Raw genomic sequence first — 115,343 nt, 5'->3', positions numbered from 1 at the left:
GAATTCCTGTACGCTAAGGAACCGACTTTTTTAGGTTGATTCTTCAAGTAAAGCGCCAGTTGAAGAAGTTTTTTTATTGACGTGGTGCAAACAGCATTACTGATACCCCAACCAAGCAAATACCAGCACCAACCCAATCATATAAATCAGGTGTTTTTTTATCAATGCCCCATCCCCACAATACAGAAAGAACAATAAATACTCCTCCATAGGCAGCATAAACTCTACCGAACGATGGGAATGATTGAAATGTAGCAATGACTCCGTATAAAACTATGGCTATTCCCCCAAAGATCCCCAAATAAAGTGGCTTCCCTTCTCTGAGACATAACCAAATTAGATAACCACCACCAATTTCAGCTAATCCTGCAACAATGAATACTACAATTGTATAAATCATAAAGCACTCCTTGAACATTTAATCAATATAGCAATTATAACGTATCCTTTTTGAACTATGATAATTATTTCAAGCATAGAGTGATTAACAACAGTTTGGAGGGATAGTATTGAACGAGGATTTTATATATGCAAATCAAATACTTAATAGTCGAGGTACCGTCGGAAAAATACGGACGTTAAGGATTTTGAAAGATAAAAAAGCTTAATTCCTCCGTATTTTTAGTGAGAAATTAAGCTTTTGATTTTCAACAATCGCCCTTTTCTGAATAAGCGTGTACAAGAGATAATGGAAAAATCATGCTGGAAAAACATATGATAAAAATTACAACATGTGTGCAATGTCTGAAGCTACTGTTGGATAGGCAAATATCATTTGTTTCAATTCTTTGGTTGAAATCCCAAAACGAATGGCTGTTGCAAAATGATTAATCAGTTCATCGGCTTCATTACTAATCAAATGAGCACCAACAATTTGATCATGATCTTCGTCAATCAGCACTTTAAACGCAGCAAAGTCCTCATTTGTCCGTTTATACGTAAACCAGTCGGAGATGTTTTTCTGCTTTACTTTAATATTCCGGCCAGAGTTTTTGGCTTCCTCCTCGCTCATACCTACCGATGCCATTTTAGGTACGGTAAATACAGCAGATGGAATCACGGGATATTCAATTTTTTTGCTGTTCCCTTTCAATAAATTAGATGCTACGACATGAGAATCTGCACTGGCTACAGGTGTGAGGGGCAAGCCATCCGTTGCTGCAGCATCTCCAGCTGCATAGACATTCGGGTTACTTACACTTTGCAAATACTCATTAACATGGACACCATGTTTTTTCCTTTCTATATTCCCTTTTTCAAGATTCATATCTAAGGCAGGGACCCGTCCAGCACCATGAATAACAATGTCTGCTTCAAACCGCGTTATATCCTCTTTTTTTCGAGCGTACACATGAAACTTTCCTTGTTCTTTTTCAATGGATTCAACGGAATGTTGAAGATGTACCTGTATGCCAATCTCTTTCGACTTTTCTAAAAGGATATCTACAAGATCTATATCAAAATTCTCCAAAGGTCTTTGACCTCGATGGATAATATGAACTTCTGATCCAGCACGTGCCGCGATATGAGCAAATTCAAACGAAATATACCCACCACCAACAAAGACGATTCTTTGTGGTAATTCATCCAACTCCAAAAACTCATCACTATAAGTAAGATGTTCTTCTCCTTCTATGGGTAAAGGGGTAGGTTTCGCACCACTAGCGATCAAGAAATGACTCCCCTCGAGCACTTCTTTATTCACTTCAAGTTTGTCCTCACTCACGAAAGATGCATTGCCATGATACGTATCGATTCCCTGTTTATTCAATGCTTCCTCTTTTTTTTCCGGGACATCATCTGTAAAGGTTCTTTTAAAATTCATAAGATCTTTCCAGTTGATGGAGACTTCAGACGGTACTCCATTCTTAACCATCCGTTTGTTCCAATCAATAAGCTCGGCAGCACCATGTAGAACCTTTTTTGGGTCACATCCACGTAGTGCACACGTGCCTCCAAACGGCCTGTCATCTACCATAGCTACATTCCAGCCGGCTTTATTACATTTTGCTGCTGTGATTGAACCCGCAGAACCTGTACCAATCACAATAAGATCGTATTTCTTTATCATCATTAACCTCCTCGCAGAATTGACTCTATAATACGTTTGCCTTATTTCTATCTAATGAAACCGCGTACCTTGTCCAAGGTTGAAAGAATCCACCGTCTTAACCAAACGGTGGATTCATTGTGTTGTTATCCCGCACAACAAGATAATTTTGAAACATCTTTATCAAACGTCAGGGCAGCTAATTTCAATCCCTCTGCCATGGTTAAATATGGTGCAAGGCTGTCTTTTAAATCCTCGACTGTTAATCCAAACTTAACGGCTAATGTCGCCGCATATATCACATCTCCTGCATTTTCAGATACGATATGAACCCCTAGTAATTTTGAAGTTTTTGCATCGGCAACAAGCTTAAAAACGCCTGTTGTTTCACGATTTACTATTGCTCTTGGAACTGCATCTAAAGGCAATACAGATTTTTTTACTTCATAGCCTTTTTCTTTTGCTTGTTCTTCTGTTAAACCAACCGTTGCAATCGAAGGATTTGTAAAAATTACGCCAGGAACAACGGATAAATCTAATTTTTTATTTAATCCGCCAATCGCATTATCGGCAACAATTCCACCTTCATATGCTGCTACATAAACGAATTGAGGTCCTAATGTTACATCGCCTGCAGCATAAATCTTTTCATTACTTGTCCTAGCGTAGTCATTTATCAGGATTTCTTTTCGTTTTCCAACTTCAACCCCTGCGGCATTTAATTTCAAAGCATCTGTATTTGGTTTTCTTCCTGTTGCAACAAGTAACTGCTCTGATTCCACCACTTTTTTCTTACCATCTACTGTTACATGAACCTTTTTGATTTGCCCCTCTTGTTCTACACGCTCAAAAGTTGCCCCTTTTACAAGGTTAATACCTTGTTCAATTAACGCTTTTTCTACGGCTTCTGAAATTTCTTGATCATATTCTTTTAAAAGTCGCTCACTTCTTTGCATAAGCGTGACTTCTGAACCTAAATTATGAAACAATTGCCCAAGTTCCATTCCGATATATCCTGAACCAATAACCGTTAATCGTTTTGGTACCGTTTTTAATTCAAGTAATGTTGTACTTGTTAGATAATCCACTTTTTCAAGTCCTGAAATCGGCGGTAAGGAAGGAGAAACGCCCGTTGCAATTAAGAAACGCTTTGCAGAAAGTTTCTTCCCGTTAACTTCAACTGTATTTTCATCAACAAATATTGCTTCACCTTCAATTAACTCAAAGCCATATTCATCAATTAAATTGACATATTTTTGATTCCGAAGTTCGCTTACTAACTCATCTTTATGCTTTACTAAAGGAGCTAATTCCACTTTTCCAGCAGATGTTTGTAAACCTATAAATGGGTTGACTTTTGCCAAATGATTGATTTCCCCAGCTCTAAGAAGTGTTTTTGATGGCACACAACCAATATTTACACATGTTCCCCCAACGGTTCCACGCTCAATCATAGCTACTTTTGCCCCATATTCAACCGATTTAATCGCAGCCGAAAAAGCAGCCCCGCCAGAACCAATGATAAGTAAGTCATAGTCTCCCTCATCACCTAAAACTATTTTTTCTTCAGATTGTACTTCTTCTATTTCTCCAGGCTGGTATTTTGCTTCATCAATTGCCTTTTTTGCACTTTCCACCCCAATATCATCGGGTAATTCAAATACTGCTTCACCACGACGAAAACTAGCTTCAATGTTCTTAGCTCCCACATTTTCAAGTGCTACGGCTACATGTTCTTCACAACCTGTACAAGTCATTCCTTGAATATTTATCTTAAATTTATTCATTACCTCAACCTCCTGTTTTATCTTAAATTTTCCTATTTCCTTATTTCATACCCTAAATCAGTAATTATTTCTTCAATTTCTTCTAAACTAGTTTTCGATTTATCAAATGTAAGTTGGGTTTCTCCTGATCCTTCAACTTCTATATCTTGAATACCCTCTAAATTAGAAACGGCGGAACTCACCGTAAAAGCGCAAGATACTCAAGTAAAACCATCTATTTTAAACGAAACAGATTCTAAGTTTTCTGATGGAACCTCACTTGTTTTTGAACCTTCTTCAACTGCTTTTTGACCACACCCAGAAAGGACAACAACCAATCCAAATATAATGAATAGATATATTAAATATTTCATCATGCCTTATATCCCCTGACTGAACAATGTATAGATAAGCATTACTCCAGAAACGATTGTACTAACCCATAACAACTTCTTCGTTTTCTTTGAACTATTTTTTTGTTTCCATACAAGTAAATGAGCAAAAGAAAGCATAACAACAGTGATAACAATAAACCAAATTCGATATGGCGCAAACGTAACGGCAAGTGTTCCAGCTAAACCACTTAGACCAAGTGGTATTAAGATCGCTAAGCCAATTCAACAAAGACTTGCTAAAAAAGCTGAAAACATCGAAGCAATTGCAACAACTCTTTCTTTCATTTTTTACATCTTCTTATTTTTATGTGATTTTTCATATTTAGAATAAGCATAAAAAGTTAAACCAAGAAAAACAGCTAAAACAGGAATCAGAACAAAATCTAAATAGCCTGTTATTGCACCTAATCCAAGCGTACCTAATAAAATAACTAAAATAGGTGTAGCACAACCTAACAAAACCAAAAATGTACCTATAAGCCCTGCAATAAAGGTCTTTTTATATTTCATTTCAAAATTCCTTTCATTCTTCCTCAATTAGGGTTTCAATTATCGGACAAGCATGTAAACTTTTTTCATCTGGACATCGTTGTTTTAAGTCGTCTAACATAGTTTCAATTCGTTTTAAATCCTCTATTTGTTTTTGAACTTCCTTTTGTTTTTTAGAAACAAATTCGAACATATCTTGACAACGAACTTCATCTTTATCTACAACACCAAATAATTTATAAATCTCGTTTAAAGAAAATCCAAGTTCCTGTATTCGTTTAATAAACCCAACACGCTTAACGTCATCATATGAATATATCCGATAACCAGCTTCCGTTCGGTGAGGTTCTTGTAGTAAATTTTTTCGCTCGTAATATCTAATCGTTTCTTTATTAACGCCACTCTTTTCAGCAAATTCACTAATCAGATACTTCATTCTTTTCACCTCTATTTATTATACACCATGTACCATAGTACATGGTCAAGAGATATTTATGATTTTAAAATACTCTACCCTAGTAGTTTTCTCTTAAAATCCCTTCCTGAATAATTCATAGCTCTAATTTAAAGCTGTTTTCTTGAATAAATTGCCTATTTTTATATTAGGCAGATACTTTCTTCTAAAATATTGTATTTTCGAACAGGATTCTTAGGGAAGAAGGACCTATTAAAAATCCTTTGTCTATTTAAGGGCAGACTGATCCCTTGAAATAATCAGTTAAAACTTTATGCGATAACTCCTCTAAATATATTGTCTGGATCGCCGTAGGCGTTCGAAAACCTTATAAAATTCGGTTTGATACACATGATAACTCGACAGTTTGAGATAGACTTGTCTGCCTGTTTTAACGAGTTTGCCGGCAACTTTGAGCAATGTCAATCGTATAGAATGAATCGTCATCCCCCGATTCACTTGTTCAAATCCAATGGTCTTTAAAAAATTGACGAGGTTGTAAGCCAGGACACTGATCATCATTCTAACGTGATTTTCCAGGAAGAGTGGGCTATCTGTTTTGTCAAAATAAAAGCCTGATTTCGCTTCTTTGATGAAATTCTCCATTGTACCCCGTTTGCCGTAAAGAGAGAATATGACTTCAGGTGAGACATTATCGGATAGATTAGTCACAATGAATGCGTGGTGAAAGAGCAATTCTCCTGCTCCACGAACGGAACGTATACAGACTCGACGGTGTTTCGACCATGATTGTGCTTGATAAGGCATTGAAAAATACTGAACTTCCCGATCTTCCCATTTTTGGTTATCCCCGTAAAGAACGGATTGCTCAGCTAATTGACTTAACCTCCGATTGTTCTTTAATCGGATCACATACTGACTTTCATTTTCTTCACAAGACTCATACACCTCTGGTGTTGCGAAGCCGCTGTCTCCACGAACCAATATGTCAGTATTCGGTATGGATTCATTGTAGTGGTGTAACAATGGGTTGATAAAGGCTTTCACCCCTTTAGATGTGTACTGATTACCTGAACGCAGTTCAGCTTTTAAGAAATCTCCAGTCAGTCCGTCAAAGGCAACTAATGGGTGGTAGCCGTAGGTTTGATAATGTGCATTATAATCTGTTTGTTCTTGATGGCCAAAGGTATCTGAATGAGTGGAATCGAGATCAATGATTAACTCGGTGTCATTGCGAATCAAACGCGCTTTATCAATGAGCGACTGATTTAATGCTTGGAGTTGATCCATGTTCTCCTCGGTGAAACGATCCAGAAACCGTGAAATTGACGATTGTGAGGCTAATTGTTTTCTGCCTAACACCATTTGAAAGACTGGATTCTGTCGTAACAGATTAGCTGACGAGTCTGCCGAATAACCAGCAATCAGTTGCATAATGAGCTGTTCTAATATCGCTAAATTATCATGCGTGTAGTAAGCACGGTTATCTTTAATGTCCAGAAGTGATTTTGCCAAATCAGAAAACTTGAAGGTATCCATTACTTCTTTAACTAAGACTAAACCCGAATCACTCGATAAACGACCACCTGTATGCGAAATGATGATGTTTGAATTGAATTTCACCTGGTTTTTGTGTAAGCTAATCATGAAGAGAACTCCTTTCTTATGGTTGGTTTAGACACCTTTACCATATCAGAACGGGGTTCTTTTTTCATCACTTAACAGGTGAAAAAGAAAAAGTAAATGAAGACTGCCGTTAGCCAGTTTCAGACGGTTTAAAGTCAAAGTATGAATTATTCAGGTATCTTGTAAATAATTTTTTTATCATAAACTACTTTGTGTTAGGGATACTTCTTCTTAAATTTTCGCTTGTATAAAATTTAAGGTTTAAAACTTAGTTACGTATATTCATCATGGCTACGATTTTTCTATAAACTTCTCCCACTCTGCAGTTTTTCCTTCAAAAGATTTCACGTTTTTTCCAGGAGTAGGACTAGTAGATGGCAACTTAACGAACTGAATATCCGGGAAAAAACGAAAACCTACTAGTTTCTTAAAAGTAGTATATGCCTTACTGCCATTAAAACCAACACCTTTTATTGAGGGATACTGTTCAAAAAAAGATATAAAGTCGTTAGGAACTTCCTCTGAAATAGCGGAGTCTAAGCTTCCTACTCTCTTACAGGAATGAATCACATCCCAGAGTCCTATATGATTATCTTGTAAGAGAGCAATCCGCTCAGTGTAGCTATTGGGTTCTTTGTCATTGAAAATTTTTACTATAATTTTCCAAAACTGATTGCGCGAGTTAGTGTAGTATTGTGCTTTTTGAAGTGATTCTACTCCTGGCATGGATCCTAAAATAAGCATTTTTGTTTGATCATCTACAATCGGAACTAAATTAGTAACTGTTTCTGACTTCATATAAGTTATCTTCGCTTTCCATTCGAAATAATTACGCAAATTGTAAAATTAAGTTAGACAATTAAAAGAGCCGTTCGTGGTACACTCAAACTGTATCTCCGACCAAAGAAAACAGAGGAGTGATCGCGAATGACCTACACCCGTCTTACCACGGACGAATTAGTTTTAATAGAATCTTATCACCGAAATAACATTTCTGTTCTCAAGATTTCTCAGTATCTGACGCGTTCGAGACAAACCATTCACACAGTCGTTTCCTTCTTTAAAGAAGGCCACACAGCCCTTGACTACCACAAGCAATACAAAGCAAAAAAAAACGTTGCGGCCGACGGAAAATCCATTTACCTGAAGACCAACTTAGCCCAAGGGGTTCTCCAACCAACACTACCATTGAATGTATGTTCCTTTTAGTGGTATGATTCCTGTGAAATACGACAGATTAATATAGGAGGCAAAATATGTTAAGTGAAAATTTTTTCAAAGTTATCCAGCACGAGGGTGTGGTTTCTGTTACATCATGGGGAAGCGGTGAGGCCCCACATGTTCGTTGTACATGGAATTCATTTTTACGTATAACTGATGATGAACGCATTTTAGTGCCAATAGCTGGATTTACAAGCGTTCAAGAGGATGTGGTTAAGAATGACAACGTTATCTTGACTCTAGGGAGTCGAGAAGTTGAAGGGTTCAATGGGTATCAAGGAACAGGATTCTTAATTGAAGGACGGGCACGCTTTCTGGATACTGGTGATGAGTTTGACCGAATGAAAGAGGACTATCCTTTTATGAATAAATTACTTGAAATCACCGTAGAATCTCAAAAGCAATTGCTTTAATCTCTTATTGAAAGTTAGACTATTATAAATGACTATATCGTAATGAAGAGGATTGTTTATGATATATAAATCACGAATCTAATCATAGAACCTCTCCTGAGTCGTAAAATCAGAAGGGGTTCTATGATTTTAGTTATTTTCTTTTTAGATTGATACGGTATGTCAGACATTCTTCTAATGACGTTATTTCCCTATAAAATATTTAGTCAAAATCTAATCATGAAATTAGAGATGTGTCTGATATGGAGACTGTAGAAAAACAAACAACAGAGGAAGAAAAGAAAGAAGAAGAAAATGGGAAACTACTGCGGATGGGGATGTTTTCTGCTTTGGCCATTGGGATTCATAACTTTCCAGAAGGTTTGGCCACTTTTCTCAGTGCATTAGAGGATCCAACACTGGGAATCAGCACCGCTGTTGCTATTGCTATTCACAATATTCCAGAAGGTATGTCGGTTTCCGTTCCCATTTATTATGCTACTGGAAGCAAACGCCAAGCGTTCAAATACAGTTTTCTTTCAGGGCTTTCTGAACCTTTAGGAGCAATAATTGGATTTACCATACTGCGTCCTTTCATCAGCGAAACACTCATCGGGCTTTTGTTTGCCGGAGTGGCAGGGATTATGGTATACATCTCACTCGATGAACTGCTTCCCACTGCAGAAAAGTACGCGGAGCATCATATCGCTATTTGGGGACTAATCGGCGGCATGGCTGTAATGGCGGGGAGCTTGCTGTTGCTGGCATAAGACAACCAATTTTATTGGCACAAGCCAATAGAAAAAGGGAGACACTCGAATGTTTTTCGAGTGTCTCCCTTTTAATCTTAATATATTAAAGTGCTCCGTAATTGAATAAACTTGATTTATTCACCAAATACACGAACTCGTTCGTTGTCATCAATGTATTCTTTATCGCTTGCTTCGCCTTCAATTGAACCAAATGGCATTTGAGCAATCATTTCGTATGAAGCTGGTAAGTCAAACATTTCTCTAACAGATTTGTCGAAACCTTGTTCAAAACCAACGTTCATATGTTGTAAGCTGCCGCCTAAACCTAATTCAGTTAATGCTAACCAAATTGCGTACTGAGTATTAGCGTTGTTGTGTTGTTTGTAAATTTCTGCACGTTCATTTTTGCCCAGTGCGCCTTCAACAGCATCACGGTCTTCGAAGAATAAAACCGTACCCACGCCGCCTTTAGCGCCTTCCATAACGCCTGAAAACATATCCCACATGGCACCTTCAAGAACGTTTTTTTGAACGTCTAAGATGTGGTCCCATAATTTAACATTGTCCTCACCAAATAATACAACTAAACGAGTCGTTTGGCTGTTACTTGCTGAAGGAACTTCTCTTGCCACTTCGCGAATACGGTCTGAAATTTCTTTGTTTGATAGTTCAGTGTTATTACCAATTGCGTAGCTCGTACGGCGTTTCTTAACTAAGTCTGTAAATTGTGTCATTAAAATTCTCCTCTTGTAAAAAAATAATAAGCTCTTACTTACCTATAGTAAGTATATCGGTAAAAAGAGTTTAAATCAATACATTTTACAACACACCAAGTGGCAGGACTAACGCAATTGCCCCAATAATAATCGCTGTCCAGTTGAGTCCTTTCTGTGGGGAAAATAGCCCGATGATTCCTAGAACGACTGCAGCTACTCCCATCCATACCGGTTGCCAAAAGAAAGCGATTATCCCTACAAGAATTCCAATCCATCCTAACCATTGCCCAGTTGTATTACTCATGATTTATCTTCTCCTTATACATATTTTTTAATTATTTATTTAATCGAGAAACATATTCTGTTAAACGCACCAAATTAGAAACAAAACCATATTCGTTATCGTACCAAGCAACTGTTTTAACCAATTGTCCCCCATTTGCATCTAATACTTCTGTTAACGTTGCATCAAAAACGGATCCATGTGTAACCCCCACGACATCGGAGGAAACAATTTCATCCTCAGTGTACCCATATGAATCATTCGCGGCTGCCTTCATCACTTCGTTAATCTGATCAACGGTTACCTCTCTATCCAACACCGAGAACAGTTCTACAAAGCCCGCAGTAATGACAGGAACCCGTGTGGTGGTACCCGTAATGATCCCTTTAACCTCTGGAATGACTTTTCCTAATGCGTTGGCAGCGCCAGTCGTAACAGGATTAACATTTTGAGCACCTGCGCGACTTTTACGTCCCCCGGGAGCATCTTGCATGTTTTGTGTCGCTGTATAGGCACGCGATCCTGACATCAGGCCTCGTTGAATCCCAAACTCGTCCACTAATATTTTTGTCATTAAGGCTAAACCATTTGTCGTACAGGAAGCGGCAGAAATAATTTTGTCACTTGGACTCAAAATTTCTTGGTTGACACCAAAGACAACGACTTTCGTTTCTTCATCTTTAGTTGGTGCTGAAATAATTACTTTTTTAGTCTTCATCCTCATCTTCATAGGCGTCGTCATCTTCCAATGCTTCTTTGCCTAAGAAGGCTTGCAACATCCAGATACTTTCATCTAAATGATCTTTGAAAGCAATCAATGTATCTTCCAACGCATCATCGCCTTCTTCTTGAGCCAAGCGAATGGCCCGGATTGTAAACTCACGGGTGCTTCTGAAATCTTCCACGACATTTTCAACCATTTCTTCTGCTTTCAAATACTTGTCAGCCGGGTCTTCCGAAAGCATGGTGTATTTTTTAAATTCGGCGGTTGTGGAAGCTGGTTTGTGTCCTGATGCCAACAACCGTTCAGTGATAGTGTCAAACCATTCTTCGTTTGCGTTGTACAGTTCTTCCAGTTTGTCATGCAGACTAAAGAAATGAGGACCTTTTACATACCAGTGATACTGGTGTAGTTTTACATGGAGTGTGTGGATATTTCCTAAAATATGATCCGCAATGGCTGCTGCGTTGATTTTTGTATGGTGTACGTGTTCTTTATGCTCTTGCTCTTCTTGCAGTCTTTCTTGTGGTGTTTTGTCTTGTGCCATACATCTATTCCTCCTAATATTTTTCCTAATATTTTTAATTATTTGTTACCAATTTTAATAAACAGACTGTTGGAAGTAGTTTTCATTTTCAAACGTGACTCATGCTGCATTTACTTTTGATTTGATAATTGGATAGCCTAAGTCTTCAATCGCTTTTTCGATCTCTTCAATTGCTATTTTATCTTCCTCAAAGTTGGTTTTTACCTTACTCGAGTTGAACAAGACTTTCACACTGTTTTTGTCGATTCCATCCAGTCCTTTTACGGCACTTTCAATTTTTTGTAAGCAGGAAGGACAAGATAGGGTTTCTAGTTTAATGGTTGCTTTAGACATAGTTTATTTCTCCTTTTTAAAATTAGTTTTATGTTGTTATTCCCTTTGTTTATCTTACATTTAAAGTATACGGTACATTTGAATCGTTGAACTTGATGACCATCAAGTTTAGAGAATCTATTTGCTTTTTTTATAAAAAACTAAATTAAATTTGGTATGCTTCCTCTGCTTCGGCTAAAAGTTTGTATACCGCAGCGTGCGGCATGCACGCATTTTTAGGAACGGTATAATTATGGGTTACTTCGCGTAATTGAGTAAACTCTGTTTCTAAGTTCGGTTTATTTGAGCCGGATTCTTCTGTCTTTGTCTTCATCGTTTCAAACAGAGTCTGAACTTTCAGTATTTCTGGATAATCTTTCCCGTGAGCAGGAGAGATCGCAGTCGTGAATAGACGAAGTGTTGAGAAATAATTGATTGCAAATTCATTGAATGATTGAACTTTTTCCTGCATGGTTCTCCTCCTTTTGAACTCATTCATTTGCTTTTACTTTTGATTCTTTCATTTCTTTGTTATTATCTTACAAGTTTAGTATAAGAGAGATTTCGGTTATTAAAATTGACGACAATCAATTTTGGGAATCTTTTTCACTTTTTGAAAAAAAACAAAAAGAAAAACCAGAAAGAATGGGGGTTCTTTCTGGTTCAAAAAAGGATGGAGAGAAACGTTTACTATCTGTAAGCGGTAATTTAAGCTCGATATGCTTAATCTGCTTCGGATAGCATATTGTAAACAGCCGCATATGTGCCACAAACATCTCTAGGAATGGTGTAATAATTGGTTAGTTCGCGTAGCTGGTTGAACTCCGTATCCAAGTCTGGTTATTTGAGCCAGCTTCTTATGTTTGGTTAAGCTGCTTTCACTTTTGATTTGATGACTGGATAACCCAAATCTTTAATCACTTTTTCAATGTCTTCAATTGCCAACGTCTTTTCGTCAAAATCAATTCTGATTTTGCTTACGTTGAACACCCCTCTTACGCTGTTCTGATCAATACCAATGAGTCCCTTAACAGCACTCTCAATTTTTTTCAAGCAGGATGGGCAGGACAAGGTTTCTAATGTAATTACTGCTTTAGACATACTCCATCTCTCCTTTAACGAATTGTTCTATAAGATTTTGTTCTCGGTATTTAAAGTACCAAGGGTATTCCCTTACTAATAATTATTAGAAATCAACTAATTCAACTTCTTTTGCAGTTCAATAAAAAGGCAATAAGATTTTGTTAGTTTTAGCTATGCTCGCCATGAGCACCTACTAAAACAGTCAATTTCTCAACTACGGTATTTAAACTCTCTGGATCTAAGTCGGACGCATCAAACGTTTTTCCATGCCCTGAAATCAACCTATTCAATTTTGGCTGCAAAGCTCCCACAGACTCATCTCCTTCAGGAATGGTACACTTGTGGGCTTTCAATAGCTTGTCTGCTTTTACATGGAGGGAATGAAGGGTCTGTTTATCCAAACGGCTGTCATCAAACTTAACTCCATGGTCTTCGAGTAAAAAATCTAGTTTTTCGTGTATTTCAGTATATTTGTCCATTTTACATTCTCCTTCGTCATTCATTCTTATTCAGCTGTTTCGATTTCTTCTACACCCGTTTTCACATTATATCTGTCACCTCTTAAGCGATACTTCAACAATCTCATACCGTTGAAGATGACCACCAAGATACTGGCTTCGTGAACCAACATTCCGATTGACATATTCATCCATTCACTGAACAAGAGGCTGGCCAACAAGATCAAAACAACCCCAACTGCAATGATAATATTTTGTTTCATATTGCTTGCAGTTGATTTCGTCAGCCCTAATGCATGTGGTAAGCGGCTGAAGTCGGAGTTCATCAACACAACGTCAGATGTTTCGATCGCCACATCTGTTCCGCTGCCCATTGCAATCCCGATATCTGCTAATGCCAAGGACGGGCTGTCATTGACGCCATCACCGACGAAAGCAACGATCTGCCCCTCTTTTTGCAATTTTTCAATGTGTGCGGACTTGTCTTCCGGCAACATGTGTCCATGTGCTTCCGTCAAACCGAGTTCTTTCGCAACCAAGTCAACGGTTCCTTGGTTGTCACCAGAAAGGACGACGAGGTTTTTCACACCCAACTCTTTCAAGTTTTGAAGATCCTGTTTCACACCTGGACGGACTTGGTCGCGGATACCCATCAGAACTTTTAATTCACCATCGACCGCCGTCAGAACCAGGGAGTTGCCGTTTTTCTCGAACCTTTGGACGTCTTTTTGTGCTTTTTTGTTTAAAGTGACTTGTTCTTTTTCCATTAAAGCGACGTTTCCGACTGCGACTCTATGACCATTTACTTGTGCGACAATTCCGCCACCTTTAACAACATCGGTCTCATCTACTGGTGTCGTGTCTACAGGACCAATATTTGCCAATACGGCTTTTGCCAAGGGGTGATCAGATTCCTGTTCCACACTGGCTAAATAGCTTAGAGCTTCTTCACTATTGTCTCCATACACTTCTTTTTCCGCCACTTCAGGGTTTCCGACTGTTAATGTCCCTGTTTTGTCGAATACGATGGTGTCGACGCTGCTGAAGTCGTTGATTACTTCGCTCCCTTTCAAGAGAACGCCGTTGCGTGCACCGTTTCCGATACCGGCAACGTTTGATACAGGAACTCCGATAACCAATGCACCTGGACAGCCTAGGACTAAGATCGTAATCGCCAATTCAACGTTTTGGGTCATTGCCCAGACAATGAATGCCAGAACCAAAACAGTTGGGGTATACCATTTAGAAAAGCGGTCAATAAAGCGCTCTGCTTCTGATTTAGCATCTTGCGCTTCTTCCACAAGTTCAACGATTTTACCGAATGTGGTGTCTTCTCCGACTTTGTCTGCCCGAATCTGAATGGTGCCATTTTCCAATATCGTACCGGCAAAGACTTCTCTGCCTTCTGTTTTTGTGACAGGAACGGATTCTCCTGTGATACTGGCTTCGTTGATATACCCTTCGCCTGTCAGAACGGTTCCATCTACTGGAACTTTCGCACCAGTTTTGACAAGCAGAACATCTCCTTCATCTACATCATCTACATCCACTTCTTCAAATTCTCCGTCTTCTGTTTGGACCAAGGCACTTTCTGGTGCCATGTCGGTTAATTCTTTGATTGCTGAACGTGTCTGGTTCAATGTACGCTGTTCCAAATAATGTCCGAACAAGAACAAGAACGTAACGATAGCCGATTCCTCATAGTTTTGAATCAAGAACGCTCCGATAACGGCAATCGTGACTAAGACATCAATACTGACAACTTTAACTTTCAACGCTTGATACGCTTGAATGGCGATTGGAGCGACCCCAAAGATCGAGGCGATAATCAACGACCACTCAGCAAGAAATGCATTTCCTAAAGCGAAGTGACTGAAAAATCCGACTGCAATTAGAATTCCACTGATCAATGTAATTTGATTTTTCTTACTTAATATATATCGTTGCATGTTTTTTTCCTCCAAGTATTTTTGTTATTTTTAATATAAGGTACAGTCAATGATTTAAACTTGATTATCATCAAGTTTGCTTTTTTATTTTTTACTTTGCTCAACTGGGTTCAATTGGGTCACATACTGAACAGGGTGGCCGACAACTGTATATAGTCGGGATTGTACTTTACACGTACTTCCCCAACCTTTGCTAATACTTGTGTAAAATAGATACCTATTTGTTCTTCAAGGGCATATTGGATTTTCCGAGTGCAAGATATGAAGTCAAATGGTTTGATGTTTAGCATCACATTTATAGCAAGATTCATTTCTTGTCGTTGTGTTCTATATGTATCATATAGTTAATTCTCGAAAGAGAAATTGATGGGAATCAAGTTTAATCATCTATCAATAATTTCCTAATCTTGGATTAACACCTGAGAGATAAAACTTTTGCGATCGCTTCATTGTTTATTCCTTGCCTGAGGAGACGAAATGAATTAAGAATTCCTTATTTTTTTAGTTACTTATTGGAAGCAGTAACTTTCGTTCATTAAAAAAAGCTGAGCAATTCGCTCAACTTTTCTACATAATCCTTTTTTGTTTTTTCCAGTGGAGTGTATCATAAACGGATGGTAAAGAGCCTTAGATAAAGAGAGTGCTTTTGAGACGAAAAAAGGACCACTTTTTTATGAAAAAAGCGGTCAGAAATTATACTGGCATAAACGAACGAACGTTTCTGAAAAACTAGTGATTAACATATTATTAATATCATTATTCATAAGTTACTTCCTTTCAAATAAAGAGATTGAAAGCTTCTGTATCAAAATCGGTCGTTTTCGATAAAAATATAAATCCTCTTATAACAATTAAAACAAGAGGATTTACTGTGTCAAAAAATATCTTTTTAGCTACGTATAATTAACACACATTTATGGTACATAGGTAAAAATGTTCATTATATGGTTAATACTATTGGTCGTTTTATAAAAATTATAATTATGTCACTCATAAGCTTATTATTAAACTGAACTATAAATACTAAAAACCTAGTCTGAAGTTCAATAAGGTCTCGCTGATCTCATCTTCATTGATCCCAATATAGCGCTTGGTGATTTTCTCACTGCTATGACCGAATATTTCCATGAGCGTTGCCACATCTTTTGTTTTCTTGTAATAGTGGTAGCCGAAGGTTTTACGCAGTGTGTGCGTTCCTATATCGTCTCTTCCTAGTAAAGCAGCGACTTTTTGAAACATCTGGTAGACCGTATTAACTTTTAGGTGCCCGCCTTTGCTGCTGGGGAAGAGATAATCATCCAGATCCAGAGTTTTAGTATAGTCCTGAATCAGATCCTGAAGACTACCCAAATACAATATACGTGTTTTCCCCGTCTTTTGTTCCACAATACGGGGGTTTTTTACGGTTAAAAGGTCTTGTTTTTTCAATTTAACGATATCGGACATGCGTAATCCGCTGTTAATGCCGATCAAAAACAGGAAAACATCCCGTTCGGCGTGCTGATTGCGTCGTAAACAGAATAAAAAGTCGGTGATTTCTTGCTGCGTTCGTAATGGTTGTACATTATAACTCATTGAAATGGTCTCTCCTCTCACAAAAATGATACATGATTTCATTCATTATACCACGAAATCGTGTATTGGACACCGGTATAAAAAAAGAACCCTATAGATATAGGATTCTGGATACACGATTTTATACAATTTCATGTATCAATGAAAATTAATTATTATTTTAAACTCGACTACTTTCTTTTAATAATGAGTGCTCCTATTCCTGAAATCCAGATATAAGAGAAGAAAAGAATCCATAAATAAAAGATTGAAATAGACTCTTTATCTAAAAGTGTAAAAACACCTAGGGATATAAATAAAATACCTAAAAAAATATGTGACGCATATGCAAAAAAACGAGAAATGTTTTTAATAACACGTTCGTCTGCTTCAGGGACATTATTTTTCTTTTTCTTTTGCTTTATTACTTCAATGACTGTCAAAAAGAGAGTTGCTACTATTCCACCAGTAAGAACTTCATATGGAAACTCGCCTTTAAAATAGTAAACAAGGAACGAACCCAAAATGGCACCTATAAGTGTACAGCTAATAATAAAGTATGGTCCCCATTTTGCTAATCGTTTATTGCTTGTTTTTTTATCTTTTGTATTCATTTATTGTCCTCCTCTAAAATAAATATATCGTCGATTGGTAAATCAAAATAGGCTATCAATTTTAACGCTAACTCTAGACTAGGATTATACTTATTTTTTTCAATTGCGTTTATTGTCTGACGCGTAACTTGCAGATCTTCAGCCATTTTTATTTGAGTTATTCCCTTTTCCTTTCGGATTTCTCGTATATAATTAATCACCTTCATTAATCAAACCTCCCAATTAGAGTAAAGATGTCTTTACATATATAATAACAAAACGCTAAATAAGTGTAAAGATATCTTTACACTTATTTAGCGTTTTGTTATGTTTTTGTAATATATATATTGAATATTGTTTTATATATGTTACTATATTTTATAAGATACAGCAAAGGAGGTCCATTATATCTGTGGATAATAGAGTGAAAATTGCACGTGTGCAGGTAAATTTAACACAACAACAATTGGCTGAAAAAGTAAATGTCACTCGTCAAACCATTAGTTTAATTGAAAAAGGTAAATACAATCCCTCTTTAAATTTATGTCTTAAAATATGTTATGCCGTCAATAAAACACTAGATGAACTATTCTGGAAAGAAAGGGACTAATATAAAATGAAAAAAATTACAGATGAGCGTTTAATATTAAAGAATTTAAAGAGTATCAGAGGTGCATATACTATTCAAACTTTAGGTATCTTAGGCATCTTAGGCTATGACTGGATTACTAGAGGATCAGAAGCAGTATTCGAAAGCCCCTTATGGTTTATTTTTATTGTTTCAACTACTGCCGGTTTATTCTTCTCTATGGATATTAGTGTATCTCATGAAACTCCTAAGAGAACTCCTAAAAAAAGCCTCGGTATCTCCACTATTATTATTGCACTTATCTCTATTGCAGTTGGAATTTTTGTGTCGTTTTCTAGTAAATCTGATTCAATAAACGGATTAATCGTAGGAGGAGTATTATTTATTGTTGTTCTTATACCATATATTTATCTTTATTACCTACGTACCAAACAGCAAGATTAAATTATAATAACAAAAAAAGAACCTTGGTTTAACAAGGTTCTACATACATGACTTTATCTAATTTCATGTATTACTCTTTTTTTAAGTATACTTTATCAGGGGTTTAAAAAAATTAAATTTACTATATAGTAAATTTAAGTATATTGGCGCTGAAAAAGATATAAACTAGGAGGATGTAAAATGGATTATAATGACTATTTAAATAGCATTTCAGAGCGATTTTCTAATATGGAAGAAATTAAAATTGGCGAATCTCTAGTAAGAGTATCCTACGAAGAAAAATTTAAAATTCAATGGGTAGCAACAAAACTAAAGATATTTTCATTTATTCATTATATTGATAAAGTTGATATAGGTACTATTGAAAATTATTCATCTGTTTGTACAAAATATGCTTCAAAAAAACACAAAGGTTTACCACGTGGTCTCCAAAATGGAGTAGTTTCTTTTAATGTATTGGTATCAGATTTTGTGACAGATGAAGCAATAGAATTTGTTACTTCTAGACCTAAAAAACATTTTTCTTTATTTGAAACTCCGATTATTTATGATATAAGTCGCAGTAAATTATATTATTACGAAGGTACTCCAATTTGGGGTTCGATGTATAATAATTATTTAAGGAGTTACATTGAAGATCACTTTAATCTGTAAATTATTGTGACACCCCCTACCAGCAATCTGAAAGCTTGATTGAAATGGGATATGCATACATGAATTTAAGCAATTTCAGGTTCTGTTGCAAAGTTTCAATACTGAGTACAAAAGTCCCATTCTGATACTTTGACTATGCTGGTATACCCATCAAAACTTTAATTTCAGTAGATACCGAAAAGCCGAAGAGCGTTCCATTTCTTCGGTTCTTTTTGTATATGCCTCTCAATGCTTCTATGCCCTTAATCGTAGTTGATGCAGTACGAAGACTTTGATAAAGTTTATTTCGACGTTTAACAGGTCTATGATCTTGCTCAATTAAGTTATTGAGATACTTGACTGTCCGGTGCTCAGTTTCGCTGTATAGCCCCTGCTTTTGTAACTTCCTAAAAGCACTAGCAATTGATGGTGCTTTATCTGTCACGATAACTTTCGGTTCCCCAAACTGCTTGTATAGTCGTTTAAAGAAAGCATAAGCAGACTGAGTATTTCTCTTTCGTCTTAGCCAAATATCCAGTGTCATGCCTTCTGAGTCGATTGCACGATAGAGATAATGCCACTTCCCTTTAATTTTAATATAAGTTTCGTCCATTTTCCACGAATAAAAGGACTGTCTATTTTTCTTTTTCCAGATTTGATAGATCAGCTTACCATATTCTTGAACCCAACGGTAAATTGTTGTGTGAGAAACGTTAATGCCACGATCATATAACATCTCTTGAACATCACGATAACTCAAATTATAGCGAAGATAATACCCAACAGAGATAATAATCACGTCTTTTTGGAATTGTTTGCCCTTAAAATGATTCATCTGTTGTCCTCGCATTCTTTTTTATTACATTTTACAATAAATCAGGTGTTATGGGGAACTTTGCAACAGAACCTAAAATCACATAGGTTATCATTTGAACTATTTCCTCCTAAGGACTACAATGAACCCGTAAGTTGAATAAGACATAGAATAAGCACGAAGGAGCGAAATCACATGAAGAAAAAAATGATCTTATTAAGTATCGGTTTAGGCATCGCTGCAGCTGGTGCAGGATATCTAGCGAAGAAGACAGGTTTCTTTGAAGATGATGCTTGGTTATACGATGAATATGATTCAACATTGAATTAACTGGAAGTTGAGCAAGATGTATAAATAGGAGGAAGCGCAATGCAAAAGAAAAAAGCAATCATGATCGGTGCAGGATTATCCAATATGGCAGCCGCAGTTTACCTGATTCAAGAAGGCAAATGGCAAGGCGACCAAATCACGTTTTACTCTCTCGACGATCATGGATCAAATGATGGGGCACCTACTGGGGATGTCACAGATGAATACTGGAACAAGAATCATCCTATGGAGAATCAAAAAGGGTATGTGGCGCGAGGCGGCCGAATGTTAAACTATCGAACCTACGTGGACTTGATGGATCTGTTGGATCGGATTCCTTCTGCGACGGAACCAAACATGACCGCTGCAGAAGATACCCGCGATTTTGATGCGAAACATCGGACATTTGATAAAGCCAGACTATTGGAAGGCGGCAAGGGGATCATTGATGGCGGTCATTTAGGTTTGAACAATAAAAGCCGTATGTTGCTGACACAAATGATCATGATGTCTGACAGTGATGAAGAAAAATTAGACAATGTCACCATTGCCGAATACTTCAAAGAAGATCCAGCCTTTTTTGAATCCAATTTTTGGTACATGTGGGAAACAACGTTTGCCTTTCGGACCCGGAGTTCCGCGCAAGAATTACGGCGCTATATGCACCAAATGATTTACGAATTTACACAAATCGAGCATTTAGTTGGGGTCAATCGGACACGCTACAATCAATATGAAAGCATTATGCTGCCTTTGATCAATTACTTGAAAGAACAAGGGTGCCACATCGTCCTCGATCGGTTAGTCACAGATTGGTCGTTCAAAGACACCACGATGCAAGATAAAATCACTGTGACTGGGTTGCATATGTTGAATGTGACGACCAATCAAGAAGAGTATGTTGCAGTTGATGATGATACAGCTGTTATCTTTACCAATGGGTCAATCACTGATTCAGCGACATTAGGTGATTTTGATACACCAGCTGCAGAAAATATGGATTACGGTGCAGCCTCTAGTCTTTGGAAGAAAGCGGCTGAGCAGTTTTATAATCTGGGTACCCCGGATAAATTTTTCGCGGATCGTGATGCGAGCGAGTGGGTCAGCTTTACTTTGACGACCAAAGACCATCTATTACTGAATGAAATCACACGTATCACTACACAAGAACCAGGAAATGCCTTGAATTCATTTATTTCCACAACGCCGATTTCGCCTTTACATCAAAAAGATGTCAATATGTCGATCGTGGTCCATCACCAACCACACTTCACCAGTCAAAAACCGAATGAAACCGTCATTTGGGGGTACTTCTTATATCCGCGTCGAGTAGGAGAATTTGTGACTAAACCCTATATCGAAATGACTGGGAAAGAAATGGTGCAAGAATTGATTGGCCAGTTGTCTAAAGTCGATCCCGGACCGGGCAATATTCGAGACAAAGAAGCATTGATCATGGATAGTGTCATCAACAATATTCCTGTGTATATGCCGTATGCCTCTGCATTGTTCAACAATCGTGCCAAAAGTGATCGGCCAAAAGTGATTCCAGCTCATTCCACCAATCTGGCTTTCACTGGAGAATTCGTCGAACAACCCTATCAAATGATTTTCACAGAACAAAGTGCTGTCCGTTCTGGGGAAATTGCGGCATTCCACTTTGCCGGCATACCAATGTCACGGTTGGTACCTACACCACGCTATGACAAAGATTTGAAAACGTTGGCTCGTGCGGCGAAGAAGATGTTTGCGTAAGACCTGCAGACTGAAAAATGAATACATGCGCCTACACAAAAAAGCTGCTTCCTTGATCCTGTAATCAAAGGTTGCGGCTTTTTTGGGTTCTATAATATATGACGTTGGTGAGAAATCACTGGCGTCTTTTTTTGTCTCAGAAAATAGAAAACAAGTGAGTTCTCCTGTAGAATAATAGTCGACAAAAACCAAATATCCATAGGAGGAACTCACTTGCCTACATCAAATGATATGCAAAATGTACTAGATATTCAAGACAAAAATATGATTTTCGAAGATAACTGCGTGTCTTACGGCATACATAAACAAAAGAAATGTAAATTTATAGACTGTACATTGACTTATATTCCTAAGGAATGTAAGAAATGCCAGGAACCAAACCAGGACTTCTCTATCTATAAAAATGGGACTCAGACCTCTAGAATCACTTTTCCAATGTCCGGCATTTACCCGACCTATCTCAGAGTGAAAAAGCAGCGGTTCAAGTGTACGTCTTGTGAAGCAACATTTACTGCGGAAACACCGATTGTAAAAGAGGTGTGTTTTATCTCTAATTTTATCAAAGCAGAAATACTGGCGAAGTCAGCTGATGCTCGTTCGATCAAGAGCTTGGCAGAAGAGACGAATGTCTCTTCCACAACGATTCAAAGAATCATCAATGAACAGGTGAAGTATTATCGACCTTACTATCATTCATTGCCGGAGAACTTGTCTTTTGATGAGTTTAAGTATGGAAATGGGCAAATGGCTTTTGAGTATATTGATGTCGTAACAGGAACGATACTAGATATTTTAGAAAGCAAAGATACTCGTACAATCAAAGATCACTTCTGTTCTCGATACAGCCAAAACCAGAGAAATCAGGTCAAAACGATTACGACAGACATGAATGCCAGTTACGTCAGCTTCATCCCTGAATTGTTTCCGAACGCTGATATCATTATTGATCGATTTCATATCGTTCAGCTCGTGAACCGAGCGATGAACAAAACACGCGTAAAAGTCATGAATCGACTTCGAACGTCCAATGGAGAAGACCAAAAGAAGTATAGACGACTAAAACGCTTCTGGAAGAAACTACTGAAGAAAGAGTCCGAGTTGTCTTATACTACGTATCAATACTTTCCCATGTTCGGACAGCGTCTGGAATCAGCAATCGTTTCTGAGATGTTGGCGTACGATCCAGAACTAAAAGCAACTTATACAATGTATCAAGCTATTCTTAAAGCCGTCGAACACAATGACTCAAAAGAGTTAAGAACTGTTTTAGATCAACCAGCTTCTCCTGAACTATCTGGATACATGAAAACTAGTTTAAAGACGTTGAGCGCTCATTTTCTTTATATCCAAAATACCTTCTATTATCCTTATAACAATGGAAAGATAGAGGGAATCAATAACAAAATCAAGGTATTAAACAGAGTAGCCTATGGCTATGGGAACTTTATTCACTATAAAAATCGCATTATCCTGCACTTCAATTTAAAACCAATCAGAAATAAAATCAAAATGATAGAAAAAGAAAGAGAACATACAGCAGCGTAAGCTCGTTGTACATCCTCTTCCAAAATCTATTATTGTTTGACTTTATTCTCTACCAACGTTGTTTCCTAGGTGCAGTCAAGTCATAACTCTTATTAATTTATATCTGTATCAAGTTGACACCTATTAAGTTACCTTTTTACATACTAAATAAACCTAGCGGTTATGCTTTTTTTTTACAAGCTAGGCATGTATACTATTAATATAAAGATTAGCTATGTGGGGACTTAGCATAATCATATAACTCATTTTTATTAACTAAATAATGAGTAACTTTTAACAGCTTGTTCATGCAAGCTATTACAGCAACTTTATCTCTTTTGGAGTAAGGTTGTTTTTTTAATTTATAATAGTAATCAACAATATGGTTGGGTGCAGTTTTTTGAGTTTTTAACATATTTCGAATAGTAAAAAATAATATCTTTCTAGCGCGGGCATTCCCACGTTTATTTATTCGGTCTTTCTTTCTCATCGTTCCAGATTGATGAGTGCGTATATCAATTCCAACATAAGCGTTCAACTGATTTGAAGTAGAAAATCGTCTGATATCCCCTAATTCAGAAATAATTAACGCGGCCGTTAGAGGGCCTATCCCAGGAATACTAACTAATACTGAAAATTCATTAAGCTTTTTTGACTGTTCAATCATTTTTTTAGATAATCGTTCTTTTGTATCAAATAACTGTTGTATCTGCTTAATTCTGTATTGAACTTTAGTTACTAAAAAATGATCTTTATCTACTGCTGGATAAGATACATCTGCTAAATGAATTAGTTGATCTGCTTTCAGTAGAGCTTCTTCTTTTGAGATATTTTTTTTAGTGCTTGCGAGAATTATATTTTTTATCCTTGTTTTACTTAACTCTTTAATATATGCAGGATGAGGAAAACGCTCAATAATATTTAATGCATATTTAGATAGGTTACTAGAATACAGCGTCTCTATCTCTGGAAAACACTGTTGGAGAACGGCGTGAAGTTGTACTCTTTGTTTTATTAGATTAGCGTGAACCTCATCATACAAAATAGATACTTCATGTATCTCTGAATAGATTGAGGTCTGATGATTCTTTTTTTCACGATCAAAACGATAATGTGACTGTGCTAATTTATGTGCATCTACTTTATCTGTTTTATTGCCACGCAAACCATCGGTTTGTTTTTTAGCTAATAATGGGTTTAGGATACAATACGAAATCCGCTCAGTCTTAAAAAAAGACTCAATCTGTTTAGAATAAACACCTGTAGCTTCAAAAACTACTTCAGTAGTTTCTTTACAAAGCTGGCTTTTAAGTTGGTTAAACCCTTCTTGATTGTGCTTAATTTCCCATTCTGCAACACACAATTCTTCTTCATAAATAACAACATAACTTTTTCCTTTACTTACATCTAAAGCCATGACTCTCATTTATTTTCGCTCCTTTCTATATTAAATTGAAGTACTCCACTATGCCTTAACGATTCCACTTTCCTATAGACGATCTCAAAGGACCAACATACTTCAAACTGATTCAATCAAGGATAGTGAAGGGGCCAGTTTGACATGCAGACTCATGGTCTTCTAACGTTGACGGCCTCATCTTCACCTCTACTATATAAAAAAATAGTAGTGCATATCCACCGTCGTGGATATTACACTACTAATCTTAGTATGTTTGACAGAGAACCTAGACAATAAAAAACTGGATCCTATATGTAGGTGCATTATTAATGCCTATACTTTAGGATCCAATTTAGTTTGTAGTTCTTTATTTATACTTTTGCTACACTACCTTGTTCAACATAAACCATCAAAATTGAGATATCAGATGGATTTACACCGCTGATTCGGCTTGCTTGAGCAATCGTTTCAGGTTGGATTTTAGTGAGTTTTTCAATAGCTTCTGTTGCAATTCCATTGATCGCTGAATAGTCAATACCTTCTGGAATGCGTTTGTTTTCCATACGTTTGACTTTGTCCGCTTTACGGAAAGCTTTTTCAATATAGCCTTCATACTTGATATAGATTTCAACTTGTTCCATCACTTCTTTTGACAAAGTCGTTTCTGTTGGCGCAAATTGAATGATATCAGCATATTTCACATAAGGACGGCGGATAAAGTCATAGACCAAGATACCGTCTTTCAATTGTGGTTCGCCTTTTTCTTCAAGGTATGCTGCCACATCATTTGGTTTCAAACGGATAGTTTGCAAACGAGCCAATTCTTTTTCAACTTGTTCTTTTTTATCCAGGAAGTTTTGGTATCTCTCTTCTGATAACAAACCAAGATCGTAACCGATTTTGCTCAATCTGAAGTCTGCATTGTCATGACGCAGCAACAAACGATATTCAGCCCGTGAAGTCAGTAAACGATACGGTTCATTCGTTCCTTTTGTTACTAAATCATCAATCATGACGCCGATATATCCTTCGTTTCGTTTCATAACGAATGGCTCTTCGCCTTGAACTAGACGAGCTGCATTAATTCCAGCCATCAATCCTTGTCCACCCGCTTCTTCGTAGCCGGATGTTCCATTCATTTGGCCAGCTGTGAATAATCCGCTGATCAGTTTAGTTTCTAGAGAAGGACGTAATTGATACGGTTTAACGACATCATACTCGATTGCATATCCTGTACGCATCATTTTCGCGTTTTCCAGACCTTCTACTGAATGTAATACCGCCAGCTGTACATCTTCTGGTAGAGAAGAAGATAACCCTTGTACGTAAACTTCGTCTGTTGTTTCACCTTCTGGTTCCAGGAATAACTGATGACGTGGTTTGTCAGAAAAACGAACGACTTTGTCTTCAATTGACGGGCAGTAACGAGCGCCTACCCCTTCAACGATTCCTGTAAACATTGGAGCACGATGCAGGTTTTCACGAATTATCTCATGAGAAGTTGGACTTGTATATGTTAACCAGCAAGACGTTTGATCTTGTAGATACTTTTCATCTGGTGTCTCAAAACTGAAGTGATGAGGTTCCGGATCTCCCGGTTGTTCTTCTGTAACAGCGTAATTGATTGAATTTTTATGGATACGCGGAGGTGTTCCTGTCTTGAAACGATCCAAATCGAATCCTAACTCTAATAGATTTTCAGATAATTTGATAGACGGTTGCGTATTATTCGGGCCTGAAGAATATTTCAATTCTCCAATTACAATTTCCCCACGAGAAGAGGTTCCAGCAGTTAAAATAACGGCTTTTGCCCGGTAGATAGCACCGGTATTCGTAATAACCCCTTGGATAACATTGTCTTCTACGATCAATTCATCTACGATGCCTTGTTTCATATCCAAGTTTTCTGTACTTTCAATCGTACGTTTCATTTCAATCGAATAAAGGTGTTTATCCGCTTGCGCACGCAAAGCGCGTACAGCCGGTCCTTTAGCCGTATTCAGCATACGCATTTGAATATAGGTCTTATCGATATTCCGACCCATTTCGCCGCCTAAGGCATCCATTTCACGTACAACAATACCTTTAGCAGGTCCACCAATTGATGGATTACACGGCATATGTGCGACCATATCGAGGTTGATGGTAACGAGCAGCGTTTCAGAACCCATTCTAGCTGCTGCTAGAGCTGCTTCTGATCCTGCATGACCAGCACCGACTACAATAACATCATATCTTCCAGCTTCATAAGTTTGCATCAAGTTATTCCTTTCTAATTTAAAATCCGTTTTTATTTTTCACGGTTATTTTCCTAAACAGAATTGACTGAATAGTTGCGTAATCAATTCATCTTGCACACTGTCTCCCGTAATTTCCCCCAGCAAATCCCAGGCTCTTGTCATATCGATCTGTACTAAATCAACCGGCATTCCCGTTTCAATTCCTTCGATTACATCATCAAATGCATCTACTGCTTCATTTAATAATGCAATGTGTCTAATGTTTGAGACATAAGTTGCATCCCGTTCACCTGTTTTACCAGAGAAGAACAGGTCTGCAATTTTAGCTTCCAAATCATTTAACCCGTCTTGGGTGACAATAGAAGTAGGAACAATACTTTCAGGGTTCACTAATTGTTTTAGTTCCTCTAAATCTAAATGATTTTCCAGATCCATTTTATTTAAAATAATGATTCTATGATGCTCATCTGTGGCCTGGATCAGCAGTTTATCTTCTGCTGTCAAGGCCTCATTCTGATTAAAGACCAGCAAAATAAGGTCTGCTTCTGCTAAAGCTTTGCGACTGCGTTCTACACCGATTCGTTCAACAATATCTTCTGTCTCACGAATACCCGCTGTGTCAATCAGTCTAAGCGGTACACCTTTAACACTGACGTACTCTTCTACAACATCTCGAGTCGTTCCGGCAATTTCAGTAACAATTGCTTTCTCTTCTTTAATTAACGTATTCAACAAGCTGGATTTTCCAACGTTTGGACGACCAATGATCGCTGTCGCTAACCCTTCACGCAGGATTTTCCCCTGGCTGGCTGTTTCCAGCAATTCTTTGACTTGTTCTTTTACCTGCTTTGCTTTTTCGACTAATAACTGAGAAGTCATTTCTTCTACATCATCGTATTCAGGATAATCGATGTTTACTTCAACCTGCGCTAATGTATTCAGGATTTCCTGACGTAAATTTCTGATTAAGCGAGACAAGTTCCCATCCAATTGGGTAACTGCCATATGCATGGCTTTATCAGTTTTCGCACGGATCACATCCATGACCGCTTCAGCCTGAGATAAATCGATACGGCCATTTAGAAAAGCTCGTTTTGTAAATTCCCCTGGTTCGGCCAGACGTGCACCATTATGCAGAACGGTCTGTAGGACTTGATTAACCGCCAGTACACCGCCGTGTGTATTAATTTCTACTACATCTTCACGTGTATAGGTCTTTGGTGCTCTCATGATAGAGACCATAACTTCATCAATCTGTTCTTCCGTTTTCGGATTGACGATATGACCGTAGTGAATGGTATGGGTTTTCTGGTCTTTTAAGGTTTTATTACCTAATTGGTAAACACGGTCCGCAATGTCTAAAGCTTCATCGCCGCTGATTCGAACAATCCCGATCCCGCCTTCACCTGGAGGAGTAGAAATCGCTGCTATCGTATCAAATTCAATTGCCATTTTTAAAAAAACCTCCTATTTTTCTTCACAAAAAAAGTGCCTGGTCCACCCCAATGAAACCTATCCAAATAGGTTGTTTGAGGTGGAAAAGCACTTTCACTACTTTACCATTATTTAAATATCTATTATTCTGTCTTAATCAACATAGTAAATGATATAAGGAATACTATTAAAAGTCAACTCATTCACTTATTTTTTAATAGTATTTTGTGAACAGTTTGCCTCTCTTTATTCACACTGTATAAAAATTTCAAAACACTTTATTCAATACCGTTCATCGTTATTTTTTCTGCTTTTTCTTGTTTGACTTTCAGACTAATGAAATTCAACAGCTTTGTATTGAGGGCTTTATCTGCATAGGTAGGCGCCTGTTTTAGTGAATCTCTAGCTTTACTAATCCATTCTTGTGCTTGATTCAGATCATACTCTACCCAGAGTGAAATAGCAGCCTGCATTCTATAAGTTTCCAGCTGCTTTATTTTTAAGTATTCTCTAAACAGCTTATCTTGTAAAATTTCATCTTGAATTGAAGTCTCATGTAACCCTAGAGTCAAATGACAAAATAAATATTCTTTCATAACTTCTATCTGATAAGGCTTAACTAAATCATTTCGCTGCTGCCACAGTGGTTCCAGGATTTCTAAGGCATGACCGAAATTCTCTCTTTCAAGTTCACGGTATACTTTTGCAAGAGTAACAAAAGCATTATATTGTTCTGTAATTGGTTCGTTTGGATTTTCAATAAGAGACTGGGTGTCTACCGCTTCGAATTCTTTCCCTATGGTAAAAGATCCAGCTAATTCTAATTGCTGGAAAAATTGCTGTCTTTTGACAGGATCTCTATTTAAATGTTTCACTGTATTTCCATCATTAAAGCTGAATGGATAAATATTAATAATCACTAGTGTTGCATTAAATAATTTAACTGTTTCAACACATAAAAAAGTCCTTTATAATGGGGTTGGATGACTTATCCAAGACCAAAACAAAGGACTTATAGCATGGATAAGTATAAAACAAAAATGACCATAAATAAATGGTTTTCGTACATTTCTTTAGAAAAATTAAGTGAAACGTCTCGACAGGTTATCGGTCAGTTTAATCGCTATTCAAAAAAGTTAACGTTTAAGAAAGTACTGAAACTCTTTCTCTATGCGATTAATGATGAAACCGATAGCCTACGGCATTTGGATCAACAGTTGGTCAACCCAAAATTAAAAAAAGTGATGGGTATTGAGTCTATTAGCTATTCTCAATTGTCACGTGCCCTGCGAAAGATGGAACCCTCCGTATTGATGGATATTTTCACGCAATTACTTTCACTGGTTCATGAAAAAACAGCGGTGCAATCAAAAGAAAGAGTGTTCTTAATTGATTCGTCCACTTTTTCACTGAATAGAACGCGGTATCCCTGGGGCACGTTTCGCCCGACTAAGTCGGGAATCAAACTGCACTTAAAAGTCTGTCATATGAAAGAAGGATGGGTGCACCCTGAACAATTCGAACTGTCCAATGCCTCTGAACACGACCATGATCACTTGAACGTCTTTATTAATGAGAAACGGGCGACCTATGTTTTTGATCGCGGGTATCTGGATTTCACTCAGTTTGATCAAATGAACTGGGAGGGCTACTTTTTCGTCTCCCGCATTAAAAAGAATACAGCCGTTCATGTTCAAGCGCACTTGGAAGTGTCTCATGAATCAGGGATTATCAGTGACCAATTGGTTCAGCTGGGCAAATCGACCTACCTGACGGGGTTGTTTCGTTTAATAACGATTGAACGTAAGCATCGATCGAATCTGCGTATCCTGACGAACCGAATGGATCTTTCAGCAGAGGACATCGGAAAAATGTATCAATCAAGATGGCAGATCGAGTTGTTTTTCAAGCATATCAAACAACATTTGACCATTAAAACGTACTATTCACAGTCTGAACAAGGTGTAGAGAATCAGGTGATTCTTGCGATGATAGTCTACTTATTGACGTTACTGATGAAACTTGAATTAAGGTTGAAATCAAGCCTCTTCACAATTTTGAGACAAATCAGAGCGTTACAGTATGAACCGTTTGAGTGTTTCAAAGCATCGTTCGCACCTGGTTAAGTGAAAGAAAGTGCAAATAGACTAAGCGACAACTGAATAACCCTAAAAATTTCTGGAAAAAGTCATCCCTTGCGCCAGCAATTGACTTTTTTGGAAATTTTAATGAAAACTACTTGTGATTAAAGTAACAATATATAAAAATCATTTATTCTAAGTTTTATGCAACACTAGTGATTAATAATACCAAATATCAAACTTGTTATACTAAATATATAAAGGTAAAGAGAGTCAAAAACAAATCCATTTAAAACGATTCCTATAAGACCTACTGCAAAATTTGCCAGTGCACCACCCCATAGATAAAGCTTATAAGGCATGGGTTCTACATTACTTGGTGGAATCATTAAACATTGCCCAGCAGTTCCTGCAATAGAAAAACGAGCAATCCTAAATTTACTTTGCTCTTTAACAAGGGCCCAGCTCATCACTCTAAAGTATAAAAATCTATATCCAGTAAGTTTGGCTGCTATCAAATGCCCTAATTCATGGATAATAATATGAACGATACTAAATAACCCTATTGCTATTAGAATAAATCCGAGTTGAAACCATAATTCCGTTAGGTCAGAGTTCACTTCAGAAGAATGATAGCCAGTCCAACCGCCTATTCCTGCACTGACTAAGATAATTAAGATAAAAAAGAATTTTTTCATATGTGCACCTTTCAAAGATATTGGATTACTATCTATTATAGACGAAAACCTATTTATAGACTATCAAAAAATTTACATGGAGCAGAATGTATGATCTATGGTAAAATCTGATAAAGAACGAAACAAAGGAATGGATAAAGTGAGCAAATTTCACGAAATATTTTTAGAAATTGAATCAGCTATTTTGAATCAGACATATAAATCCGGAGAACTACTCCCCAGTGAAAATGAATTGACAAAACAATACAATGTTTCACGCGAAACAATTAGAAAAGCTCTAACATTGTTATTAGAGAATGGTTACATTCAGAAAAAGCAAGGGAAGGGATCTATTGTACTAGATGTAAAACGTTTTAATTTTCCTATATCAGGATTAACTAGTTACAAGGAACTACAAGATTCTCAAAACATTGGTAGTCAAACGATTCTAATTGAAAATAAAATCACTTTGATTCCAAAACATATTGCTGAATTCTTAAAGGTTTCTGAAACTACTAAAGTACACACTGTTATTAGAGCAAGAAAACTTAATGACGAAGTCGTCATACTCGATAAAGACTACTTACTGACTTCGGTAATTGAAGAAATTCCTGATGAAGAAGCCGAAAATTCATTATATTATTATATTGAACATAAACTTGGTTTAAAGATTGGCTATGCAAGAAAAGAATTTACTGTAGAGCCTGTTACCGAAGAAGATCGCAGACTGATGTCTCTACATGGGGATCATCATATTGTCGTTACCCGTAGTGATGTGCATTTAGAAGATACTAGGCTATTCCAATACACTGAAAGCCGTCATCGCTTAGATAAATTCCGCTTTGTTGACTTTGCCAGACGACGTGGACCACAAACTTACTGAATTAGAAAAAGGGGAATTTATGTGGATTACACATAAATTCCCCTTTTTAATTTTTCTTACTTAATGAGTTGTTCCACCAATTATTTTCAAGTCTGGTTTTCCGTCAAATTCGACGATTGCTTCGACTGCTTTTGTAATTCCTTTTGATATATCTTCAAGATTCATCGCCGGTTTTCCAGGTTTATCTAACACTTGGGCTGGAATAAACGGAACATGCATGAACCCTGCTTTGATATTTGAATATTTCTTATCAATCATATATTGTACTTGATACATGATATGATTACATACAAAAGTCCCAGCTGAATTTGATACAGATGCAGGAACGCCTGCATTTTTCATTTCTGTTACCATTGCTTTTACAGGTAACTGAGTAAAATAAGCTGCCGCTCCATCTTCTTTGATTGCTACATCAATCGGTTGATTGGTTTCATTATCAGGAATTCTTGCGTCATCTACATTTATTGCAACACGTTCCGGTGTCAGTTCAAATCTTCCACCTGCTTGTCCAATATTCAATACATAATCAGGTTGAAATTCCTCAATTGCTTTTTCTGTAACCTCAGCACTTTTATAAAATACTGTGGGGATCATAACTTTTTTTATTTCGGCTCCATTAATGGTATCAGGAATCTTCTTAACTGCTTCCCATGCCGGATTTAAGCTTTCTCCACCAAACGGATCGAATCCAGTAACTAATATTTTCATTATAATCTCTACCTTTCTTGCTTTATTATATCAGAAATTAATTTACAAAAGTAAGCGATGCGTTCTAGAATGCCCAGAAGTACATTAAGATAATATGGAAAACGATCATAATCAATGCCATAGGAATTTGTTCTTTAATTACACCATTATCATCTTTCATTTCTAGTAAAGCTACTGGTAAAGCATTGAAATTTGCAGCCATTGGAGTCATTAAAGTTCCACAGAATCCAACGGTCATAGCTAAAGCACCCGCAACAGCTGGATCTCCACCTTGAGAGATAACAAACGGAATACCGATTCCAGCGGTGATAACGGTAAAAGCTGCAAATGCATTTCCCATGATCATTGTAAAGAGTACCATGCCAAATGAATAGGCAATAACCCCAATTAAAGGATTTCCTTGAGGAATGAAACTTGAAATAGCATCAGCAATAACATCCCCTACACCAGCCTCTGTAAAAATAACACCTAAGGCAGCCAATAATTGCGGTAAAAATCCTACTGCTCCAACTTGTTGAACCATTCTGTTACCATCTTCTAATGCTTCGTTAGGTGATGACTTCGTAATAATCATCGCTACAATCAGTGAAGTAACAGCTCCGATTCCAATCCCAGCTTGTCCACCAAGTGGGGTAAACTGTGCAACGCCAACTGCTACGACTGCAAGTGTAACGACTGGAACAAAGATAAGGTTACCTAGGCGTTTACTTGAAGCTTCAGCTTCCGCTTCTTTAACTTCTTTTACCTGATTCATTCTAACTTGTTTAGTTAAAGTCAATATACCTACAATCATCAAGATCGCACCATTGACGACTGAAGGGATAAAGTTTCCGATTGCAAACACAATTCCAAGTAATAACCAGAATATTGAAGTGCCTAGCCTAGTAGGATGTGTTTTATCCATCGCCACTTTAAATGCGACATAACCTAGTAGTAATCCAACCAGAATAAAAAAGAACTCTAATAAATTGTTTATAAATGTCTCCATTATTATTTACCTTCTTTCTTATCTTGGTTAACTTGGCCGTACTTACGTTGCATACTACGGTCAAATAAAATATTAGAAATGATAACAATAACGAGCGCCATCAAAGCAACTGGTACAGTTGCGACAACAATATCTACAGGTGAAATAGCGTATCCTAATGATTCTAGTGTACTTGTAATCAAGAGAACGCCTGACGCTGCTACAAACGTATTTTGCGCAAAAAAGTTTCCGAAGTTCTCAGTTGCTGCAGAACGCGCTTTAATTCTTTCTGAATCTTTCTCACTGATTTCTCCATATTTTGTCTTAGCAGCTGCTTGAGACATAGGTTCGATCAATGGACGGACAAATTGTGTATGCCCCTGCATGCGAATAGAAAAAGTGCCCGCTAATTCTCTAAACACCATATAGATCGAGAATAAGCGACCTGCAGTAATCCCACTGATTTTTTCCAATATATGAACAGCTTGCTGGCGCAACCCTGCTCTTTCAGCAATTCCAATCATTGGAAGTGTTAACAAGAATAACGTTACTAATCGATTGCTTACAAAAGCTTCTCCCATTAATGAAAGAAATTCAAAAAATGATATACCAGAAACTAGTGCTGTTACCAAAGCAGCGATTAAGACAACTGCAATCGTGTCAAACTTAAAAATAAATCCAACAACAATAATTAAAATACCTATTAAACGAATAATTTCCACTTTGTATCCTTCTCCCCAAAAAATATTATAAACCTCTCACGAAATTAAATGATAGCACCTTAATTGATGAGAGTCAAAGATCAAATAATCTAAAAATATACACAAGTTTTTCTAATCGTTAATATAATTTGCATAAATAAAAAGAGCCTTTTGACAGTAAGGGCTCTACTGTCCAAAAGACTCTTTCGTTTATCATTTAATTAATTTAATAAAAATGCAACAGTTTCGTATGGCTGCATCATAAATGGTTCTTCGAGAATACGTTCGTTTCTGTTTCCAACTAAATAACTTGCATCCATATCTAATAATTCTTTTGGGATTTTAACGATGGCTTCATCTGCATAAAAATGGTTCAAAACTAATAGTTTTTTATCTTCATATTTTCTTATATATCCAAACACACTCTGATGTCCAAGTTCAAACGGTTCATATGATCCTTCTTGGATAATCGGATATTCTTTACGTAATTGAATCAGTTTCTTGTAATAATCTCGAATTTGTTTACTGACTATTTCATTTTCAGTATTTAATTCTGTAAAGTTTTCAGATACTTTCAGCCAAGGTTCTCCACTAGAAAATCCTGCATTTTTCTCTTTATTCCATTGCATTGGTGTCCGAGAATTATCTCTAGATTTCTCTTGAATGATTTCCATAATCTCATTTTCTGCAAGGCCCTTTTCTTTCAGTTCTTTATAGGCATTATGTGTTTCAATATCTACGTAATCTTCAATCTGATTATAGTTTGGATTTGTCATTCCAATTTCTTCACCTTGATAGATATAAGGCGTTCCCCTAAGCAAATGAATGGTTTGTGCAAGCATGGTAGAAGTTTCAATCGGATAATTTTCAACATCTCCAAAGCGACTGTTAGCACGAGGCTGGTCATGGTTATTCCAAAAGACTGCATTCCATCCATCGCCTTCATCCATTCCTCTTTGCCATTCATCCAATAATCTTTTCAACTCTATAAAGTCAAATGGGGTCTTTGTCCATTTTTCACCGTCTTTATAATCAACTTTTAAGTGGTGGAAGCTGAAAATCATAGATAATTCATTACTTTCAGGAGTAGAATATCTGATTCCGTTTTTAACAGTAGTCGAACTCATTTCTCCTACTGTAATAACATCATCACATTTACCAAAAGTTTCCTGGCTTAATTCTTTAATATAATCGTGGACAATTGGTGTATCTGTATAATGAGACTTTCCAACACCATCCACTGCGTCCTCCAGCACTTCTGCCTTACCGATCACATTGATTACGTCAAACCTCAATCCTTTGACACCTTTTTCAAGCCAGAAATTGACTACTTCATATAGTTCTTTTCGCATATCTGGATTTCGCCAGTTAAGGTCAGCTTGAGTTTTATCGTATAAATGTAAATAGTATAAATCAGTATCAGCAAATTTTGACCATGCTGGTCCACCAAATTTAGATTTCCAGTTCGTTGGCAGGCTCCCATCTGGCTGTGCTTCTCTTAATATATAATAATCCTGATACTTTTTATCCCCTGATAAAGCTTTCTGGAACCACTCATGTTCAGTAGAGGTATGATTCAATACCATATCCAGCATTAAAGTAATCCCCCGTTTTTCGGCCTCTTGTACTAATGTATCAAAATCAGCCCATGAACCGAAAAGTGGATCAATAGATGTATAATCTGCTACATCATATCCATTGTCATTCTGAGGAGATTTGTAGAAGGGATTCAACCAGAGCATATCTACGCCTAAATCTTCTAGATAAGGGAGTTTTTCAATGATTCCTCTTAAGTCTCCTACCCCATTTCCATCTGTATCCTTGAACGATTTTGGATAAATCTGATAAATGACTTTATCATGAAAAGTTGTCATATTTTCTGTCCTTTCTAGATTATAAAAAAGGACTGAGGTACAAGTACCGCTTATCGGTCTATATTAAGATAGACGTTTGCCGGCCTTGTAGAACCAGTCCTTTCTCAAGTTCTTTTAACGCTTTGGTATCTTAATAGTAATCTTATCATCAATCAAAGATCACTACAAAAGCTTAAATTATCTCCTACTGTCCTAACTTAGGAATTGGTAAATGATTATTTTCCCATTTAGTTAAGATTCCTTTTTTCTCAAAGAAAATGGTCAATATAATTGGAACAAAGAAGGCTACAGCCATCGCAATAAAGAATCCAATCATTGAATCCGTTTGAATACTCAAGAATCCAGGTAAACCTCCGACTCCAATTGAGTTAGCTGTTACACCTAGAGCAACTGAGATCATGCCTGCAAATGCTGATCCGATCATTCCAGCCACAAAAGGATAAACAAATTTGATATTAATTCCGAATAAAGCCGGTTCTGTTACGCCCAGATACGCTGAAATAGCAGCAGGAATAGATACTTGTTCTTCTTTTTTATTACCCCAGTGCATGATAATCATACCTAAAACTGCTGATCCTTGAGCAATATTAGACAATGCAATCATTGGCCACAAATTCGTACCACCATAGTCAGCCACTAGTTGTAAATCGATCGCATTAGACATGTGGTGTAAACCAGTTATAACAAGTGGTGCATATAATCCACCGAATACAAATCCGAATAGCCAGTTAAAGGTTCCAGATAGTCCCCAGTTTACTACTTGAGATAATCCAGTTCCTAGTGTCCAGCCAATTGGTCCAATTACTGCATGAGCAATAAAAATCGTTGGTACTAATGCAAATAATGGAACAAAAATCATTGAAATGGCTTCAGGTATGACTTTACGTAACCATTTTTCAAGATAAGCAAGTAAGAAACCAGCCATCATTGCTGGAATGACTTGAGCTTGGTAACCAATTTTATCTAATTGGAAAAATCCGAAGTCCCAAGTTTGTACATCTCCTGCTAGAATTTCTTGAACACCATATGCATTCAATAATTGCGGAGAAACTAATGTAATCCCTAGAACAATTCCTAGAATCTGAGTCGTTCCCATTTTTCTAGTCACACTCCAGGTAATCCCTACAGGTAAGAAATGGAAAATCGCTTCACCCGGAAGCCACAAGAAATCATTTACCCCTGCCCAGAATTGAGACGTTGCAACAATTGTTTGATCCCCTAATGATTCAAATGCGATTCCTTCCAATACATTACGGAATCCTAAAATTAAACCACCAATAATAATTGCGGGAATAAGTGGCGTAAAGATTTCAGCTAATGCAGCCATCAATCTTTGTAGCCAGTTCATATGTTTCGCTCCAGCACTTTTCACATCATCTTTAGAAACTCCTTCAAGTCCGGAAACATCTGAAAATTCATTATAAAAATCCGCTACCCTATTACCAATAATAACTTGAAACTGACCGGCCTGAGTAAAAGTTCCTTTTACAGATGGAATATCTTCTATTCTTTTGACATCTGCACCAGATGGATCATCTAGAACAAAACGCATACGAGTGGCACAATGAGTGACCGCATTGACATTTTCTTTTCCGCCAATGGCATCCAGCAACTCTTTTGCGTCATTCTTAAAATCTGCCATGTTTTTTCCTCCTAAAAATTTATTTTCGACAACTTGTATATACAAGTTAACTTCTAAAATTATAATACTGTAAAACATTCTCGATTGCAAGCGTTTTATCTTAGATTTCAATATATATTATATTTTTCCACCCCTTTCTATAGAATCATCTTCTTCCTGTCTAAAATATTTATAAAATGCACACATAATTAACTTTAAAAATAAATTAAAATTATTTTATATTGTTCAAAAAAATAAAAAAATCTGGCTTAAGTTCAGTAATTCCCGAACTCAAACCAGTCATTCGCATATTATTAAGCTCCAAATTTCAGAGTAAATCATTTTAATGAAGTAATAGTTTTCTCAATTCTCCAACTAAATACAGAGAACCGAAAACTATAATCATTTCATCTTTACTTGCTTTATTTTGAATATAGTCAATTATTTCGAAAGTCTGTTTCGCTGAGCGAGCTAGGTACCCTCTTTCTCTTAAGTCAGAAGCAACTGTTTCTGCATCAAACCCTCTCCAAGGATCTGGAGAAACGGTTATAAACAGATTTGCTAAATCTCCAATTCTTTTAATCATATCCATATAAGCTTTGTCTCTCATCATGCCTACAACAAAAGTGAATTTTTTATCTGGAAATAATGTACGGAGATTTTTACTGAGCAGTGCAACGCCTTGCTCATTATGAGCTCCGTCAGTTATGACAATCGGATCCTCTAGCAACGTTTCCATTCTTCCAGCCCAGAAGGCTTTCTCTAATCCTGCTTTTATTGATTGATCAGTTAAATCATATCCTTTATTTTGTAGAGCTATCGCCACTTCTATAGCTATTGCTGCATTCGATAGCTGATGTTCTCCAATCATGCGAATCATTAATTTTTTGAAATCTTTATATCTGAATAGTTGACCCTTTATAGAAGCTGAAACAACTTCAATATCTTTCGGATTAATCATTAATAAAGACGCACGTTCTTGTGTTGCTTTACATTTAAAAATTTCTCTAAGAGAACCTTCTAAGAAACATGTAATAACCGTACTGCCATTTTTGATGATTCCAGCTTTTTCTTTTGCAATATCTTCTGCTGTATTACCAAGCATCGCCATATGATCCAAGCCTATTGACGTAATAACCGCTACTTCAGGTGATTGAATAACATTTGTAGAATCTAGTCTGCCACCGATTCCCGTTTCCAGAATAACCATATCGCATTCCTGTTCTGCAAAATACAGCAGTGCTATAGCTGTAAGGATTTCAAATGAATATAGTTTTTCTGAAAGCTCTAATTCTACTTCTTCAACAGATAGCACCACTCGTTCTGTAAACTGAATAAATGCTTCATCTGAAATATTTTGCTGATCAATTTTAATTCTTTCATTAATCACCTCTAAATGAGGAGAAGTAAATAGCCCCGTTTTCAAGGATGTTTCTTCCAAAATCGATGCGATAAATGCAGCAGTTGTTCCTTTACCATTTGTGCCAGCAATATGGATGAATTTCAACCGTTTTTGAGGGTTTCCTAACTTATCCATCAATAGATGCATCCGATTTAAATTTTCTTTTTTCCCATTTCCTCTATTTGTGTTTACTAGAGCAATAACTTCTGCAATATTCATGGAATTATCCTACATTTCTGAATTTTTCTTTTATTATACATTCTCCATACTCGGTTGTCGAAATCAAAAAAAAGAAACTCCGAACCTACTTCACCAAATAGCTATTTCGTCTATTTAATGGAATAGGATTTCGTAAGTTCCTTTAACTAAATATCATTCTGTCGGTTCCACGACTAAGTAACGATGTGGTTCTTTACCTTCTGAATGGGTTTGAATGCCTTGATGATGATTCAAGTATCTATGGATCAATTTTCTTTCATGCGCTGGCATTGGTTCTAATATGACAGGCCTTTTCGTTCGTTTTACTTTGTCAGCCGTTCTTTTAGCCAAGTGCTCCACAGTTTTTTGACGACGATCTCTATAAGCTTCTGCATCTACTTTTGCAAAAAACTTTGTTTCTGCCACTTGATGTAACTGAATCTGAGCAAGAGTCTGTAAACTGTTCAATACTTTACCATGACGACCGATAACTAATCCGGCATCTTCTGTTTCGATATTGTACTGAACTTTTTTACCTTCCCTAGACACATTTACATCAACGTCATTTATACCCATTTTTTTAGTTATATCTTTTAGATAATCAGCCACGAATTGAATTCCATTTGTATCTTTCTCTTCTTTAGCTTTTATTTCTTCTTCAGAAATAACTGGTTCTATTGCTTCCACTTCGTCGGATTCCACAACATCAGCTGATTTAGCACCTTCTTCATAAGTTGGTACTACTGATTCTGCAGACGCTTTTGATTCAGATTCAAACTGCTCTCTTTCATTAGTTGCAAAAGCTTCTTTTTGATTATCTTCACCTACAAACTGTTCTGAACGAAAACCCGAAGACGCTATTTCTGTTTTGACAGGCGCTTTTTTAGGAGCTGGGGTTATAAAAACCTCATCCATAATATTTGTCGCAACTGTTCTTTTAACAACTACAACTGCATCTTTTTGTCCAATCCCTAGGAATCCTTTCTTCCCAGGCTCTGTAACAATGATTTCTGCATCTTCTCTTTTTAATCCCAAAGCTTTTAATCCTTTTTCGATCGCTGCTTCTTTTGTTGGTGCTTGTGCTGTATATTTATCTATCACGAATAATGCCCTCCGTTCAACGCTAGGTAATTTTATTCTATTCTAAACAATATCAAAACAGTAACATTTGGATTACTTACGTACATTTCGACCCAATTTTTGAGCTTTTCTCAGCGCTCTCCTACGCTCAACTTCTGCATCGCGTTGTTTTTGTTCCTTTAATTCTCGTTCTTTGCGGATTTTGAAAGGATTTTGTAATAATAAAGTTTGTAATACGGCAAACCCATTTGATGCTACAAAGTATAATGCCAATGCACTAGATAGCCTAAACGTTATCAGCACAATAAATAATGGCATGATATAAGTGATAAATTTTCCACCTGCTTGTGGTCTTCCCATACTCATTAAATGAGAATTAGCAAGAGTGAATAACCCTGCCAGAATCGGTAAAATATATAGTGGGTCGGGTGCTCCTAAATTGACCCACAAGAAATCTCCCGTTGCCAAAATAGGTGTTCTATTAACAGATTGATATAAAGCGATAAACACTGGCATCTGAACCAGTAAAGGCAAGAAACCCAAAAACGGATTAACTCCTGCTTCTTTATATAATCGCTGTTGTTCTTCTCTCAATTTTTCTTGCGTCTCTGCATCTTTTGCAGAGTAAGTTTCTCTTAATTCTGTCAATTGAGGATTGATTTCATTCATTTGCTGCATGTTTTTCTGCTGGAAATGCGTGATTGGTATCAATAACGCTCTGATAATGATTGTCACAATGATAATCCCAATACCGTAGTTATCTCCAAATATACTAGAAACCCATATAATAAAACGAGCAAAGTTATAAATGATGATACCATCCCAGAAACCTTCACTATCTGCTGTTACATCACTTGTACCGCAAGCAGCTAAAAATAGAACTAATCCAAGCATACTGAACATTAACAGCAATCGCTTACGTTTTTTAAATATGTTAGACAATTATTTTCCTCTTTTCCAAATTCTTGTGCGCTAAATCTATTATAAATCAAAATAAGTCAATTAAACATCCTTATTTTGTAAATTATGGCTGATAATTATTGAACTATTTTACATCATTTTAGCTAATCTCAATACATGATTCAAACTTTTTTTCACTTCAAAAAAAGACATATCTGCTGTAGGTTTTCTTGCAATTACTAGAAAATCTTTATTATGTTTCAATTCACTTTTCTGATCGAACTCCATTAATGCATGTCTAATTTTTCTTTTGATTTCATTTCGAACAGGTGCATTGCCGATTTTTTTCCCTACAGAAATCCCTACTCTAAAATGATTTTGATCAGGTTTATCTAAAACATAGACAACAAACTGTCGGTTCGCAACGGACTTACCTTGATGGAAGACTTTTTGAAAATCCGCTTCTTTTTTAACACGATAAGCTTTTTTCATTACAGTCTTCACCTTCCTCTGCTCAAACTTTTTCTTTCTTGGCTCAAATAAAATTACAGAAAACAAAAAAAGGCGACAAGCTCTTATATTGTAATAAGAAGCTATCGTCGCCTATTATTTCTTATGCTGAAATTCTTTTTCTTCCTTTACGACGTCTTGCTTTCAATACTCTACGTCCGTTTTTAGTACTCATACGTTTACGGAATCCGTGTACTTTTTGACGCTTACGTTTTTTAGGTTGATATGTTAATCCTTGTTGTGACATTGATCATACACCTCCTGAATCATTCCAATATCTCTGTTTACTATTTAAAGGTTACAAAATGCTATCTAAATTTTGCATCATAACATAGACAGACTATATTATATTAAGTAAAGTAAAGCAGTTTGTCAAGTCTCCCTTTAGATTTTTGACAAACATTCTCTTGGTTAGATAGAATCCATATTCTTATAGTTCACTTTTTTCTTAAAGGTTATCCACAGCCTTGAGCATAACCTTATAACAACTTTTTTCTATCAACAAGCTTATACTAGCATTTTCCACAAGATCACAACCTGTTAACAAAGTTATCAACAAGCGCAAACGGACTGTGCATAACCCTTTTAAATACTTTTCGTGTAGGGTTTTACCCCGAAAAGTTATCCACATTCCTTGTTCATTTCTTTTTATTTTCTTTCAATATTCTATTTATCCTCTTGTCTGTGGATAAGTCACTTCACACCCTATGGATTTTTTATTAACATTTTTATTCAACTGTGGAAAACTTCTCTCATACGTGATAAAATAAAAAAACACTTACTGAGACGAGGAGGAACATGATGAACAACCCGCATCCATTGTGGATACATTTACAGGATAAATTTAAACAGTCTCTTTCAAAAGTTAGTTACGATACATGGATTCAAAGCGCTAACCTCGTCCGAGTTACCGATAATTCCGTTACTATAGAAGTTCCATCCACTTTACATAAGGAATATTGGCAAAATAACCTGACTACCAGAATGGTAGAGTACTTATATGAGTATTTTGGACGTGAAATTTCACCTCTTTTTGTCACATCAGAAGAACAGGCTAACCATGAAGAAAATAAAGAACCTCAAAAGAGAGAATCTTTTGATCATATCAGCATGGTATCCAGTACCTTAAATAGTAAATATTCTTTTGATACTTTTGTTATTGGTAAAGGAAATCAGATGGCACACGCAGCTGCTCTAGTTGTAGCCGAAGAACCAGGAACAATCTATAATCCTTTATTCTTCTATGGAGGAGTCGGACTTGGAAAAACACATTTAATGCACGCAATCGGTCATCAATATCTGCAGATTAATCCAAATGCCAAGATTAAATATGTATCAAGCGAAAATTTTGCAAATGACTTTATCAATTCTATTCAAAATAGAACACAAGAGAAATTCAGACAGCAATATAGAAACGTAGACCTATTATTAGTGGATGATATTCAGTTTTTTGCAGATAAAGAAGGAACACAAGAAGAATTTTTCCATACATTTAATGCATTATATGATGATCGCAAACAAATTGTTCTAACTAGTGATCGATTACCAAATGAGATTCCAAAACTTCAAGAAAGACTAGTTTCGAGGTTTGCATGGGGGCTTTCTGTGGATATTACTCCACCTGATCTAGAAACGAGAATTGCTATTTTACGAAAAAAAGCAAATGCTGAAGGTCTTGAGATACCCAACGACACACTAAGCTATATAGCTGGGCAAATCGACTCAAATATTCGTGAGTTAGAAGGTGCGCTAGTTAGAGTACAGGCATATTCTGCTATTCAAAGAAACGACATTACAACGAGTCTAGCAGCTGATGCCTTAAAAAGTATGGTTAAAAAAGATAAAAATCTAGACGTTTCGATTGCAACGATCCAACAAGTAGTCAGCAAATTTTATCAAATTACTTTAGCTGACTTGAAAGGAAAGAAACGAGTCCGTCAGATCGTATTACCTAGGCAGATTGCCATGTATCTTTCTAGAGAAATGACAAATAACTCTTTACCTAAAATTGGAAAAGAATTTGGCGGTAAAGATCATACTACAGTTATACATGCTTATGAAAAAATAGAAAAAGCATTGAATAAAGATGATGAATTAAAACATGAAATTGAACAAATCAAAAAAAGTCTCCAATAAGGGGAAAGTATTTGATTTCTCAACTTGTGTATAACTCTATTGTTTCTGCACAAAGTTACCCACAGATTATCCACAAGTGGAAAACTATTGTTTCTAAGCTTTTTTTACTTTTCCACAGTATACACAGGCCCTACTACTATTACTATATTATTTATATAAATATATATAACTATGTCGTCAAGAAATTATAGAGCTTAAACCTAAACAATTAGATCATTATGCTATAATTATAATAATAAAATGCACGGAGGGATTTTATGAAATTTACAGTTAATAGAATAGCTTTTTTAAAAAAGCTTAAAGATGTTCAACTCGCTGTTTCTTCAAGAACAACGATTCCAATACTAACAGGGATAAAACTTGTTGCAGATTCAGAAGGAATAAAATTAACAGGTAGTAACTCAGACATTTCTATTGAAACACTAATTTCCATACATGATGAAAAAGCTACATTAAGAATCGAAGAAGAAGGTAGTATTGTCTTACAACCTGCTCGTTTTTTTAGCGATATTGTCAATAAATTACCAGATGAAACATTTTCTGTAGAAGTAATGGATCGTGTTCAGACAGCAATTAAGTCATCTTCGTCATCTTTTTTAATTAATGGATTAGATGCTGCAAACTATCCACATTTACCAGAAATTGATACTGATCAGGCTTTTACACTTCCTGTTCAATTACTGAAAACCATTGTAAAACAAACAGTTATAGCTGTTTCTTCACATGAAAGTCGTCCTATTCTAACTGGAGTAAATCTGTCTCTTAAAGAAGGAAAACTAAAAGCTGTTGCAACTGATAGTCATCGTTTAAGTCAGCGAGTAATACCGTTAGAATCAGCTGGAGACTTTTCTTATAACATTGTTATACCAGGGAAAAGTCTGCAGGAATTATCTAGATTACTAGATGACACATTAGACGAGATTACAGTAGCGATTGCAGAAAATCAGATTTTATTCAAGACAGAAGATACGTATTTTTATTCTCGCTTACTAGAAGGTAATTATCCTGATACTGACCGTTTGATTCCAGAAACTTCTTCAACTCAAATTACTCTTGATGCACAAGTGTTGCTTGGAGCAGTTGAACGTGCTTCTCTTTTATCTCATGAAGGTAAAAATAATGTCGTAAAGTTATCTGTAAGTAAAGATGAAATTGAAATTACTGGAAATTCTCCAGAAGTTGGTCGTGTAAACGAAAATGTTTCATTTAAGAATATTGATGGAGAAGAAATGGAAATTTCATTTAACCCTGATTACTTAAAAGCAGCATTGAATACTTTTGGTCCTGTAGAGATCACATTAAAGCTAATTTCAACTTTAAGACCATTTGTCTTGGTGCCAAGTGATGACAACAGAGAATTTATTCAACTGATTACACCAATTCGTACTTCATAAGCCTGATAGATTCCATTTGAATGATCCTAGATTAAGAAGACAGCGTAACCTTACTTTCTTCTAAGTCTAGGATTTTTTTGTTTATACAGGAAAATTGGAGGTCACATTATAAATTCTGCTTATTTTTGAATTCTGAGCGTGTTTAATAAAAAAAATGATATTTCTTTTTTTATATAAAAAATCTATCAGAGGCCATTATTTCCCACTAAAATTTGTATTGGACTGGTTTTTGGGTTATAATAAATTAAGTATAGTTATGATAAAAATTACGATTAGGAACAGTAAAAAGATTTCTTATTTTAAGGAGCCGATAGTGGTGAACACCCCAATTCAAATTGAAGACGCATATATTACTTTAGGACAGTTTCTAAAGCATGCGAATGTAATCTCAAGTGGTGGAATGGCAAAACCATTTTTAGAACAGTTTGAGGTATACGTAAACGGAGAACTTGAAAATAGAAGAGGCAAAAAGCTTTATAACGGTACTGTAGTAGATATTCCAGAAGTTGGCAGCTTTGTAGTAGAGTCGTTAAAACAAGAGGATGCCTAATGTATTTGAAAGATCTTCGACTGACAGGTTACCGGAATTATGATAAAGCTGAAGTTGAGTTCTCTAAAAATATCAATGTTTTTTTAGGTGAAAATGCTCAAGGAAAAACGAATATGATGGAAAGTATCTACGTATTAGCAATGGCTAGAAGTCATCGGACCGCTAATGATAAAGAATTGATTGGCTGGGAGCAGGAATTTGCAAAAGTTACTGGTCAAATCGAGAAAAACCAAAGTAGTTTCCCATTGGAGATTGTTCTTTCTAAAAAGGGAAAGAAGGCAAAATTAAATCGTCTTGAGCAAAAGAAGTTGAGCGGATATATAGGACATTTGAACGTTATTTTATTTGCGCCTGAAGATTTATCTTTAGTCAAAGGTGCACCTTCTGTACGAAGAAAATTTCTGGATATGGAAATGGGGCAGATGAGTCCTATCTATCTCCATCATCTAGTTGAATACCAGAAAATCCTTAAGCAGCGGAATCAGTACCTCAAGCAGGTTAGGTTTAAAGATAAATTAGATCAGACTTATTTAGAAGTGCTTAATGAACAGCTGGCTGCCGAAGGTGCAGAAGTACTAAGTGAACGCTTTAAATTTACTAAACGTTTAGAAGAGTGGGCTCAACCGATTCATAGAGATATTTCTCAAGAAAAAGAAGAACTACGCATTGAATATGCATCATCCTTGTCAGTAAAACCTGAAACGGATAAAAAGCAACTGATGCAGGATTTGTTAGAACAATTCAAAAAAAATCAGCAAAGAGAAATAGATCAAGGAACTACGGTCAGTGGCCCCCATAGAGATGACCTCCGCTTTTACATCAATGAAAAGAATGTTCAGACTTTCGGATCTCAAGGACAACAAAGAACAACTGCTTTAAGTGTAAAACTGGCAGAAATTGAATTAATGTTTGAAATAACGGGGGAATACCCCGTTTTATTATTGGACGATGTACTGAGTGAATTAGATGATGATCGTCAAACTCATTTACTTAAATCAATTCAAGATAAAGTCCAAACATTCTTAACGACCACAAGTCTGGATGGCGTTAAAAAAGAGTTATTGAATGACCCCCGTATTTTTAAAGTATCAAATGGGAAGATTGTTAGGGAGAGTGAATAAATTTGGCAGATGAGCAACTGACTCCAAAAGAAGTCGTAGAATTACGTGAAGAATATGATGCTAGTCAGATTCAAGTATTAGAAGGCCTAGAAGCCGTTAGAAAACGTCCTGGTATGTATATTGGCTCAACAGGTGAAGCTGGCCTGCACCACCTTGTTTGGGAAATTGTAGACAACTCTATTGATGAAGCGATGGCAGGATATGCAGAACGCATCACAATAACGATCGAACCTGAAAATATTGTAACAGTTACAGATGATGGTCGTGGAATTCCAATCGATATTCAGAAAAAAACAGGACGTCCCGCAGTTGAGACTGTATTTACGATCCTGCATGCCGGAGGAAAATTCGGTGGTGGCGGATATAAAGTTTCTGGAGGATTACACGGAGTAGGATCTTCAGTTGTAAATGCCCTTTCGGAATACCTTGAAGTAGATGTCCACAAAAATGGGAAAGTCTATAATCAGCGTTATGAACGTGGAGCTGTTATGTATGATTTAAAAGAAACAGTTGCAACTGATAAACGTGGAACGGAAGTTCGATTCAAAGCAGATGCTGAGATTTTTAAAGAAACAACAGAGTACGATTTTAATAAATTAGCTACTCGTGTTAGAGAATTAGCCTTTTTGAATAAAGGATTAAAGATTTCTATTGAAGATCGTCGAGAAGAAGAACCTGTTCGTTTAGATTATCATTATGACGGTGGAATCAAAAGTTATGTTAGTTATCTGAATCAAACAAAAACCACATTATACGAAGAGCCTATTTTCCTTGAAGGAGAACAAGAAGGTATAGTCGTAGAAGTTGCCTTACAGCACACAGATGGTTTCCATACGAATATCATGAGTTTTGCAAACAATATTCATACTTATGAGGGTGGATCGCATGAGTTTGGATTCAAAACAGCCTTAACTAGAATTATTAATGATTATGCTCGTCGTAATAAAATCATTAAAGAAAATGATGACAATTTAACGGGTGAAGATGTTCGTGAAGGATTGACAGTTGTATTAAGCATCAAACATCCGGATCCTCAATTTGAAGGACAAACAAAAACAAAACTAGGTAATTCAGAAGTTCGTACAATTACTGATCGTTTATTCAGCGAGCATTTTGATCGCTTTCTGATGGAAAATCCAACTATGGGAAAACAAATTGTCGAAAAAGCATTGCTTGCAGCACGTGCACGTCTAGCAGCTAAACGTGCTAGAGAAGTAACCCGAAAGAAAAATGGATTAGAAATCAGTAATTTACCAGGAAAACTGGCTGACTGTTCTTCTAAAGATCCTGAAAAATCAGAGATTTTTATCGTAGAGGGAGATTCTGCTGGTGGTTCTGCTAAACAAGGACGTTCAAGAATGTTTCAGGCAATTTTACCTATTAGAGGAAAAATTCTGAATGTGGAGAAAGCCTCAATTGATCGTATTTTGGCAAATGAAGAAATTCGCTCATTATTTACAGCAATGGGAACAGGATTTGGTGAAGAATTTGAAGTTGATAAAGCCCGCTATCATAAGTTGATCATTATGACAGATGCCGATGTAGATGGTGCACATATTCGTACTTTACTCTTAACTTTAGTTTTTCGTTATATGAGACCAGTAATTGAAGCTGGATTTGTTTATATTGCCCAACCACCTTTATACCAAGTTAAACAAGGGAAAAAGGAAGTTTATTTAGATACAGACAAACAGCTTGAAGAATATCTTAAAGAAATTCCACCAACTCCTAAGCCTGATATCCAACGATATAAAGGTCTAGGAGAAATGGATGCAGAACAGCTTTGGGATACAACTATGAATCCTGAAAACCGTCGTCTACTCCAAGTAACGGTTGAAGATGCGATCGAAGCAGATTTAATTTTCGATATGTTAATGGGAGAAAAAGTTGAACCTCGCCGAGTATTTATTGAGGATAATGCCCAGTACGTTCAGAATATTGATATTTAATTAGAAATCAGATTATCTTGCAAAAAAAGCAACAGTCTTCTGTACCGTGTGCTGTGTAACAGTTAGTAGAACAGATGCACGGTATTTAGATTGTCGTAGATTTTGAGAAAATAAAGGAGGACAAAATACTTGGCTGAAAATAGAGAAGCGCGTATGGAGCAAATCAATCTATCCAGTGAAATGAGAAATTCATTTTTAGATTATGCAATGAGTGTTATTGTTTCCCGTGCCTTACCAGACGTACGAGATGGATTAAAACCTGTTCACCGTCGCATATTGTATGGGATGAATGAACTTGGGATGACTCCTGATAAAGCCTACAAAAAATCTGCCCGTATTGTTGGAGATGTAATGGGTAAATATCATCCGCATGGGGATTCTGCCATCTATGAATCTATGGTTCGTATGGCACAAGATTTTAGTTATAGAAATCCATTGATAGATGGACATGGAAACTTTGGATCTGTCGATGGAGATAGCGCAGCAGCTATGCGTTATACAGAAGCAAAAATGAGCAAAATTGCATTAGAGATGTTGCGGGATATCAATAAAGATACCATCAATTATCATGACAATTACGATGGTTCTGAAAGAGAACCTGACGTATTGCCAGCAAGATTCCCTAATTTATTGGTAAATGGCGCTTCTGGAATTGCAGTAGGGATGGCAACGAATATACCGCCACATAACCTTAGAGAAGTCATCGCAGCTTGTCGCATACTTATGAGTAACAGTGAAGCAACAGTTGCTGATTTAATGGAAGTCTTACCTGGTCCGGATTTCCCTACTGGAGCAATGGTACTTGGTAAATCAGGAATCAGAAAAGCCTATGAAACAGGTCGCGGATCAATAAAAGTTCGTGCAAAAGCGCATATTCAAGTTTTGAAAAATGGTCGTGAACGTATTATTGTCGATGAACTTCCATATTTAGTGAATAAAGCTAAGCTAGTTGAACGCATTGCTGAATTAGCAAGGGATAAGCGGATTGAAGGAATTACTGATTTAAATGATGAGTCAGATAGAGATGGTATGCGTATTGTTATTGATGTCAGAAGAGATGTTTCAGCTAGTGTAATTTTAAATAATCTGTATAAAATGACTCCTATGCAAACTTCTTTTGGATTCAATATGCTGGCAATCGTAAATGGTATTCCTAAAACACTTGGTCTTAAAGAGATTTTGATAGAATATTTGAAACATCAACGAATTGTAATTAGAAGAAGAACTGAATATGATAAGAAAAAAGCAGAGGCACGTGCGCATATCTTAGAAGGTTTACGTATAGCGCTAGATCATATTGATGAAATCATATCGATTATTCGCGGGTCACAGACAGGTCAGATCGCTAAGGAAACATTGATTGAAAAATTCAGCCTTTCTGAACGTCAGTCACAGGCTATCCTGGATATGCGTATGGTGCGTTTGACAGGGTTAGAACGGGAAAAAATTGAGGGAGAGTATCAAGAGCTGATTGCAACAATTAATGACTTGAATGATATTCTTGCTCGTCCTGAGCGAATCAATGAAATTATTGAAATTGAACTAGAAGAAATTTCTGAGAAACATGGAGATGATCGTCGTACAGAACTGTTAGTCGGTGAATCACTAAGTTTAGAAGACGAAGATTTGATCGAAGAAGAAGAAATTGCCATTACATTATCCCATAATGGCTATATGAAACGTATGCCAATTTCTGAATTTAAAGCTCAAAACCGGGGTGGTAGAGGCGTTAAGGGAATGGGTACGAACACAGATGACTTTGTGGAAACGCTGCTGACTTGTTCTACGCATGATTTACTATTGTTCTTTACAAACACTGGAAAAGTTTATAAAGCTAAAGGATACGAAATACCAGAATATGGTCGTACAGCCAAAGGTATCCCGGCAATAAACTTTTTAGGTATTGAAAATACTGAAAAAATACAAGCGATTATCAATAGAAGAGGAGAATCAGCGGAAAATGAACATCTTTTCTTTACAACACGTAAAGGAACTGTTAAACGTACTTCTCTGAGTGAATTTACTAATATTCGTACTAGTGGATTAAAAGCAATCGTGTTAAGAGATGAAGACGAACTGATTGATGTCTCTTTAACAAATGGAGATCAGAATATCATCATTGGGACTCGAGATGGATATGCTGTCAGCTTCCATGAAAGTAAAGTAAGAAGTATGGGTAGAGCAGCAGCAGGTGTTCGAGGAATTAATCTAAGAGACGGTGATAATGTAATCGGTATGGATCTATTAGGTGAAGATTCTGAAGTACTGATGATTACTGAGAATGGATATGGTAAACGTACGCCGGCTAAAGAATATGCAATTCGTGGCCGTGGTGGTAAAGGGGTCAAAACAGCTAATGTTACTGAAAAGAACGGACCACTTATTGGTCTGAAAACAGTAGATGGCCATGAAGATATCATGTTGATTACTAACAGTGGCGTAATTATCCGGTTCCATTCTAAAAACATTTCGCAAACTGGACGTGCAACACAAGGTGTCAGGTTAATGCGTCTAGAAGAAGGCGGAAAAGTATCGACTTTAGCAAAAATCGAGCCTCAAGAAGAAACAGAAGAAGTTGAATTGAGCTCAGAAGAAACAGTAGATTCTAAAACTGAAAATGAAAATTTAGAGCAAAATGAAACTGGCGAAACTACAGAAGAATAGAAATGGAGAAGCATCTTATACTCATTTAGAATTTTTATGAGTATAAGATGTTTTTGTTAGTGCAGCCTTTAAAAGCGAATGTTAGTTCCTTAATTTATAATGTTAAATATGTAAATAAATAATATTGCTTTCAGAACCCTAATGTGCTATAATTGTTCGAAGTGAGTACTCTTTTAAGAATACTTTCCTTGCTCTTTCAAATGAAAGGGCCAAAGTCCATAAGGAGGTGACAGTCAAAGATGAGTCAAGCAGCTAAATATGAAGTTTTATATATTATCCGTCCAAATATCGATGAAGATGCAAAAAAAGCGCTAGTTGAGCGTTTCGATGGCATCCTAAAAGATAACGGAGCTGAAGTTACTGAATCAAAAGACTGGGCGAAACGTCGTTTTGCTTATGAAATCAAAGGATACCGAGAAGGCACTTACCACTTGGTAAACATTGTTTCTAACGATGCAACAGCAATTAACGAATTCGAACGTCTAGCACGTATCAACGAAGATATTCTTCGTCACATGATCGTTCGTTTGGAAGACTAATATGTTTCACGTGAAACATATTCGAATTGCAAAATGATTATGTAGAAAGGAGCACAACCATTGATTAATAATGTAGTATTAGTGGGAAGAATGACTCGTGATGCTGAATTACGTTATACAGGAAGTGGTACTGCTGTAGCTTCTTTTTCCATAGCGGTTGAACGTACTTTTACAAACGCCCAAGGAGAAAGAGAAACAGACTTTATTAACTGTGTAGCTTGGAGAAAAACGGCAGAAATTATTTCTAATTTCACTCGTAAAGGTTCTCTAGTCGGTGTTACAGGACGTATTCAAACACGTAACTATACGAATAATGAAGGTCGTAAAGTGTATATTACTGAAGTTGTTTGTGAAAATTTCCAAATGTTAGAGCCGAAATCCGTTACAGAGAAACGTAGTCAAAATGATAACGATTCTTCAGGATATTCTAATAACGCAAATTATTCCAATCAAAACAGTAATACACAACGAAATAACCAGGCTCCTGGAAATAATCAAAATCAAAATAAGAATAATTTTGCTAATTTCGATGAAGATCCATTTGAAAAAAATGATGATCCGATTGATATTTCAGATGACGATTTACCATTTTGATTCATAACTAAAGAAGGAGGATTTATAAGATGGCAGGACGCAGAGGCGGCAAAAAGCGCCGTAAAGTTGACTTCTTTGCAGCAAATCATATTGAATATATTGATTATAAAGATATCGATTTGTTGAAACGTTTCATTTCAGAACGTGGTAAAATTTTACCACGCCGTGTAACTGGAACTTACGCAAAAAACCAACGTAAATTAACTAAAGCAATCAAACGTGCGCGTATCATGGGATTACTTCCATTCGTAGCTGAAGATTGATTATAACTTTTACAAAATCGCAGCAGATATCTGTTGCGATTTTTTTATTTTTAATGTTTCACGTGAAACATTAAAAAATTGACCTTTCCTAACAGTCTAGAATAAAATGTTAAAAAATGTTAAAATATAGTAGTCTAAATATTGAAACAGAGGAGACATTATGAAACGAGTCAATGAGGAAGAATCTATTCCCAAGTTTTTAGAGCAACCTTTAATGAGAATAATGATTATATTTACCATTTCTGCTTTGGTAGTGTTGACTATACTAAGTTTTATTGCAAATATATGGATAGGACTGCTCATGCTACTCTTGATTATTACTACAATAGTCGTTGCCTGGAGATTTGGTAAAGAATACGTCGAAGAACTCAATTCCTATATATTGAATCTTTCTTATAGAATCAAACGTGGAGAGCAGGAAGCTTTAATTAAAATGCCTATCGGTATTATCCTAATCAATCAGAATGAAGAAGTAGATTGGATTAATCCTTATATGCAGACCCAACTCTCTAATGAAGAAAGTGTATTGGGTAAGCATGTCAGTGAGGTAAATGAAGATCTCTATAAGTTAATTCAGGAATTTGATAATACTGATTCCAATTTATTAAATTGGAATAATAAAATTTTTCAAATCATACTTCAGGAAGATATACATGCAATCTATCTCATGGATATTACGGAATATGCAGAAGTAAAAGATAAATACGAAGAAGCAAGACCCGTAGTAGGGTGGCTGTTCTTAGATAACTATGATGAAGTTGTCCAGGGTCTTGATGATCGAGGAGTGTCTGGATTCAATAGTCTAATTACGACGTACCTTTCTAATTGGGGAAAACAACATAGTATTTTCTATAAAAAAACGTCTGATGACAAATACTTTTTGTTATTGAATAGAAGTGAGTTAGAAAGAATTGAGAATGAGAAATTTAATATTATAGATAGTATTCGTGATCGAACCTCTAAGCGTAACTTACCATTGACGATTAGTATTGGTATTGCGTATGGAGACGATGATTTTGATAAGTTAGCTGATGTTGCTCAAGGTAATTTGGATTTAGCGTTAGGCCGTGGCGGTGATCAGGCTATCGTTAAAGAAGTAGATCAAGAGCCGAGATATTACGGTGGCAAAACTAATCCAATGGAAAAACGTACCAGAGTTCGTTCTAGAATGATTAGTCAAGCAATGCAAGAGCTGATCAAAGGAAGCGATCAGGTGTTCGTTACAGGGCATAGGAATCCAGATATGGATGCAATTGGTTCTTCGTTAGGAATTGCACGAATTTCCATGATGCTTAAGAAAAAATGTTGGGTCGTTATTGATCAAGATGATTTGAGTAGTGATGTAGAAAAACTTATGAAAGAAATAGAAAATCATAATCAGGTGAATCAGAATATTATATCTCCAAGGGAAGCTGAAAGTAAAATAACCGAAAATGATTTAGTCATCTTAGTGGATCATCACAAGCCTTTATTATCAATGGCGCCAGAATTGCTTAAAAAAACTAAGAAAAATATAGTGATTGATCATCATAGACGTGGAGAAGAGTTTACTGAAAATCCTTTACTTGTTTATATTGAACCTTATGCCTCTTCTACTGCAGAATTGATTACTGAACTGTTTGAATATGTATCTTCAGATGGTGAGCCAATCAATCGAATTGAAGCAACTGCTATGTTAGGTGGAATCATAGTAGACACAAACAACTTTAGCTTACGTACTGGTTCTAGAACTTTTGATGCAGCTAGTTATTTGCAGTCTGTAGGAGCTAATTCAACAATGATTCAAAGACTCTTAAAAGAAGATCCTGAAGTCTATTTAAAACGAAGTAAGTTGATTGAAACTATCCAATTTGTTCATGAAGGTGTAGCGATCGCTTATGGGAAGGATAATGTAATTTATCCTCCTGTTACTACAGCTCAAACAGCTGATACCATGCTTAGTATGTCTGGTGTAGAAGCAGCTTTTGTTATTACAAAACGATCCGATGATATGATTGGAATAAGCGCACGGAGTTTAGGGAAAATCAATGTTCAAATCATTATGGAAAAAATGGGTGGAGGTGGCCATTTATCTAATGCTGCTACCCAGATAGATGGAAAGACTGTTCAGGAAGTAAGAGAAGAGTTAATTGAAAAAATAAATACAGAACTTGACTAATATTAGATAAAAGGAGAGTTTTAATATGGAAGTTATCTTATTAAAAGATGTTAAAGGTACAGGGAAAAAAGGTGAAATAAAAAACGTATCTGATGGATATGCAAATAATTTTCTTTTGAAAAAAGGATTAGCAAAAGAAGCAACAGATGCTGCAAGAAAAGAGCTGACTGCTAAAAAGAAAGCAGTAAAACGTGAAGAAGCTGAAATATTAGAAGAAGCTCAACAAAACAAGAAAAAAATCGAAGAGAATCCTATTGAGATTTATGAGAAAGCTGCTGAAGATGGTAGATTATTCGGCTCTGTTACAACTAAACAAATTGCGAAAGAAATAGAAAAGCAATTAGGAATAAAGGTTGATAAACGAAAAATCCATCAAGAAATCCCGATGCGTGCATTAGGTGCTCAAAAAGTAGAAGTCAAATTGCATAAAGAAGTAACAGCTGAATTAACTGTTCGCGTATTAGAAATAAACAAATAGGGTTAAAAGAGAAGCTGAGAAAGCTTCTCTTTTATTTATTAATTCTGACAATAATGTTCCACGTGAAACAAGATAAACGTCAGTTCCCTTATATACTTTTAGGTACATATCCTGTACAATTAATATGAATTTATAACCCCAGGGTGTGAAAGGAAGAGACTATATTGGCAATGGAACCATTAGGAGATCGTTTACCTCCACAAAACATTGAAGCTGAGCAGTCTGTACTTGGATCTATTTTGCTTAATCCAGAAGCACTTATTTCAGCAATGGAATACATTGAATCAGAAGACTTCTATCGTCGTGCTCATCAGTTGATTTTCCAGACAATGGTTGATTTAAGTGAAAGAAATGAAGCAATAGATGTTATTACGATAGCAGATAGGCTAGAATCTAAAAATCAGCTAGAAGATATTGGTGGCACACCTTATTTGGCTGATATAGCCACCACAGTCCCCACAGCCGCAAACGTGGAGTATTATTCTAAGATCGTTGAAGAACGCTCTATACTCCGTCGTTTGATCCAGACAGCTACCGAAATTGCTTCAAGAGGATATGAAGAATCAAGCAATCTGCCAAATCTTTTAGATGAAGCAGAAAGAAAAATCCTTGAAGTATCGGAAAAAAGAAGTCGTAGTGGTTTTGTCAACATCGAAACTGTGTTGAGAGAAACGATTAATAATATTGATGAGTTATTCCAGAATGATGAAGAAATCACAGGAATATCAACTGGATATAAAGCATTAGATCAAATGACTGCAGGGCTTCATGAAGATGAGTTGATTATATTAGCAGCTAGACCAGGAGTAGGAAAGACAGCATTTGCTTTGAATGTTGCACAGAATATTGGAACGAAAACAGATGAAACTGTCGCTATCTTCAGTTTAGAAATGGGTGCTGAGCAATTAGTGAATCGTATGCTTTGTGCAGAAGGAACAATCAATGCTTCAAATCTAAGAACCGGTAAATTAACAGAAGAAGAATTCACAAAACTATTTGTAGCAATGGGTAGTTTATCGAAAGCAAATATATATATAGATGATACACCAGGTATACGTACAGCAGAAATTCGTGCAAAATGTCGTAGATTGAAACAAGAACGAGGAAGCTTAGGATTAGTGGTTATTGACTATTTACAACTTATTGAGGGGACTGGCAGAGAGAGTCGCCAGCAAGAAGTTTCAGAGATTTCTCGCCAATTAAAAAAATTAGCTAAAGAATTATCTGTTCCTGTAGTAGCATTGTCACAATTATCTCGTGGAGTGGAACAAAGACAAGACAAGCGTCCAATCTTAAGTGATTTAAGAGAATCTGGATCAATTGAGCAAGATGCTGATATTGTTGCTTTCTTATATCGAGATGATTATTATCGCAGTGATGGAGAAGAAGATGAACCAGAACCTGTAGACGATAATGTGGTCGAAGTTATTTTAGAAAAAAACCGATCTGGAGCTAGAGGAACTGTTAAATTACTCTTTATTAAAGAATATAATAAATTTTCTTCATTGACCTATTATCCAGAGGATCAAATTCCAAGAGCTTAAAAATCATGAGAATCAAGAACCGTAAGAATGTGGTGAGTTACTACTAACATTCCGGGTGCTTGATTCTTTTTTTGATAGAGCAAACCTTTTCGTTTAATTTTCTTATACTGGTATACTGAAAGTTAGATAATGCAAAAATTCAACAAGAGAAAGAAAGGAAAAACAGCATGGAAAGAGATGGGACAAAAGCGTTAAGAAAATACGTAGAAGTATCTTTTTCGAATTTTAATACGGATAAGATGAAACTGATAGAAGAAATTGCAGAAGTTATCTCAATTTGGTTAGATAATGAAAGTGATGCACAGACTATTGCAAAGGGCATAAAAGAAAGAGAAGCTTTAAGTACGACTGGATTTGGGAATGGGTTTGCAATTCCTCATGGAAAAATAGAAGGACTTGAGTCACCGATCTTAGCTGTGTTTAAACTTGAAAAAGAGGTAGAGTGGGATTCACTAGATGATGAAGCGATTACCCAACTATTTATAATTTTGGTACCGGTAGATGAAGCACAAGATACACATTTAGCACTGTTATCTACCCTTTCATACCATTTAATGGATGAAGAGGTTCAAAGAAAAATAAATGAAATTACAGAGAATGAAGAGATGAATCGATTTATAGAGATGATTTTTAAAAAAGGTAGATAGGGAGGCATTATGATGAATATAGTAGCGGTTACAGCTTGCGCAACAGGAGTAGCTCATACATTCATGGCTAAACGGGCTTTAGAAGATGCTGCTAAAAAACAGGGACATCAGATTAAAGTTGAAACCCAAGGAGCTACAGGTATAGAAAATGAATTAACACAAAGTGAAATTGAGCAGGCTGATATAGTGATTTTAGCAGTTGAAGTGGGGATAGCAAAAAAAGAACGTTTTGAAAAAGTTAAAAAAGTTGAGATACCAATTAGTACAGCTATCAAAAATGCAGATGGATTGCTAAATAAAATAAAGGAAAAATTACAGATGTAAAGAAAGAAGGAAATGAAAATGAGAAAATTTCAACAGGCACTAATGACAGGTGTTTCATACATGCTGCCATTTATTGTATTTGCTGGAATGACTATTGCAGTCACAGAAATGTATAGTCAGTACATACAAGCTGATACAGTTAGCATGACTACATTGAACGGCTTTGCCTGGGTTATGATAGACATGATTCCAGCTATTTTTGCAGCTTATGTAGCTTACGCGATAGGAGATAAGGCAGCAATTGCCCCAGGCTTTATAGGCGGGTATATAGCTGCTCATCCGACCATCGAAAATACTTCATCAAGTGGGTTTTTAGGAGCAATTCTTGCTGGATTTCTTGCTGGCTATACCGTTTTTTACTTTAGAAAAATACCTGTTCCTGAGTTTATGGAATCAATTAAAAAGACATTATTTATTCCAGTTTTAACAGGCTGGTTATTATATTTTATTATGGCGTATCCTGTAGCGATTTCCATTGGAGCGTTAAATGATTTTATTATTGCAAGTTTGATTAATCTTTCAGAAGCTCCGCAGTATGCTTTCTTATTAGGGGCTATTTTGAGCGCAATGTGTGCATTTGATATGGGAGGACCTCTGAATAAAATCGCGATTACATTTGTATTTGCATTATGGAATGAACCCAGTGGAATAGGCTTCAGAGTTAATGCTGCGGTATTTCCAGGAATCATGGTGCCTGCTTTATCTGTCGGTATTGCATCATTGATTGCTAAATCTAAATTTAGTGAAGCAGAAGTGAAGATGGCACCGGGCTCTATATTATCCGGGCTAGTAGGAATCACGGAAGCTGCTCTGCCATACGCATTTCAAGATCCTCTTCGTGTGATTGGACCTAATATGATAGGAGCTGCAATTGGTGGAGCTATAATGATGGCTTTTGGTGTTTCCACAGCAGGTGTGTCTGGAGTTTTCGGTTTGCCAATGGCAAGTAATCTATTCATTTTCATTTTAGCTATTACAATTGGAGTAGCTTGTTCAGTAGGGCTGCAAGTCTTGGTAAGGAAACCTAAACCAGAGAAGGACGAAGTGACACAAAATGAAGATGATCTAGACTTCGATATTACGATTTAATGATTTTTATGAAGCAAATAGATCTATTGAAAGTTGAATAAATAGGAAATTAGGGATTCAATTAAAAAAAATCTATGGTAAAATAAAGGTTGTTAAAGAAATAAACTAATTGATGTGAAAATAGATTAGGGGGGCACCTCCATTTAAAAACAAATTGTTTAGATCAACAGAATAATAAATATTCTGTCTTTGTATCAACAAAACTTTGTTTAATAAGTGGAGAATGTGCTCCTTTTTTAGATTTACATCATTAAATATTTTTAGATGAGGTGGACAAATGTCGTCGGTCGTAGTTGTTGGAACACAATGGGGAGACGAAGGTAAGGGTAAAATTACCGATTTTTTAAGTGAAAATGCAGAAGTGATTGCTCGTTATCAAGGAGGAGACAATGCAGGACATACAATCAAATTTGATGGTGTGACATATAAATTGCATCTAATTCCTTCAGGTATTTTTGCTAGTGATAAAATAAGCGTAATCGGTAATGGAGTGGTAATCAATCCTAAATCTTTAGTAAATGAATTAGCTTATCTACATGAAAGAAATATTGCTACAGATAACTTGCGGATTTCAGATCGTGCTCATGTTATTTTACCGTATCATATTAAAATGGATCAACTTCAAGAGGATTCCAAAGGTGATAAGAAAATCGGAACGACTATTCGAGGAATCGGTCCTGCTTATATGGATAAAGCCTCTCGTATTGGCATCAGAATTGCCGATTTATTAGATAAAGACATCTTCGAAGAACGCTTAAGAGTTGTATTAGAAGAAAAAAATCGATATTTTACTCAAATATATGATTCAGAACCACTGGAATTTGATGATATCTTTGAGCCATATTATGAATTTGGACAACAATTCAAACAGTATGTTTGCGATACATCTGTCGTACTGAATGATGCACTAGATGCAGGGAAACGAGTGCTGTTTGAAGGTGCTCAAGGTGTCATGCTGGATATCGATCAAGGAACTTATCCATTTGTAACTTCTTCTAATCCTGTTGCTGGTGGTGTAACGATCGGAAGTGGTGTCGGTCCTTCTAAAATCGATAAGGTAGTTGGTGTGTGTAAAGCTTATACATCAAGAGTAGGAGATGGACCATTCCCAACAGAATTGAACAATGATACAGGTCAATTTATTCGGGATGCCGGGAATGAATATGGGACGACAACAGGACGTCCTCGTCGAGTCGGTTGGTTCGACAGCGTTGTCATGCGTCATGCGAAACGAGTTTCAGGTGTAACGAATTTATCACTGAATTCGATCGATGTTCTATCTGGTCTGGAAACTGTCAAAATCTGTACAGCTTATGAACGGAATGGAGAAAAAATCTTGCATTATCCAGCTAGCTTAAAAGAACTAGCTCAGTGTAAACCAATCTATGAAGAACTTCCAGGTTGGAGCGAAGATGTTACAAAATGCAGAACGTTAGAAGAGCTACCAGAAAATGCACGTAATTACATTCGTCGTGTTTCTGAGCTGACAGGCGTTCATATTTCTACATTTTCAGTAGGGCCAGATCGTGATCAGACAAATGTATTGGAAAATGTATGGGCGCCAGTAAATTAAATGAATTGTAGTTGAAAATAAAGTAATAGAAACATTTTTCCTAGTAATTCATATTGAGGAGATAGTACTATAAACTGCTCATAAATATAGCTGATTTGAGTTTTTCTATCAGCATATATTAAAATATAATAAAACTCTTCAAACGTTACAATACTTCAAAAAAATAAACAGTAGACTTTTTCAGGTCTACTGTTTATTTTTCTTTGTTTACTTAATGAATAAAGTTCAGTTCAATTCTGTATATAATGAAAAGTTAATAAACATAATGAAAAGTATCACCTGATTGTACAAAGTAACAAGGGATATCTTCATTTAATGCAGCAGGGATATAGGTTGCCATATATTTCATTCCCGGTTCTTCCATATTGAAATGTCCCAATGCAATAATGACTTTATTTTTTCCTAGCATACTGCTATCTCTTACATATTCATTAATGGAAAAGTCAACTAGTTCCATAGCTAGTAAAGCGTCAACTTTATCTGTGTCCATTTTAATAATCTCATCATTGGCGTTACCGAAAATATGAAAGGGAATCTCAATTCTTCGAATTTTTGCTTCTGGGTTTCCAATAATACGACCACCTTTGAGGTTGAGACATTGAATCATTTTTTTAGCAAGATTTTTTGCTCTTATTTCAGGAATTTCAAATTTTGTAAGTGAATTTGCTTTTTTAGAAGCATAATTTTCCCAGCCCATCTCTTTGGCAAACCCGTAAAAAATACCATCTGTATAAGATCCATCCTCTAAGGGTATCCCAGAATGGACATAATCATGGTTTCTCCATACGACAATTCCATAATCATTTAGGAGATTTTTTTTCATTCTATAAGTATGATTTTTTGTTTCTTCCAGCCACCCTTGATGATCTCCATGGTTCCAAAATAAGGCTTCATGCACAATAATTAAATTGGCTCCAAGTTCATGTGCTTGTCTTATAACATCTATACTGGCAAATATCGTCGTAATGATACCAGTACATTTCTGCTCAGCATTTCCATACAAGATTTGATCACGAGTTTGTTCATCATTGATTTTTTTACCTGTCGAATCATAACCATGATGATAATTTTTTATATTTGAAATAGCATCACTTATTTTCAAAAGTTATTCCTCCCTGATAGATTCTTGTAATCTTATAATAACTTTCCAAAGAGAATTCGATCTTAACATCTTTACTATTAGTATATCATCGGTGTAAACCTCTACAACTTGAGGATCGCTTATAACTGGATATGGGCCTTCGGATCTTGTTCCTCCAATAATGTTCTTAAATTTTTTCATAAAACAGATATTAGAGGTATTTACATCTTTTTGAAATATATAATTTATTCAACTGTCACTAAATACTTAAAGAGATAACACTATCCAAGAATAAAAAAATCCAAAAGGCTTGTAGGTTAATAATTCATAAATAGCTATTATTCGATTTGTTTATTATATATTCACTCATTATTTTTTAAGAATATTTTTAAAATTAGTAATTTAATTTTTTATAATAAAAAAGCAGGCTATGCTGAAATTCACCATAGCCTACTTTAAAATTTGTTTATTTACTTTGAATATATGGATAGACAGTATCTGTTCAAGAAATACTAATTTTTCAGAAAACTACTTTTTAGAAAAAGGAGTTACATAATAACCAATTTTCGTGACGACTATTTCAATTGATTTGTATAGTCTAAATGCTCAAAAGTATGGGGTTCGCCTATTGCCACCAACATACTTTTAGGAGAAATTTTTTCGTCTGGAGAAAGATTTACTTGCAGTTTTTCTCCTTCAGAATTTTTCATACCAATAACATTAATTTTATATTTATTTCGAAGATCTAATTGAACTAAAGATTTCCCGACCCATTCTTTAGGTGTGAGGAACTCGATAATCGCATTATCTTCATCAAGTTCAATAACATCTAAGATCTTATTTCTCATGATGTTACGAGCCACTCGGTCCCCCATTTCTTTTTCTGGTCGGATGATTTCGTGTGCCCCCACTTCTAGTAGGATTTCTTTATGAACTTTATTTTTTGCTTTAGCAATAATGTGTTTGATTCCTAACTTTTTACAGTTCAAGACTGCCAGGACGCTAGCTTCTAAATTTGATCCAGTACCTACTACAGCCGTATCACATTTTTCAAAACCAATACTTTTCAATAAATCTAGATCTGTGATGTCGCCTTGGACACCTTGTACTACATATTCTTCAACGCGATTTACATCCACTAAGTCTTTATCTATTGCAATAACATCAAAATAATGTTCTCCTAATTCTTTTGCAATAGTTGATCCGAATACTCCAAGACCCAATACACCAACAACTTTATTCAATATTTTCTCTCCTATCCGATTAAGATATTTCCTGTTGCATAAACTTTTGGTTTTTGTTTTCTGTCAAATTGTCCAAGTGCTGTAAAGATTGTGATAGGACCTAGTCTACCTATAAACATTAAGAACATAATGACTGTCTGGCTGCCGCGAGATAATTCAGGCGTTAGATCAGCAGACAACCCTACAGTACCAAGTGCAGAAACTGCTTCAAAAAAGAGATACTGCATAGGCACACTTTCATCAAAGATAGACATTGCAGATAGACCAAGGAAGTTTAAAATGATAAATATTACTACGATTACCAAAGCTCTTTGAACAATTTCACTATCTAAAGTTCTTTTTTGATAATGCACATGTTGCTGCCCCGTAATCTCGGCCCACAATAATTTTACAACCAAAGCAACGGTTGAAGTTTTTGCCCCACCGGCAGTACCACCAGGAGACCCTCCGATGAACATGAATACAGTCATAAAGATGATTGTAAACAAGTTAAGATGTGTGTAACCAACAGTACCGAACCCAGCTGTCCGCAGTGTTACAGCTTGGAAGAAGGTCGCCTGCATTTTACCAATGAAGTTTAATCCACCAATAGTCTCGCTGTTATTCCATTCAGACAGCATGAATAAAATCATAGCTGCAAAAATGAGAAATATCGTCCAGTTCAAAACTAAGCGAGTGTGTAATTTCAACCTTCTGTATCGTCCTTTAAAATCGATCCAGCTTCTAACTGAAATAAAAGCTTTGAAATTTTGAGCAAGATCGAACCAGACAGAAAACCCGATCCCTCCTATAATGATCAGAAGGGGAATAACAATATTGACTATATGAGAATTCACAAAACCTTGTAGGCTAGTTGTGCCCAAATTATCAAATCCGGCATTATTAAAGGCAGATATAGATAAGAAAATTGAGGTAAATGTTCCTTTGGCCCACCCAAATAAAGGAACCATGTGGAAGCTCAGAAAAATAGCTCCGATTCCTTCAATTAGAAAAGTATACTTAACAACAGAAATCAGAAAGTCACGAAAGCCAATCATATCTCCCCTGTTCAAAGCTTGCTGCAAAGTAACCTCATCTTTCATGCTGACACGGCGTCCTAATTGCATTACAATCGTTGCTACGAGTGTAATTAATCCTAGACCACCTAATTTAATCAAAATTAGTCCTATGATTTGACCAAAGATATTATAAGTATAAGCTAGCGGTTCAGTAAAAAGACCCGTTACACTAACCATAGATACAGCAGTAAAAAGATGATCAAAGTAGGTAGCTTGTGAGCTGGCTTTCTGACTCATAGGAAGAGCAAGTAAGAAAGAGCCGATCAAAATAACTAAAGCAAAGCTTAAAACAATTTTAAAGGGAATAGATAAAAGTGAAAAGCGGTCTAACAAGCGTCTCATACAAAATTTTTCCTTTCTGATACTAAAAAATCAATAACTAGATTGTATATCTTGAATACTTAAAATACAAGCGGATACGGTGAAAAAGGAGTGACAATTCTAGCTTATAAATTGACGCTTTTTACTGTAACATTAAAATTGGCTATTAAGCCTATGGAATTACAAGGCGTTCTATTTGTTTCTTTCTGTTCTGAAAGATAAAATATTAGTGATACAGTGTCTAGTTTAGAACGCTGATTGTAGGAGGAGACGAACATGGCTTATAATGGAACAATGATGCAGTATTTTGAATGGGACTTAGCAAATGATGGGACTCACTGGAAAAAACTGAAAGAAGAAGCGGCTCATTTAAGAGAAATAGGAGTAACAGCTGTATGGATTCCCCCCTGTTTTAAATCATTGGATCAAAAAGATGTAGGCTACGGTATATATGATTTGTATGATCTTGGAGAATTTGATCAAAAAGGAACAATTCGAACTAAATATGGAACAAAAGAAGAATTACTAGATGCCATTCATACATTACATGAACACGGGATACAAGTTTATGCTGATGTAGTCTTGAATCATAAAGCTGGAGCAGATGGAACAGAAAAATTCTGGGCAGTTGCAGTCAATGAGGATAATAGACATGAAGAAATTGAAGAAGCAAAAGAAATTGAATCTTGGACTTATTTTAATTTTCCAGGAAGACAAGGGAAATATTCTGACTTTGAATGGCATTGGTATCATTTCTCGGGTGTATCTGATGATGAAATTACTGGAGAACAGGGAATTTATCGTATCGAAGGAGAAGGTAAGGGTTGGGCACCGGACGAAAATGTATCGACTGAATTTGGTAATTTTGATTACTTAATGTTTGCGGATATTGATTATAGTCATCCAGAAGTTATTAAAGAAACAAAAAAATGGGTTAAATGGTTTATAGAAGAAACTGGAATTGATGGAATTCGGTTAGATGCAGTTAAGCACATTGATCGTATGTTTATGAAAGAGCTGATTGAAGAAGTTCGTGCAGAATATGGTGAAGACTTTTTCTTTGTAGCGGAATACTGGCACCAGAAATATAAATATTTAGAAGAGTATTTAGAAGATCAAGAGTTCAATATCTCTATGATGGATGTAAGGTTTCATTATGCCTTGCATGAAGCTTCTCAGCAGAAAACAAATTTTGATTTGAGAAGACTATTTGATGGGACACTTTATAAAAAGAATGCAGAGCAAGCTGTGACGTTTGTAGAAAATCATGATTCGCAGCCAGGACAGTCTTTAGAGTCCTATGTAGAGCCCTGGTTCAAACCATTAGCATATGGTATTGTTTTGTTGAGTACCTATGGATATCCTTGTCTTTTTTATAGTGATTACTACGGGTATAGTGGTGAAGTTGATTATGAGGGCTGTCCGGATATTATTGAAAGATTGATGCATATCAGAACAGAATATGCTTATGGTGAACAGTATAATTATCTTGATCATGCTACTTGTCTAGGATTTACACGTACAGGTGATGATGAACATCCTGAAGGGTGTGCGGTCGTATTATCTAGTGGAGAAGAAGGATACAAGGAAATGAATGTTGGTGACCTGCATGCAGGAGAACACTATATAGATAAACTAGGTAACAGGGAAGAAGAAATTGAAATTGGTGAAGAGGGAACTGCAGTATTTCCAGTGAATGCAGAATCAATTTCAGTATGGATTCCTAAAAAATAGTAAAATAAACCCGATCAAGATATCTAGGAGAAAAACTACTCCGCATCTTGATCGGGTTTTTTTAGAAACAAAAACTATTTTTTATTAATTAGTCATTAGGATTAACTTTTAATGAAGCGTCTTTTTCATCAGCTAAATCCTTTTCATTTAATTTAAAATCATTATCTTTTGATAAATAGTTATCGTGTAAAGCTTCATCAACTTTATCTTTTGGAATCGCCTGATCTTGATTTGGATCAAGGGGTGTTCCCTTGACGTCTCCCAATGTTTCGTCATCATACATTGAGTGAGAGGCAGTAGCAGGATCAATGACTGAATCCTTTTGCGCTGCTTGTTTTTGTGCTAGATCTCTTTCAATCTCTTCGATTGTTTTATTTAACTGTGCTTGTTTGGCATCCATTTCCGCTTGTTCAGCTTGTAGTTCTTGGTCTGCTTCGCTGTAAGATTCTCTAAAATCTTCAAGCAGTTGTTGTGCTTTATCGCCACTGGAATCTTTTAATTTGGTAGCTTCGGATTTTAATTCTTTTCGAAATTGATTCCCAGTTTTTGGAGCGAATAGTAAAGCTGTGAATGCAGATGCAGCACTCATCAATATGGCTTTAGTTAAGCTTATTCTTGGCATAGTGTAAATCTCCTCTCAATACTTGTTTAATTAGTTTTTATAACGTGCTTTTTGCTTTTCGATCGTTCGCTTGAATGCTAAGTTAAATGTTTTAGCAATTACTGGACCCTCTGTTTTCAGTTCATCTACAGCGTTTTGTGCTATTCCTTTTGAATAATCTCCACCGTGTTCTTTTAAATAAGTCAATGAATCATTCAAACTAGAAGCGTGGGTAGATAATTCGTTAAATCTTTGCATTTTGATGTTTGATACTTTCTGTAAATCTTCGACTCTTCCCATAATCTTGTTTACTTTAGTTTGGACAGCGTCAGCTTCCGTAGTAAAATGTTCAATATGATCTTGGACCGTGGATTGAGTTTCTTTAAAATTTTTGAGCGTGGGTTTGACTTTTTTAAAGGTAATGATTCCGATTGCTATAAGAGCAATTAAAGCTATACCTAAAATAATCAAAGCGATGATATATCCTAATGACATAGTAGTCCCTCCTTTACTTCTAAACTATTATTAAATTTGCTATCTATATAGATAGAATACCACGAACAGTATCTTAGCAACAAACAGAAGCTACGGTTTAAAAGATATTGCTTGAAATGGCTTTAATTGTTAGAATAGTAGCAACATAAAGTACTTAGATAACTATCATATATGTAGGGATAAAAAGGAGAAAATAATGAACAACAAGAGAATGAAGGATTCTGAAAGTGAAATAGGAGAAATGCCGAATTCTCAGCACAAGATAGAACTGTGTGCAGTCTCAGATGGAGAAGTTTTGTCCATTGAAAATGTTCCAGATAAAGTCTTTGCTCAAAAAATGATTGGAGAAGGTTTTGCAATAAAACCTGTATCCGAGACTGTAGTGGCTCCCATCAGTGGAAAGCTGATTGAAGTCGCAGATGCCAAGCATGCTTACTACATCGAAACCGAAGAAGGAATAAAAATCCTGATTCATGTGGGAATCAATACCTTGTTATTGAATGGCGAAGGTTTTTCTACGAAACTGGAAAAAGGCGATAAAGTAGAAAAAGGAAAAACACTGGTTGATTTTGACGAAGAATTAATTATTAAAAAAGGATATAATCCCATTATTTCAGTTATCGTTTTAGATAACGAGGATGTGCAGATGAATCAAGAAGTATTTCCTGCAAAAGGGGTTATTGCGGGAGAAACAATTGCAATGGAGTTAAATTTTTAGTGATTTAGAAGAAATGGATACTTATTGGATGAATCAAGTTCTGATGGTGGTTTAACATGAAAAATTGAACCGAGTTCATAGGTGCTGTATAATTGATTGTAAGTTAGTTGATATACAAATTGATGATTAAAAACATGTTTCTGAGGAGGAGCATCACTTGAAAAAAATATTAGTGGTAGATGATGAAAAGCCAATTTCAGATATAGTAAAATTTAATCTTGAAAAAGAAGGATTCGAAGTAGTTACTGCTTATGATGGGGAAGAGGCGGTAGAAAAAGTTGAAGAGAGCACCCCGGATTTAATCGTGTTAGATTTAATGCTGCCTAAAATGGATGGATTGGAAGTTTGTCGAGAAGTCCGTAGAAAGCATGATATTCCCATTATTATGGTAACAGCTAAAGACCAGGAAATTGATAAAGTGCTGGGACTAGAGTTAGGAGCAGACGATTATGTAACAAAACCTTTTTCTAATCGTGAGTTAGTTGCTCGGGTCAAAGCTAATTTGAGACGCCAATCCTCTGTACCAACTGCAGAACCCGAAAAACCGGAAACTAACGATATAGAAGTAGGAGACTTAACGGTTCATCCAGATGCTTATATCATATCTAAAAGAGGCAGTACGATTGAATTAACGCATAGAGAATTTGAATTGTTACATTATTTAGCAAGACATATTGGACAAGTTATGACGCGGGAACATTTATTAGAGACCGTTTGGGGTTACGATTACTTTGGAGACGTACGTACTGTTGATGTAACGGTTCGTCGATTGAGAGAGAAAATCGAAGATAATCCGAGCCATCCTAATTTTTTAGTAACTAGACGTGGTGTAGGGTATTATTTAAGGAATCCTGAACAACAGGAGAAATAATCGTATATGAAAAAAAAGATTCGTTTTTACCAATCTATCAATACAAAAATCGTATTTATTATTGTAATGTTACTTGTATTCGCCCTACAGATCATTGGGGCGAATTTTATTACCCAAATTGAACGACAATTAGTTAACAACTTCGAAGGGGATCGTCAAACTCAGATAACCTTTTTGGAAAGTGCGATTCTCCCTTTACTCGAAGCTTATGAAAGTGATGAAGATGCTGAAACAGATCCAAGAGAACAAATTAATGATCTTCTTATGGAATTTTCGGGGAGTGGCATTACAGAACTGCAAGTTATAGATACGAATATGGTCGTTTTAGGAATCAGCGACAGTACACAACAAGGAATGCTTGGACAGATTTCCACGGATGCAGATGTGAGAAGTGCACATCTAAACGGAGATACGGTAACTAGACAAGTCGAAGATGCCGCTTCTGGAAGAAGATGGAAAGTTGTGGAACCTATTTTCTCGAACGCCGAGGATCCTGAATTTCTAGGTGTCGTCTTGATGGAAAGTAACATTGAAGATGTTTATAATCAAATCTCACAAATTACCCGAATTTTCTTGCAATCTTCAGCCGTAGCAATTGTACTTTCTTTGATTTTAGCAAATATGGTTTCGCGCGCGTTGACTAAACCAATCAAAGAAATGCAGACACAGACACGTGCAATTGCTGAAGGAGATTATTCAGGTACCTTAAAAGTATATGGTGAAGATGAATTGGGTCAATTAGCTTTTCTAATCAACGAACTTTCGGACGAAGTCGCTGAAGCACAAGAATCGATCGATTCAGAGAGACGTAGGTTAGACAGTGTCTTAACGCATATGACAGATGGGGTTATTGCAACAGACCGACGAGGAAAGATTGTAATCGTCAATAGTATGGCTGAAACGATGCTGGACGTGACAGGTAAAGAAGCCAACGGAAAAAGTTTACTAAAAGTATTGGATGTAGAAGAAGAACTTACACTTAGACAAATATTAGAAGAACAAGAAGATATTCTGATCAGTGGATCAACCATGGGTGTACCGACAGTTTTGAGAGCTTCTTTCTCATTGATTCAAAGAGAAACAGGATTTATCAGTGGAATCGTTTGTGTATTACATGATGTAACAGAGCAAGAGAAAATAGAAGAAGAACGAAAACAATTTGTGTCTAATGTTTCTCATGAATTAAGAACTCCATTAACAAGTATGAGAAGTTACATTGAAGCATTAGCAGATGGAGCATGGGAAGATCCCGAACTAGCGCCACGCTTCTTAGAAGTTACCCAGAACGAGACGGATCGAATGATTCGAATGATTCAGGATCTATTGCATCTTTCAAGAATTGATGCAGGTAAAAGTGAATTAGATGTAGAATTAGTCGATATTACTGAATTATTAGATCACGTGTTAAATCGATTTGATATGCTGATTCACTCTACAGAATATGAAGATAAAAAGTATAATATAGAAAGACATTTACTAGATCGACCTGCTTTTGTAGAGATAGATACTGATCGAATGATTCAGGTTTTAGACAATATTATGAATAATGCATTGAAGTATTCTCCAGATGGTGGAACGATAACGGGAAGAATGCGTCAGACAGAAAGAGCTGTCATTATCAGTATTAAAGATGAAGGAATGGGAATTCCTAAAAAAGATTTAGTAAAAATCTTTTCCAGATTCTACCGTGTAGATAGAGCACGTTCACGAGCTATGGGTGGAAGTGGATTAGGATTAGCGATCTCCAAAGAAGTCGTTGAACAACACGGTGGACGTATATGGGCAGAGAGTGTGGAAGGAAAAGGTACAACATTCAACCTGTCTCTTCCATATGTGCCGTTTGAGGAGGATGAATGGTCGTGACTTGGACACATATAAAACATATATTACTCGGCGCGCTCATTGTTCTTAGTTTGTTCTTAAGTGTCAGTTTGCTGACTACGGGTAGCCAGTCTAATGAACAAACGACTTCAAGTGGAGGATCAACGACGCCTGCTCTAGTCGACCGTTCGAGTTCCGAAGTTTTTTCTCCCAATCAAATAATTTTACATGAAGCTTATGATAGTCATCAGCTCGCTTCATTGGCAGACACTCAGGATTTAGTTGAACAAAGCTATCAAACGATGAGATTCAGTGATGTTCAAACGCCTAAAACACTCACGCGTTCAGAATATCAGCAAATAGTTTATGAAGACTCATGGGTAGAATTTGTTTTTGATGAAGAAATTCCTTTTGGTTTATTTAGTGAACGGTTTGAAGATATTCCTTCAGATTACGAAAATCGTACTTTTGACCGGGTCTTATTTAATTTAAACGATCAAGATAGAGTGCTGTTTTATAATGATCAGGAAGAATTAACCTATGAGTTTGAAGAAGTTATGATTCCTGAAGATTTATTAGCAGGTTTTCGAGATACTGAAGCGATTCATTATACAGAAGCAACAGGACTTGAGTTAAACCAAATTATTTACGTACCAGATACGGAAATGAGTTTGTCTTATGAAAATTATATAGTTGAGCGTTTGCCGGATAGACTGTTTATCAGTCAATTTTTTGAAGACACATCGGAAGTAGATGTCAGATCTACCTTGAACGGGCAACAATACACTAGCTTGACAACAGAAGTAGTTATTAACGATGAAAATTATACTCTTTCTTATTTACGTCAGAGAACAAATCAGGAAGAACTATCTCTGACTGAACGTTTGTCTAATAGTTTTCAGGAATTAGCAAAAGTGGAAAACTGGAAAGACAGATCAAGGTATGAATCATATGATCCATCTACTGGGGAAGTAATTTTTCAACGTTATCTTGATGGGATGCCTGTATTTAGCGATCAACAGCTTGATTCACAAGTTGCTTTGACAGTAGACGGAAGTGGAATGAAAAATTTACGTATACCATTGAGAGTTGCTCAGACGCCAATCTCATTAGACGGATATGATGAAAAAGAGTTGGCAAGTGGAAGTGAAATTGCTGGAAACTTAGAGGCGGCAGGAATCGACCTTTCTACCATTACGGGATTAAAAGTAGGACTGACATGGGAAGAAAGTGAAGAAGACGAACGGGTGATCCACTTTGAACCTGACTGGTATATTAATGTAGAAAATGATAGTAACTGGTATACAGTCGATCAATTTATGGAGTTACAGGAGGGATCACTCAATGGACTTTAAAAAAATTGAAAATATCTTTCTGTTAGCTTTTGTACTATTGAATATTTATCTTTTAGTGAGTTTTATCAGTAGAACGGATCTTCAGTATGCTACAACGAATCCTACACAAGATTTTACTTCTGATATGCGTGATAGAGGAATTGAGTATCCACAAACGTTGCCTGAAGTTGAATCAGAGGTTTATTATATGCAGGCAGATGCTAATATGCTTCTAGAAGACAATGCAGAATCTTTAGAGAACCAAGCTGGATCTATTGATTCAGAAGGAACACTTTATACTAGTATTTTATCCGATCCTATCGAATTAGAAGGTAATCCTGAAGATGGGTTCACAGAAGCAGATCTGACTTTGTTAGATGAATTTGTCAATAGTTCGTCTGTCCTGTTTGGAGAGCAGTATGATTACCTTAGATATGATAGAGAGGGGAATCGATTCATCTACGGTCAGATGGTAAATGGTATTCCTATCGGAGATGGGACTTCTGAAATTTCTTTATATTACGGTGGTGACGGGAATATTATTTCTTACCAGCAGACTTATGCTGGTCCAATGAAAGAACAAGGCTCTTCTGATGAACTGATTACTGCTGAAAGGGCTATAGAGATTTTATTTCAGAATAATGAATTAGCATCGGGATCAAAAGTAGAAACCCCTATTCTAGCTTACCAGAGAACATTAAATTTAGAAAATTTGAGTATGTATGGACCGATATGGTTGGTACCTGTTACAAATAGCAATGAAAGTGAAGTTTTTAGAGTAGATGCAGTAGATACTAATGGAAGAATATTATCTGATCCTACAGATACTCCTGCGTTAGAAGAAAGTGATGAATCAGAAGACGCATCCTCAGAAGATACATCAGAGGTGGAAGAGCCAATTGAAGCAGAAGAATAATTTCTTTTCTCTAGAAAATTTGAATATATGAGTAAATCAAGAAGCCGTTTAGCATTCGATTAAACGGCTTCTTGATTTAGTAGATCGGTTTATTGTAAGATAAACAATGACAATTGACCAGAGAGGAAATTCTAAATGTTAGAAGCTGAACAATCTGGATTAAAAATAAGCGTATTGGCCAGCGGAAGTACTGGAAATATCACTTATATTGAATCAGATAAAATAAAAATATTAGTAGATTGTGGATTCAGTGGCAAGAAAGCCATTGAGTTACTGAAGCAGATTGATCGTCGTCCAGAAGATTTGAATGCCATTTTGGTTACACATGAACATAGTGATCACATTAAGGGTGTTGGAATCTTGGCACGTAAATATAATTTAGATATCTATGCAAACCAAAATACGTGGAAGGCAATGGAACCTAAATTAGGTAAAATAAAAATAGAGCAAAAGCATCACTTCGATATGAATAAGACTATGACGATTGGTGATATTGACGTATCAAGTTTTGGGGTATCTCATGATGCAGTAGATCCCCAGTTTTATACTTTTCAAAAAAACAATAAGAGATTTGTTATGTTGACAGATACTGGATACGTTAGTGATAACATGCGTGATTATGTGAAAAATGCAGATGCGTATTTATTTGAAAGCAATCATGATTTAAGCATGTTGCGAATGGGTCGTTATCCATGGTCTCTCAAGCAGCGCATTCTTGGTGATAAAGGACATCTTTCCAATGAAGATGGCGCATTGGCACTCGCTGAAATCGTCGGTGATAGAACGAAGAGAGTTTATTTAGGACATTTGAGTAAGGAAAATAATCTGAAAGAAATAGCCCATTCCACAGTAGAAGAGATTCTTAAGCAAAAAGGTACTGGTGTGGGTCATGACTATACTTTGTTCGATACAGATCCTGTAGAAGCTTCGCCATTATTCATGTTATAAAAAAAAATAGGAAATCGAAAGTGGGCTTTTTATATAAAAGCCTGCTTCTTTTTTATCATTTTTGTCAGATAATTGCAATGTTATAATGAAAAACTTCTTAAAAATAAATAATTATGATAAAATGATAAGAAGCATTTATTTAAGAAGGAGCTGTGAATAGATTGACATCTAAATCGTACATTGAGCAAGTATTAAGAGAATTAAAAGAAAAACATGCAGAGAAAAAAGAATTTATTCAGGCGGTAGAAGAATTTCTGCCAACATTAGAAATTTATCTTGATGAACACACAGAAATAATTGAAAAAAATCTGTTATCTCTGATTGTTGAACCAGAAAGACTAATCCAGTTTCGTGTACCTTGGCAAGATGATAAGGGGAAATGGCAAGTCAACCGAGCTTATCGAGTTCAATATAATTCAGCAATTGGACCTTATAAAGGTGGTCTTAGGTTCCATCCTACTACAAATGAAAGTATTGTAAGATTTTTAGGATTTGAACAGATATTCAAAAATAGTTTAACTGGGCTACCGATCGGTGGTGGAAAAGGTGGAAGTGATTTCGATCCTAAAGGAAAATCGGATTCTGAAGTTATGCGCTTCTGCCAGAGTTTTATGACAGAATTCCAGAAACATATTGGTCCTGATATCGACGTACCCGCTGGAGATATCGGTGTTGGAGGAAGAGAAATCGGATTCTTATTTGGACAATACAAACGATTGAATGGTTATACAGCAGGAGTTTTAACAGGGAAACCACTTAATTCATGGGGGAGTTTAGCGCGAACAGAAGCGACTGGTTATGGACTAGTTTACTTTGTTCAGAACGCTTTAAAAGATAGACAAGATTCACTAAAAGATAAGAAAGTTGTTGTGTCGGGTAGTGGAAATGTTTCAATCTATGCAATTGAAAAAGCTCAAGAATTAGGTGCTACAGTACTGACATGTTCAGATTCTTCTGGATATATTTATGATGCTGATGGGATTGATTTAGATCTTGTAAAAGAAATTAAAGAAGTTCGTCGTAGTCGAATCAAAGACTATATAGATGTTCATACGGATGCGGTATATGTAGAAGGAGAATCTGTTTGGACATTAAAAGAAGCATATGATATTGCCTTGCCGTGTGCTACCCAGAATGAAATTGATCTGAATGCAGCTCATGAAATTGCTAAAGCTGGAGCTAAAATAGTTGCTGAAGGAGCTAACATGCCATCTAGCAAGAAAGCTATTGATTCTTACAGTAAAAATGGCATATTATACTGTCCAGGAAAATCAGCTAATGCTGGTGGTGTAGCAGTATCTGCACTGGAAATGGCGCAGAACTCTGCACGTTTACCGTGGACATTTGAAAAAGTAGATAGTGAATTAAAGATTATTATGAAAAATATTTATATAGTCTGTAGCGAGACAGCTTCTAAATACGCTGAAAAAAATAATCTTATGGCAGGAGCGAATATTGCTGGATTTGATCGTGTGATTCAAGCAATGATTTCACAAGGACTTGTATAAGAGAAATAATACTTTAAAAGACTGTGATTCTGCTTAATCAAGTAGAATCACAGTCTTTTAAAAGAATAAAATCAAAAAAATATAGATTCTTCACATATTATGTTAAAATACGTTTGACGTAGAGCGATTTATTCAATGTTCATTCAATAAAAATTCAAAATAAAATTGTACAATCATATCGAAGGTAAGATAATATGTTGAGAGGGGAATTATAACAATGCATAATATAAATTTTAAAAAACTTATGGTAGTAGGAATGACTGCTAGTTTATTGGCAGGATGTGAGGTTGCTGATCAGAGTCAAGAAGACGGTGGAAATGAAACAGGGAATGTAAATGAAGAAGGAGATGTAGCTGTCTCAGAAGTGAATGTAGATGCCTCTTCGGGTGTTACGGATGCAGTTAGTACCATTGATGATGCAGTTGTATCAGTAATCAACATGCAACAAGCAGCTGAAAATCCATATGGATGGTATGGGAGTACTCAGGATGGTGAAGAGACAGAGGATGAAGAAAGTTTACAACAAGTAGGAACAGGTAGTGGTGCTGTTTACAAAGTAGATGGAGACACTGCATATGTTTTTACGAATAACCACGTTATAGAAGGTTCAGATGCAGTTGATGTTTTGTTGAAAGATGGTACAAGAGTCCAAGCTGAAGTAATAGGAGCTGATGTATGGACAGATTTAGCTGTGTTGACTATTGATTCAGAAGACGTTAGTTCAGTTGCAGAATTTGGAAATTCTGAGGAGCTTGCAGTAGGGGAACCAGCCATAGCTATTGGATCTCCACTTGGAACTGACTTTGCCTCATCTGTAACCTCTGGTATTATTTCAGCAGTTGAACGTTCAGTACCAGTTGATACAGATGGAGATGGAGAATACGATTGGGAAATGACAGCTATCCAAACAGATGCAGCAATCAATCCTGGGAACTCTGGTGGACCATTAGTGAATATAGCTGGACAAGTTATTGGGATAAACTCAATGAAAATTTCTACTTCGACAGTTGAAGGAATGGGATTTGCAATACCAAGTAATGATGCAGTAGATATTATTAACCAGTTAGAGGAATCTGGAGAAATTACGAGACCTGTTTTAGGAATCGGTATGGTTGATTTGGCTATGATCTCACAACAACAGCAAGAATCTGTGCTCAACGTACCTGAAGATATAGCAGGAGGAGTTGTAATTGCTGAAGTAACGAGTGGAAGTGCAGCAGCAGAAGCTGAATTAGCACAAAATGATATCATAGTAAAATTCAATGGAGTAGATGTAACAAACGGAATAGAATTGAGACAACAAATCTACGATACAGAAATAGGAGACAATGTTGAAGTTGAATATTATCGTGACGGATCTCTAGAGAAAACAACAATTAATATGAGAGCATCTGATCAGGCACTATAGGAAAAATATTTTAAGAGCACATCTACTAAAAAGATGTGTTCTTTTTTTGTTCTGTGTATAAGTATGTGGACTTTAAATTTAAATTGTGGATAAATTTTGAAAAGAGACTAAAAAAACAATATATTTCTGAAATAAAGTTATCCACAAATTTAAACAGCGTTGTGTATAAGATTAATGACTAACCAGTTTTTACCTAATAAAAGGTTGATGTATAAAGGTTTTAGGTCGTTTAAAAATTGTGAGAAAACAAATTAGACATGGGGATAACTTAAAGTTATTTTAGAAAATATTAGGCGAACAAATAGAAATATGAGAAGTAAAAAACGAAAATTAGGGGAACAATCCTGTGGATATGTGTATAAGTGTTGGGGATAACTGTGCACAATAGTGGAAAAGAAGACCCCACTTTCTAAAAAAAGTAGGGTCTTAAGTATATAGAGGAATTTTTATTTTGCAATTGCTGTTTTTTTGACTTCTACGTTACCATTGATTGCTCGTGAATAAGGACAAATTTGGTTGGCTTTTTCAACTAGTTCTTCAGCCTCTTCTTGAGTGACACCTTCAATTTCTGCTGTTAATTCGACTGCTAATCCAAATCCTTCGCCAGCTTTTGCTATGCTAACTGCAGCAGTTACAGTAGAATTGATTTTTTTCTTAGCTTTTCCGGCAACTAATTGAAGTGCGCTATCGAAACATGCTGAATATCCAGCTGAAAATAACTGTTCAGGATTTGTTTTTCCTTCTTCGCCTTGGCCACCTAATCCTTTAGGTACTGTTAATTCTAAGTCAAGAACGTTATCTGAAGATTTAACATGTCCTTGACGACCTCCAGTTGCTGTTGATGAAGCAGTATATAGTGCATTTGTCATATAAATCACCTGTCCTTTTACTGATTTTGTGTACAATTAAATTGTACACAACTTAATGGTGGAAGTCAAACTATATAAAACTTCTTTTTAAATTGTTATACTGTTATAGAGGAGAGATGAATATGGCAAATGAACTATTAAAACTAGAAAATCAAGTATGTTTTTCATTGTATGCAACGACAAGACAGATGACTAAAATATATCGTCCTTTATTAAAGGAATTAAATGTAACGTATCCTCAGTACCTAGCTTTGCTTGTACTTTGGGAAGTCCAGATAATTTCGGTAAAATCTTTAGGGAATCGGTTATTTCTTGATTCAGGAACTTTGACACCAATGTTAAAACGAATGGAAGAAAATGGACTAATCACTAGGGTAAGATCAACAAACGATGAACGAGTGGTGGAAGTCAGCTTAACAGAAAAAGGAATAAAGGCGGAGAAAAAAGCAGAAAGTATTCCAGTTAATTTTATTAAGCACCTAAACCTCGAAGAAGAGGAATTCTCACAATTGAAAAAAATATTAGCTAAAATGATGAATAATTTTGATAAATAAGGAGGGAAATAATGGATATAACAGTTATTTCAGTAGGAAAATTAAAAGAGAAATATCTGATCAATGGAATTGAAGAGTACGCCAAAAGATTAAGCGCGTATACAAAATTCAAAAACATAGAAGTCGCTGATGAAAAAGCCCCGGAAAGTTTGAGTGCAGCTGAGATGAAACAGATTAAAGAGAAAGAAGGGCAACGAATATTAGCTAAAATTCCTGACCAGGCATATGTTTATTCATTAGCTATTAAGTCTAAAGAGCGTACATCGGAAAACTTTGCTAATGAAATACAGCAGTTGATGATCCACGGAAATAGCAGTATTGTATTCGTTATTGGGGGATCCCTTGGATTGAGTGAAGAAGTGCTGAATCGAAGTGACGAAACCATCTCCTTTGGCAAAATGACTTATCCGCATCAGCTGATGAGACTGATCCTAACAGAACAGATTTATCGTGCCTTTAGAATCATGCGTGGGGAACCGTACCATAAGTAGATAAGGATATATTTAGAGAAGTAACAGATTAAAGATATTCTTGACAAGATAAGCGGTATGATAAACAGCATAAAGAATTAAGCATAAGCAGAAACTTTGCATTGGCGGGTTTCTGCTTTTTATTTTTCTTAAAAAATGTTGAAGGATAATACGTTTTTAAAAGAAAAGTACTGGCTAAGTTTCTTTTAAATTAGAGCGTTAGCAACAACAAACTTTAGAAGCGATAAAAGTGTTTCATGATTCAAATTAGAATGGTAGACTTTAGACTGCAGAAGAGTCTGCTTATTTTAAAAAATTGTAAATCGTTTAAAATCTATTATTAACCATTCAGCAAAGAAAAAGAAAGCAGGAAAATATGAATCATACATCATTTGAAACATTTGGGATCAGTTCTGAAATCCTAAAAGCACTAACGAGTTTACGGTACTTCAATCCGACAGCGGTACAGGAATCGGTCATTCCGTTGGCATTAAAGAGACAAGATATCCTCGTCGAGTCCCAAACTGGCAGTGGTAAAACCGTTGCTTTTGGTATTCCACTGTGTGAACAAGCAGAGTGGGAAGAGAATAAACCTCAAGCCTTGATTTTGGTCCCAACTCGGGAGTTAGCGCTCCAGGTCAAGAACGATATCATGAATATCGGTCGATTGAAGCGAATAAAGGTAACTGCGGTATTTGGTAAGTCTTCCTTTAAAACACAGAAATCCGAACTGAAGCAAAAAAGTCACATTGTTGTCGGTACTCCGGGTCGGATCCTAGAGCATTTAAAAGATAACACATTAGTAGTAGATAAAGTCAGCAGCTTGGTCTTAGATGAAGCAGACGAAATGCTCAATATGGGGTTCATCGAACAGGTAGAAGACATTATTGATTACTTACCAAAAGAACGACAAACGATGCTGTTTTCTGCGACCATGTCATCAGAAATCAATCGTCTGACCAGTTTTTATATGAGTCCTGACCGTGCTTCTGTCAAAATGGAATCCTCAATAGAGAATACTCCCAAAATTTTACATTCTTATATCAATGTTGAAGAAGCAGCTAAAGAAAAGATATTGTTAGACCTATTAACAATTGAGAATCCGGATGCCTGTATCATCTTTTGTAATACGAAAGATGTGGTAGATGGTGTTGTAAGGCATTTGGACAAAGCCGATTTACCCATCGATAAATTGCACGGCGGAATGGATCAAGACGATCGCTTAGACGTAATGAATGAATTTCGCTCTGGGAAACTTCGTTACTTGGTAGCCACAGACGTTGCTGCTCGTGGAATAGATATTGACAATGTGACGCATGTCGTCAATTATGATGTTCCTTTTGAAAAAGAAAGCTACACGCATCGGACAGGCCGGACAGGTCGAGCAGGCAAAACAGGACTCGCGTTAACGATGGTCAGTGAGAATGACCGAACACGCTGGCAGGAAATTCGTGAGTATGCCTTCGATGATAACCATGAGATTACGGAAGTATTTGCGCCTAATGATCGCGTGGTCACTCGGGCAAAGGCAGCTTTTGAAAAGAAAATAAAAACACGCATTGCACCGAAAATCGCCCGTAATAAAGAGCTGAACAAGTATATCACTAAGGTTTACTTTAATGGTGGCAAAAAGAAGAAGCTACGTGCTGTTGATTTCGTCGGAACATTGACGAGTATTAGAGATATATCAGCTGAAGATATCGGTATTATCACGATTCAGGAAAATGTCACCTATGTTGAAATCATGAATGGTAAAGGACCTTACGTCATTTCTGAAATGCAACATCGCAAGGTGAAAGGGAAAGCTTTAAAAGTAAGTAAAGCACGCAAGTAAATAGAAGAGTCATTTGATAAAGCATTTAAATTAACTATTTAAACTTAAGAGTACCTCTATAAGTTATAATGATAATCGTAAAGATTTAATAGGGATTTAAAAAGGCAGCTACCGTTGATACCGGGAGTCGTATCAATAGTAATGATAAAAATTCAGATATTTAAAATTAGGAGGGAAAAGAAGATGAGAATGAAATTTGACCCAAGTAACCCTATTATCCAGCTCTGTATGAAAGGGATGGCTCTAGAAGAAAGTGGTAATTTGGATGGTGCTATCGAGGTTTTTCTTAAAGCATGGGATCAATCAAGGGATGACTATGAAAGGTTTATTGTAGCTTATCATTTAGGATTAAGACAAAAAAATGCCGACAATAAATTAAAATGGATGGAAAAATCCTTGGTCTTTGCTCTAAAAATTAATGATGAGAATGTTAAAAGTGCTTATCCAACTTTGTATTTAAATATCGCTAAATACTATGAAGCAATGAGTGATACTGAAAATGCTAGAAAAAACGTTGAATTATCGTATTCACATCAAGGTAAACCGACTGACGCTGGTCCTTTTTATCATGGGGCAAAGGCAGATTTACAAGTTGGCGATTTGCTGACAGCTGGGAATAAATCAAATTATGAAAAAGATCTTAAAATGAATCACATCTATTTCACAGCAAACATCAATGGTGCGGGACTTGCTGCAGCACTAGCAAAAGGGGAAGGAAACGAACGTGTTTATATTGTAGAACCTATCGGTGAGTTTGAAAACGACCCTAATGTAACGGACAAGAAATTCCCTGGTAATTTAACTCGTTCTTATCGCTCACAAAAACCTCTAAGAGTTTTGGGAGAAGTAACGGACTGGGAAAAACTGACTGATTCACAACGACAGGAATGGGATGAAAGACTGGCTAAGAATAAAGGGGAAATCATTAACTAAAACTACTATCACGTAGTGCAACGCATGGATTATATTAGCATTCACAGTTTTCTATCAATTTCATTCGTTTCGAATGGTACGGATATTCTTACCATAAATATTAATAAACAAATTCTTTAACAATTCTATAGCGATTAAAAACCTCAGTTACCTGAGATATGGAGAGCTGTATCATAAGTGAATGAGATTTTTGAAGAGCACACTATTTTTCGAATTTTGAAAAATAGTGTGTTTAGTTTTATTCCATTTAAGAAAATTGGTAAAAGTAGAATTACTTAGGTAAAATGTATATGAGGTATGTTTTTTATAAGAAGTGATTACATATAAAGTTATTATGCTGGATTTTATAATGAAGTTAGTCACCTGAGCTAACATACAAAAAACGCCATGTGAATTTCATGTTATATTGAAGTTACCACTAACTCTCAATAGACAGGATGAATTCACATGACGCACTCTAACGATAACACATTAGCACGTAAAGGAAAACACTTATCATACGCAGAGAGGGTTCAAATAGCTGTGTTGAAGCAGGAAGACTACTCCAATCGTCGCATTGCTGATGTCATCGGGCGAGTTCCTCAGACCATCAATAATGAAATCCAGCGCGGAACCGTTACTCAACTAAGACGTCAAAAGCAAAACGGTAAGATCTACGATTATTATGACGATGTATATGATGCTGATGCTGCTCAAGCTGACTATGATAAACAGCGATTGAACTGTGGCCGGCGGCCAAAATGGGCCGATACAGATGCGTTCATTGAATGGGCTGATGAGAAAATGCTGGATGATAAATGGTCCCCTGATACTGTGGTTGGTTTTGCTAAAAGACATGAATTGTTCGATGCTTCAATTATCCCTTGTACAACCACGCTTTATGGCTGGATAGATAGAGGAATTATGAGAACGAAAAACATTGATTTGCTGGAAAAGTTATCTCGGAAACCAAAGGTTTCTGCTCAAAAGAAACGGCCAAATAAACGCGTTCTCGGCCCATCGATTGATCGTCGACCAAAAGAAATCGATACCCGTGAATCGTTTGGTCACTGGGAAATTGATACAGTAGTAGGTAATAAAGAAAAGACCGATGCTGTACTGCTCACTTTGGCTGAACGACAGACCCGATTTGAAGTCATCTTAAAAGTAAATGGAAAAGATCAGGAATCGGTTAATCAGGCGATTCGTGACCTTCAAAAACGATCAGGTCATACATTCTCTACATTATTTAAAACGATAACATCTGATAACGGTTCTGAGTTTGCAGGACTTTATGAGGCCTTAAAGGATACTTTAGACATCTATTTTAGTCATCCCTATGCATCGTTTGAACGGGGAACAAGTGAGAACCAGCATAAATTCATTCGTCGTTTCATTCCCAAAGGGAAGCCGAATGGTCGAGTCTCAGAAGCACAATGCTTGCGTATACAACAATGGATGAACGATTATCCCAGAAAAATATTGGATTATAAAACACCTCATGAGTGTTTCGTCAATGCCTTACGATTAGAAAAGCAAGTGGCTTAACCCGTGAGGGCTTGACAACGAGCCTCCTTCGACATGATTTTAAAGCTGTAGAGCTGGCTGAAGCCAGCTTGTCAAAAGACTATCATGTCTCAGCTCATTATCAAGCCCTCACTACACAGATAGTAACCGTCAAATATCGCATGAAATTTAGTTTTACTAAGTGGCTAACTTAAACTTGAAATTTTGGATAAAGTTATTATTCAAAAAGTAATAAATTTTCTGTATAAGGAGAATTGAAGTGAAAAAACATATAGATCGCATATTGATACTGTCAAGTATGGTAATTCTTTCAGCTTGTTCAGATTCAGAAAAAGCGTCACCAAATAAGATAAGTACAGAAGAGTCTACTATGCAGAGTAGTGAAGAAATCTCCGCTATCCGACCTGAAGAAGTGCCTTCTATAAAACTTGTAAATGCAAAAGACGGTTTATCAACAGGATTTGACAGTGTTTATGAAGAGGTATTTTGGGACACTACTGAAAATGACATCACTTATAATTTTCCTGAAATCCATTCAGGAGATGTAGAAGTTGGGGACAACATTCTTATTGACTGGAGTATGCTGAATCCAAAACCAACTGAGGTTAGTTTAATTGAAGTAAAAAATGATTCTGAGAAAGTTAATGAAAGAAGTATTATGAAGAGTACATCAATAAACATTGGTATCGATGAAGCAGAAATTGGCAAACAATACGCAGTTCAATTCTCATGGAAAAAAAGAGAAGAACTTATTGGGAAAAGTATGCTGAATTTTAAATTTGAATAAGGTATTTTTACATAGAGATATACTGGATCTCAATCGCTAAAAATTAATAAAGAAACATAATTCGAATATAGATTTTATGGAAATTTTATGTATCAAAAGTATATGGATATAAGAGTAAAAAATGCTAAATAATATACTTTGGAGGCGATTATGGTTAATAAATTATTATTAATTGGATGGTAAGGTTTGATATTAGGTGCTTGTTCTGCCGCAACCGGTAAGGAAGAAAGTTCAGAGAATACAACAGAAGTGGCCGTAGCAGAAACTGTAGAAGAAGTTGAAGAAAGAAGTATTGTAGCTAAGGAGATTACAACAACCTTTTATCCAGAAGTAACTAAATTAAGACATCTTACCGAAGAAGACCTTGAATGGTACGATATAATTATAACAAGATTAAATGCTATAGATGATTTCTCAGGTGATCAGAAGACTGTCTATGAGATAGCCGAAGAATATGGAGAAGACCCTGAAGAGCTGTGGTTTAATTGGTTAGAGATTGTTGATGCAAAATGGTACGGTGATAATGGTGATTATGCTATTTTGACAGAGGCCTATAATAAATTAATGACTGAAATTCTTGAAAAAAACATTGTGGGGGAAAAGATCGAACATTCTAGCGGTAGATCTGATTTAGATGGGGATAATTTAATGACTTTTGTACAACACAAGCTAGACGTAGATGGAAAACCTTACGAAATTACTTATGTAATTGAACACAGAAATAATTGAGTTTAGTGTTAATGGGAAAAAGATAGATTTATAGATATATTATATTTAGTTACAATCCTTTTAAATATTTCGATGCTGTCAAAAACATCATTTAGGTGTATCAAGGAGAACCGTAGCAAAAGTAATTGAGATTTTTACTATTAAAAAGGTTGATTCTCTGTTTTCAATCAGAGAATCAACCTTTTGATTGCTTATATGTTGTGTTCTAAGATTAAGAATATAGTGAAGATAAGTCACTGGCAATTGTTGGATAAGCAAAGATATGCTTAGCGACTTCTGAACCAGAAACTTTTTTCTCAATCAGCTGGCTGAAGTAATTGATCAGTTCATCTGCTTCATTATTTAAACAAGCTGCGCCGACTAGTAGACCTGTTTTCTTGTCAGTGATGACCTTGACTTTTGAAATAGGTTCATTGGTTCTGTGATAGCTGAACCACTTAGTGACATCAATGGTGGATAGTTCGTAGTCATCATTACTTTCGTCAATCACTACACCGATTTGAGCTAGTTTAGGACCAGAAAATACCATCGTAGGGATGCTTGGATACGATATGGATGCAGTCTCTTTTCTAGTCAGATAAGAGACTACATAACTTGCTTCGTAACTACATACAGGTGTTAGTTTCGGTTGGCTTTTAGATAAAATATCTCCGATTGCAAAAATAGCTGGATTGCTGGTTTGGAGAAATTCGTTAACAGTAATGCCTTTTTTATCATATTCTACTCCAGCGTTCTCAAGTTTCAGTACGTCTGTGTTCGGAATTCTTCCTGTAGTGCAGAACACTAAGTCAGTGTTTAATTGAAAATTTGAATCATCCATTAATGAATAACCAATTGACGTTTTTTCAATCTTGGAAACTTCTATATTTAGATGGAAAGTGACCCCTTTAGATTTTAATTGTTCCATTAGCAGGTCAACTAATTCACGGTCAAACGCTTTAAGTGGTCGATCGTTGTGTTGAATAACGTGAACTTTAGCTCCAGCGGCATTTGCTATAGCCGCAAATTCAAAAGCGATATAACCGCCACCCACTAAAGTAATCGTCTCAGGCATCTCTGGAAGAGATAAGAAGTCATTGCTCGTTAAAAAATGCTCTTTTCCTTCAATATCTAGTATAGAAGGACGTGCACCAGCAGCGATGACAAATTGTTCTGCTTTTAGTTCATTTTCGTTTACTTTTAATCGATGCTCATCGATAAATTCTGCTTTTCCAGTAAAGGTTTTTACGCCGGCTGATTCCAGACTTTCTTTGCTTCGTTTCGGTACAGGTGAAGTAAAAGTTTCTTTGAATGCCATTAACTCTGGCCAATTAACTTTAGGGACAGTATTTATCCCTTTCCCTTGTAATTGTTGAATATGATCCTTAGCTTCAACCGCTGAAACCAGTACTTTCTTTGGATCACAACCTCGGTTCGGGCAAGTTCCACCCCATAAATCTTCTTCTATTATAGCGACTTGCTTACCGGCTGATGCTAAACTAGAAGCTGTTCCCATTCCAGATACACCACTACCAATGACTATTATATCAAATTCTTTTTCCATAATGCCAATCTCCTTTACTGAACCTTTTTCTGCTAATTCTCTGTACACTCTTTGTAACACACAAAGTGAGATAGTAAAAATAAAATAACTTGTAAGAAATCCTTTTATTCAAAATAACTGAAAATATAAAATCAAAAAGGAAATACATTAAATACTTTTTATTTTAGTCAGTAATCTTATACAATAAGGATATGTGAGGTAAAGTAACCTCAAATTAATAATATACAAACTGTATTAATGGATTTTTTAAAAGTTTCGAGGTGAAAGAATGGGTCGTATTTTGGATGAGAACTTGATTTATGAAGTGTTATCTGTAGTTGATGAGATTCCAGAAGGTAAAGTTGCGACTTACGGTCAGATTGCGAGACTGATCGGGAGAGAAAAGAATGCTAGGCTTGTCGGTAGAGTATTGAGTATGGCTGAATTTTATGGAAGATATCCTTGTCACAGAGTAGTCAATCATGCAGGCAGACTGGCACCGGGATGGAAAGAACAGAGAGAATTACTCGAAGCAGAAGACATACCGATGAAAAATACTATGTATGTTAACTTAAAAATGTGTCTATGGGATGAATGACGATATTCCACAATATTTAAAAAAAGGTTATGGCGACTATAGCCATAACCTTTTTGATTTAGTTTGTTAAGGAATTAATATTTCAACGCTTTTAATTCATCTATAGTAATGTCTTGCTCAACATAGCCGTCGACCATGAAACCACTTAAATTTGAGAATTCTTTATAAAAGAGATCATAAGCAGTCAGATCCGTATTAAAGTTACCTTCATTGAGTTTTAGAATCAGTTCTTTTGTTTTAGCCTGTGTATCGCTATCTAATTCCCAGCTATCGGGTCTTAAACGACCAGTTTCATCGTATTCAGGATTGTTTCCATAAATCATGTCGCGATAGATGCGGTCCTGGTGCATGATCGGTGTTTCATGAGTGCCCTTTTCTTCCATGACTTTGTAAAGACCGATGCAGTATACAGGGAAAAATGGAATAACTGAACTTGCTTTAGTCGTAACAGCAGTAGCCACTACTATCAGCGCTTTACCATTTATGTCAGCCAGTAATTCATTAATATTTTCAGCTTTGTCATCACAATCTGCTTTAGCACGCCCCAGTGTACCTCCACCATAGTAAGGGTGATTAAGCTCTGTTCCTAGATATGAATAATTAGTCGTTAGAACACCATCAGCTAACACATCTGCTTCTTTTAATGCTTTCATCCATAATTCCCAGTCTTCTCCACCCATTACTTTAACAGTATCATGGATTTCCTGATCTGTTGCAGGATCTAGTGTTTCAGTATAAAATGCTTCATTTTGCATGTTGATGTTCGGGCCTACCACTGGCTCTCCAATTGCTTTGATGGAAGAAGTATAGGTCTCTTTTGTATCGGGATCTGTTCTTCTTCCGCTGGCTAAACTATAGACAACTAAATCAACTTTACCACCGAATTCATTTTTAATGTAGTCGATAACTTCTTGTTTGCTTTCATGACTGAAGGCGTCTTGTACAAAGTTTTTAGCAATCAAACCTTCTTTTTCAGCTGCTTCTTTAAAAGCAATGTTATTGTACCAGCCAGCTGTACCTAGATTTTTTTCATTTTTTGGTCCTTTTTCAAACGAAACACCGATGGTATCTGCTCCTGCTCCAAAAGCGAGATTGATACGGGTAGCTAATCCATAACTTGATGAAGCGCCAATAATTAATACCTTTTTAGGACCTTCGTAAGTTCCTTTGTTTTTTACATAATTAATTTGGTTTAGTACTTCTTGTTTAAGACCAACAGGATTGATACCCAAGGCAACATTTCCACGAATATTTTGTTTAAAATTCAGCATGATTCATTTCCCCCATTAAATTGTTATAGTAATATCATATCAGAAAAAAGAATTCTAAGAGAAATTACTTATCAAAAATTATATTTCAAATGAAAATTTAAAAAATATGATCAGATATTTAATTAAATAGAGTATAGTAATATCAAGTGTGCACCTAAAAGAATGGCCAAAGGATAATATCCTATAGATAGTTGAAAAATTAATGATCTTAAGAAGTTGAAAATTAAAACAAAAATGCTAAAACTATTTGTAGAAACCAAAGTTCATTAATAAGATCACTTAATGACTCAAAAATTAGGAGTTGCTTTTTATTTGAAAAAAATCAAATTAATTTTATCCTCTATTTTTTTACTGGTTGTTGCAGTTATATTCACTTTAGGAATCTTTATATTGATTAATGAGATTCAAGAAATGCTCTTTGTACCAGATGATTCCTTAATGTGGACCTTCAATTATCCAGCGTCACTAGGTATATTTATTTATGAAGTATACTTAATTTTAGGTATGGTTTATGTTTTTTGTAAGAAATTCAGGAGTATATATAAGGAGTTTCGGCCAAGAAATGCTTTTATGAACAAGAACAGAAGATCCAAATTTAGGATATTTATTGCTATAAACGTAATGTTATTTTATATGATCATTTCATCTGTTACGGTTATAACTGAGAACAGAATCATTGATTATTCCTTTTTACATCCTCAAGGTCAAGTATTTAATTATGATAATATAATAAAAATTAATACAGGAGTGTATGGAAGGAATTCACTTATCCCAATGAAATATTCTAAAGGAGAATTTTTTTACATTCTCGAATTAAAGAATGGTCAAAAAGTTCACTTAAATAGGGTGTGTGGAACGAAAGATGATGAACATGATTTTTTGGTTATTAGAAGAATTGATGATAAACTTGTGAATAGAAGTACACTTAAAGTTTCCAGTATGGGAAATTTCGAGCGTACTACTGACTATTTAGACAAAATTTATACCGACAAGATACAAGATATATTAAAGAACACGAACTAAAGTAGGACAAAATTAAAAGGATGTACCAAAGTTTCTATTTTTTGAGGGATTCTTTCTGAATAATAAAATACATAAAAGCAAATTGAACAAGGGAGAGATAAATGTGAATATTCATCCTATAGAAGCATTTTCGGATAATTATATCTGGGTTATTGAAGAAGGAAGCGAAGCAATAATCGTTGATCCAGGAGAATCTGAAGGCATTTTACGTTATTTAAAAGAAAAGCAATTATCACTTAAAGCGATCCTGCTAACACATGAACATAACGATCATATCGGTGGGGTCAAAGAAGTATTGGCTAATTATATCGACACACCAGTTTATGGACCAGAGGAAACAGCTCAGCTAAATGACTACACTGTTCAAGATGGTGATTCCTTCGAATTACTGGATCACAGTTTTAAAGTCTTTAAAACAGCAGGTCATTCCAGCGAACATATTAGTTTTTTGATGGATAAAAACTTATTCTGTGGCGATGCATTGTTTTCTGGAGGCTGCGGTCGAGTATTCACAGGAGATTATGAGGCGCAATATGACACTTTACAGAAATTCAGAAATTTGGACGATGATGTACGTGTCTATGCGGGTCACGAATATACACAAACGAACTTGCGATTTGCACAATCTATTGAGCCGGGAGACAAGTCAATTCTGCAAAGTTTGGATGAGGTCAATGAACTGAGAAATGAAAACCGCCCAACGTTACCTTCTACAATTGGAAAAGAAAAGCATATAAACTTATTTCTAAAAGCCGAAACGTTAGAAGAATTTACTGATCTACGTAAAGCACGAGATAACTTCCAATAAAGAAGTTAGATAATGCATAGCTTACCTACAATAATGAATAAATAATTTTGCCAAGAAGAGAAGCAGCACTATTATAAAAAGTTCGTTTATTGATATGTTAGAAAAACACTTTCAATTAAAAACATTACCTGAGTAAATCTATTCAGGTAATGTTTTTTTGATGTAATCATATATATACATGGATGAGGTCTTATATAAGTTTTTGTGAGGACTGATTTTACAGTTAGGTTTATTGATGAAGGCAAAAGCAGGAAAAGCCATAGAAAAGATTACGTTGAACATAATTTGCCACATAATTTCCACAAAGTTCTATCAATTTTTCGGGGATTCTTTTTTATATTCCTTATAAAATAGGAATATAAAAAACGAAAACTATCCAAATTCCATATTATTTTAATAATGGCTTTTAGGTCAGGTCTTATAGAAGCTGCAGAGATAATTCATTCTGTTTTCAAGTCTCAGGAGGTGTATGACATGAAGAAGCCGTTTGTTATTATTCCAGCAATCAATTCAGACCAGCAGTTTTTTTAACAGGAACAATGTTTATTATTTTCAGTTGCATTCTGCTTTTTTTGACAATCCTAAAGACATAGATAGAGAGCAAAATTGTTTCTAAACAAACAAGAGAATTGATTGATAATATTTTAAAATCTAGCTGGTAGCCATATTTTAGATTTATCAAATATTGAATACTGTATAAGAAAGGAAATGACTAAATGAAGCATCTAAAAGTTAAAAAAATTATGAAAAGAATCATCCTTTTGATTCTCTTAATCATGTCCTTATCTGTAGCGGGTTGTTCAGCTCAGAACGGAAACAGTACTGCAGATAATCTAGAAATAACCTTTTTTAAGATTGGAAGCGCAGATAGTATATTATTATCAGATGGTAGTCAGACTGTACTAATTGATACTGGAGAAGAGGAAGATGGAGAAGAAATCATTGATTACTTAGAGAGTGAAAGGATTGAGACGATTGATTATCTAGTAATTACGCATTTTGATAAAGATCATGTAGGTGGTGCTGATACTGTGCTTAATGAAGTAGACGTACAAAATGTACTCGTGCCAGATTATGAAACAGACAGCACAGATTATCAAGAATTTCTTACGGCAATGGAAGACAACAATCTTGCACCGACTGTATTGACAAAAAAACTTTCTTTTTCTAATAGTTCAGCGAGTTTTACTATTTATCCTCCTGAACTAAGTTCCTATGAAAGTGACAATGATTATTCCTTGGTTGTGAGTGTGGAACATGGAGAAAATCGTTTCTTATTCGCTGGAGATGCCGAAGCTGTTCGTTTGGAAGAACTGATGAATCAACTAGATGGAGAATATACACTTCTCAAGGTGCCGCATCATGGACGCTATTCAGAAAATAGTACTGATTTTTTCACTAAAGTTAGTCCAGAATATGCAATTATTACTAGTTCAGATAAAAATAAAGAAGAAGTAGTAGTAGTTTCTGCACTTGAGAAACTTGGAACAACTGTTTACTTAACAAGGGAAGGGAATGTTCAAGTGATAAGTGACGGAGAAACGATTCAAGTAACGCAATAGCTTATAGATAAAACAATCATGATGAAGTGTAAAAGCCAAATAAAAAATCAACAGCACAATTACGCCTTGTCTGTCTACATCGACAAGAGCAGTAGCTGTGCTGTTCTTTGTTTTTATTACTACAATTCGTTTTTACTATTCTTTATAAGAAAATCGTTCTAAAGCGTCGATTGCTCGAAAAAAGAAAAATCCCAGTAAAGCAATGCAGAATATACCTGCAAACATTTCAGGATAATCCATTTTAGTCCAGGCACTCAGGATAAGGTACCCTAAACCGTAATCTGTAGCATAATTTTCTGCAAAGAAAAGAGAAGCTAAAGCAATACCAATGCTGACGCGTAAGCTAGCAAGGATATTTGGAAAAATAGCAGGTAGAATCAAATAGCGAATTTGATGCCAAATGCTGGCTTGAAAGTTAACCATAATTCGTTGATAATTTTCAGGAATCATCTTAGCTCCATCTCTTACTAAGATAATCACTTGTAAAACAATAATAGAAAATAGTAATAATATTTTAGAAAAGTTTCCTAGACCCCAAAACAGCATGAAAACGGGTAGAAAAGCAACTTTCGGTAATGGGTACAAAAAATATAGCAAAGGAGAGAGTAAATGGTCAGATCTAGGAAACATACTCAGCAGAATTCCGAGCGGAACGCCAGTAATAATAGCTAGTAAAAGAGCAATGATAATTCTTAAACTACTAGCGAGCATATGTAATCCCAGTAATTCTCTGATTTCCCACATTTTGATTATTGTTACTGTAGGGCTGGGAATAGCATGATTATTTGAAAGAATAAAAAGTAGGATCCATACACTCAGATAAGACAGCACACCCAAAAATAATGAATAGAAAAAATATGAATATGATTTTTTCATAGTTGTCTCACCTGCTTTCTTAATCGGATGCAAAACTCATAAAAACCGAGCGAGTGGCGACGATTTTCTCTCCCGAATGTTGGATTCTCTAATTTGTTTAATTGCTGATTTGCGACTAGTATAATTTCTTGACCTAGATAGGCAGCTTCTTCAATATCGTGGGTAACAATGATCATGGTATTATTCCTTTTATGCTGTTCATCTAGCAGGCGGTCTTGAATTTCTTCTTTTGCTTCTTGATCCAGCGAAGAGGTTGGTTCATCTAAAAGTAGAAATTTTGGGTCTAGTGTTAGTCCTTGAGCAATAGCCACTCTCTGAAGCTGGCCACCACTTAAAGCGTTTGGTCTTTTATAAGCTAATGCTTCTAATTCAAATATTTTTAAAAGTTCTTTTACTCTGGAATCTGTCTGCTCTTTGGAAATATTTTTGATTTTCAAGGGTAGAGCTAGTGCTTCAGAAACAGTTAACCAAGGAAAAATTTGATTATTCTGAAAAATAGTCAACATTTCTGACTTTTGTACATTTTGATAAGAGATGGTACCAGACTGAGGTTTTTTGAAACCTGTCAATACATCAAGTAATGTACTTTTTCCGATGCCAGATGGTCCTACTAAAGTGTAGATTTTGTTATCTTCAAAGTGAAAATCAGTATTTTTAAATATCTGATTCTGTTCATAAATAAAATTTAAATTCTTGATGATAATTCCCATAGAATATTCGCCTTCAATCTAATTTACTTAGTTTAATAGTACACAATTATGTTATACTATGGAAGGAAAAAAGGAGGATAATTCATTGTTTACAACATTAGTATTTCATGAAATTCGTTCCAAAAACGAAATTTCTTTAGGTCAGAGACCTATTTCAGTAGCAGATGGGTATAAGGATAGTTTACCGATGCCATTATACAATAGCCTTGATTATTTTTGTGAATTATTGAACTACTTGAAAGGAGCGGGGTACCATTTCTTATCGCTTGATGAAATAAAAGGATTTTATTATGAAGATCAGAAATTACCAGAAAAATCAGTCTTGATTACATTTGATGATTGTTATCAATCTCAGAAAAAATATGCTTATCCGGTACTTAAAGAAATGGGCATTAAGGCAGTATCTTTTGAACCAACGGGGTGGATTTTTGAAGAAGAGCAGCCTTATAAAGAAAACTTTTCTCAAGTATTAAGTTTTAAGGAATTGGAAGAAATGGCAGATATTTTTACATATGCTAACCATACTCATCATTTCCATCAACGAGAGGGAATAGAAAAAAGTCGAATAATGTGGGAATCAGAAGCATCATTTATTCGAGATTTAGAAAGTTGTAATCAATATGTGGAAGAAAAGGACGTATTTGCTTATCCATTTGGTCTATATAATCAAAATAACGTTCAGACATTGTTGAATTCACATTTCAAGCTAGCTTTTACGACTGAACCAGGAATCAATACTAGTAGTACACCGCCTTTAGAGTTGCATAGAAATATAGTGATTGAAGGTTTACCGATAGATAAATTTAGAGAAATGTTGGGAGAACAAAAATGAAAAAATTAATAATGAGCTTACTTGCTTTTCTTACAGCAGGTAGTTTAGCAGCTTGCGATACACAAGAAAGTAATGAAACAAACGCTGCATCAAAAGATGAAGAAAAGGTAACAGGAGAAACTATCCGCTTTGGTGTTCTGCCAGCTGAGTCAGCTATTCCGATTATATTAGCAAATGAAAAAGGATTCTTTGAAGAAGAAGGAACCAATGTTGAAATAGAATCATTTTCTTCACCAAATGACCGTAACGTAGCTATACAATCAAAAGAGTTAGACGGTACAATCAGTGATGTTATGACGGAAGCAACCTTTAAGCAAAATGAAACAGATATGACAATCACTTCTGGCATTCTAGAAGATTTCAAAATTCTGGCATCACCTCAGTCAGGAATTACAGAAATGAAAGAACTAGCTAATAAGAAAATCACTTTGGTACCGAACTTTATTCTAGAATATATCATGGATGTTTTTGCTGAAGAACAAGATTTTACTTATGAGGTGGTTGATATCCCTTCATTTTCAACTCGTTCTGAGGCTTTGTTAAAAGGAGAAGTAGATGCAGCGGTTTATACTGAACCACAAGCCAGCATGTTGGCTGAACAAGGTGCTGTGATCCTGGGTAGTTCAAAAGAGTCAGGAATTAATGGAGGAACGATTCAGTTCATGGATAGTGTTTTAGAAGAACGACCTCAAGATATTCAAGCATTTTATATTGGTTACAATAAAGCGATTGATTACATGAATGAACATGATGCAAGTGAATATGCTGATATCTTATCAAAATATCAGTTTCCAGATGCTATGAGTACGTATTTGGATACCCAGAAAGAAAACTATCCGTATGCTAAAGCGGTTGATCAAGACCAGTTTGATCAAATCATTGAATGGACACAAAACAAAGAACAGATCGAACAAACCTATACGTATGATGAGTTGACAGATTTCAGTTATTTAGAAGAATAGTATAGAGATAAGTCGATGAGATCTACGTATTTGATGATTGAAATTATGAAAAGTCAATTAAATTTAAATACCGCCCAATCCAGATTTAGATTATCAGGATTGGGCGGTATTTTTATTTATTACTAATGTTGTCTCAATTTTTAATTTGCAAATTTAAGTGAGCGTTAGTTGAATCTGATTTTAAGTAAATAGATTCAAGAGTTTTTGCCATAAACTTACATGTTCTTCAGAGCTGTTGTCAGTAGTTTGATCTTCTGTGTCTTCTTCTTGGGCACGATATTGGATGACAAATTGAACATTATCGACATGATCGTTTCGATCGTCCATATAAGATTGAACCTCATAATCTGAATTAGAAAATTCTTCAATAGCGTCATCTATTTTATCTTTAGTTTTATCTGGTAAACCTGCTGTTTCATTTTGAAGTTCTGAAGTCCCTTCAGCTAATTCATTTGCTCCATTGGAGAGATCAGTTGAACCGGCCTCTGCTTCACTAATCCCTTCAGATAAATCATCTACTCCAATAAATAAATCTTGAGCTCCAGATTGTAAAGCAACTGTTCCATTGTAAAGTTGGCTTATTCCTTCTATAAATGCAAGGGAACCAGTATGAGCATCGTCAATTCCTTGAGTTAAATTATCTGCTCCCTGATTTAATTGCGTAGCACCATCAGATAACTGATTAATTCCATTTTCAAGAGCTTCGCCGCCATTTATAAGACTGGTAGAACCGCTATCTAATTGTTTGCTTGCAGCTGTGACTTTATTTATTCCGTTAGCAAGCTGGTGAACGCCTTCCGTATAATCCTGTACACCTTGATCAAGAGATGAATAATTTTCAGTTAACTGATCGACACCTTCTTGAAGAGGAGCAAGTTCGTCAGATAAGCCAGCAATTCCAGTCACAAGCTCATTGATAGCAGTATGAAATGCTTGATAGTTATTAATTAACTGGGTACTTCCACTTTTTAGAGCACCATCTTCTTCCACTTGATTATGGATACCGTTAATAAGTGAATCACTACCAGAGATATACTGTACATTAACGTTTAAAAGCTGTTTTGTCTGGTTTAGGGTAGTTGTTAACTCATCTACTAAAGCTTGTTCAATTAATCCTTCTTCAACTAATGGTTGAAGGGTCTTGATTTGATTTTGTAAAGTTTGAATTGATTCTTGATAATTTTTGTTCTGTGCAGCTAAATCTGTAGGTGCTAATCCAGTTTCTTTTAGCGTAGAATCATATTGATCAATAGTCTGATCCATTCCAGCTATACCATTATCGAGCGCTGATAATCCAGAACCAATACCATCTGCAGCTTCACTTAATTCTGATACATCATTGAATGCTACTTCAATATTATCCACTTTTGCTTGCATTGTTTGTAGGGCTTTTAGTATCAACGCTGAATTTTCGGTTAATGATGCAGATTTACCATCTAATGTATTTAAACCTTGTTCTATTTCTCCAAGGCCACTTGATAAATCAGAGATTCCATTATTCAAATCATCAAGCCCATCAAAGAATTGAATAGATTTTTTATTCAATTCCTGGCTACCTGCTTCAAGTTGATTAGTAGATTGAGCAAGCTGATTGCTTCCGGCATCCAAAGTACCTAGACCAGATGCAAGATTTCCTGACTGTTTATAAGCTTTACTCGTACCTTCTACAAGTAGTTGACTTTTACTGGATAGTTCACTTGTCCCATCTGATAAGCGGTTGCTTCCGTCTAGGAGCTGTTGGATTCCGCTAGTCAAGTCAGTGCTACCGTTATTTAAAGCTTGTGCGCCACCATCAAGTGTTGTAATTCCATCTTCCAGTTCTTGTAAAGGATCTGTAAAAGAAGATATATCAAATAAATCATCTCCTAGGGCTAGACTAAGGGGAGCACCGTTGATTGACCAATCCAGTTCTTCTAGTTCAGTTGTTTCAACTGTGAAAGAAAGTGGATCATCTTGCCCAGGTAGTACTGTCCATTGAACTTGCTGTTTATTTCCGGCAGTACTGATGATTCCATTCTCACTTTTTAGGTTATAGTGAGTATCAAGGTCTAGCGAAGTACTGATCTGCAAAGCATAATGATCATAAAAATCCATTAATTTTTCATTGGACTCATCAGTAGGTGAAATGGATACTTGAACAGTAACTTGGCCGCTTTTACCAGCGACTTGATGAGGATCAACTGTTTTTCCATCTAAAGTATAAGAGAAATCAAATGTCCATGGTAATTGTTTATCTGCTACTTCACCTTGAGTGAATACTCGGTTTTCGTTGGTAAGAATATGGGCTTCTTTATTAGCGTAATTTAAATCAGAATCTTTAGTATTGAGTAGTCGCAGTTCATTATAGTTCCCAAAGTCTTCAATTTCATTTGCATCATCCATCTCGAAAAGATTTGTTACATACATTTCTTTTAAGTCTCCAGAAAGATCAATCGTAGAGTAGACTAATTCTTCTTTTGAATAATTGGACTCATCGCTATTTTCCTCAGCCATTACAGGAAAAGTAATAGAGCTAGCAGCGATATAAAGTGAGCTTAAACCAATAATTGTTTTTTTCATTTTTAATTTTCTCCTTCTATTTTTCAAAATTTGTATTTAAGGTTGTTTTTTCGATCCACTTATCTGATATATATAGTAGGATCGGCAAACCAAAAAATACAACTAGCATAGATAGTAACGTTCCTTGAGCTAATAAATATCCTATTTGAGCGGGCACTTGATTAGTGGAGAATATTCCAAAAAGCAGTCCTGCAAAAGTCATAATAACTCCAGAGACTAGGATGCTTTCTCCAGATTTTTCTATTGAAGCTAGAAGTGCTTCTTTTTTCGAGTGTAAATGCCGTTCTTCTATATAACGATCTGTCAATAAAACGGCGTAATCTACGGTAGCACCTAATTGCACAGAACTTAAGATTAAAAAGGCAATGTAAAATAATGCACTTCCTCTAAAATAAGGGAGACCCAAATTGATCCAAATAGCAGCTTGAATACTCATAACGAGAATAGCTGGAAGAATCAGAGATTTAAAGGCAAACATAATGACGATCAGTATGCCAATAATGGAAGTGATATTTACAATACGCTGATCCGAACTGATGACATCTTTTAAATCATAAGTCGAAACACTATCTCCTGCTAGAAGATAGTCTTCACCGAATAAGCTATCGGCTTTCTCTCTAATGGTATCAATCATCTCAAAGGTTTCAGTGCTTTCTGCTGGTAAAGAAGTTTCTATAGCCATTCGTGTGTAATCTTCTGAGTGCAGCATTTCTCTAGTAGATTCAGGAACATATTGGATAGGGATAGCCCAGCCAACTTCATTTGAATAAGCTTCTACCGCTGTAATATCTGAAAATTCATCCAAGGCTTCAATCATTTCTTTTTCACTTTCTTCATTACCGTTAGGAATCATTAAAGCCATCAGATTTTCATGTCCAAAGTCTTTTTCAATAGCATTCTGTTCTTGCATGACTTTATTGTCTGATGGAAGCCACCTAGAGTTTCCGTAATAGAAGTCATTTTGATGTTGAGCGAAAAAAAAGACACCTGCAAATAAAATTATTAATGGGACAGCTACAAAACGAACCTTATATACAAGGTTAGCTAAGGGCTTCAAAGACGGAATAAAAGAACGATGCATAGTTTTTTCTAGTAAATTTGCACAGACTAAAGTCATCGCAGGTAGGAAAATAAACACGGAAAGAAGGCTAAAGATTACCCCTTTTGCTAATACAATTCCCATGTCTGCTCCTATTCCAAATTTCATTAATATTAAAGCAGCAAAGCCGATAACGGTCGTTAATCCACTAGATAAAACAGAGCCTAAAGAATTTTTTAAAGCTTTGACCATAGCTTCTTCTTGAAGGAGACCCTCTCGACGATACTCCTCATAGCGATGTAGTAAGAAGATAGAGTAATCAATCGAAACACCTAATTGTAGGATAGGGAAAGCATTCTTAGTAACAAAAGAAATTTCACCTAAAAAGATATTGGTCCCACTATTAATTAAAATGGCTAATCCAATCGTACCTAAAATTAAAATGGGTTCTATCCAAGAGGATGTAGAAAAAATTAATACAATAAAAGCAATAATAACAGCAAAACTGATCGTAGAGTATAAGTCGACACTAGTATGCTGATCCAGTTCGTAATCTTGTACGAGCTGCCCATCCATTTTTCCTTCTTTACCGATCACATTTCTAATTTTTTCAATCAGTTCATCTCGTTGTTCGTTACCATCAACTTCAGCGGAAATCGCCATTAAGGCTTTGCCATCTTGATAGTAGTCTTTTACAGTCTCTTGATCCATTAATTCAATCGGTTTCTCGAGATCTTCATGATCATCTAGCCAATCAACAGAATCAATATGGTTGATCTCTAAGAGCGCTTCTTTCACTTTGATAGCTTCTGTTATATCCGCTTCCTCAATCATTACACGAATACTGGATGGTTGGGGTGGGAATTCTTCTTTCATCACATCTATAGCTTGGGTGGACGGAGAAGAATTGGGTAAATAATCTGTCATATCATTATTAATGCCTACAAATCTTGCTAAGAATATGGATATAATTCCTAATAAAGCGAAGGTATAAATAATTGTCTTTCTATAATGCACAATCGCTCTAAATAATCTTTCCTTCATACAATCTACTTCTTTCTTGTTATTTTGACAAATGTTGAAATTTGAACTAGTGTTAATTATAGTAGCTAATGATGAAAGTACAACATACAGTCACTGTCCATTTGTTGAAATTTAAACAAATAAAGTGAAAGTGTTGAAAAGAGGAAAAAAATGACTGAAAATCGAAGTGTACAAAAAACAAAAAGAAATTTGAAAGATGCATTGATTTATTTCTTGAAAGAGAAATCAATTCATCAAGTTAAAGTAAAAGAGTTAACAGAGAAAGCGGAAATTAATAGAGGAACTTTCTATTTTCATTATTCTGATATTTATGAACTATTGGATGAATTGGAAGATGATGTTTTTACAGAATTAGAAAAGATGTTTGACCAATATGATGAGAATCTCTCAAAAGAAATTAACCCTGCATCTTTGCTAGATGTCTTATTTTTTAGCTTGTCTGAAAAGAGAGATATTATCTATATTCTTTTAGGGCCAAACGGTAGTCGCTCTTTTTCTTCAAGAATAGATGGATGGGTAGACTATCATTCTCGTAATATTCTACAGAGCGCTTTTCCTGAAGTTGAACCAGAGTATCATCGACTAGTTTCTGCTTTTCTAATTCGTGGAGTAATCGGAACTTTCAAAACATGGTATGAAACCGGACAAAATCAAACCCATCAAGAGCTTGCTGAAATCATCAAAAAAATTATAGGAAACACTGCGCATAAGGAAGGATAAAGTGTTATTGGATGGATTTTTTTCTCTTTTTATTATAATAATAGTATAGAAAAGTAATGAACTTTAAGCATCCTGACTAAAAGCGAAAGGAAGCAGTGAATATGGAAAAGATAGAGCACGTATATGTTGAAACGAATGGTATTAAGCTGCATGTTGCTCAAAAAGGGCCAAAAGAGGGTGAAGTAGTCTTGTTACTTCATGGATTTCCAGAATTCTGGTATGGCTGGAAACATCAAATAGCAGCTTTGGCGGGAAATGGGTTTCGAGTATGGGCTCCTGATCAACGAGGTTATAATCTAAGTGATAAACCAAAGAAAGTTAGAGAATATCAGATGGACTATTTGGTTGAAGATATAGTTGGATTAATCAAGCAAACAGGAAAGGAAAAAGTATTTCTTGTGGGTCATGACTGGGGTGGCCTTGTTGCCTGGAAAGTGGCGAAAGAATATCCAGAGCTGATTAACAAGCTGGTCATTTTAAATGCTCCGCATTTATCCGCAATGAGTAAACATGTTAGAAAGCATCCATCGCAACTTTTAAAAAGTTCTTACATTCTTTTCTTTCAGTTGCGAGGGATACCAGAAAAAATGGCTAGTCGATCAGATTGGCAGCTAGCAACAGAAGCAATACAGAATACAAGTAATGAAGGAACATTTAGCAAAAATGACTTAAAAGAATATCGACTGGCTTGGTCTAAGCCAAACGCAATGCAGTCGATGATCAACTGGTATCGTGCCAATTTAAAATTTTTTGCCTCTGCTAAAGTAACAGACCAGATTACAGTACCGACTTACGTTATCTGGGGGAGGAAAGATCAATTTTTAAGTTGGAAACTGGCTGAAAAAAGTCTAGAGTTCTGTGATCAAGGCCAAGGAACCTTACTAGGAGAATCTACACATTGGTTACATCATGAAAAACCGGAACAGATTAGCCATTTAATTACTAATTTTATCAGTGCAATATAAAAAATAAAAGAACATAGAGAGGAATGATAAATAGTGAATGAGAACATATTTGAAGATATGGCTAAGAGATATGATACGCCGGAAAGAATCAAGTTAGCAAATATTATTAGTAAGGAAGTTAGTGGACAATTAGCAGATAGTCAAGAAAAAACGATGATTGATTACGGAAGCGGAACGGGACTGATCAGTGTGCAGTTAGCGCATGAAGTATCTGAACTGATCATGGTGGATTCCTCGAAGGAAATGTTGAAAGTCGTAGATGAAAAAATAAAACAAAGTAAATTAGAGAATACCCGAACCTTACTAGCTGATTTTACGCAGGAAGTACCAGAAATTAAAGCAGATATTGTTATGATGTCATTGGTGTTACTGCATATTCCAGATACTAGAGCAATATTGCAGAATGTCTATTTTGTTTTAAACAAAGGCGGCAAACTAATCATTGTCGATTTTGATTATAACGAAAAGGTTAAACACCCTAAAGTCCATAGTGGATTCAAACGGGAAGAATTGAAGAGACTTCTTTCTGAAATAGGATTTCAGTCTAGTGAAATTAGAAACTTTCATCATGCGAAAGACGTGTTCATGAATCAGGATGCGGATGTGTTTATCGCGATTAGTCAGAAGAATTAACAGAAAAATAGGCTGAAGAAGGAATATCATGAAGGCATTTACTCAGGAAGTTATAGATCATTTACAATATTATGTTTATGCACTGGTAAATCCAGACGATAAAGCAATTTTTTATATTGGTAAAGGGAATAAAAATAGAGTATTTTCACATGAGTTTGAAAGTACGACTGAACAGAATGTTTTACAATCAGAAAAAATTAGTATCATAAACTCAATCAAAGAAAAAAAGCTAGAAGTTGAAAAGTACATTATTTCTTTTGGATTAAGTGAAACAGAAGCTTTTCATGTAGAGAATGCACTCATTAATTTCATGAAAATAATTGATGAAACAAAAATTTCTGTTTCCAAGTTAGCCAATATAGTTAGCGGACATCGTTCAGATAAGCAAAAATTATCACTTCAAACTTTTGGAAGAGTTGAAATACTTCAGTCTTCACTTAGTCCGGAACCTGTAGATGTTAATCAATTAAGAGGGTACAAGATCATGTTTGTGAAGATAAAGCCTACTGAAGATTTAATAGATTCCAGCAAAAATTTATCTCCTGAGAAAATGTATGATCCTAATTCAAAAGCTTTAAAACTAAGAACATTGGGCGATTGGTCAATAAGTAAACAAAAAGCTGATGAAATCGAGTATATTTTTGGAGTATATCCTAACAGTGGTATGATTGTCAGTGCATATAAGATACCAAAAACATCTAATAGATATGTAATCAAAGAAAATGTTACTCAAAAAGGTAGAAAGCAGATTCGATATAATTTTGCTGATTCTGGAATAGCTATCAATGAAATAAATGGGATTGAACTATTTCCTAAGCACATAAAATTTAAGGGATATCATTTCGTAGATGAATCTGGTAATCCTAAAAGAGTTCAATCACCGTTTACTTATATTGGCTTTTAATTAAGAAAATCAAGGAGTAATTAAATGGGGAAATTCCTTTCAAAAAGAATTCTGATGGGTGCTATATTATTTATGTTGGCTTCTAGTGTTTATCTAATTGCAGAAGCCATTTCTGCTCAAGCTTGGACTAATCCGGAATACAGTTACAGCTTTCATTATATTAGTGACTTAGGTGTATCTAAAAGACTGTTGATTGATGATGGGCGAGAAGTGTATTCTCCTTTAGCAGGAGTCATGAATACAGGGTTCATATTATATGGAATTCTCTCTGCTGGTAGTTATATTGCTGTCCTTCCTTTGATAAAAGATAAAGCAAAGTGGTCTGTATTAGGTTTCGCACTCATCCAAGGAGTCGGAAATGTTCTTGTGGGTCTTTTTCCGGGAGAGACTTACGACTATGCGAGTATGCATATTATTGGAGCAGCAATGGCGATTGTAGGAGGGAATTGTACTTTATTATTAATGGGTATATATCTTAAACTGAAAAAACAGGGGTATATAGTCAAAGCAATCGCATTACTGTTAGGTAATTTTGGTCTAATCATGTTAGTTACATTTTTATTAACTAATGCCGATCATTCTGCGGTGTTTGAACGGTTATCGGTTTATACGATGACAGCATGGAATCTGATATTTGGCTTTTGGCTAATTAAAAAATATAAAATCCAGCAGTATGCCCTTTAATAAATAGCGGATAAGTAAAAAAGCACTTATTACCATTTTGTAAGTGGAAATAAGTGCTCTTTTTGATTAGATGAATTTTTCAACAAAGTCTTCAATAGGTAGTTTTAAGTCTTCATAATGTTCTTCAAGCTCTTTTCTGGACCAGTTCCACCAATTTATTTTGAGAAGTTTTTCCTGGATTTCTTTCGGAAATCTTTCTTTTAGTGGTTTGGCAGGTATGCCTCCAACAATTGTATAAGGAGGAACATCTTTAGTAACTACGGCACCTGCACCGATGACGGCTCCGTCTCCCACAGTAATGCCAGATTGGATCGTTACGCCGTGACCGATCCACACATCATTGCCAATCGTGGTAACTTTTTGTCTTCTGCCTTCCAAAAATTGGGAATCTTTATTTGGGAAGCCATAACCATCGCCGTTATAAGCAAATAAATGCTGAGAAGGGCGTTCGTAAGGATGATTGGTTGGTCCAATTCGAACCATATCAGAAATACTGGCAAATCTTCCAATTACAGAATTTTGAATGTAGCAGTAACTTCCTGTATAGCTATAACCGCCAATACTAGAATTGTCTACACTGTTAAATGTTCCTAGTTCCACATACTCTTCAAAAGTGGTATCTTTTACTTGACTATGGACTCCAATGACAGGACGATCAGGATATAATTGTATCGTTTCAATGTGCATTCCAAACACCCTCCTAAACTTTTATTTTAGTGTAACCAATGATAGAATAAAAAGCAAAGTGGAATAGAGGCTATAAAGTTTTTTGTTGAAGAAATCCTACATAGGAGACGATAAAATGTATGACATAAAGGTAATCGATTCTTTCACTAATAAGCAGCTTTCCAGATTAAAACTGGCTAAAGCTTATGTTAAAGATACAGATGAACCGCATGGAATTATGGTTAGAAGTTCAACTGTTCCAGATTCGCTCATAACGGATAAGTTGCTGGTCATCTCCAGATCAGGAGTTGGTGTCAATACAATCAATGTCGAAGCCTCTACAGAGCAGGGTGTAGCTGTTTTGAATACACCTGGAGTGAATGCTAATGCAGTAAAAGAAGCAGTAATTAGTACACTTTTTTCAGTGGTTAGACCGCTCACTAAAGCTGCAGAAATGGTTCAGACTCTTAGTGGAGAAGATATCTTATTGCAGGCAGAAGCGAGACGGGAAGAATTTATCGGAAGAGAACTCCAAGGAAAAGTCATTGGCGTAGTCGGATTAGGTGCTATTGGTGTCCAAATTGCAAGAAGTGCTTATGATTTGGGGATGGAAGTTTTAGGATATGCCAGACGAGATCAAGGGCTAGATTTTTTAGAGCAAGTAGATTTGGATGAATTATTACGTCAGTCACATTTTGTAGTGATTGCTCTTCCTTTGACAGAAGGAACAAGAGGGCTATTATCTGAAGAACGGTTGCGACAAATGAAACAGGGAGCTTATCTTTTCAACTTTGGCAGAGGACCAATCGTTGATACAACAGGTATGCTTGCAGTTTTAGAAGAAGATAGCTTAGCAGGGTATTATACGGATTTTCCGGAAGAAGCTTATTTGGGGAACGATAAAGTCATTATGTTACCGCATATTGGCGGGAATACACAAGAAGCTTTAGAAGGAGGAGAAAGACTAGCAAGAAAAGCACTCAGTGATTTCCTTATTTATGGAACAGTCAGAGATTCTGTCAACTTCCCTTCAGCTAGACAGCTTTTCCATTTACCTTATCGAGTGACTCTATTTTATAAAGAAACGATGGATATCCTACCAGATATTATGCAGATTTTTAATCAGTTTGATTTGAGAATAGGCGAGATGATGACGAATCGTAAAGGTGAATGCGTATATGTTTTAATTGATCTCGACAATGATCAGAGCCAGATAGAAAGAGCTATTGAAAAAATAGAAACCATCAATGACATTAAGAAAGTAAGACTGTTAAAACGTCCGCAATATAAAAAGCGTCGAAAAGTTAAAAAAATAATTAAATAATAAGTTAAACCTAGATAATTCATACTTTTGCTTGAATCGTGGAAACACTGCCTAATGGCAGGCACTATGATACTTTTATTGTTTCACCTGTTAAGTGATGAAAAAAGAACTCCATTCTGATATGGTAAAGGTGTCGAAACCAACCATAAGAAAAGGAGTTCTTCTAATGACTAGCTTACACAAAAAACAGATTAAATTCAATTCTAACATTACCATTTCGCATACAGGTGGACGCTTATCTAGTGATTCCGGTTTGGTCTTAGTTAAAGAACTAATGAATACCTTTGGTTTCTCTGATTTAGCTAAACGACTACTTCACTTAAAAGAAAATCGTGCTTACTTCATACATGATAATCTAGCAATTTTTGAGCAGCTTATTATGCAGCTAACGGCTGGTTATTCGACAGACTCTTCGGCTAATATATTAAGACATGATCCAGTATTTCAAGTTATTCTAGGTAGAAATCAGTTAGCCTCGCAATCGTCGCTTTCGCGATTTCTAGACCGTTTTTCAGAAGAGAACTTAGATCAGTTACAGTCATTAAATCAATCATTAATTGATAAAGCGCGTCTGATTCGTAATGATACCGAGTTGATCATTGATATTGATTCAACACACTCAGATACCTTTGGAAATCAAGAACAAACCGATTATAATGCCCACTATCAAACTTATGGATATCATCCTCTAGTTGCCTTTGATGGACTGACTGGAGATTTCTTAAAAGCTGAACTACGTTCAGGAAATCAATACACATCTAAAGGTGTAAAAGCTTTCATAGAACCTTTACTGCAGCATTATAATCACTCCTTACCGAATACCGACATACTCGTTCGTGGAGATAGTGGATTTGCAACACCAGAGGTGTATGAAGCTTGTGAAGCCAACAATAGCCACTATGTTATTCGTTTAAAGAACAATAAAAAAGTGAGTCAACTAGCTGAAAAATCAGTTCTATATGGTGAAAATCAGAAATGGGAAGAGAGAGAAGTGCAGTACTTTTCAGTACCTTATCAAGCTAAGTCATGGTCAAAACCTCGTCGTCTCTGCATTCGTTCTGTTCGAGAAGGAGGAGAACTCCTTTTTCAGCATACATTTATTGTGACAAACCTATCAAAAAATGTATCCCCTGAAGTCATATTCTCTCTTTATGCCAAACGTGGAACGATGGAAAACTTTATCAAAGAAGCGAAAGCAGGATTTTATTTTGATAAAACCGATAGTCCACGCTTCTTAGAAAATCATGTAAGGATGTTAATGAGTTTACTCGCTTATAACCTCATCAACTTTTTAAAGACGATTGGGTTTGATGAACGAGATAAAGGTCTGACTGTTCAATCCATACGACTGAAATTACTTAAAGTAGCCGGGAAACTTGTCCAAACAGGTAGGCAAGTCTATCTTAAACTGTCTAGTTATCACGTTTATCATAAAGAATTCTATGCTGTCTTCGACCGCCTGAGGCGGTCCCATTCATGGGTATAAACTAAGCGGATACTATTTTTTTAAGAGAAAAGTTCCAAGGGATAAGTGTGCCCAAAATTATACAAAAGTAATTTTTGGGCACTTACAAAAATGAAAAGAGTCTTTAAAAAGATTGTTTTGGGCAAAAGTTATCAAAATAAATAAAGCGAGAATGATTTTTTTAAGAGATTTACTTAAAATACAGAGTTATGAATTATTCAGGGTTAAAAAACATTTTATAAGGCAAAGAGGATGATAGTATAGTCTCTTTGCTTTTTTAACTAAGAAAAAATAATGTCAGCGAGTATGCGCGATGACATCTGAATTGATCATTTAATCTTAGGTTCCTGCGCTAATGAGCATTAGGCTTTTTCTATCAACTATAGTATTTTTTTGTTTTCAGTGTCACTATAATCTTTTCATGCTAAACTAAAGAAAAGTTAAAAGGCAAAGAGGTCAAAATATGAATCCATTTTTCAAAATAATTTTAAAGTTGTTATCATCACCGAGGATAGACATTCAAGAAGATTATCAATCAATAAGAAAACTACAACAAATTTTTTATGCTAAGCCCAAGAAAACATATCGGATATTGGATGATCAGATTTATTCTGAAGATCGTTCACATGAAATTGGAGTTCGAGTATTTCAGCCAAAGGAACAAAAATACAGTGAGCCCATTTTGTACATTCATGGTGGCGGCTGGGTTATAGGTGATATTGATTCCTACACAAGAGCCTGTATTAATCTGGCAGATACATTGGGACGCACGATTTATTCAGTAGATTATCGACTAGCTCCGGAATATCCTTATCCGGCTGGCTTAAAAGACTGCTTTCGAGTTGCTGAAATTCTACTTGAAAAATTAGAATTTACTGGACCAGGAGATGTATCTAAATGGATTATTATGGGGGATTCTGCTGGTGGTAATCTAGCCGCTGTCGTATCTTTATTATTAAGAGATAGAGGACTGACGATGCCTTATAAACAAGTATTACTTTATCCTGTCACCTATTGGGATCATTCTGAACAGTCACCATTTAAATCTATAAGAGCCAATGGACATGAGTACGGTCTGACAATTGATAAAATTCAGAGTTACATGAAACTGTATGTCCCAGATGAGACAGCCAGAAAAGATTACCGGGTTGCACCTTTGATGGCAGACGATTTATCGGAACAGCCGGAAACGCTCGTCATTACTGCTGAATATGATCCACTATGTGATGAAGGTGAGGCTTATGCAAATGCTCTATTCAAAGCGGGTAACAAGGTGAGGCTGCATCGTATCAAAAATGCTGTTCATGGATTTATTACTTATCCAAAATTCGCTGCCCCCTTAGATGAAGCCTATCGAATCATGAACGATTTTTTAACGCGTACATAATGAGAAAGCTTAAATAAAGAGGTGGGAGAGTCTGATGGAGAAACGAAAATGGGTAAGGCTTGATAATGCTTCTAATATTTTTCTGGCAGCTAAAAATAATGTGGATACTAAAGTTTTTCGTTTGAGTGCTGAATTAAAGGGGGATATTAATCCTAGACATTTACAGCGAGCTTTGGATAGAGTTTATGAACAATACGCTTTGTATCATAGCGTACTTAGAAGGGGAATATTCTGGTATTATTTAGAAGAGAGCGAATTAAGGCCTGTCATAAGGCCTGAGACAACGTCCCCTTGCGCGACTATTTATCATTTTGACCGAAAAGAATTGTTATTCAGAGTTTTGTATCATAAAAATCGTGTGCACTTAGAAGTGTTTCATGCACTATCTGATGGAACAGGAGCGCTGTGGTTTTTTGAGGACCTAATTTCTGAATATGTATCGTTCAAATATCTTGAACCAAGTGATATAGAAAAAAATCCAGACCAAAAGAGAATAACAAATCAGTCAGAAGATAGTTTTGCACGGTATTTTAGAAAAAGTAGACAAAAGAATTTTACTAAAGCAACTCTTTCTGCGCTTGAAAAAATTTATCTAGATAGAGAAGCAGACAGGGAAATAAAATCAAATAAATTAGAGCTGTCCACAGATGATACGACTAATGAGTTAGAAACAAATAGAGGAAAAAATAAGAAAGAACAGCATATCTACCGTATCAAAGGAACTAGAACGCCGGATAATCGAATGCGAGTGATTGAGCTAGAATTATCATTGAAAAAAATAATCGAGCTTGCAAAGCAATATAATGTTTCCCTTACAGTTTATCTGATTGCTTTATATATCATAGCTGTTTATCAAACTAAAGAAGAAAAATCAGGAAAAGCGACAGTGACAATTTCTGTACCCGTCAATCTCCGCCAATTTTTTCCTTCAAGTTCTGCTCGGAATTTTTTCACGACAACTCATTTAGCCATAACTTTTGAAAATGAGAGAGAACTAGACCTTGCAGAAATATATCAGGAACTTTCTAGACAATTAAAAGCACAGACAAGCCCGACATATCTGGAAAAACGAGTGAATCGATTTATTTCATTCGAGTTAAATCCGTTTATTAGAGTAACCGTCCGACCATTAAAAGACTTAATTTTAAAATTAATTAATCTTTCTAATAATAGAAATGTTACAGTTGCAATGTCAAACTTAGGGAAAGCAAATTTCCCTACTGAAGTCCTACCATATATACAAGGTATCTATTTTCATACTTCAGCAATTCGTCCACAGTTTTGTATGATCAGCCATGAAGATTGCCTCACCCTAAGTTTTACAACGCCTTTTATAGAAACAGATATTCAGAAAAAATTTGTGGAATTACTGACCGAACAATCTATAGAGGTTATAGTGGGAACAAACAGGGTGACTAAAGAAGAATTGGAGAGCCAAATAAAATGAAACAATGCATACAGTGCCATGCGAAAGTAAAAGGTGATTGGGATGTATGTCCTCTTTGTCAGAGCCCTTTTGCTGAACAGAAGGAAAATGAAGAAGAAAACCAAGGACCATTTCCAGTTGTTCCTTTACGATTTAACAGAGAGAAAGTTACTAAACTGCTTTCACTAGTGTCTGTTTTGGTTATTGTGGCTTACTTTATCATACAATGGTTCTGGTCTTTTCAGGTTTTTGGATTAGACTATGTTTTATTTGGAATTATGAGTATGTGGATGGTCGTCTTGATTATCATTCGTAAGCGTCGAAACATAACCAAAGGAATCGTTTATTTAATTATTTTTTTGTCTGTAATTAGCCTGTACTTTGACTATTCAAATGGATGGTCAGCCTGGTCAATAACCTATTCAATTCCTATTATTTGTACTTTTGCATTGATTGCTATGTTTTTAGCCATCCAAGTCGTACGTCTTGATACTGGAGATTATGTGCTCTATCTTCAGGCAGCTGCATTGTTAGGGCTTATACCTTTAGTTTTTTTATTCCTTGGCTGGACAACCCATCCTTTACCAAGTTGGATTTCATTTTTGATCAGTACTGTAATGTTCTGGTCAGTTATCGCTTTACATGGGAAGCAAATCTTGAAAACGTTAAGAAAAATTGTAGACGTTTGATTTTAAATAGATAGTCATGAAAAGGTGCTGAATTTTTTCAGCACTTTTTTCAGATAATTCAGTTTAAAAGGTTTAAATCCTTCTTGATTTTATTTAAAATCATTGATAAATCATCTGTAGCTGTTAACGTTTGTTCATTTAGAAAGTCTATGTAATCTTTCTCGTTCCACCAACGACGCATTGCTTCTTCACCGAATTCCTGAGTTTTATCTCTAGTTTGATGCCTTCTTAAAGTTTCTTCAAAAGTAAGTTCAAAATAATAGGCAGCAGCTTTTTCTTCGCAGATTTCAACTAACTCCTCGAACATTTTAAAATACCAATCGCTTTTAAAAATCCCTTCTACAATAATATAAGGGCAAACGGTTTTTCCGTAACGAACCATATCAGAAATTAACGGAATAATAAGCGAGTTTGGTCCATCGGGCGTCCGCATCGTGTCTCTTCTAATTACATCTTGAGAGAGAAGCATAGTATTTCTTCCAAGAAGTACTTGCAATTCTTTAGCTAAAGTCGTTTTCCCGCTTCCAGAATTACCTCTGATAATAATCAGTTTCGTCATAACGTCCTCCTTAAATATATTTTCTATTTGATAGTACCATTTTGCAATAAAAGTTAAAATTATAAAAAGTATGATTATTTTTAGAATTTTTAAAGTGAAATAGAAACATAGGTTTTAATTTATATATTTTTAAAGTAAAATTGGTAAAAGAAAGCGTTTGGAATTTGGTAACTCCCAATAATCTATGAAAAATTATGTTTCCCAAATTTCTCGTTGCTCGTATGATGATTTCTGTCGATGAAGGTAATATAATCCAATCATTGTCTGGATTAAACAGCTTTATAACAGATCCAGTAAAGCAACGAGAAGTATAAGAAGGCATGTTTAAAAAACTTCGTTTTTTTGAAGTTTTTCGAGATATGTAAAATCACTTCTACAGTATTAGTCCGTGTACTGTAGAACACTGTTCCCGAAAGATAATAAACGGATCCACTTGTCGGGCATTGTTTTTGCATCATCATGGACGAATGGAATCCTCACAGGAACTTCGCCATCTAATGACTGATGTGGACGTAGAAAGTTGAAGCAGGCAGTAAAGCAAGCGACATGAGCACGTGCACCATTTTGAGATTTAAATCCATGGGTACCACGGTAATTGCCTTTGTAAGTCCGGTTCAATCGTTCGATGATTTGTTTAAGGGGCCTATATTGTCTAGATACTTCGTCCTCGTTGGTTAAACCAATGACTTGAGTGATATCGAAGTTCAGGCCGTGTTGGGCCAGGAAATGTTGTGCCAGTTTGTAAATGGGGTTTCCGTCAACGATGAGGTTTAAATCCTCAGGGATTTCGCTAGCTATATAGTGGTCGAGCACATCGTGAATGGCCCTGATTGCTAATTCAGTATTGCGTTTTTCAGACACTCTTTGGGATAAGATGATTTTATTCTTTGCATCGAAGAAGTAACAGATATAGTGCCATTTTTTCCCGACACGGATGTAGGTCTCGTCTCCACAGATCTGATCAGAAAGATCATAGGGGTAGTGTTGAGTAAGGGTGTAAAGTTGAGCCCCTGCTGCTGCCGCGTAGTTTAATATCGTCTGTCTACCAATCTTTACTCCGTGTATGTCGTAGATTAATGCGGCAACCTTAGGTGCAGGAAGGCCGTAATTAACGTGGTAGGTCAAAATCTCACCTAATAATCGAGGTGAGGCATGAATGCGACTTAAGTCAACTGGCGATTCAATCAGTCCATAGGACTTGATGTCCTCGAGTTTTAAATTAAACTGACGATAGACGTATCGTAGCTTTAAGTAGTATGGTGCGACAGTATAGAGTTCCTTTTGCTCCTCACTCAACTGGTTTAACGCCTGAATATAATAAGGACAAGTGTCGTTTTTACACTTGTAGATGTCGAATTCAGACCGTTGTTTAATCTTCTCAAGACACTTCTCACAGTGAGGACATTTGAGAATGACATCTTTAGAGTAATGATTCTTCGAATTAAATAAAGCACAACAGACTTTGCACTGATATTGTCCGTGCACACCATTATTCTTATAGAGATAGTTATGGGGCGCATGACACTTAGCGCAACGTACATTTTCAGGAACTTCAGAAGATGACTTGTGGCGACGAACAGGTTTGATCGGTTTACCTGCTTCCACGGCCTGTTTTAGAAGGTATTTATAGTCCGCCCGTTCAAGCTTTACAACTTTCGGTGGGTCATCAAGGGTCAATTTGTTGTAATCAAGCTTTGTGATATCGGTCCCTTTAGGTGGTCGATCACCCGCATCTTCAAGCCAAGTAATATAATCGTTTAAAAGTTGAATTAAACTGTTTTGCCACTTGATTTTATTAACTAAATACATGATAATCTGAAGTAGATTAGGCATCTCTTTTCACTCCTTAAGTGATGAATGTTTGTTTTAGTGAACTTCATTTTATCAGATTAAGGGGGGGAAGAGGTGCCTTTTTGTATTTTAATTGATAGAGCAACGATAGTTGCATTAAAACAACACGAAAAAACAAAAAAATTGGTAATTACTTGGAATTTATAGGAGGATTATAAATGAAAAAATAGGTTTAATCGGTGGAATGAGTTGGGAATCTTCAGCTGAATACTATCGTTTAATCAATGAAAAAGTAAAAGAAGAATTAGGGGGGGCTTCATTCAGCAGAGTGTATAATGTATAGTGTGGATTTTGAAGAAATTGAACATTATCAAATAAATGGAAAATGGTATAGGGCAGGAGAAAAATTAGCTGACGCAGCCCAGTCTTTAGAAAAAGTCGGGGCAGATTTTATTGTTCTTTGTACAAATACAATGCACAAAGTGATTGTTTCAATAGAAGAAAAAATCAATATACCTATTTTACATATTGCAGATGCTGCAGCCAAGGAATTGAAAAAATTTAATATAAGAAAAGTTGGTTTACTTGGAACAAGTTATACAATGGAGGAAGACTTCTATATTTCTAGAATAGAAGAAAGTGGATTTCAAGTCGGTATTCCATCTGAGGATAAACGAAATAAGATCAATGAAGTGATTTTTAGTGAATTATGTCTTGGTAAAATCAAAGTGGAATCACGTGAATATTTTAAAAAAGTAATAGAAGAATTAGCAGAAAATGGTGCAGAAGGTATTATATTAGGCTGTACAGAAATTGGATTATTGATTAAAGAAAAAGAGTCTAGTATTCCAATTTTTGATACGACAACTATTCATGCAATGGAAGCAGTAAACTGGGCATTGAAAAAGTAAAGAAGGTAAAGAGATGTTAGATAAAAGGATTTTATATTTTTTAGCAGTAGTAGAAGAGGGTTCTTTTTCAGCAGCAGGGAAAGCTCACTATATCACTCAATCAGCTATTAGTCAGCAAGTAGCTTCTTTAGAAAATGATTTGAATATTCCTTTATTTGATCGTACATTTTATAAACCAAGACTAACAAAAGCAGGAGAAAAATATTATACTTTCTGCAAAGATATCCTATATAAAGAAGTTGATGTGTTAAATGAGATGTACAAACTCGCAAACGCAGAAGAAGAGATACTACATATCGGAATTACTGGGCCGTTAGAATCAAAACATTTACCTAATATTATTGTTCGTTATGAAAAGTTATATCCGGAGAAAGTAATCAAAGTAACAAAATGTAGTTTTTCATCAGGTGTTGATCAACTTCTGAGTGGTGAACTAGATGTAGCTTTTGGAATATCAAATGATCTTTCTTATCATACCACTATAGCCGTAACAGAATTAATCAAACATAAAATTTGTGTGATATGTTCACCCGAACATCCATTAGCTGAATGCAAAAGTATTGATTCAAAAGAGTTGAAAAATGTTCCAGTGGTTTCATTATCGAAAAAATCAGGACCTAATTTCTATGCGGATTTTATGCGGTCATTTAGAGAAGATGGATTCACTCCTAATATTGTGAAGTATGTAGACAATTTAGACGAGCTTATTTTGGATGTTAGATTGAACCGAGGCATTGCGTGGACTAGCAAAGAAGTAATTAATGAGACAGACAAAGTTCATATTTTAGATATTAATGATTCCCACCATGGAGCAACATTTGCGGTAGGTAGAAGAAAAAGAAATATTCGAGAAGATGTAAAAGTATTTATAGAGTTGTGTTCAGACTATTTTAGTACAGTATCTTAATAAGTTTTACTAATCATTACTATTAGAATATAGTATCTTTGATTCTTTTTATAGAGTGTTATACTAAAATCGTATTATTGATAAAAGAATCACAAACTATAGGTAAAGGAGTCGATTCACATGACAAAGTACATTGTAACAGGGGTAGACGGAAACTTTGGTGGTTATGTGGCGCGGAATATAACTAAATTAACAGATAAAGAAAATCTGATTTTTACTTGTCCTTTTGAAGAAGGTTTGAAGGAATTTAAGGATAAAGGATTTGATGTTCGTGTTGCGAATTTCAACCACCCGGAAACGTTAGAAGAAGCTTTTAAAGGTGGAGATGCATTACTGATCATCTCAGCTCCTTTTGTTGGAGAAAAGAGACAACGTGCTCATAAAAATGCTGTAGATGCTGCGAAAAAAGCAGGAGTAAGCAGAATTCTTTATACTTCTCTAGTGAACGCTCAAGATCCGGAAAATCCAAGCGTAGAAAAAATTGATCATGCATTTACTGAACAGTATATTGAACAATCTGGATTAGATTATGTATTCTTGAGAAACTCTCAATATGCAGAAGCAATGATTACAATTTATTTGAACTCTGCCGAAGCAGATGGTGTACTTGCTAATAATGCGGGTGATGGAAAAATGCCATTTATCTCACGAAAAGATTGTGCTAAAGCTGCGATGTAT

Annotated in this window: 112 protein-coding genes and 3 pseudogenes (1 of these 115 only partly in view); 62 read left to right on the top strand and 53 right to left on the bottom strand. The window is 35.8% G+C overall.

All coding sequences use genetic code 11. From position 1 onward, the window contains the following. Window positions 1–73 precede the first annotated feature (73 nt). The 10 genes from BKP56_RS03130 to BKP56_RS03090 all read right to left on the bottom strand — a co-directional run bounded on the left by BKP56_RS03130 (window position 74) and on the right by BKP56_RS03090 (window position 7,539). Complete coding sequence (locus BKP56_RS03130) at window positions 74–400, bottom strand: YnfA family protein (RefSeq protein ID WP_046466214.1); 327 nt, start codon at window positions 398–400, stop codon at window positions 74–76. 324 nt (window positions 401–724) lie between these two features. After that, window positions 725–2,071 (bottom strand): dihydrolipoyl dehydrogenase family protein, encoded by a 1,347-nt coding sequence (locus tag BKP56_RS03125; RefSeq protein ID WP_019467798.1) that lies wholly within the window; start codon window positions 2,069–2,071, stop codon window positions 725–727. Window positions 2,072–2,196: 125 nt separating this feature from the next. Beyond that, window positions 2,197–3,837: a mercury(II) reductase gene (gene merA, locus BKP56_RS03120; protein WP_072693675.1), complete on the bottom strand. Its 1,641-nt coding sequence runs from the start codon at window positions 3,835–3,837 to the stop codon at window positions 2,197–2,199. Window positions 3,838–3,869: 32 nt separating this feature from the next. Beyond that, window positions 3,870–4,019 (bottom strand): heavy-metal-associated domain-containing protein, encoded by a 150-nt coding sequence (locus BKP56_RS13725; protein WP_002360745.1) that lies wholly within the window; start codon window positions 4,017–4,019, stop codon window positions 3,870–3,872. Between the two features lie 18 nt (window positions 4,020–4,037). Further along, window positions 4,038–4,193, bottom strand: a complete 156-nt coding sequence (locus BKP56_RS13840; RefSeq protein WP_002360746.1) for a hypothetical protein — start codon at window positions 4,191–4,193, stop codon at window positions 4,038–4,040. Between the two features lie 3 nt (window positions 4,194–4,196). Then, entirely contained in the window at window positions 4,197–4,496 is a 300-nt protein-coding gene (locus BKP56_RS14105) for a mercuric transporter MerT family protein (RefSeq protein ID WP_252100557.1), read from the bottom strand. Window positions 4,497–4,499: 3 nt separating this feature from the next. Further along, window positions 4,500–4,721, bottom strand: a complete 222-nt coding sequence (gene merF / locus BKP56_RS03105; RefSeq protein WP_072693674.1) for a mercury resistance system transport protein MerF — start codon at window positions 4,719–4,721, stop codon at window positions 4,500–4,502. Window positions 4,722–4,734: 13 nt separating this feature from the next. Further along, a complete protein-coding gene (merR, locus tag BKP56_RS03100) occupies window positions 4,735–5,136 on the bottom strand; it encodes an Hg(II)-responsive transcriptional regulator (protein WP_072693673.1) in 402 nt (133 codons plus the stop codon). A 306-nt stretch (window positions 5,137–5,442) separates the two neighbouring features. Beyond that, window positions 5,443–6,762, bottom strand: a complete 1,320-nt coding sequence (locus BKP56_RS03095) for an IS1380 family transposase (protein ID WP_072693672.1) — start codon at window positions 6,760–6,762, stop codon at window positions 5,443–5,445. Between the two features lie 270 nt (window positions 6,763–7,032). Next, the gene (locus BKP56_RS03090) at window positions 7,033–7,539 is read right to left on the bottom strand and encodes a DNA-deoxyinosine glycosylase (RefSeq protein WP_072693671.1); all 507 of its coding nucleotides are present in this window, start codon (window positions 7,537–7,539) and stop codon (window positions 7,033–7,035) included. Between the two features lie 129 nt (window positions 7,540–7,668). Here BKP56_RS03090 and BKP56_RS13960 point away from each other — a divergent pair. The 3 genes and pseudogenes from BKP56_RS13960 to zupT all read left to right on the top strand — a co-directional run. Beyond that, window positions 7,669–7,901: pseudogene (locus BKP56_RS13960) on the top strand (IS30 family transposase); the annotation flags it as partial. Window positions 7,902–7,997: 96 nt separating this feature from the next. Next, the gene (locus BKP56_RS03080; RefSeq protein ID WP_072693669.1) at window positions 7,998–8,375 is read left to right on the top strand and encodes a pyridoxamine 5'-phosphate oxidase family protein; all 378 of its coding nucleotides are present in this window, start codon (window positions 7,998–8,000) and stop codon (window positions 8,373–8,375) included. Window positions 8,376–8,629: 254 nt separating this feature from the next. Further along, window positions 8,630–9,124: pseudogene (gene zupT / locus BKP56_RS03075) on the top strand (zinc transporter ZupT); the annotation flags it as partial. 116 nt (window positions 9,125–9,240) lie between these two features. Here zupT and BKP56_RS03070 read toward each other — a convergent pair. The 12 genes from BKP56_RS03070 to BKP56_RS03015 form a co-directional block, all read right to left on the bottom strand. Then, window positions 9,241–9,840, bottom strand: coding sequence for a nitroreductase family protein (locus BKP56_RS03070; protein WP_072693668.1), 600 nt, complete (start codon window positions 9,838–9,840; stop codon window positions 9,241–9,243). 85 nt (window positions 9,841–9,925) lie between these two features. After that, complete coding sequence (locus BKP56_RS03065; RefSeq protein ID WP_072693667.1) at window positions 9,926–10,126, bottom strand: DUF308 domain-containing protein; 201 nt, start codon at window positions 10,124–10,126, stop codon at window positions 9,926–9,928. A 31-nt stretch (window positions 10,127–10,157) separates the two neighbouring features. Further along, entirely contained in the window at window positions 10,158–10,823 is a 666-nt protein-coding gene (locus BKP56_RS03060) for a glyceraldehyde-3-phosphate dehydrogenase (protein ID WP_232226925.1), read from the bottom strand. Next, window positions 10,813–11,373, bottom strand: a complete 561-nt coding sequence (locus BKP56_RS03055; protein WP_072693665.1) for a Dps family protein — start codon at window positions 11,371–11,373, stop codon at window positions 10,813–10,815. The genes BKP56_RS03060 and BKP56_RS03055 overlap by 11 nt, the downstream gene beginning before the upstream one ends. A 99-nt stretch (window positions 11,374–11,472) precedes the next feature. Beyond that, window positions 11,473–11,706, bottom strand: coding sequence for a heavy-metal-associated domain-containing protein (locus BKP56_RS03050; RefSeq protein ID WP_072693664.1), 234 nt, complete (start codon window positions 11,704–11,706; stop codon window positions 11,473–11,475). A gap of 145 nt (window positions 11,707–11,851) precedes the next feature. Beyond that, window positions 11,852–12,157, bottom strand: a complete 306-nt coding sequence (locus BKP56_RS03045) for a hypothetical protein (RefSeq protein WP_072693663.1) — start codon at window positions 12,155–12,157, stop codon at window positions 11,852–11,854. A gap of 395 nt (window positions 12,158–12,552) precedes the next feature. Then, window positions 12,553–12,786 (bottom strand): heavy-metal-associated domain-containing protein, encoded by a 234-nt coding sequence (locus tag BKP56_RS03040; protein WP_072693662.1) that lies wholly within the window; start codon window positions 12,784–12,786, stop codon window positions 12,553–12,555. A 149-nt stretch (window positions 12,787–12,935) separates the two neighbouring features. Further along, window positions 12,936–13,247, bottom strand: coding sequence for a hypothetical protein (locus BKP56_RS03035; RefSeq protein ID WP_072693661.1), 312 nt, complete (start codon window positions 13,245–13,247; stop codon window positions 12,936–12,938). Between the two features lie 26 nt (window positions 13,248–13,273). Further along, the gene (locus tag BKP56_RS03030; protein WP_072693660.1) at window positions 13,274–15,175 is read right to left on the bottom strand and encodes a heavy metal translocating P-type ATPase; all 1,902 of its coding nucleotides are present in this window, start codon (window positions 15,173–15,175) and stop codon (window positions 13,274–13,276) included. Between the two features lie 1,023 nt (window positions 15,176–16,198). Beyond that, window positions 16,199–16,750 (bottom strand): tyrosine-type recombinase/integrase, encoded by a 552-nt coding sequence (locus BKP56_RS03025; RefSeq protein WP_072693659.1) that lies wholly within the window; start codon window positions 16,748–16,750, stop codon window positions 16,199–16,201. A 170-nt stretch (window positions 16,751–16,920) separates the two neighbouring features. Continuing rightward, entirely contained in the window at window positions 16,921–17,343 is a 423-nt protein-coding gene (locus tag BKP56_RS03020; RefSeq protein WP_083540448.1) for a hypothetical protein, read from the bottom strand. Further along, complete coding sequence (locus BKP56_RS03015) at window positions 17,340–17,549, bottom strand: helix-turn-helix transcriptional regulator (protein ID WP_034536185.1); 210 nt, start codon at window positions 17,547–17,549, stop codon at window positions 17,340–17,342. Before BKP56_RS03015 ends, BKP56_RS03020 begins: the two co-directional genes overlap by 4 nt. 185 nt (window positions 17,550–17,734) lie before the next feature. Here BKP56_RS03015 and BKP56_RS03010 point away from each other — a divergent pair, with 185 nt between their 5' ends. From BKP56_RS03010 to BKP56_RS03000, 3 genes are all read left to right on the top strand, one after another. Further along, the gene (locus tag BKP56_RS03010) at window positions 17,735–17,932 is read left to right on the top strand and encodes a helix-turn-helix transcriptional regulator (RefSeq protein WP_034536184.1); all 198 of its coding nucleotides are present in this window, start codon (window positions 17,735–17,737) and stop codon (window positions 17,930–17,932) included. A gap of 6 nt (window positions 17,933–17,938) precedes the next feature. Continuing rightward, window positions 17,939–18,355 (top strand): hypothetical protein, encoded by a 417-nt coding sequence (locus tag BKP56_RS03005; protein WP_072693658.1) that lies wholly within the window; start codon window positions 17,939–17,941, stop codon window positions 18,353–18,355. A 180-nt stretch (window positions 18,356–18,535) separates the two neighbouring features. Beyond that, a complete protein-coding gene (locus BKP56_RS03000) occupies window positions 18,536–19,009 on the top strand; it encodes a hypothetical protein (protein WP_072693657.1) in 474 nt (157 codons plus the stop codon). A gap of 133 nt (window positions 19,010–19,142) precedes the next feature. On the opposite strand, the gene BKP56_RS02995 is transcribed toward BKP56_RS03000, so the two are convergent. Further along, window positions 19,143–19,823 carry an IS6-like element ISTeha2 family transposase gene (locus tag BKP56_RS02995; RefSeq protein WP_016897246.1) on the bottom strand — a complete coding sequence of 227 codons (681 nt, stop codon included), beginning with the start codon at window positions 19,821–19,823 and terminating at the stop codon, window positions 19,143–19,145. 174 nt (window positions 19,824–19,997) lie between these two features. Between BKP56_RS02995 and BKP56_RS02990 the strand changes: the two genes are divergently transcribed. From BKP56_RS02990 to BKP56_RS02980, 3 genes are all read left to right on the top strand, one after another. Next, complete coding sequence (locus tag BKP56_RS02990) at window positions 19,998–20,132, top strand: hypothetical protein (protein WP_054115942.1); 135 nt, start codon at window positions 19,998–20,000, stop codon at window positions 20,130–20,132. 39 nt (window positions 20,133–20,171) lie between these two features. Next, window positions 20,172–21,866: an oleate hydratase gene (locus BKP56_RS02985; RefSeq protein WP_069028612.1), complete on the top strand. Its 1,695-nt coding sequence runs from the start codon at window positions 20,172–20,174 to the stop codon at window positions 21,864–21,866. 213 nt (window positions 21,867–22,079) lie between these two features. Continuing rightward, window positions 22,080–23,411: an ISL3 family transposase gene (locus BKP56_RS02980; protein ID WP_083540447.1), complete on the top strand. Its 1,332-nt coding sequence runs from the start codon at window positions 22,080–22,082 to the stop codon at window positions 23,409–23,411. A 208-nt stretch (window positions 23,412–23,619) separates the two neighbouring features. On the opposite strand, the gene BKP56_RS02975 is transcribed toward BKP56_RS02980, so the two are convergent. The 4 genes from BKP56_RS02975 to BKP56_RS02960 all read right to left on the bottom strand — a co-directional run bounded on the left by BKP56_RS02975 (window position 23,620) and on the right by BKP56_RS02960 (window position 29,383). Next, window positions 23,620–24,816 (bottom strand): IS110 family transposase, encoded by a 1,197-nt coding sequence (locus tag BKP56_RS02975; RefSeq protein WP_072693656.1) that lies wholly within the window; start codon window positions 24,814–24,816, stop codon window positions 23,620–23,622. 344 nt (window positions 24,817–25,160) lie between these two features. Beyond that, window positions 25,161–27,047: a tRNA uridine-5-carboxymethylaminomethyl(34) synthesis enzyme MnmG gene (gene mnmG / locus BKP56_RS02970; protein WP_072693655.1), complete on the bottom strand. Its 1,887-nt coding sequence runs from the start codon at window positions 27,045–27,047 to the stop codon at window positions 25,161–25,163. A gap of 45 nt (window positions 27,048–27,092) precedes the next feature. Continuing rightward, a complete protein-coding gene (gene mnmE, locus BKP56_RS02965) occupies window positions 27,093–28,481 on the bottom strand; it encodes a tRNA uridine-5-carboxymethylaminomethyl(34) synthesis GTPase MnmE (RefSeq protein WP_072693654.1) in 1,389 nt (462 codons plus the stop codon). A gap of 260 nt (window positions 28,482–28,741) precedes the next feature. Then, entirely contained in the window at window positions 28,742–29,383 is a 642-nt protein-coding gene (locus BKP56_RS02960) for a hypothetical protein (RefSeq protein WP_156849205.1), read from the bottom strand. A gap of 99 nt (window positions 29,384–29,482) precedes the next feature. On the opposite strand from BKP56_RS02960, the gene BKP56_RS02955 reads away from it, so the two are divergent. Next, window positions 29,483–30,589 (top strand): IS4 family transposase, encoded by a 1,107-nt coding sequence (locus BKP56_RS02955; RefSeq protein ID WP_072693652.1) that lies wholly within the window; start codon window positions 29,483–29,485, stop codon window positions 30,587–30,589. Between the two features lie 167 nt (window positions 30,590–30,756). Here the strand turns inward: BKP56_RS02955 and BKP56_RS02950 are convergent, their stop codons facing one another. Then, entirely contained in the window at window positions 30,757–31,257 is a 501-nt protein-coding gene (locus BKP56_RS02950; RefSeq protein WP_156849204.1) for a M50 family metallopeptidase, read from the bottom strand. Window positions 31,258–31,381: 124 nt separating this feature from the next. On the opposite strand from BKP56_RS02950, the gene treR reads away from it, so the two are divergent. Next, window positions 31,382–32,104, top strand: a complete 723-nt coding sequence (treR, locus tag BKP56_RS02945) for a trehalose operon repressor (RefSeq protein WP_072695935.1) — start codon at window positions 31,382–31,384, stop codon at window positions 32,102–32,104. A gap of 60 nt (window positions 32,105–32,164) precedes the next feature. Here the strand turns inward: treR and pcp are convergent, their stop codons facing one another. The 10 genes from pcp to rpmH all read right to left on the bottom strand — a co-directional run bounded on the left by pcp (window position 32,165) and on the right by rpmH (window position 42,312). Next, window positions 32,165–32,812 (bottom strand): pyroglutamyl-peptidase I, encoded by a 648-nt coding sequence (gene pcp / locus BKP56_RS02940; RefSeq protein WP_072693650.1) that lies wholly within the window; start codon window positions 32,810–32,812, stop codon window positions 32,165–32,167. Window positions 32,813–32,876: 64 nt separating this feature from the next. Continuing rightward, window positions 32,877–33,800 carry a DUF979 domain-containing protein gene (locus BKP56_RS02935; protein WP_072693649.1) on the bottom strand — a complete coding sequence of 308 codons (924 nt, stop codon included), beginning with the start codon at window positions 33,798–33,800 and terminating at the stop codon, window positions 32,877–32,879. A 2-nt stretch (window positions 33,801–33,802) separates the two neighbouring features. Then, window positions 33,803–34,501, bottom strand: a complete 699-nt coding sequence (locus tag BKP56_RS02930; protein WP_072693648.1) for a DUF969 domain-containing protein — start codon at window positions 34,499–34,501, stop codon at window positions 33,803–33,805. 200 nt (window positions 34,502–34,701) lie between these two features. Continuing rightward, the gene (gene treC / locus BKP56_RS02925; RefSeq protein WP_072693647.1) at window positions 34,702–36,354 is read right to left on the bottom strand and encodes an alpha,alpha-phosphotrehalase; all 1,653 of its coding nucleotides are present in this window, start codon (window positions 36,352–36,354) and stop codon (window positions 34,702–34,704) included. A 184-nt stretch (window positions 36,355–36,538) separates the two neighbouring features. Continuing rightward, window positions 36,539–37,996 (bottom strand): PTS system trehalose-specific EIIBC component, encoded by a 1,458-nt coding sequence (gene treP, locus BKP56_RS02920; RefSeq protein WP_072693646.1) that lies wholly within the window; start codon window positions 37,994–37,996, stop codon window positions 36,539–36,541. 322 nt (window positions 37,997–38,318) lie between these two features. Continuing rightward, on the bottom strand, window positions 38,319–39,596 hold the full coding sequence (locus BKP56_RS02915) for a bifunctional folylpolyglutamate synthase/dihydrofolate synthase (protein ID WP_072693645.1): 1,278 nt from the start codon (window positions 39,594–39,596) through the stop codon (window positions 38,319–38,321). A 153-nt stretch (window positions 39,597–39,749) separates the two neighbouring features. Further along, window positions 39,750–40,676 (bottom strand): RNA-binding cell elongation regulator Jag/EloR, encoded by a 927-nt coding sequence (gene jag / locus BKP56_RS02910; protein ID WP_072693644.1) that lies wholly within the window; start codon window positions 40,674–40,676, stop codon window positions 39,750–39,752. A 72-nt stretch (window positions 40,677–40,748) separates the two neighbouring features. Further along, window positions 40,749–41,597 carry a membrane protein insertase YidC gene (gene yidC, locus BKP56_RS02905; protein WP_232226924.1) on the bottom strand — a complete coding sequence of 283 codons (849 nt, stop codon included), beginning with the start codon at window positions 41,595–41,597 and terminating at the stop codon, window positions 40,749–40,751. Window positions 41,598–41,705: 108 nt separating this feature from the next. Next, a complete protein-coding gene (rnpA, locus tag BKP56_RS02900) occupies window positions 41,706–42,047 on the bottom strand; it encodes a ribonuclease P protein component (protein ID WP_072693643.1) in 342 nt (113 codons plus the stop codon). Window positions 42,048–42,168: 121 nt separating this feature from the next. Beyond that, window positions 42,169–42,312 (bottom strand): 50S ribosomal protein L34, encoded by a 144-nt coding sequence (gene rpmH, locus BKP56_RS02895; RefSeq protein ID WP_072693642.1) that lies wholly within the window; start codon window positions 42,310–42,312, stop codon window positions 42,169–42,171. 554 nt (window positions 42,313–42,866) lie between these two features. Between rpmH and dnaA the strand changes: the two genes are divergently transcribed. The 16 genes from dnaA to BKP56_RS02815 all read left to right on the top strand — a co-directional run bounded on the left by dnaA (window position 42,867) and on the right by BKP56_RS02815 (window position 61,088). After that, a complete protein-coding gene (dnaA, locus tag BKP56_RS02890) occupies window positions 42,867–44,201 on the top strand; it encodes a chromosomal replication initiator protein DnaA (protein ID WP_072693641.1) in 1,335 nt (444 codons plus the stop codon). Between the two features lie 257 nt (window positions 44,202–44,458). Beyond that, window positions 44,459–45,595, top strand: a complete 1,137-nt coding sequence (gene dnaN / locus BKP56_RS02885; protein WP_072693640.1) for a DNA polymerase III subunit beta — start codon at window positions 44,459–44,461, stop codon at window positions 45,593–45,595. A 316-nt stretch (window positions 45,596–45,911) separates the two neighbouring features. Next, window positions 45,912–46,145 carry a S4 domain-containing protein YaaA gene (gene yaaA / locus BKP56_RS02880; RefSeq protein WP_072693639.1) on the top strand — a complete coding sequence of 78 codons (234 nt, stop codon included), beginning with the start codon at window positions 45,912–45,914 and terminating at the stop codon, window positions 46,143–46,145. Further along, window positions 46,145–47,266 (top strand): DNA replication/repair protein RecF, encoded by a 1,122-nt coding sequence (gene recF / locus BKP56_RS02875; RefSeq protein ID WP_072693638.1) that lies wholly within the window; start codon window positions 46,145–46,147, stop codon window positions 47,264–47,266. Before yaaA ends, recF begins: the two co-directional genes overlap by 1 nt. 17 nt (window positions 47,267–47,283) lie before the next feature. Then, the gene (gene gyrB, locus BKP56_RS02870) at window positions 47,284–49,215 is read left to right on the top strand and encodes a DNA topoisomerase (ATP-hydrolyzing) subunit B (protein ID WP_442914827.1); all 1,932 of its coding nucleotides are present in this window, start codon (window positions 47,284–47,286) and stop codon (window positions 49,213–49,215) included. Window positions 49,216–49,368: 153 nt separating this feature from the next. Beyond that, window positions 49,369–51,879: a DNA gyrase subunit A gene (gene gyrA / locus BKP56_RS02865; protein WP_198034016.1), complete on the top strand. Its 2,511-nt coding sequence runs from the start codon at window positions 49,369–49,371 to the stop codon at window positions 51,877–51,879. A gap of 239 nt (window positions 51,880–52,118) precedes the next feature. Beyond that, entirely contained in the window at window positions 52,119–52,418 is a 300-nt protein-coding gene (gene rpsF, locus BKP56_RS02860) for a 30S ribosomal protein S6 (RefSeq protein WP_072693635.1), read from the top strand. A gap of 60 nt (window positions 52,419–52,478) precedes the next feature. Beyond that, window positions 52,479–53,012 carry a single-stranded DNA-binding protein gene (gene ssb, locus BKP56_RS02855; protein ID WP_072693634.1) on the top strand — a complete coding sequence of 178 codons (534 nt, stop codon included), beginning with the start codon at window positions 52,479–52,481 and terminating at the stop codon, window positions 53,010–53,012. Window positions 53,013–53,041: 29 nt separating this feature from the next. Continuing rightward, on the top strand, window positions 53,042–53,275 hold the full coding sequence (gene rpsR, locus BKP56_RS02850; RefSeq protein ID WP_072693633.1) for a 30S ribosomal protein S18: 234 nt from the start codon (window positions 53,042–53,044) through the stop codon (window positions 53,273–53,275). A gap of 160 nt (window positions 53,276–53,435) precedes the next feature. Continuing rightward, window positions 53,436–55,433, top strand: coding sequence for a DHH family phosphoesterase (locus BKP56_RS02845; protein WP_072693632.1), 1,998 nt, complete (start codon window positions 53,436–53,438; stop codon window positions 55,431–55,433). Window positions 55,434–55,458: 25 nt separating this feature from the next. Then, window positions 55,459–55,911, top strand: coding sequence for a 50S ribosomal protein L9 (gene rplI, locus BKP56_RS02840; RefSeq protein ID WP_072693631.1), 453 nt, complete (start codon window positions 55,459–55,461; stop codon window positions 55,909–55,911). A 170-nt stretch (window positions 55,912–56,081) separates the two neighbouring features. Continuing rightward, window positions 56,082–57,455, top strand: coding sequence for a replicative DNA helicase (gene dnaB / locus BKP56_RS02835; RefSeq protein WP_072695931.1), 1,374 nt, complete (start codon window positions 56,082–56,084; stop codon window positions 57,453–57,455). 167 nt (window positions 57,456–57,622) lie between these two features. Beyond that, a complete protein-coding gene (locus BKP56_RS02830; RefSeq protein ID WP_072693630.1) occupies window positions 57,623–58,102 on the top strand; it encodes a PTS sugar transporter subunit IIA in 480 nt (159 codons plus the stop codon). Window positions 58,103–58,114: 12 nt separating this feature from the next. Beyond that, on the top strand, window positions 58,115–58,426 hold the full coding sequence (locus BKP56_RS02825) for a PTS fructose transporter subunit IIB (RefSeq protein WP_072693629.1): 312 nt from the start codon (window positions 58,115–58,117) through the stop codon (window positions 58,424–58,426). An 18-nt stretch (window positions 58,427–58,444) separates the two neighbouring features. Further along, on the top strand, window positions 58,445–59,515 hold the full coding sequence (locus BKP56_RS02820; protein WP_198033977.1) for a PTS fructose transporter subunit IIC: 1,071 nt from the start codon (window positions 58,445–58,447) through the stop codon (window positions 59,513–59,515). A 277-nt stretch (window positions 59,516–59,792) separates the two neighbouring features. Continuing rightward, window positions 59,793–61,088: an adenylosuccinate synthase gene (locus BKP56_RS02815; RefSeq protein ID WP_072693627.1), complete on the top strand. Its 1,296-nt coding sequence runs from the start codon at window positions 59,793–59,795 to the stop codon at window positions 61,086–61,088. Between the two features lie 253 nt (window positions 61,089–61,341). On the opposite strand, the gene BKP56_RS02810 is transcribed toward BKP56_RS02815, so the two are convergent. The 3 genes from BKP56_RS02810 to BKP56_RS02800 all read right to left on the bottom strand — a co-directional run bounded on the left by BKP56_RS02810 (window position 61,342) and on the right by BKP56_RS02800 (window position 64,813). Continuing rightward, a complete protein-coding gene (locus tag BKP56_RS02810) occupies window positions 61,342–62,190 on the bottom strand; it encodes a Nif3-like dinuclear metal center hexameric protein (RefSeq protein ID WP_072693626.1) in 849 nt (282 codons plus the stop codon). Between the two features lie 554 nt (window positions 62,191–62,744). Further along, window positions 62,745–63,413 (bottom strand): potassium channel family protein, encoded by a 669-nt coding sequence (locus tag BKP56_RS02805; RefSeq protein WP_083540446.1) that lies wholly within the window; start codon window positions 63,411–63,413, stop codon window positions 62,745–62,747. Window positions 63,414–63,424: 11 nt separating this feature from the next. Further along, the gene (locus BKP56_RS02800; RefSeq protein ID WP_072693624.1) at window positions 63,425–64,813 is read right to left on the bottom strand and encodes a TrkH family potassium uptake protein; all 1,389 of its coding nucleotides are present in this window, start codon (window positions 64,811–64,813) and stop codon (window positions 63,425–63,427) included. Window positions 64,814–65,068: 255 nt separating this feature from the next. Here BKP56_RS02800 and BKP56_RS02795 point away from each other — a divergent pair, with 255 nt between their 5' ends. Then, window positions 65,069–66,526: an alpha-amylase gene (locus BKP56_RS02795; RefSeq protein ID WP_072693623.1), complete on the top strand. Its 1,458-nt coding sequence runs from the start codon at window positions 65,069–65,071 to the stop codon at window positions 66,524–66,526. Window positions 66,527–66,614: 88 nt separating this feature from the next. On the opposite strand, the gene BKP56_RS02790 is transcribed toward BKP56_RS02795, so the two are convergent. Both BKP56_RS02790 and BKP56_RS02785 read right to left on the bottom strand, forming a co-directional pair. Next, window positions 66,615–67,148 carry a YtxH domain-containing protein gene (locus BKP56_RS02790; RefSeq protein WP_072693622.1) on the bottom strand — a complete coding sequence of 178 codons (534 nt, stop codon included), beginning with the start codon at window positions 67,146–67,148 and terminating at the stop codon, window positions 66,615–66,617. Window positions 67,149–67,178: 30 nt separating this feature from the next. Next, complete coding sequence (locus BKP56_RS02785) at window positions 67,179–67,622, bottom strand: DUF948 domain-containing protein (RefSeq protein ID WP_072693621.1); 444 nt, start codon at window positions 67,620–67,622, stop codon at window positions 67,179–67,181. A gap of 196 nt (window positions 67,623–67,818) precedes the next feature. Here BKP56_RS02785 and BKP56_RS02780 point away from each other — a divergent pair, with 196 nt between their 5' ends. The 8 genes from BKP56_RS02780 to BKP56_RS02745 all read left to right on the top strand — a co-directional run bounded on the left by BKP56_RS02780 (window position 67,819) and on the right by BKP56_RS02745 (window position 77,146). Then, window positions 67,819–68,340, top strand: a complete 522-nt coding sequence (locus tag BKP56_RS02780) for a PTS sugar transporter subunit IIA (protein ID WP_072693620.1) — start codon at window positions 67,819–67,821, stop codon at window positions 68,338–68,340. Window positions 68,341–68,497: 157 nt separating this feature from the next. Further along, on the top strand, window positions 68,498–69,211 hold the full coding sequence (yycF, locus tag BKP56_RS02775) for a response regulator YycF (RefSeq protein ID WP_072693619.1): 714 nt from the start codon (window positions 68,498–68,500) through the stop codon (window positions 69,209–69,211). Window positions 69,212–69,217: 6 nt separating this feature from the next. Beyond that, entirely contained in the window at window positions 69,218–71,074 is a 1,857-nt protein-coding gene (gene walK / locus BKP56_RS02770) for a cell wall metabolism sensor histidine kinase WalK (RefSeq protein WP_072693618.1), read from the top strand. Next, complete coding sequence (gene yycH / locus BKP56_RS02765) at window positions 71,071–72,387, top strand: two-component system activity regulator YycH (RefSeq protein WP_198033976.1); 1,317 nt, start codon at window positions 71,071–71,073, stop codon at window positions 72,385–72,387. The genes walK and yycH overlap by 4 nt, the downstream gene beginning before the upstream one ends. Beyond that, the gene (locus tag BKP56_RS02760; RefSeq protein WP_072693616.1) at window positions 72,377–73,282 is read left to right on the top strand and encodes a two-component system regulatory protein YycI; all 906 of its coding nucleotides are present in this window, start codon (window positions 72,377–72,379) and stop codon (window positions 73,280–73,282) included. Before yycH ends, BKP56_RS02760 begins: the two co-directional genes overlap by 11 nt. A gap of 135 nt (window positions 73,283–73,417) precedes the next feature. Next, window positions 73,418–74,230 (top strand): MBL fold metallo-hydrolase, encoded by an 813-nt coding sequence (locus BKP56_RS02755; RefSeq protein WP_072693615.1) that lies wholly within the window; start codon window positions 73,418–73,420, stop codon window positions 74,228–74,230. Between the two features lie 161 nt (window positions 74,231–74,391). Continuing rightward, window positions 74,392–75,738 carry an NADP-specific glutamate dehydrogenase gene (gene gdhA, locus BKP56_RS02750; protein ID WP_072693614.1) on the top strand — a complete coding sequence of 449 codons (1,347 nt, stop codon included), beginning with the start codon at window positions 74,392–74,394 and terminating at the stop codon, window positions 75,736–75,738. Between the two features lie 217 nt (window positions 75,739–75,955). Continuing rightward, window positions 75,956–77,146 (top strand): S1C family serine protease, encoded by a 1,191-nt coding sequence (locus BKP56_RS02745; RefSeq protein WP_072693613.1) that lies wholly within the window; start codon window positions 75,956–75,958, stop codon window positions 77,144–77,146. Between the two features lie 446 nt (window positions 77,147–77,592). Here BKP56_RS02745 and BKP56_RS02740 read toward each other — a convergent pair whose 3' ends face one another. Then, a complete protein-coding gene (locus BKP56_RS02740) occupies window positions 77,593–78,015 on the bottom strand; it encodes an organic hydroperoxide resistance protein (RefSeq protein ID WP_072693612.1) in 423 nt (140 codons plus the stop codon). 122 nt (window positions 78,016–78,137) lie between these two features. On the opposite strand from BKP56_RS02740, the gene BKP56_RS02735 reads away from it, so the two are divergent. The 7 genes from BKP56_RS02735 to BKP56_RS02705 all read left to right on the top strand — a co-directional run bounded on the left by BKP56_RS02735 (window position 78,138) and on the right by BKP56_RS02705 (window position 84,828). Beyond that, entirely contained in the window at window positions 78,138–78,569 is a 432-nt protein-coding gene (locus BKP56_RS02735) for a MarR family winged helix-turn-helix transcriptional regulator (protein ID WP_072693611.1), read from the top strand. Window positions 78,570–78,580: 11 nt separating this feature from the next. After that, window positions 78,581–79,060 carry a 23S rRNA (pseudouridine(1915)-N(3))-methyltransferase RlmH gene (gene rlmH / locus BKP56_RS02730; protein ID WP_072693610.1) on the top strand — a complete coding sequence of 160 codons (480 nt, stop codon included), beginning with the start codon at window positions 78,581–78,583 and terminating at the stop codon, window positions 79,058–79,060. A gap of 355 nt (window positions 79,061–79,415) precedes the next feature. Further along, complete coding sequence (locus BKP56_RS02725) at window positions 79,416–80,873, top strand: DEAD/DEAH box helicase (protein WP_072693609.1); 1,458 nt, start codon at window positions 79,416–79,418, stop codon at window positions 80,871–80,873. Between the two features lie 483 nt (window positions 80,874–81,356). Next, window positions 81,357–81,806, top strand: coding sequence for an NAD(+)--rifampin ADP-ribosyltransferase (arr, locus tag BKP56_RS13835; protein ID WP_198034015.1), 450 nt, complete (start codon window positions 81,357–81,359; stop codon window positions 81,804–81,806). Window positions 81,807–82,253: 447 nt separating this feature from the next. Next, window positions 82,254–83,333, top strand: coding sequence for an IS30 family transposase (locus BKP56_RS02715; protein ID WP_072693607.1), 1,080 nt, complete (start codon window positions 82,254–82,256; stop codon window positions 83,331–83,333). 238 nt (window positions 83,334–83,571) lie between these two features. Then, window positions 83,572–84,099, top strand: a complete 528-nt coding sequence (locus tag BKP56_RS02710) for a hypothetical protein (RefSeq protein ID WP_072693606.1) — start codon at window positions 83,572–83,574, stop codon at window positions 84,097–84,099. Window positions 84,100–84,285: 186 nt separating this feature from the next. Further along, entirely contained in the window at window positions 84,286–84,828 is a 543-nt protein-coding gene (locus tag BKP56_RS02705; RefSeq protein WP_232226923.1) for a hypothetical protein, read from the top strand. A 211-nt stretch (window positions 84,829–85,039) separates the two neighbouring features. Here the strand turns inward: BKP56_RS02705 and BKP56_RS02700 are convergent, their stop codons facing one another. Continuing rightward, window positions 85,040–86,371: a dihydrolipoyl dehydrogenase family protein gene (locus BKP56_RS02700; protein ID WP_072693605.1), complete on the bottom strand. Its 1,332-nt coding sequence runs from the start codon at window positions 86,369–86,371 to the stop codon at window positions 85,040–85,042. 268 nt (window positions 86,372–86,639) lie between these two features. Between BKP56_RS02700 and BKP56_RS02695 the strand changes: the two genes are divergently transcribed. Next, window positions 86,640–86,948 (top strand): MGMT family protein, encoded by a 309-nt coding sequence (locus BKP56_RS02695; RefSeq protein ID WP_072693604.1) that lies wholly within the window; start codon window positions 86,640–86,642, stop codon window positions 86,946–86,948. 74 nt (window positions 86,949–87,022) lie between these two features. Here BKP56_RS02695 and fabV read toward each other — a convergent pair whose 3' ends face one another. Further along, complete coding sequence (gene fabV / locus BKP56_RS02690) at window positions 87,023–88,219, bottom strand: enoyl-ACP reductase FabV (RefSeq protein ID WP_072693603.1); 1,197 nt, start codon at window positions 88,217–88,219, stop codon at window positions 87,023–87,025. 282 nt (window positions 88,220–88,501) lie between these two features. Between fabV and BKP56_RS02685 the strand changes: the two genes are divergently transcribed. The 3 genes from BKP56_RS02685 (at window position 88,502) to BKP56_RS02675 (ending at window position 91,612) form a co-directional block, all read left to right on the top strand. Further along, entirely contained in the window at window positions 88,502–89,242 is a 741-nt protein-coding gene (locus BKP56_RS02685) for a hypothetical protein (protein ID WP_156849203.1), read from the top strand. Between the two features lie 103 nt (window positions 89,243–89,345). Continuing rightward, window positions 89,346–90,050: a hydroxyacylglutathione hydrolase gene (gene gloB, locus BKP56_RS02680; RefSeq protein ID WP_072693601.1), complete on the top strand. Its 705-nt coding sequence runs from the start codon at window positions 89,346–89,348 to the stop codon at window positions 90,048–90,050. Between the two features lie 716 nt (window positions 90,051–90,766). After that, complete coding sequence (locus BKP56_RS02675) at window positions 90,767–91,612, top strand: ComEC/Rec2 family competence protein (protein WP_072693600.1); 846 nt, start codon at window positions 90,767–90,769, stop codon at window positions 91,610–91,612. A gap of 135 nt (window positions 91,613–91,747) precedes the next feature. Here BKP56_RS02675 and BKP56_RS02670 read toward each other — a convergent pair whose 3' ends face one another. Both BKP56_RS02670 and BKP56_RS02665 read right to left on the bottom strand, forming a co-directional pair. After that, the gene (locus tag BKP56_RS02670; RefSeq protein WP_072693599.1) at window positions 91,748–92,488 is read right to left on the bottom strand and encodes an ABC transporter permease; all 741 of its coding nucleotides are present in this window, start codon (window positions 92,486–92,488) and stop codon (window positions 91,748–91,750) included. Then, window positions 92,485–93,198 (bottom strand): ATP-binding cassette domain-containing protein, encoded by a 714-nt coding sequence (locus BKP56_RS02665; RefSeq protein ID WP_072693598.1) that lies wholly within the window; start codon window positions 93,196–93,198, stop codon window positions 92,485–92,487. Before BKP56_RS02665 ends, BKP56_RS02670 begins: the two co-directional genes overlap by 4 nt. 85 nt (window positions 93,199–93,283) lie before the next feature. Here BKP56_RS02665 and BKP56_RS02660 point away from each other — a divergent pair, with 85 nt between their 5' ends. Both BKP56_RS02660 and BKP56_RS02655 read left to right on the top strand, forming a co-directional pair. Further along, a complete protein-coding gene (locus tag BKP56_RS02660) occupies window positions 93,284–94,030 on the top strand; it encodes a polysaccharide deacetylase family protein (protein ID WP_232226922.1) in 747 nt (248 codons plus the stop codon). Beyond that, window positions 94,027–94,992, top strand: coding sequence for an ABC transporter substrate-binding protein (locus tag BKP56_RS02655; RefSeq protein ID WP_072693596.1), 966 nt, complete (start codon window positions 94,027–94,029; stop codon window positions 94,990–94,992). Before BKP56_RS02660 ends, BKP56_RS02655 begins: the two co-directional genes overlap by 4 nt. 180 nt (window positions 94,993–95,172) lie before the next feature. On the opposite strand, the gene BKP56_RS02650 is transcribed toward BKP56_RS02655, so the two are convergent. Beyond that, window positions 95,173–97,551: a hypothetical protein gene (locus BKP56_RS02650; RefSeq protein WP_072693595.1), complete on the bottom strand. Its 2,379-nt coding sequence runs from the start codon at window positions 97,549–97,551 to the stop codon at window positions 95,173–95,175. Between the two features lie 16 nt (window positions 97,552–97,567). Beyond that, on the bottom strand, window positions 97,568–99,634 hold the full coding sequence (locus BKP56_RS02645) for an efflux RND transporter permease subunit (protein WP_072693594.1): 2,067 nt from the start codon (window positions 99,632–99,634) through the stop codon (window positions 97,568–97,570). Between the two features lie 150 nt (window positions 99,635–99,784). On the opposite strand from BKP56_RS02645, the gene BKP56_RS02640 reads away from it, so the two are divergent. The 5 genes from BKP56_RS02640 (at window position 99,785) to BKP56_RS02620 (ending at window position 103,540) form a co-directional block, all read left to right on the top strand. Then, window positions 99,785–100,354 carry a TetR/AcrR family transcriptional regulator gene (locus BKP56_RS02640; protein ID WP_072693593.1) on the top strand — a complete coding sequence of 190 codons (570 nt, stop codon included), beginning with the start codon at window positions 99,785–99,787 and terminating at the stop codon, window positions 100,352–100,354. A 101-nt stretch (window positions 100,355–100,455) separates the two neighbouring features. Continuing rightward, window positions 100,456–101,319 carry an alpha/beta fold hydrolase gene (locus BKP56_RS02635; protein ID WP_072693592.1) on the top strand — a complete coding sequence of 288 codons (864 nt, stop codon included), beginning with the start codon at window positions 100,456–100,458 and terminating at the stop codon, window positions 101,317–101,319. Window positions 101,320–101,352: 33 nt separating this feature from the next. Further along, window positions 101,353–101,952, top strand: a complete 600-nt coding sequence (locus tag BKP56_RS02630) for a class I SAM-dependent methyltransferase (RefSeq protein WP_072693591.1) — start codon at window positions 101,353–101,355, stop codon at window positions 101,950–101,952. Between the two features lie 28 nt (window positions 101,953–101,980). Continuing rightward, the gene (locus tag BKP56_RS02625; protein ID WP_072693590.1) at window positions 101,981–102,856 is read left to right on the top strand and encodes an LEM-3-like GIY-YIG domain-containing protein; all 876 of its coding nucleotides are present in this window, start codon (window positions 101,981–101,983) and stop codon (window positions 102,854–102,856) included. A 24-nt stretch (window positions 102,857–102,880) separates the two neighbouring features. Continuing rightward, window positions 102,881–103,540, top strand: a complete 660-nt coding sequence (locus BKP56_RS02620; RefSeq protein WP_072693589.1) for a DUF998 domain-containing protein — start codon at window positions 102,881–102,883, stop codon at window positions 103,538–103,540. 66 nt (window positions 103,541–103,606) lie between these two features. Here the strand turns inward: BKP56_RS02620 and BKP56_RS02615 are convergent, their stop codons facing one another. Continuing rightward, on the bottom strand, window positions 103,607–104,227 hold the full coding sequence (locus BKP56_RS02615; protein WP_072693588.1) for a DapH/DapD/GlmU-related protein: 621 nt from the start codon (window positions 104,225–104,227) through the stop codon (window positions 103,607–103,609). Window positions 104,228–104,342: 115 nt separating this feature from the next. Between BKP56_RS02615 and BKP56_RS02610 the strand changes: the two genes are divergently transcribed. The 5 genes from BKP56_RS02610 to BKP56_RS02590 all read left to right on the top strand — a co-directional run bounded on the left by BKP56_RS02610 (window position 104,343) and on the right by BKP56_RS02590 (window position 110,497). After that, complete coding sequence (locus BKP56_RS02610) at window positions 104,343–105,530, top strand: NAD(P)-dependent oxidoreductase (RefSeq protein WP_072693587.1); 1,188 nt, start codon at window positions 104,343–104,345, stop codon at window positions 105,528–105,530. Between the two features lie 166 nt (window positions 105,531–105,696). Continuing rightward, entirely contained in the window at window positions 105,697–107,016 is a 1,320-nt protein-coding gene (locus BKP56_RS02605; protein WP_072693356.1) for an IS1380 family transposase, read from the top strand. Window positions 107,017–107,458: 442 nt separating this feature from the next. Continuing rightward, the gene (locus BKP56_RS02600; RefSeq protein WP_072693586.1) at window positions 107,459–108,382 is read left to right on the top strand and encodes an alpha/beta hydrolase; all 924 of its coding nucleotides are present in this window, start codon (window positions 107,459–107,461) and stop codon (window positions 108,380–108,382) included. Window positions 108,383–108,416: 34 nt separating this feature from the next. Continuing rightward, a complete protein-coding gene (locus tag BKP56_RS02595) occupies window positions 108,417–109,829 on the top strand; it encodes a hypothetical protein (protein ID WP_072693585.1) in 1,413 nt (470 codons plus the stop codon). Further along, the gene (locus BKP56_RS02590; RefSeq protein ID WP_072693584.1) at window positions 109,826–110,497 is read left to right on the top strand and encodes a DUF6320 domain-containing protein; all 672 of its coding nucleotides are present in this window, start codon (window positions 109,826–109,828) and stop codon (window positions 110,495–110,497) included. Before BKP56_RS02595 ends, BKP56_RS02590 begins: the two co-directional genes overlap by 4 nt. Before the next feature lie 58 nt (window positions 110,498–110,555). On the opposite strand, the gene BKP56_RS02585 is transcribed toward BKP56_RS02590, so the two are convergent. Both BKP56_RS02585 and BKP56_RS02580 read right to left on the bottom strand, forming a co-directional pair. Then, on the bottom strand, window positions 110,556–111,056 hold the full coding sequence (locus tag BKP56_RS02585) for a kinase (protein WP_072693583.1): 501 nt from the start codon (window positions 111,054–111,056) through the stop codon (window positions 110,556–110,558). 381 nt (window positions 111,057–111,437) lie between these two features. Further along, on the bottom strand, window positions 111,438–112,889 hold the full coding sequence (locus tag BKP56_RS02580; RefSeq protein WP_072693377.1) for a DDE-type integrase/transposase/recombinase: 1,452 nt from the start codon (window positions 112,887–112,889) through the stop codon (window positions 111,438–111,440). 202 nt (window positions 112,890–113,091) lie between these two features. On the opposite strand from BKP56_RS02580, the pseudogene BKP56_RS02575 reads away from it, so the two are divergent. The 3 genes and pseudogenes from BKP56_RS02575 to BKP56_RS02565 form a co-directional block, all read left to right on the top strand. After that, window positions 113,092–113,758: pseudogene (locus tag BKP56_RS02575) on the top strand (aspartate/glutamate racemase family protein). Between the two features lie 13 nt (window positions 113,759–113,771). Then, window positions 113,772–114,665 carry a LysR family transcriptional regulator gene (locus BKP56_RS02570; protein ID WP_072693582.1) on the top strand — a complete coding sequence of 298 codons (894 nt, stop codon included), beginning with the start codon at window positions 113,772–113,774 and terminating at the stop codon, window positions 114,663–114,665. A 120-nt stretch (window positions 114,666–114,785) separates the two neighbouring features. Then, window positions 114,786–115,343: the 5' portion of an NmrA family NAD(P)-binding protein gene (locus BKP56_RS02565; RefSeq protein ID WP_072693581.1), read on the top strand. Its footprint extends 384 nt past the window's final position; the window shows 558 of its 942 coding nt (coding positions 1–558); it begins with the start codon at window positions 114,786–114,788; the stop codon falls past the right edge of the window.

This window comes from Marinilactibacillus sp. 15R (assembly GCF_001895285.1).
GTDB lineage: Bacteria > Bacillota > Bacilli > Lactobacillales > Carnobacteriaceae_A > Marinilactibacillus > Marinilactibacillus piezotolerans.
The sequence above is the reverse complement of the archived record's forward strand: the minus strand, read 5'-3'. Positions and strand labels throughout refer to the sequence as shown.

Excerpts from the sequence above, each read along its gene's own strand:
- BKP56_RS03130 (WP_046466214.1), bottom strand. The coding sequence starts at position 400 with ATGATTTATACAATTGTAGTATTCATTGTTGCAGGATTAGCTGAAATT.
- BKP56_RS03125 (WP_019467798.1), bottom strand. The coding sequence starts at position 2,071 with ATGATAAAGAAATACGATCTTATTGTGATTGGTACAGGTTCTGCGGGT.
- merA (WP_072693675.1), bottom strand. The coding sequence starts at position 3,837 with ATGAATAAATTTAAGATAAATATTCAAGGAATGACTTGTACAGGTTGT.
- BKP56_RS13840 (WP_002360746.1), bottom strand. The coding sequence starts at position 4,193 with ATGATGAAATATTTAATATATCTATTCATTATATTTGGATTGGTTGTT.
- merF (WP_072693674.1), bottom strand. The coding sequence starts at position 4,721 with ATGAAATATAAAAAGACCTTTATTGCAGGGCTTATAGGTACATTTTTG.
- merR (WP_072693673.1), bottom strand. The coding sequence starts at position 5,136 with ATGAAGTATCTGATTAGTGAATTTGCTGAAAAGAGTGGCGTTAATAAA.
- BKP56_RS03095 (WP_072693672.1), bottom strand. The coding sequence starts at position 6,762 with ATGATTAGCTTACACAAAAACCAGGTGAAATTCAATTCAAACATCATC.
- BKP56_RS03090 (WP_072693671.1), bottom strand. The coding sequence starts at position 7,539 with ATGAAGTCAGAAACAGTTACTAATTTAGTTCCGATTGTAGATGATCAA.
- BKP56_RS03080 (WP_072693669.1), top strand. The coding sequence starts at position 7,998 with ATGTTAAGTGAAAATTTTTTCAAAGTTATCCAGCACGAGGGTGTGGTT.
- BKP56_RS03070 (WP_072693668.1), bottom strand. The coding sequence starts at position 9,840 with ATGACACAATTTACAGACTTAGTTAAGAAACGCCGTACGAGCTACGCA.
- BKP56_RS03065 (WP_072693667.1), bottom strand. The coding sequence starts at position 10,126 with ATGAGTAATACAACTGGGCAATGGTTAGGATGGATTGGAATTCTTGTA.
- BKP56_RS03060 (WP_232226925.1), bottom strand. The coding sequence starts at position 10,823 with ATGAAGACTAAAAAAGTAATTATTTCAGCACCAACTAAAGATGAAGAA.
- BKP56_RS03055 (WP_072693665.1), bottom strand. The coding sequence starts at position 11,373 with ATGGCACAAGACAAAACACCACAAGAAAGACTGCAAGAAGAGCAAGAG.
- BKP56_RS03050 (WP_072693664.1), bottom strand. The coding sequence starts at position 11,706 with ATGTCTAAAGCAACCATTAAACTAGAAACCCTATCTTGTCCTTCCTGC.
- BKP56_RS03045 (WP_072693663.1), bottom strand. The coding sequence starts at position 12,157 with ATGCAGGAAAAAGTTCAATCATTCAATGAATTTGCAATCAATTATTTC.
- BKP56_RS03040 (WP_072693662.1), bottom strand. The coding sequence starts at position 12,786 with ATGTCTAAAGCAGTAATTACATTAGAAACCTTGTCCTGCCCATCCTGC.
- BKP56_RS03035 (WP_072693661.1), bottom strand. The coding sequence starts at position 13,247 with ATGGACAAATATACTGAAATACACGAAAAACTAGATTTTTTACTCGAA.
- BKP56_RS03030 (WP_072693660.1), bottom strand. The coding sequence starts at position 15,175 with ATGCAACGATATATATTAAGTAAGAAAAATCAAATTACATTGATCAGT.
- BKP56_RS03025 (WP_072693659.1), bottom strand. The coding sequence starts at position 16,750 with ATGAGTTATAATGTACAACCATTACGAACGCAGCAAGAAATCACCGAC.
- BKP56_RS03020 (WP_083540448.1), bottom strand. The coding sequence starts at position 17,343 with ATGAATACAAAAGATAAAAAAACAAGCAATAAACGATTAGCAAAATGG.
- BKP56_RS03015 (WP_034536185.1), bottom strand. The coding sequence starts at position 17,549 with ATGAAGGTGATTAATTATATACGAGAAATCCGAAAGGAAAAGGGAATA.
- BKP56_RS03005 (WP_072693658.1), top strand. The coding sequence starts at position 17,939 with ATGAAAAAAATTACAGATGAGCGTTTAATATTAAAGAATTTAAAGAGT.
- BKP56_RS03000 (WP_072693657.1), top strand. The coding sequence starts at position 18,536 with ATGGATTATAATGACTATTTAAATAGCATTTCAGAGCGATTTTCTAAT.
- BKP56_RS02995 (WP_016897246.1), bottom strand. The coding sequence starts at position 19,823 with ATGAATCATTTTAAGGGCAAACAATTCCAAAAAGACGTGATTATTATC.
- BKP56_RS02990 (WP_054115942.1), top strand. The coding sequence starts at position 19,998 with ATGAAGAAAAAAATGATCTTATTAAGTATCGGTTTAGGCATCGCTGCA.
- BKP56_RS02985 (WP_069028612.1), top strand. The coding sequence starts at position 20,172 with ATGCAAAAGAAAAAAGCAATCATGATCGGTGCAGGATTATCCAATATG.
- BKP56_RS02975 (WP_072693656.1), bottom strand. The coding sequence starts at position 24,816 with ATGAGAGTCATGGCTTTAGATGTAAGTAAAGGAAAAAGTTATGTTGTT.
- mnmG (WP_072693655.1), bottom strand. The coding sequence starts at position 27,047 with ATGCAAACTTATGAAGCTGGAAGATATGATGTTATTGTAGTCGGTGCT.
- mnmE (WP_072693654.1), bottom strand. The coding sequence starts at position 28,481 with ATGGCAATTGAATTTGATACGATAGCAGCGATTTCTACTCCTCCAGGT.
- BKP56_RS02955 (WP_072693652.1), top strand. The coding sequence starts at position 29,483 with ATGGATAAGTATAAAACAAAAATGACCATAAATAAATGGTTTTCGTAC.
- pcp (WP_072693650.1), bottom strand. The coding sequence starts at position 32,812 with ATGAAAATATTAGTTACTGGATTCGATCCGTTTGGTGGAGAAAGCTTA.
- BKP56_RS02935 (WP_072693649.1), bottom strand. The coding sequence starts at position 33,800 with ATGGAGACATTTATAAACAATTTATTAGAGTTCTTTTTTATTCTGGTT.
- treC (WP_072693647.1), bottom strand. The coding sequence starts at position 36,354 with ATGACAACTTTTCATGATAAAGTCATTTATCAGATTTATCCAAAATCG.
- treP (WP_072693646.1), bottom strand. The coding sequence starts at position 37,996 with ATGGCAGATTTTAAGAATGACGCAAAAGAGTTGCTGGATGCCATTGGC.
- BKP56_RS02915 (WP_072693645.1), bottom strand. The coding sequence starts at position 39,596 with ATGAATATTGCAGAAGTTATTGCTCTAGTAAACACAAATAGAGGAAAT.
- rnpA (WP_072693643.1), bottom strand. The coding sequence starts at position 42,047 with ATGAAAAAAGCTTATCGTGTTAAAAAAGAAGCGGATTTTCAAAAAGTC.
- rpmH (WP_072693642.1), bottom strand. The coding sequence starts at position 42,312 with ATGTCACAACAAGGATTAACATATCAACCTAAAAAACGTAAGCGTCAA.
- dnaA (WP_072693641.1), top strand. The coding sequence starts at position 42,867 with ATGAACAACCCGCATCCATTGTGGATACATTTACAGGATAAATTTAAA.
- dnaN (WP_072693640.1), top strand. The coding sequence starts at position 44,459 with ATGAAATTTACAGTTAATAGAATAGCTTTTTTAAAAAAGCTTAAAGAT.
- recF (WP_072693638.1), top strand. The coding sequence starts at position 46,145 with ATGTATTTGAAAGATCTTCGACTGACAGGTTACCGGAATTATGATAAA.
- gyrA (WP_198034016.1), top strand. The coding sequence starts at position 49,369 with ATGGAGCAAATCAATCTATCCAGTGAAATGAGAAATTCATTTTTAGAT.
- rpsF (WP_072693635.1), top strand. The coding sequence starts at position 52,119 with ATGAGTCAAGCAGCTAAATATGAAGTTTTATATATTATCCGTCCAAAT.
- rpsR (WP_072693633.1), top strand. The coding sequence starts at position 53,042 with ATGGCAGGACGCAGAGGCGGCAAAAAGCGCCGTAAAGTTGACTTCTTT.
- BKP56_RS02845 (WP_072693632.1), top strand. The coding sequence starts at position 53,436 with ATGAAACGAGTCAATGAGGAAGAATCTATTCCCAAGTTTTTAGAGCAA.
- rplI (WP_072693631.1), top strand. The coding sequence starts at position 55,459 with ATGGAAGTTATCTTATTAAAAGATGTTAAAGGTACAGGGAAAAAAGGT.
- dnaB (WP_072695931.1), top strand. The coding sequence starts at position 56,082 with ATGGAACCATTAGGAGATCGTTTACCTCCACAAAACATTGAAGCTGAG.
- BKP56_RS02830 (WP_072693630.1), top strand. The coding sequence starts at position 57,623 with ATGGAAAGAGATGGGACAAAAGCGTTAAGAAAATACGTAGAAGTATCT.
- BKP56_RS02825 (WP_072693629.1), top strand. The coding sequence starts at position 58,115 with ATGAATATAGTAGCGGTTACAGCTTGCGCAACAGGAGTAGCTCATACA.
- BKP56_RS02820 (WP_198033977.1), top strand. The coding sequence starts at position 58,445 with ATGAGAAAATTTCAACAGGCACTAATGACAGGTGTTTCATACATGCTG.
- BKP56_RS02815 (WP_072693627.1), top strand. The coding sequence starts at position 59,793 with ATGTCGTCGGTCGTAGTTGTTGGAACACAATGGGGAGACGAAGGTAAG.
- BKP56_RS02800 (WP_072693624.1), bottom strand. The coding sequence starts at position 64,813 with ATGAGACGCTTGTTAGACCGCTTTTCACTTTTATCTATTCCCTTTAAA.
- BKP56_RS02795 (WP_072693623.1), top strand. The coding sequence starts at position 65,069 with ATGGCTTATAATGGAACAATGATGCAGTATTTTGAATGGGACTTAGCA.
- BKP56_RS02790 (WP_072693622.1), bottom strand. The coding sequence starts at position 67,148 with ATGCCAAGAATAAGCTTAACTAAAGCCATATTGATGAGTGCTGCATCT.
- BKP56_RS02785 (WP_072693621.1), bottom strand. The coding sequence starts at position 67,622 with ATGTCATTAGGATATATCATCGCTTTGATTATTTTAGGTATAGCTTTA.
- BKP56_RS02780 (WP_072693620.1), top strand. The coding sequence starts at position 67,819 with ATGAACAACAAGAGAATGAAGGATTCTGAAAGTGAAATAGGAGAAATG.
- walK (WP_072693618.1), top strand. The coding sequence starts at position 69,218 with ATGAAAAAAAAGATTCGTTTTTACCAATCTATCAATACAAAAATCGTA.
- BKP56_RS02760 (WP_072693616.1), top strand. The coding sequence starts at position 72,377 with ATGGACTTTAAAAAAATTGAAAATATCTTTCTGTTAGCTTTTGTACTA.
- BKP56_RS02755 (WP_072693615.1), top strand. The coding sequence starts at position 73,418 with ATGTTAGAAGCTGAACAATCTGGATTAAAAATAAGCGTATTGGCCAGC.
- BKP56_RS02745 (WP_072693613.1), top strand. The coding sequence starts at position 75,956 with ATGCATAATATAAATTTTAAAAAACTTATGGTAGTAGGAATGACTGCT.
- BKP56_RS02740 (WP_072693612.1), bottom strand. The coding sequence starts at position 78,015 with ATGACAAATGCACTATATACTGCTTCATCAACAGCAACTGGAGGTCGT.
- BKP56_RS02735 (WP_072693611.1), top strand. The coding sequence starts at position 78,138 with ATGGCAAATGAACTATTAAAACTAGAAAATCAAGTATGTTTTTCATTG.
- rlmH (WP_072693610.1), top strand. The coding sequence starts at position 78,581 with ATGGATATAACAGTTATTTCAGTAGGAAAATTAAAAGAGAAATATCTG.
- BKP56_RS02725 (WP_072693609.1), top strand. The coding sequence starts at position 79,416 with ATGAATCATACATCATTTGAAACATTTGGGATCAGTTCTGAAATCCTA.
- arr (WP_198034015.1), top strand. The coding sequence starts at position 81,357 with ATGAGTGATACTGAAAATGCTAGAAAAAACGTTGAATTATCGTATTCA.
- BKP56_RS02715 (WP_072693607.1), top strand. The coding sequence starts at position 82,254 with ATGACGCACTCTAACGATAACACATTAGCACGTAAAGGAAAACACTTA.
- BKP56_RS02700 (WP_072693605.1), bottom strand. The coding sequence starts at position 86,371 with ATGGAAAAAGAATTTGATATAATAGTCATTGGTAGTGGTGTATCTGGA.
- BKP56_RS02695 (WP_072693604.1), top strand. The coding sequence starts at position 86,640 with ATGGGTCGTATTTTGGATGAGAACTTGATTTATGAAGTGTTATCTGTA.
- fabV (WP_072693603.1), bottom strand. The coding sequence starts at position 88,219 with ATGCTGAATTTTAAACAAAATATTCGTGGAAATGTTGCCTTGGGTATC.
- BKP56_RS02685 (WP_156849203.1), top strand. The coding sequence starts at position 88,502 with ATGACTCAAAAATTAGGAGTTGCTTTTTATTTGAAAAAAATCAAATTA.
- BKP56_RS02675 (WP_072693600.1), top strand. The coding sequence starts at position 90,767 with ATGAAGCATCTAAAAGTTAAAAAAATTATGAAAAGAATCATCCTTTTG.
- BKP56_RS02670 (WP_072693599.1), bottom strand. The coding sequence starts at position 92,488 with ATGAAAAAATCATATTCATATTTTTTCTATTCATTATTTTTGGGTGTG.
- BKP56_RS02665 (WP_072693598.1), bottom strand. The coding sequence starts at position 93,198 with ATGGGAATTATCATCAAGAATTTAAATTTTATTTATGAACAGAATCAG.
- BKP56_RS02655 (WP_072693596.1), top strand. The coding sequence starts at position 94,027 with ATGAAAAAATTAATAATGAGCTTACTTGCTTTTCTTACAGCAGGTAGT.
- BKP56_RS02650 (WP_072693595.1), bottom strand. The coding sequence starts at position 97,551 with ATGAAAAAAACAATTATTGGTTTAAGCTCACTTTATATCGCTGCTAGC.
- BKP56_RS02645 (WP_072693594.1), bottom strand. The coding sequence starts at position 99,634 with ATGAAGGAAAGATTATTTAGAGCGATTGTGCATTATAGAAAGACAATT.
- BKP56_RS02640 (WP_072693593.1), top strand. The coding sequence starts at position 99,785 with ATGACTGAAAATCGAAGTGTACAAAAAACAAAAAGAAATTTGAAAGAT.
- BKP56_RS02635 (WP_072693592.1), top strand. The coding sequence starts at position 100,456 with ATGGAAAAGATAGAGCACGTATATGTTGAAACGAATGGTATTAAGCTG.
- BKP56_RS02625 (WP_072693590.1), top strand. The coding sequence starts at position 101,981 with ATGAAGGCATTTACTCAGGAAGTTATAGATCATTTACAATATTATGTT.
- BKP56_RS02620 (WP_072693589.1), top strand. The coding sequence starts at position 102,881 with ATGGGGAAATTCCTTTCAAAAAGAATTCTGATGGGTGCTATATTATTT.
- BKP56_RS02615 (WP_072693588.1), bottom strand. The coding sequence starts at position 104,227 with ATGCACATTGAAACGATACAATTATATCCTGATCGTCCTGTCATTGGA.
- BKP56_RS02610 (WP_072693587.1), top strand. The coding sequence starts at position 104,343 with ATGTATGACATAAAGGTAATCGATTCTTTCACTAATAAGCAGCTTTCC.
- BKP56_RS02605 (WP_072693356.1), top strand. The coding sequence starts at position 105,697 with ATGACTAGCTTACACAAAAAACAGATTAAATTCAATTCTAACATTACC.
- BKP56_RS02600 (WP_072693586.1), top strand. The coding sequence starts at position 107,459 with ATGAATCCATTTTTCAAAATAATTTTAAAGTTGTTATCATCACCGAGG.
- BKP56_RS02595 (WP_072693585.1), top strand. The coding sequence starts at position 108,417 with ATGGAGAAACGAAAATGGGTAAGGCTTGATAATGCTTCTAATATTTTT.
- BKP56_RS02590 (WP_072693584.1), top strand. The coding sequence starts at position 109,826 with ATGAAACAATGCATACAGTGCCATGCGAAAGTAAAAGGTGATTGGGAT.
- BKP56_RS02585 (WP_072693583.1), bottom strand. The coding sequence starts at position 111,056 with ATGACGAAACTGATTATTATCAGAGGTAATTCTGGAAGCGGGAAAACG.
- BKP56_RS02580 (WP_072693377.1), bottom strand. The coding sequence starts at position 112,889 with ATGCCTAATCTACTTCAGATTATCATGTATTTAGTTAATAAAATCAAG.
- BKP56_RS02570 (WP_072693582.1), top strand. The coding sequence starts at position 113,772 with ATGTTAGATAAAAGGATTTTATATTTTTTAGCAGTAGTAGAAGAGGGT.